Here is a 114376-nt window from a genome sequence, read left to right as displayed (position 1 = left end):
CGGCCGGCAGGTGGCCTACGTGGCCCGGGGCGCGCTGCGGGTGGTGGGGACCGAGGGCGACGGCGACCGGGCGCTCGCCGAGCCCGAGACGCCCGAAGTGACGTACGGGCTGGCCGAGTTCATCGCGGCGGAGGAGATGTCCCGCACGCGCGGCCACTGGTGGAGTCCCGCTTCGGACCGCCTCCTGGTGGCCCGCGCCGACGAGACACCGGTGCGGCGCTGGTGGATCGCGGATCCGGCCAACCCCGGGCAGGAGCCGTCCCGCGTCGCCTATCCGGCGGCGGGGACGCCCAATGCCGAGGTACGGCTCTTCCTGTACGCGCTCGACGGCAGCCGTACCGAGGTCGTCTGGGACCGCGTCCGCCACCCCTATCTGGCCAGGGTCCACTGGTCCCCGGACGGCGCCCCGCTGCTGCTCGTCCAGTCCCGGGACCAGCGCGTCCAGCACCACCTCGCGGTGGACCCGGTCTCCGGGACCACCCGCACCGTGCACGTCGACGAGGACGCCGACTGGCTCGAACTGCTTCCGGGCGTCCCCGCCTGGGCGCCCGACGGGCGTCTGGTGCGGATCGCGGACGAGGGCGGGGCGCGGGTCCTCGCCGTGGGCGACCGCACCCTGACCGGGCCGCAACTGCACGTCAGGGCGGTGCTCGACATCGGCGACGGCGATGTGCTGATCTCCGCGTCCGAGGGCGCCGGGATCCCCTCGCCCGCGGGCAGTGCTCCCGAGACCGGCGAGATCCATGTGTACCGCGTCAACGAGCTGGGTACCCAACGCCTCTCGGAGGGAGCCGGAGTCCACACGGCGGTACGGTCCGGCGCGGTCACCGTGCTCAGCTCCGCCCGGCCGGACCGCCCGGGGGCGACGGTCCAGGTGCTGCGGGACGGTCAGGAACCGGCGACGATCGCGTCATATGCCGCCACCCCATGCCTGTCGGTGTCGCTCCGGCTGACCGAAGGGGGCGCGCAACGGATCCCGTGCGCCGTGCTGCTCCCCTCCCACTACCGCGAGGGCGATGGACCGCTGCCCGTACTCATGGATCCGTACGGCGGGCCGCACGGACAGCGGGTGGTGGCCGCGCACGACGCGCACCTCGCCTCGCAGTGGTTCGCGGACCAGGGTTTCGCGGTGGTGGTCGCGGACGGACGCGGCACCCCGGGCCGCTCGCCCGGCTGGGAGAAGTCGATCAGGGGCGACTTCACGCTCGCCCTGGACGACCAGATCGAGGCGCTGCACGGCCTGGCGGGGACCTTCCCGCTGGATCTCGGCCGGGTAGCGATGCGGGGCTGGTCCTTCGGCGGCTATCTCTCGGCGCTCGCGGTGCTGCGCCGGCCCGATGTGTTCCACGCCGGGATCGCGGGCGCGCCGGTGACGGACTGGGAGCTGTACGACACCCACTACACCGAGCGCTACTTGGGCGACCCCACCGAGAACGCGGCTGTCTACGCCGCCAACTCGCTTGTCTCGCAGGGCGAGTTGACGCACCCGGCCGATCCGGCCCGCCCGCTGATGGTCATTCACGGCATGGCGGACGACAACGTGGTGGTGGCCCACGCCCTGCGGCTCTCCTCCGCACTCCTCGCGGCCGGGCACCCGCACGAGGTGCTGCCGCTCACGGGCGTGACGCACATGACCCCGCAGGAGCAGGTGGCCGAGAACCTCCTGCTGCTCCAAGTCGACTTCCTGCGCCGCTCGTTGGGGCTCGCTCCCGCCTAGATCCGGGCCCGGATGACGGCCGGCCGGGCCCCCAGGAGGCGCCCGGCCGGCCACGGCACCCGCACGGCCGTACGGTGCTCACCGTGCCATGTCCGCATATCGGCGCCGCGACGGGCATGTTGCCCGCGTGTTACGGAAATTGATGCCCTTTTAGCGGGAGATTCCGGATTGCCCAGGAGGCTGTCAAGCACGCCGCCGCACCGAAGACAGAAATCTTGGGCCAAGTTATCCGGGGAGTTCGCCTTGGCCTGCTCGAACCCCTTGACTGGCGCCGCCGCACGCATGAATGTTCCGATCAACAAATAACGCAGTGGCGCCTGCTGAATCCTTCCTGTGCGGAGGGCAATGCGAATGAAGAGTTCCACCAGAGCTGCCATGGAACCATCCGGTCCACTTCCCGGCGAGGGACAAAACCCCGACCCGGCCGACGGTTTAGAAGTCAAGACGAGTGAGCTTGTCGGACGCTCCCCGGGGCGTCTGGCGTGGATCCGGTTCAAACGCGACAAGGTCGGAATCCTATGTGCCTTTACGGTTCTGGGATTCATTGTGATCGCGCTGGCTGCTCCGCTCATCTCCAAGCTGTACGGAAAAGATCCTTACCAGCTGTACGGGCAGGACCGCGGGCTGCTGAACAGCTACGGCACTCCGCTCAAGCCCAACGGTGGCATCGACGGGGACTTCTGGTTCGGCCTCGAACCGCACCTCGGCCGCGATGTGTTCACGCTGTTGATCTACGGCATCCGCACCTCCCTGCTCATCGCCCTCGCGGTCACCGTGGTCGCGGTGATCATCGGGGTCCTGGTGGGCCTGGTGCAGGGGTACCTCGGGGGCAGGACCGACTACTTCGTCGGCCGGTTCTCGGACCTGATGCTGTCGTTCCCGCAGCAGTTGTTCTTCATCGCCTTCACGCCGGTGATCGTGGCGCTGTTCGTCTCGCCCACCGACGACGAGCCGACGTACGTCCGGGTGGTGGCACTGATCCTGGTCCAGCTGATCCTCGGCTGGATGACGATCGGGCGGCTCATCAGGGCGCAGGTGCTCTCCCTGCGGGAGCGCGAGTTCATCGAGGCGGCCCGGCTCAGCGGCGCCTCGGGCTGGCGCATCATCCGCAAGGAGCTGCTGCCCAACATCTGGTCGACGGTGCTCGTGCAGTCGACCCTGCTGCTGCCGGTCAACGTCACGGCGGAGGCGGGGCTCTCCTATCTCGGCGTCGGGGTGCACAACCCCACGCCCGACTGGGGCCTGCTCTTCCAGTCCGGAGCCACGTACTACGACTCCGATCTCACCTTCATGTTCTTCCCCGGCATCGCGATGGTCGTCTTCGTCGTCGCGTTCAACCTGCTCGGGGATTCGGTCCGGGACGCTCTCGACCCCAAGACCGTGCGCTGAAGTCCGATCATCCTGACAGGCAGGAACTCATGAGAATAAACAAGGCGCGCCAGGTTTCCGCGGTCCTCGCGGTCGGGGCACTGGCGCTGACCGCCGCGTGCAGCAGCGGCGGGGCGAGCGGCGGCGGCAGCGGCTCCGACTCGGGCAAGAAGGCCACGGTGACGAACTTCGGTGTCGGCACCAAGGCCGACTCCACCGGGCCGGCCCCGGCGGTCGACGGCGCCAAGAGCGGCGGCACCGCCTACAGCCTCGACCAGGCCGGCTTCGACTACCTGGACCCGGGCCAGCAGTACGTGAGCGACCAGCTGTCGGTGCAGCTGCTCTACAACCGCTCGCTCACCGGCTACAAGATCGACCCGAAGACCGGCAAGACGATCATCGTCGGCGACCTCGCCACCGACAGCGGCACGCCGTCGGACGGCTCCAAGACCTGGACGTACACCCTGAAGGACGGGGTGAAGTTCGAGGACGGCACGCCGATCACCACCAAGGACATCAAGTACGGCATCGAGCGGCTCTTCGCGGACTACGAGACGCAGGGCCCGCAGTACGTCCAGAAGTGGCTGTACGGACCCGACTACCGCAAGCAGTACACCGGCCCGTACGACGGCAAGGAGATCCCGAACGAGAAGATCTCCACCCCGGACGACAAGACGATCGTCTTCCACTTCCTGGCACCGCACGCGGACACCCCGTACGCGATGGCGATGCCCAACATCTCGCCGGTCCCGAAGGCCAAGGACGACAAGCAGAAGTACAACAACCACCCGGTCTCCAGCGGTCCGTACAAGATCGAGAGCTATCAGCCGGGCAAGTCGCTGACCTTCGTGCGCAACACCAACTGGGACCCGAAGACGGACCCGATCCGCAACGCCTACCCGGACAAGTGGCAGTTCCAGCTGGGGATCGCGGAGCCGGGTCTGACCAACCGGCTCTCGGCCGACACCGGGACCGACAAGTACGCCATCAACATGTCGGGCTCCGCGGACCCGTCGAAGATGCAGACCCTGACCTCGGACCCGCAGTACAAGAGCCGGACGGTCAACGAGTACCAGCCGTACGTCGAGGTGTTCAACCTCAACACCAAGCGGATCACGAACCCGAAGGTCCGCCAGGCGCTGGCCTACGCGTTCCCGATGTCGCAGGTCCAGCAGGCCTTCGGCGGTGGTGCGCAGGGCGACCTCGGCACCACGCTGCTGAGCCCGACCGTGGCCGGCTGGAAGAAGTTCGACCCGTTCGGCAAGCTCGCCAAGCCGATGGGCGACCCCGAGAAGTCGCTCCAGCTGCTCAAGGACGCGGGCGTGACCACCCCGTACAAGATCTCCCTCGCGTACGCCAACACCCCGCGCTGGGACACCGTCACGCTGACCATCCAGAAGGCGCTTGAGAAGGCCGGCTTCAAGGTCGAGCGCAAGGCCATCGACCCGACGTCGTACTACACGGTGGTCGGCAAGGTGAACACCCCGTACGACATGTACCGCACCGGCTGGGGCGCGGACTGGCCCAACGGATCGACCGTCGTACCGCCGACCCTGGACGGGCGCAACCTCCAGGACGGCACCAACAACTACTCGTTCCTGAACGACCCGAAGGTCAACTCCGAGATCGACCGCATCAACCAGATCACCGACCTGCCGCAGCAGGCCGCGGCCTGGGAGCAGCTCTCCGAGTACGTCCTCCAGACGGACACCTCGCAGATCCCGTTCATCTTCGACAAGTACTTCAACCTGTACGGCTCGGGCCTGGGCGGCGTCACCTACAACCAGGTCTACGGAACGATCAACCCGAACTCGATCTTCGTGAAGCAGTAGTACCTGCGGCTCGGTTCCCCCGGCCCCGACCGGGCCGGGGGAACCGCATAGCGACGGAAGAGCCATTCCATGTTCCGTTTCCTCGTGCGCCGCGTGCTCGGTGCCGTGGTCATCCTGCTGCTTATCAGCATGATCACCTATTTCCTCTTCTTCGCCCTGCCTTCCGATCCGGCCCTTCTTTCCTGTGGCAAACAATGCGATCCACAGAATGTCGCCCTGATCCGGAAGAACCTCGGGCTCAACCTGCCGATCTGGACGCAGTACTGGCATTACATGGTGGGCATTTTCGCCGGCCGCCACATGCCGGTCGGTGACTGCCCAGCGCCCTGCTTCGGCTATTCCTTCGCCAATCAGCAGCCGGTCTGGGGCACGATCGCCGACAGTTACCCGACCACGCTGACCCTCGCGGTCGGCGGCGCCGCCACCTTCCTCACGATCGGCGTCTCGCTCGGACTCGTCTCGGCCTGGCGCCAGGGCACGGTCTTCGACCGCATCGCGAGTGCCACGTCGCTGCTCGGCCAGTCGGTGCAGATCTACTTCATCGGGCCCCTGGCGATCCTGCTCTTCTCCACCAAACTGGGCTGGCTGGACCGGGGCCACGACGTCGACTGGGCGCACGACGCCTGGGGGTCGGTCACTGGGATGATCCTGCCCTGTCTGGTCCTTTCGGTGATCTTCTGGTCCAACTACAGCCGCCAGACACGGTCGTTGATGGTCGAGCAGCTCTCGGAGGACCACATCAGGGCGGCCCGCGCCAAGGGCATGTCGTCGCGCTACGTCTTCCTGCGGTACGCGCTGCGGGGCGCGATGGCCACCATCATCACCATCTTCGGCGTGGACCTGAGCGCGGTGCTCGGCGGCGCGATCATCACCGAGGTCACCTTCGGCCTGCACGGGCTCGGCCTGCTCTCGGTGCAGGCGGTGCTGCGCAGCGATCTGCCCCTGGAGATGGCCGTCATGCTCATCGGCGCCACCCTCATCGTCGTCTGCAACATCGTCGTGGACCTGGCGTACGCCTTCATCGACCCCCGGATCAGGCTCGCCTGACGCCCGCAGACTCCAGGAGAACCATCCGTGTCCACCCTGAGCCAGACCGCCGCCGGGCCCGGTACCGCGCCGGCGTCCTCCTTCCTGTCGGTCCGCGACCTGTACGTCCACTTCGCCACCGAGGACGGCACCGTCAAAGCCGTCGACGGTCTCTCCTTCGACCTGGAACGCGGCTCGACGCTGGGCATCGTCGGCGAGTCGGGCTCCGGCAAGTCGGTGACCAACCTCGCGATCCTGGGGCTCCACAATCCGCGCAACACCAAGATCCAGGGCGAAATCCTGCTGGACGGACAGGAGTTGACCGGCGCGAGCGAACGGCAGCTGAACCGGCTGCGCGGCAAGAAGATGGCGATGATCTTCCAGGACTCGCTCGCCGCTCTCTCGCCCTTCTACACTGTGGGCCGGCAGATCGCCGAGCCCTTCATGAAGCACACCGGGGCCTCACGCCGCGAGGCGCGGGCCCGGGCCGTGGACATGCTGCGCAAGGTCGGCATCCCGCAGCCCGACCTCCGCGTCGACGACTATCCGCACCAGTTCTCCGGAGGCATGCGCCAGCGCGCGATGATCGCGATGGCCCTGGTCTGCGACCCGGACCTGGTGATCGCGGACGAGCCCACCACCGCGCTCGACGTGACGGTGCAGGCGCAGATCCTCGATCTGCTCAAGGACCTCCAGCAGGAGACCGGCGCGGCGATCATCATCATCACCCATGACCTCGGGGTCATCGCCAAGACCGCCGACCAGGTGATGGTGATGTACGCCGGCCGGTGCGTGGAGCGCGGCACCGTCAAGGAAGTCATGCAGCGACCACAACACCCCTACAGCTGGGGTCTGTTGAGTTCGGTACCACGCCTGGACTCCTCGGTGGACACCCCGCTCGTACCGATCCCCGGCGCCCCGCCGAGCCTGCTCTCGCCGCCGCCGGGCTGCCCCTTCCACCCCCGGTGCGGTTTCACCGACCTGGTGGCGGGCGGGCTCTGCGCCACCGCTCGGCCCGATCTTCCCGAAAGTGAACGACGCGGCTCCGCCTGCCATTTGACGGCCACTCAGAAGGAAGCCGTCTTCATCGAGCAGATCCACCCCAGGCTGCGCTGACAAGGATGCGGACATCGTCATGAGTGAGAACGCCACCAGCCTCGTCAAGCAGCGGGGCCCCGCGTCCGGGTCCGGCGGCAGCGGACCGCTGCTCGAAGTGACCGGGCTCGCGAAGTACTTCCCGATCAACATGGGGTTCCTCTTCAAGCGGCACGTCGGCGACGTCCGCGCCGTGGACGGCATCGACTTCAGCGTCGGGCGCGGCGAGACCCTGGGTCTGGTGGGCGAGTCCGGCTGCGGCAAGTCGACCACGGGCCGTCTCGTCACCCGGCTCCTGGAGCCGACCAGCGGCAAGATCGTCTACGCGGGGCAGGACATCACCCACGCCTCGCGGCGGACGCTCGCGCCGATCAGGTCCGAGATCCAGATGATCTTCCAGGACCCGTACGCCTCGCTCAACCCGCGCCAGACGGTCGGCGACATCATCGCCAACCCGATGGTGGTCAACGGCATCAAGCCGTCGGGCGGGGTGGAGCACCGGGTCCGCGAGCTCCTGGAGACCGTCGGCCTGAACCCCGAGCACTACAACCGGTTCCCGCACGAATTCTCCGGCGGTCAGCGTCAACGCATCGGCGTGGCACGGGCGTTGGGCATGGAGCCCAAGCTGATCGTGGCCGACGAGCCGGTCTCCGCGCTCGACGTGTCCATCCAGGCGCAGGTCGTCAATCTGCTCCAGGACCTCCAGCGGGAGCTGGACATCGCCTTCCTGTTCATCGCCCACGACCTGGCGATCGTGCGGCACTTCTCGCAGCGGATCGCGGTGATGTACCTGGGCCGCATCGTCGAGGTCGGCGACCGCGACTCGATCTACCGGCGGCCGCGCCACCCCTACACCCACGCGCTGCTCTCGGCGGTGCCCGAGGCCGTGGTGGAGGAGGAGGGCGAGGGCCGCGAGCGGATCCGGCTGGCCGGGGACGTGCCGTCACCGGTGAACCCGCCCTCGGGCTGCCGCTTCCGCACCCGGTGCTGGAAGGCCCAGGACAAGTGCGCCACCGAGACACCGCAGCTCGTGCGCATCGAGGGGAACCGGGAGGGGCACTTGACCGCGTGCCACTTCCCCGAGGAACCGACGGTCGCGGCACGGGGCGAGGACGTCGTCCTCGATCCCGCTCTCGCCGCGATCGAGGAGGCGACGGACACCCATTGACCCGAGTTCGTAGTGCCTCCGCTCGGAGCCGGGGCCCACGCCCGCACACCCCAGTCCCAACCGCGGGCGCGGGCCCTGGTGTTCGCCGCGGACCGTGCCGTCACCCGACGACTCAGCCGGGGTCCGTGGGCACCACCCGCTTCTCCTCCGCGAAGTGGCAGGCCGAGGGGTGGTGCGCCGGCCCCTCCGTCAGACGGAACTCGGCCGGCACCGCCAGCAGCGGCACCTCCTGTGCGCACCGCTCCTGCGCCTTCCAGCACCGGGTGCGGAAGGTGCAGCCCGACGGCGGGTTCGCCGGGGAGGGCACATCGCCGGTGAGGATGATCCGCTCGCGGTGCTCGCGCGCCGAGGGGTCGGGCAGCGGCACCGCGGAGAGCAGCGCCTGGGTGTAGGGATGGGTGGGGTGGTCGTAGATCTCCTCGTCCCGGCCGATCTCGACCACCCGCCCCAGGTACATCACGCCGACCCGGTCGGAGATGTGCCGCACGATGGACAGGTCGTGGGCGATGAAGACGTACGAGAGGGAGAACTCGCTCTGCAACCGGTCCAGCAGGTTGACGACCTGGGCCTGGACCGACACGTCGAGCGCGGAGACCGGCTCGTCCGCCACGATGATCTCGGGCTGGAGCGCCAACCCCCGCGCGATGCCGATGCGTTGGCGCTGTCCGCCGGAGAACTGGTGCGGATAGCGGTTGATGTACTCCGGGTTGAGCCCGACCACGTCGAGCAGATCCTGGACCTTGCGGCGCCGGTCCCCCTTCGGGGCGACCTCGGGATGGATCTCGTAGGGCTCCCCGATGATGTCGCCGACCGTCATGCGCGGGTTCAGCGAGGTGTACGGGTCCTGGAACACCATCTGGATGTTGCGGCGCACGGCCTTCAGGGCACGGCCCGACATCGTGGTGATGTCCTCGCCCTTGTACTTGATCTGCCCCGCCGTCGGGCGCTCCAGGTTGACCAGCATCTTGGCGACCGTGGACTTGCCGCAGCCGGACTCGCCGACGATGCCGAGCGTCTCGCCGGCCACCAGGTCGAAGGAGACCCCGTCGACGGCCTTGACCGCGCCGATCTGCTTCTTGAAGAGGATGCCCTGGGTCAGCGGGTAGTGCTTGACCAGGTCCCTGACCTCCAGAATGGCCTCAGCCATCGAGGGTCTCCTTCCAGAAGAAGCACGCGCTCTGCCGGTCCGGGGCCACGTCGAACAGGGGCGGCACCTCACCGCGGCAGATGTCCCGGGCCATCGGGCAGCGCGGGTTGAAGGCGCAGCCCGGCGGGATGTGCATCAGGTTGGGCGGCAGCCCCTTGATCGCGTACAGCTCCCGGCCCTTCTGGTCCAGCCGGGGGATCGATTCGAGCAGCCCCTTGGTGTACGGGTGCGCGGGCGCCTTGTAGATGTCGTGCACCGGGGCCTGTTCGACGATCCGGCCCGCATACATGACGGCGATCTTGTCGGCGACGTCGGCGACCACGCCGAGGTCGTGCGTGATCAGGATCAGGCCCATGTTCAGCTCACGCTGCAACTCGGCCAGTAGATCCATGACTTGGGCCTGCACGGTGACGTCGAGCGCGGTGGTCGGCTCGTCCGCGATGATCAGCGAGGGCTCCAGGGCCATGGCCATCGCGATCATGATGCGCTGGCGCATGCCACCGGAGAACTGGTGCGGGTACTGGCCCACCCGCTCCTTCGCCGCGGGAATGCGCACCCGGTCCATCAGCTCCACGGCCCTGGCCCTGCCGTCCTTGCGGGACATGCCGCGGTGGACGGTGAACATCTCCGAGAGCTGGTCGCCGACGCTGAGCACCGGGTTCAGGGACGACAGCGCGTCCTGGAAGATCATGGCCATCTCGGAGCCGCGTACCTTGCGCCGCTCGTCCTCCTTGAGCTTCAGGAGGTCCCGGCCCTGGAAGAGGATCTCGCCGCCGGCGATCCGCCCGGGCGGCATGTCGAGGATGCCCATCACGGCCTGTGCGGTGACGGACTTGCCGGAGCCGGACTCACCGAGCACGGCGAGCGTCTCCCCGGCGTCCACCGAGTAGTTGACCCCGTTGACGGCCTTGGCGACCCCGTCCCGCGTCTTGAACTCCACGTGGAGATCACGTACTTCGAGCAGCATGGCGGGTCTCCTCACCGCAGCTTGGGATCGAGGGCGTCGCGCACCGCGTCGCCGAGCATGATGAACGCGAGCACCGTGACCGCCAGCGCACCGGCCGGCCAGAGCAGCATGTGCGGGGCGTTGCGGATGTACTGGGAGGCGGCCGAGATGTCGATGCCCCAGGAGACGGTGGGGGGCTTGAGGCCGACGCCCAGGTAGGACAGCGTCGCTTCGAGGGCGATGTAGGTGCCGAGCGCGATGGTGGCCACGACGATGACCGGGGCGACCGCGTTGGGCGCGATGTGGCGCAGCAGCATGCGGGAGTTGGAGGCGCCGAGCGCGCGGGCCGCCTGGACGTAGTCGTTCTGTTTGGCGGTGATGACCGAGCCGCGGGCGATCCGGGCGATCTGCGGCCAGCCGAGCAGGATCATGAAGCCGATGACCGGCCACACGGTGGAGGAGGTGACCACCGAGAGGAACACCAGACCGCCGAGGACGACGGGGATGCCGAAGAAGATGTCGGTGACGCGCGAGAGCAGCGCGTCCCAGCCGCCGCCGAAGAACCCGGCGAGCCCGCCCACGAACGAGCCGAACAGCGCGACGCCGACGGTGGTGCACACGCCGACGGTGACCGAGGTGCGGGCGCCGTAGACGGTCCGTGTGTAGACGTCGCAGCCCTGCCCGTTGTAGCCGAAGGGGTGGCCGGGCTGGGAGCCCTCCTGCGCCTTGGCGAGGTCGCACTGGAGCGGGTTGCCGTCGGCGATCAGGGAGGGCCACAGCGAGATGACGACCAGGAAGAGGATGACCAGGGACGAGATGATGAAGACGGGGTTGCGCCGCAGGTCGCGCCAGGCGTCCGACCAGAGGGAACGCGCCTTCTCGGACGGGCCCGTGCCCTGCGGCCCACCCGGGGTGCGCTCCAGCGTGGTCGCCTCGCTCGCCGCGAGGTCCATCGCGCCGCCCGCCCCCGTACCGGCGATCGCTCCGTCGTCGTAGGGCTCAGGCATAGCGGATCCTCGGGTCGAGTACGGCATACAGAAGGTCGACGATGAGGTTGGCGATCAGGAACACGAGCACGAGCACGGTCACGAAGCCGACCACCGTCTGGGTGCTCTGGCGCAGGATGCCCTGGTAGAGCTGGTAGCCGACGCCGTGGATGTTGAAGATCCGCTCGGTGACGATCGCGCCGCCCATCAGGGCGCCGACGTCGGTGCCGATGAAGGTGACGACGGGGATCAGCGAGTTGCGCAGCAGGTGCTTGGTGATCACCCGGCGCCTTGGCAGCCCCTTGGCGATGGCGGTACGGACATAGTCGGCGCGGGCGTTCTCGGCGATCGAGGTCCGGGTGAGCCGGGTGACGTACGCCAGCGAGACGGACGCCAGCACGAGCCCCGGAATGAGGAGTTCGTTGAAGGGCGCCTCCGGCTGGACCGTGGGTTTGACGATCCCCCATTCGACGCCGAGCAGCAGCTGGAGCAGCAGCCCCGTGACGAAGACGGGGATGGCGATGACGATGAGGGTCAGCATCAGGACCACGGTGTCGACCGGGCGGCCGCGGCGCAGTCCGGTGACCACGCCGAGGCTGATGCCGATGACGATCTCGAAGAGGATCGCCACGATGGTGAGGCGGATGGTGACGGGGAAGGCCGCGGACATCAGCTCGGTGACCTTCTGCCCGTTGAACGCGGTGCCGAAGTCGCCGGTGAACACGTTGCCCATGTACGTCAGGTATTGCTGCCACACCGGCTTGTCGAGGCCGAACTCCTTCTTGAGCTGGGCGGCGGTGGACGGGTCGCACGCCTTGTCCCCGCACAGCCCCGCGATGGGGTCTCCCATCACGTTCACCATCAGGAAGATCAGCAGCGTCGCCCCGAAGAAGACCGGGATCATCTGGAGCAGACGCCGGATCACATACCGTCCCATGAGGCCCTCCGGGGGTCGTCGGAACTCTCAACGGCCTTGGCCCGGCGCCGAGTTGGACGCCGGGCCGGGCACCTACGGCGTCAACTGACCTTGATCTGGTCGTAGACCGGCACGCTGAAGGGGTTCAGGGAGACGTTGGAGATGCGGGTCGAGTAGCCGGCGCTGCCGTTCTGGTACCAGAGCGGGATGGCCGCCATCTGGTCCCGTACGACCCCTTCGGCCTGCTGGAAGGTGGAGACCGCCTTGGCCTTGTCGGTCTCGGCGTTGGCCTGGTCGACCAGCTTGTCGAAGTCGGCGTTGGTCCACTTGCCGTCGTTGGAGGAGGCGCCGGTGTAGTACAGCGGCTGGAGGAAGTTCTGGATCAGCGGGTAGTCCATCTGCCAGCCCGCCCGGAAGGGGCCGCTCATCTTGGACTGGGTGATCTGGCTGCGGAAGTCGGCGAAGGTGCCGACCGGGCCGCCGACGCACGCCCGGTCGTTGCCGAGCGCGTTGTTGATGCTGTTGCAGACGGCGTCGACCCACTCCTTGTGCGAGCCGGTGTCCGCGTTGTACGAGATCTTCAGCTGCCCGCCGGGGATGCCGCCGCCGTCGGCGATGAGCTTCTTGGCCTCGGCCGGGTTGTAGTCGCAGCCGTCCCCGCAGAGCCCGGCCTTGTAGCCGCCGGCCTCGCCGAGCACGGGCGAGGTCCAGTCGGTGGCGGGGGTGCGGGTCTTCTGGAAGATGGTGTCGGTGATCTGCTGCCGATTGATCGCCCGCGAGATGCCCTTGCGCACCTTGGCCGCGTTCGGGGTGTTCCAGGCGGCGTCGTAGTACGGGAAGGCGAGGGTCTGGATGATGCCGGCCGGGGTGTTGATGTACCGGTCGCCGAGGTCCGCCTTGACGTTCTTGAGCTGGGAGGCGGGCACGTCGTCGACGAGGTCGAGGTTGCCGGCCGTCAGATCGGTGTAGGCGGTGTTGTTGTCGGTGTAGACCTTGAGGTCGATGCCGCCGTTCTGCGCCTTGTCCTCGCCCATGTACCCGGCCCACTTGCGCATCGAGAGCTTCGAGCCCTTGGTGTACGAATCCACCGTGTACGGGCCGTTGCCGACCGGCTTGGAGAGCCAGGCCGCGTGGTTGTCGAAGAACGCCCGGGGCAGCGGCGCGAACGCGGGGTAGCCGAGGGTGTCGGGCCAGGTCGAGAACTTCTGGTTGAGCTTGACCGTGAAGGTCTTGTCGTCGACGACCTTGAGCCCTGACATGGCGTCCGTGGACGGGCTGCCGCTCTTGGGGTGGATCTGGTCGAAGCCGTCGATGTAGGCGAACATCGAGGCGTTCTTCTGGTTGTTCTTCAGGTTCGCGCCGTAGTTCCAGGCGTCCACGAAGGACTTGGCGGTGACCTTCTCGCCGTTGGAGAACGTCCAGCCGTCCTTGAGCGTGACCTTGAAGTTCTCCGAGTCCGAGGTGTCGATGGACGCGGCGAGCATGTTCTTGGCCTCGCCGGTCTTCGGGTCGTACCGCTTGAGGCCGCGCATCAGCATGTCGAGGACCTTGCCGCCCTGCACCTCGTTGGTGTTGGCGGGCTCCAGCGGGTTCTGCGGGTCGCCCCAGGAGGAGCTGACGATTCCGTCGGCGCCACCGCCGCCACCGCTTCCCCCACCACCGCAGGCCGTCGCCGCGAGGGCGACGATCACCGCACCTGCGGCCCACTTGGCGTGCGTGGCTCCGCGCATGGCGTCCTCCTAGAGTCCTACTCGGGTCCCAAGTCTCACTTAGGCCCAAATATCACCCCAGAAGCGGACAGTCCGCACTTTCAAGTCCGCCGGACGGACCAACGGCGTAGCCGGTGTTCACCGGCCTGCCCGACCAGGGGCCGGATCCGTCGACAGCCGCGCGTGCGCGTGCATGTCGTGAAAGGTGCCGGCCGGCGTGGCCGGCAGGTAACCGCGTGAGATCCCCTCGTAGGCGTACCCGCAGCGCTCCGCGACCGCACACGACGCGTCGTTGCCGATGGCATGGCCCAGCTCGATGCGGTGCAACCCGACGGTCTCGAACGCCCAGGTGCTCAGCATGTTCACGGCGCGGACGGCCGTGCCGCGGCCCCGGGCCTCGGGCAGGAGCCAGTAGCCGATGCCGGCGTGCCCCATGGCCAGGGAGACGTTGTGCAGCGCGACGCTTCCGAGCGGGGCATCGGTGACCGCGTCGGCGACGCAGTAGGAAGCGAACCTGCCGCCGGCCCAGCGCTCGGCGGCCCGCCGGACGAAATCCCGGCCCCCCGCCTCGTCCACCAGAGCCGCGGGCGGGCCCCAGCGGGTCACCTCGGGATCGTTCAGCCCCCGCAGCACGGCGTCCACGTCGGCGGCATCCTCCCGCCAGGCACGCAACCGCAATCCGCCTGCGCTCAGTTCCGAGAAGGGCAGCGGGGATGTCGCCTCCGCGCCGGCCCCGGGGGCGGCGGCCCGCTCCTGCGTGGCGCTGCGCACGACCAGCTCGACCTCGAACCCGGCCGTGTTCTCCAGATACGCGGCGCAGTGCGCCGGACCACCGGCGAAGGGGTGCCGGTCGGGGAAGAGCAGGCTCCAGCCATGCGCGGGCGCCTCTTCGACCAGCGCGTCCAAGGAATCTCGGTCATCGACGTGGAAGGCGAGGTGATTGAGGCCGGGGCGGGTGCGCTCGTGCGAGGAGGCCGTCAGCGCCGGCGACTGCTCCACCACGACGTAGGTCTGGCCCAGGAGCCAGCTGCGGCCCTCCCGCCAGTTCTGGTACAGACGGTAGCCGAGGCTCTCCAGGAGCCAGCCCCACGAGTCCTCGGCCTCGCCCAGCTCGGGGACCCACAGCTCGACATGGTGCAGCATGCGCGACAACTTTCCTGTGAAGGGCGGCGGTTGGAAAAGCGAACGGGCCCGTGGCCCCTTCCTCACGGGAAGCGAACCACGGGCCCGGCCACGACATCACACGGCGCCGACGACGTTCTTCTCCTCGGCGAAGTGACAGGCCGACTCGTGCGCGGCGGGCGTGTCCTGGTCCACGAACCGCTCCGGCACCGCGAGCAGCGGCACCTCGGTGGCGCAGCGGTCCTCGGCCTTCCAGCAGCGGGTCCGGAAACGGCAGCCCGACGGCGGGTCGGCCGGCGAGGGGACGTCACCGGTCAGGATGATCCGCTCACGGTGCTCGCGGGCCTCCGGGTCGGGGACCGGGACGGCCGAGAGCAGGGCCTGCGTGTAGGGGTGCGTCGGGTGCTCGTAGATCTGCTCGTCCGTGCCGATCTCGGCCATCTTCCCGAGGTACATCACACCGACCCGGTCGGAGATGTGCCGGACGATGGACAGGTCGTGCGCGATGAAGATGTACGAGAGGTTGAACTCGTTCTGGAGGTTCTCCATCAGGTTGATGACCTGCGCCTGTACGGACACGTCCAGGGCGGAGACCGGCTCGTCGCAGATGATGATCTCGGGGTTGAGGGCCAGGCCGCGGGCGATGCCGATGCGCTGGCGCTGACCGCCGGAGAACTGGTGCGGGTACCGGTTGATGTACTCCGGGTTCAGACCCACGACGTCCAGGAGCTCCTGGACCTTGCGGCGCCGGTCGCCCTTGGGAGCCACCTCGGGGTGGATCTCGAAGGGCTCCCCGATGATGTCGCCGACCGTCATGCGCGGGTTCAGCGAGGTGTACGGGTCCTGGAACACCATCTGGATGTTGCGGCGCACCGCCTTCAGCGCGCGCCCGGACAGCTTGGTGATGTCCTGGCCCTTGTAGAAGACCTCACCGGCGGTCGCCTGCTCCAGGAGCATGAGGACCTTGGCGACGGTCGACTTCCCACAGCCGGACTCGCCGACGATGCCGAGCGTCTCGCCCTGGTAGAGGTCGAACGAGATGCCGTCGACGGCCTTGACCGCGCCGATCTGCTTCTTGAAGAGGATGCCCTGGGTCAGCGGGAAGTGCTTGACCAGGTTGCGGACCTGAAGGATCGGCTCGCCGCGGTCGACCGGGGCCTCGATGGCGGCTACGGCCTCCGCTTCGGTGGCCGCGTCGACCGTCTCCACCTCAACGGTGTTGGGAGTGGCTTCGTCCACGGCTTCGTTCCTCTTGTTCGTGTCAGCCATGGAGCTGTTCCTTCCAGAAGTGGCAGGCACTGCCGCGGCCGACCAGCTCGGTGCCGTCCCGCTCGGTCACCGGCAGAAGCGCCGGGACGTCGGTGCGGCAGATGTCCTGCGCCTTGGGGCAGCGCGGGTTGAAGGCGCAACCCGAGGGCGCCTTCAGGAGGTTGGGCGGCAGGCCCTTGATCGCGTAGAGCTCGTGGCCCTTCTGGTCGAGGCGCGGGATCGAGTCGAGCAGACCCCGCGTGTACGGGTGCGCCGGGCGCTTGTAGATCTCGTGGACCGGGGCCTCCTCCACGATTCGTCCCGCGTACATCACGGCGATCTTGTCCGCGACATCGGCGACGACGCCCAAGTCGTGGGTGATCAGGATGAGGCCCATGTTGTACTCGCGCTGGAGGTCCTGGAGCAGGTCCATGACCTGGGCCTGAACCGTCACGTCGAGCGCCGTGGTGGGCTCGTCCGCGATGATCAGGTCGGGCTCCAGGGCCATCGCCATGGCGATCATGATGCGCTGGCGCATACCGCCGGAGAACTGGTGCGGGTAGTCGTTGACCCGGCTGCGGGCACCGGGAATCTTCACCCGTTCCATCAGCTCGATGGCCTTCACCTTGGCGTCCTTCTTGGACATGCCCTGGTGGACGCGGTACATCTCGCCCAGCTGGTTGCCGACGGAGAAGACCGGGTTGAGCGCGGAGAGCGCGTCCTGGAAGATCATCGCCATCTTCGGGCCGCGCAGCTTGCGCCGCTCGCTCTCCGGGAGCTTCAGGATGTCCTGGCCCTGGAAGAGGATCTCGCCCTTGGCGACCCGCCCGGGGGGCGAGTCGAGGATGCCCATGATGGCCTGGGCCGTCACGGACTTGCCGGAGCCGGACTCGCCGAGCACGGCGAGCGTCTCCCCCGACCTGACGCTGTAGTTGACGCCGTTGACAGCCTTGACGACGCCCTCGCGGGTCTTGAACTCGACGTGCAGGTCACGCACGTCGAGCACCGGGCTCTCGCTGTCGCCGGCCCGCTGGCCCGGCACTTTCGCGGTCACGTGTGCAGTGGTCATGTGATGGTGCCGCCCTTCTAGCGCAGCTTCGGGTCAAGGGCGTCGCGGAGCCCGTCACCGACGAATACGAAGCCAAGAACCGTCAGCACGATCGCGATGCTGGGGTAGGTCCACAGGTAGTCCTTGACCCCCATGAAGTCCTTGGCGGCGGCCAGCATGTTGCCCCACTCCGGGGTCTCCGGGCTGACGCCGACGCCCAGGAAGGACAGCGACGCCTCGGCCACGATGGCTCCGCCGACGTTGAAGGCTGCATACGCCATCACGGCGGCGATGGAGTTGGGGATGATGTGCCGCACGATGATCCGCGACGTGCTGGCGCCCAGGGCTCGGGCGGCGTGCACGTAGTCGGCCTCGCGGACCGACAGGATCGAGCTGCGCAGCAGTCGGGAGACCGTCGGCCATGAGAACACGGCCAGCGAGATGATCACCGGCATCACGCCACGGCCCATCACGATGATGATCACGATGGCGCCGATGAGCAGCGGGAAGGCGAAGAAGACGTCGGCGATACGCATCAGGACCGAGTCGATGGCACGGCCGAAGTACCCGGCCAGCGCACCCACGATGATGCCGATGAGGCAGGCCAGGAAGATCGACGCCAGACCGACGATGACGGCGATGCGGCTGCCGTAGATGATCCGCGAGAACTGGTCGCGGCCGAGCGCGTCGGTGCCGAGCCAGTGCGCACCACTGGGCGACTGAAGGGTGTTGGTGAGGTTCTGGTGGTACGGATCCGCGGGTGCGATCAGCGGAGCGAAGATCGCCACGAGGAACAGTAGGCCCACGAGGACCAGGCCGACGACGGCGAGCTTGTTGGCGAGGAAGCGGTGGCGGATCTCGCCCCACTGGGTGACGCGGGCGACGGCGGGTTCTGCCTCGGCCTTCGCGTCGTTCGCCGGAGCGGTCGCGCCCCCCGCCGACGCTGTGCTCTTGGTGAGCTCAGTCATGGGTGTGACTCCTAGAACGGGCTGCCTGGGATCAGGCGAGACGGATGCGCGGGTCGAGGACCGCGTACAAGAGGTCGACGATGAGGTTGAGCAGTACGAACACGGCGACGCCGAAGGTCACCACGCCGATGATGATCGGGTTGTTCTGCTGCTGTACCGCGGTGACCAGGGCGAGCCCGATGCCGTCCCAGTTGAAGATCGCCTCGGTGATGAGTGCGCCGCCGAGGAGCGTGCCGAAGGAGATGCCCAGGTAAGTCACGACCGGGATGATCGAGTTGCGCAGGACGTGCTTGAACAGCACGGTCCGCTGCGGCAGACCCTTGGCGATGGCCGTCTTGACGTAGTCGGCCCGCAGCACCTCCAGCATGGTGCCGCGCATGAGTCTGGCGACGAGTGCGGCATCGAGGATGGCGAGCGTGAACGCCGGAAGGATCAGCGACTTCATCGTGCCGTCCGAGATCAGCGGGACCCATTCGAGCTGGACCACGAAGACCTTCTGCAGCACCATGCCGATGACGAACGACGGGAAGCCGACCGCCATCGTCGTCAGCAGCGTGATCAGCACGTCCCAGAAGGAGTACCGGAACAGCGCGGCGATGAGTCCGGCCAGGAGGCCGATGACGATGTCTATGAGGATGGCCGCTACGGCCAGCTCAGCGGTGTTGGCCAGCTTGGGCTTCAACACCTCGGTCACCGGACGCCGTTGGGTGAAGTCCGTGCCCAGGTCGCCCTTGGCGAGGTTCTGGACGAAATGCCCGTATTGAACGGGGAGCGGGTCGTTCAGCCCGTACCTCTCGCGAAGCTGTTCCACGACGGCCGGGTCGCGGGCCTTGTCACCGCCGAGCGAACCCACCGGGTCGCCGGGGAGGACGAAGAGACAGCAGAAAAGAACAATCGTCGCACCGAAGAGGACGACCACCATCTGCCCGAGTCGCCGAATCACGTATCTGCCCACGATGCCTCCTTCACTTACTGAGCGTGGGGGTTGGCGGCTTCATCCGATCGGGAGAGGGGCCGCGGCGGGCGCCGGTCCTGAGGGGTGCGCCCGCGACTGAGCGAAGGTCGTGGGGATCGGTGAAGTACTCCGACCCCCACGACCTTCGCCTACCTGCTATGAGGAGGTGTGTGCTACTTGGACGAGATCTCGGCGAGGTCCGGGTTCTCGAAGAAGTCCATCTTCACGTTGTTGAACTTCACCGTGTTGGCGAGACGGAGCTGGGTGCGCTTCCACAGCGGGATGAGTGCCTGGTCCGTGTCGACCGCGAGCTTCTCGGCCTGCTGGTAGATCTTTGCGCGCGCGGCCGGGTCCTTGGTGCCACGGGCCTGGACGATCAGCTGGTCGAACTGCGGGTTCGAGTAGCGACCGCGGTTGTCACCGAGCGCCTTGCCGGTCTGCGGGTCCGCGTTGATCGAGCCCGAGTCGAGCAGCGGGTACAGGAAGTTGTCCGGGGTGGGGTAGTCCGCACCCCACGCCGAGCGCCAGAGGCCACCCGTCGCCTTGTCCTGCTGCTGGGCCAGCGCCTCCTTGAACGGCTTGCCGTTCAGCTTGACGTTGAGGCCGAGCACGTCCTTCAGCTGCTGCGCGACGGCCTGGACCCACTCTTCGTGGCCGGCACCCGTGTTGTAGCCGAAGTCGACCTCGGTGCCCGGCTTCAGACCGCCCTTGGCCGCGTACTCCTTGGCCTTCGCCGGGTCCTGCTTCACGCAGGAGGTGCAGACACCGTCCTGGTAGGTGTCCGCGAAGGACGGCGGCAGCACGGAGGTGGCCGGCTTCTGCATGCCCTGGAAGACGCCCTTGGCGATGGCCTCGCGGTCGATCGCGTACGAGATCGCCTTGCGCGCGTCCGGGTTGTTCAGCGGAGGCTGCTGGTTGAAGGCGACGAGGTAGTTGATACCGCTGGTGTCGGCCTCAAGCCACTCCTTCTTCGGCTCGAACTTGGCCTTGGCCACCGGCATCTGCGGCGTGGGCATACGGGCCCAGTCGAACTGGCCCGACTGGAAGCCCTGGTACTCCAGGGTGACGCCGTTGGCCGAGTTGAGGATCGAGATCTCGACCTTGTCGAGCTTCGCCTTGGTCAGACCGTAGTCGTCGTTGCGGACGAGCGTGATCGACTTGTTGTGCTGCCACGAACCCTGCATCTTGAAGGGGCCGTTGCCGATCGGGGCGTCGTTGAACGCCTTGTTGCTCGCGGCGCCCGCGACCTTCGGGACGGGGCTGAAGACGGTGTGGACGGTCTTCTTGTCGAACTCGAAGTCCGGGGCCGACAGCTGCACCTTGAGGGTGTTGGCGTCCGGAGCGGTCAGACCGCTGAACTTCTCGCTGGTGCCGCCGTTGAGCTCCTTGTAGCCCTCGATGCCCTCCATCGGGTAGGCGACATCGGAGGCGGAGGCCTTGGCCGCGACGCGGGTCCAGCCACGGATGAATGCCTCGGCGTCCACCGGCTCACCGTTGGTGAACTTCGTACCGGGCTTGATCTTGAAGGTCCAGGTCTTGCCGTCGTCACTGGTCGTCACGGACTGGGCGAGCTCAGGGATGAGCTTGCCGTCCGGAGACGCGTTGTACAGCCCCGTGAAGAGGTTGTGCGTGACCAGGCTGCCCTCGGACTCCTGCGTGTTGTACGGGTCGATGGCCACCGGCTCGGTGATGCCGAGGCGGAACGTGCCGCCCGCCTTCCCGGCGCCGCTGTCACTCTTGTCCCCGTCGCCACCGCCACAGGCGGTCGCAGCCAGGGCGATGATTGCCGCTCCCGCGACCCACTTGGCGCTCGTAGCACCACGCATGGGTTTCCTCCTCATGAGTCCACTTGTCACTACAAGAGGGGCACTTCTACGCGCGCTGACACCCCTGACAGCGCTTCGACGTCAAGTACCCCGAGTGTGCTCGTGAGTCGGCACTCCCCACAGTGCGTGACCCATTGACCCGAGCTCAATGGAGCCAACTATTAAGTACGGCCGGGCTGTAAACCACACTTAAAGGGTCTCGGTTTGACAACATCAGTACCGGGCAACGGCCCGAAATTCGGACAAAATGAGCACAGACAGACACCCCCGAAACGGACCGTTAACACATCTTCCGGAGAGCGACGGTCGATATCCGAACAGGATGTCCCTTAAAACAACTTGACCCTAGAGGCCGACAACCCGTGCGCGAGGGGTCCTTGCCCGCGATCACCCACGCGTGTGTACCCGGCCGTCCAAACCCCGACGCCAACGCCGAAGCCCGGCCCCGCTGCTGCGGGGCCGGGCTTCGGGGCGTACGGGGTGCGTCAGTTGCGCTTGGCGCGGGACGCGGTGCGGCCGCGCTCCTTGGCGTCCAGGACGACCTTGCGGATGCGCACGGCCTCCGGGGTCACCTCGACGCACTCGTCGTCGCGGCAGAACTCCAGGGACTGCTCCAGGGAGAGCTTGCGCGCCGGCACCACGTTCTCGGTGTTGTCGGCGGAAGCGGCACGCATGTTGGTGAGCTTCTTCTCCTTGGTGATGTTCACGTCCATGTCGTCGGCACGCGAGTTCTCACCGACGATCATGCCCTCGTAGACCTCGGTGCCGGGCTCGGTGAACAGCACACCGCGCTCCTGGAGGTTGATCATGGCGAAGGGGGTGACCGAACCGGCGCGGTCGGCCACGAGCGAACCGTTGTTACGGGTCGTCAGGGTGCCGAACCACGGCTCGTGGCCCTCGTGGATCGAGTGGGCGATACCGGTGCCGCGGGTGTTCGTCAGGAACTCCGTACGGAAGCCGATGAGGCCGCGGGAGGGCACGACGAACTCCATGCGGACCCAGCCGGAGCCGTGGTTGGACATGTTGTCCATGCGGCCCTTGCGGACGCCCATGAGCTGCGTGACCGCGCCCATGTGCTCCTCGGGGACGTCCACCGTCAGGCGCTCGACCGGCTCGTGGGTCTTGCCGTCGACCTGCTTGGTGACCACCTGCGGCTTGCCGATGGTCAGCTCGAAGCCCTCGCGGCGCATCTGCTCGACCAGGATGGCGAGCGCGAGCTCACCACGGCCCTGGACCTCCCAGGCGTCGGGACGCTCGGTGTCCAGGACGCGCAGCGAGACGTTGCCGATGAGCTCGCGGTCGAGGCGGTCCTTGACCTGGCGGGCGGTGACCTTGCGGTCCTTGACCGTCGACTTGGCGTCCGCGCCCTTGCCGGAGCCACCACGGCCGACCAGCGGCGAGGTGTTGGTGCCGATGGTCATCGAGATGGCCGGCTGGTCCACCGTGATCAGCGGCAGCGCGATCGGGTTCTCCGGGTCGGCCAGCGTCTCGCCGATCATGATGTCGGGGATACCGGCGACGGCGCAGATGTCACCGGGGCCCGCCATCTCGGCCGGCTTGCGGGTGAGCGCCTCGGTCATCATCAGCTCGGTGATGCGGACGTTGGCGATCGTGCCGTCCCGCTTGATCCACGCGACCGTCTGGCCCTTGCGCAGCTCGCCCTGCTCGACGCGGAGCAGCGCGATGCGGCCGAGGAAGTTGTCGGCGTCGAGGTTGGTGACGTGCGCCTGGAGAGGGGCGGTCTCGTCGTACTCGGGGGCCGGGACGTGCGAGAGGATCGTCGAGAAGAACGGCTCCAGGTTGTCGCTGTCCGCCGGGACCGTGCCGTTCTCCGGCTTGGTCAGCGAGGCGACGCCGTCACGGGCGCAGGCGTAGACGATCGGGAACTCGATCTGGTCCTCGTCCGCGTCCAGGTCCAGGAACAGGTCGTACGTCTCGTTGACGACCTCGTCGATCCGGGAGTCCGGGCGGTCCGTCTTGTTGATGCACAGGATGACGGGCAGGCGCTGCTGGAGCGCCTTGCGCAGCACGAAGCGGGTCTGCGGCAGCGGGCCCTCGGAGGCGTCCACGAGCAGGACCACCGCGTCCACCATCGACAGACCGCGCTCGACCTCGCCACCGAAGTCGGCGTGGCCCGGGGTGTCGATGATGTTGATGGTGATGACGTCGCCGCCATCCTTGGGGTGGTACTTGACGGCCGTGTTCTTGGCCAGGATCGTGATGCCCTTCTCACGCTCCAGATCGTTGCTGTCCATCATGCGGTCGTCGAGCGACTCTGCGGCGTGCGCGGCGAAGGCACCGGCCTGCTTGAGCATGGCGTCGACCAGCGTGGTCTTGCCGTGGTCGACGTGGGCGACGATGGCGACGTTACGGATGTCGTGGCGCGTGGGCATACTGACTGGCGCTTCTCTCGATCGTGGGATCAGGCGTCTGACGCGGTCGAGTCCTCGTCCGCCCGCCGGGCAGACAGGCCACGGCTCCTCCCCATGGTACGGGGCCGTCGCGCCGGCGGCCTCCCGGGCCGATTCCAGCGGTCTTGCGCAAGGGGCTGCGCCGTGCATTGAGCCTGGGTCAGGGGCGTACACGACCTTGCCCGCCGGCGGGGCCGGCGGGCAAGGGACTTGAGCAGGTTCTGAGCTTGGGTCCGATCGGGCCCAAGCCCCTGACCTGGTGGTTTTCTCTTCTACTTCTGAGTGTTCGCCGATCCGTTGTGCGCCGTTTCCGGCTTCTTGAACCCGATGTCCTCGAAGTTCGGGGCCGCGAAGCCGAAGGCGCCCGCATTGGCCACATTGGGCTTGACCGCGACCAGCTCGGGGCGCTGGTAGAGCGGGATCGAGCCGGCCGCCGCCCAGATCCGGGCGTCCGCCTTGCGCACGAGGTCGCGGGCCTCGTCCTCGTCGAGTTCGCCGGCGGCCTGCTCGAAGAGCTGGTCGATGTGGTCGGTGCCGACCCGGCTGTAGTTCTGTTCGACGAGCAGCGAGCCGTCGGAGGCGGGCTCCGGCTTGGCGAAGATCGGCCGGTCGTCGGTGGCCGGGTAGGCCGTTCCCGGCCACGAGTACAGGGCCAGGTCGAAGTCGCCGGAGGCGATGTGGTCCTTGAAGTAGCTGTCGTCGGCCACCTTGACGATCTCGGTGTTGATGCCGACGCCCTTCAGCATGGCCGCGATCTTGTCGCCCACGGCGCGCAGCGACTCCGAGCCCGGGCCCGAGGGCAGGACGAACCGGAGGGTGAGCGGCTTGCCGTCCTTGCCGAGCGGGCCGCCCTGCGGCGCCGGGGCCGCCGTGCCCTGCGGGGCGTACGCGCCGGGGGCGCCGCCCTTGGGCCGGGCCTCGGTCTTGGTGTCCTTGCCGGTGTCCCTCTTGGCCTGCTCGGCGGGGTCGGCGTCGAAGAAGCGGGCCTGCCGGCGCAGCGCGGCCTGCTGCTGCGCCGCGGTACGGGCCGGGGCGAGCACATGGGTGCCGGCGGCACCGGAGCTGCCGGGCTTGTCGTCGCCGACGATGTAGGTGCCCTCGTCGTCGGGGTGGTTGCCGGCGACCGGCGGGGTGTCGGAGGCCCGGCGCTTGCCGTCCTCGGAGTCCTCGGCGCCGTCGTCGGCCTTGCTGCCGGCCTTGGCGACGTCCTTGGGCTTCTGCCGGGCGCCGTCCGTGGTCCAGCCGGCGTCCGCGAGCAGCGCCCGCGCCTCCTTCTCGTCCTGGCTGCCGAGCGCGTCACTGCTGTCGCTGTACGCGTCCTGTCCGGCCAGCGCGAGGTGGCTGCCGGGCGGCTGGGCGGGCAGGCCGAGCGGCTTGAGGACGGCTTCGGCGAGCTCCTGGCGGTTGAGCGCGCGGGCCACCGCGCGTCTGACCCGCTCGTCCGCGAGCGGCCCGGAGGCGCCGTTCAGGGCGAGCTGGGTGTAGGCCGGCTCCAGGGTCTTGCGGATGGCGAAGCCGCGCAGGCCGGCCTGCTCCCTGGCGTACTTCTCGATCGCGGCCCGGCTCTCCTTGCGGGCCTCCTGCTCGGCCTCGGCCTTGTCGTCCTCGCCGCCGTGGGCGATCGCCCAGGACCGCAGTGCGGAGGCCGGCGTGATGGCGGCGGCGGGGCCGTGCGTGACGGCCTGGCCCTTGTCCCGCTCGGCCAGGGTGATGCGGTCGGCGTCCGCGCGGTCGATCTCGGCCACGTCCACGCTGCCCTCGGCGAGCGCCGCGGCCCGCTTGTCGCGCGGCACGGCTTGCAGGACCAGGCTGTCGAGCTTGGTGGGGCGGCCCCACCAGCGCGGGTTGCGCTCCAGGGTGATCTCGCCCTTGCCCCGGTCGGCCGCCTTGAGCCGGAAGGCTCCCGCGGTCGCCTTCAGCGTCGTACGGGCGCCGTCGTTGAAGGCGTCGGGGGTGCCGGTGACGTCCTTCGGGTAGAGCGGGCTGAACAGCGAGCGCCAGTCCGCGTACGGCTTGGCGAAGGTGACCTTGACCTCCAGGTCGTTGGCGCCCTTCTCGATCTTCTCGATGCGCTCGTACCCGGCGTTGCGGGCGGTCCAGTACGCCGAGTCCTTGCCGCTGAGCGCGCGCCACTGGGCGACGAAGTCGGGGGCGCCGATCTCGCGGCCGTCGCTCCACACGGCCTTCTGGTTGAGCTTGTAGAGCACGACCTGCTTGGGCTCGCGCTGGACCACCTCGGCGGACTCCAGGTAGTCGGCGTTGCGCTGCGGGCGCCCCCGCTGGTCCAGCGTGAACAGTGCGGGCAGCACCGCCTGGGCGACGCGCTGGGAGGCGGCGTCGGCGTCGGCCTGGAAGGTGTTGAGCGTCTGGGGCATCGCGTCGACGGCCCACTTCAGGGTGCCCCCGTCGGCGACGTTCTGCCGGGCCGCGGCCCCGATGTCCTGGGGGGCGGCGCCGGCCGCGGTCCCGCTGTCGGCGGAGCCGCAGCCGGTCAGCAGCACGGGGAGCGCGAGCACCCCGGTGGTCAGGAGCGCGACGGAGCGCGACCGGACGGAGGCCGCGGTCCGGATCGCAGCGACGATCCGGGGCGCCCTCCCGTTCGGGTCACCGACGTGGGACATGGCTTGTACCTCTTCGTCAGATTTATGGGACTTCATGCCATTTCGCGATGATCACACCTATCCCCGTCACTGAAGAGGACGGTCCCCCTGGCGGGGCGGCGACACGGCGCAGCGGCCCCCGAACCCCACCCGTGCGGCCGAACGCACCCGCGCATCCGGCCGCCCCGCACCGGCCCGGCTCGAACACTGGCCGAACAAGGAGCGTGTCCCGCACCCGCAACCCCACAACCCCGTGCACGCACCTTCACAACCGCGCATGTGAGGCGCGACACTCTCAGGCGCATGAACATTGCCACCCGCTCCGGCGAAAGGCGGGCAAGTCATGTCCCTGCAAGACGAGTTGACGGCTGCTCAGCGCTGCCTCGACGACCTCGTACGAAGTGTCGGGCGCCTTGAGGAGCAGGTCGGGCACGGCCTGGACATCCGGCGGGTACGGACCGACACCGACCATCTGCGCGAGAGCCTCGCCCTGCTCCGCGAGGCGGCACCGAGCGGCGCGACGGCGGCCCGGCCCGACCTGGTCACCATCCCCGACACCCCGTACGACACCTCGCTCTGGACCGATTCGGACGACGAAGGGCTCGGGAGCACCCGGTCCCGCGGCCGGCGCACCCCCTGACCTCCTCGGGAGCCACTCTTGGCCACAGGCACGGAACCCTCTCCCCCGGCGGGGAGCAGCACCGGCGTCCATGACGCCTCGCGCGCCGCCATCGGCCCCCGCCATCTGCGCACCGACCGCTGGTGGCTGGCCCCGGCCGTGACCGCCGCGGGGCTGCTGGCCTTCGTCGTGTACTCGACCTGGCGGGCGTTCGCGAACGCGGACTACTACCACGCGCCCTACGTCTCGCCGTTCTACTCGCCGTGTCTGGCCGACAACTGCGCGACCATGCGGCACGGCCCGAACGCGGACGTCTTCGGCAGCTGGTGGGGCCTGTCCCCCGCCCTGCTGATCCTGATCTTCCCGCTCGGCTTCCGGCTGACCTGCTACTACTACCGCAAGGCGTACTACCGGGGCTTCTGGGCCTCGCCGCCGGCCTGCGCGGTGGCCGAGCCGCACAAGAGGTACTCGGGCGAGACGCGCTTCCCGCTCATCCTCCAGAACGTCCACCGGTACTTCTTCTACTTCGCGGTCGTGGTCGCCGGCATCCTCACCTACGACACCGCGCTCTCGTTCCGCGACGAGCACTACCGGTGGGGCCACATGGGGCTCGGCAGCCTCCTCTTCCTGATCAACATCGCGCTGATCTGGACGTACACCCTGTCCTGCCACTCCTGCCGGCACATCATCGGCGGGCGGCTGCGGCACTTCTCCCGGCACCCGGTGCGCTACCGGCTCTGGGGCTGGGTCGGAAAGCTGAATGAGCGTCACATGCTGCTCGCCTGGGCCTCGTTGATCAGCGTGGCGCTCGCCGACTTCTACGTGTACCTGCTCGCGACCGGGGCGTTCGACGATCCGAGGTTCTTCTAAACATGAAGGCAGCCTGAATGACTCAGCTGGAACGGCAGCAGTGGGACGTCGTCGTGGTGGGCGCGGGCGGCGCCGGCCTGCGGGCCGCGATCGAGGCGCGCGAGCGGGGCGCCCGTACGGCGGTGATCTGCAAGTCCCTTTTCGGCAAGGCGCACACGGTGATGGCCGAGGGCGGCATCGCCGCCTCCATGGGCAACGTCAACTCCGGGGACAACTGGCAGGTCCACTTCCGCGACACCCTGCGCGGCGGGAAGTTCCTCAACCAGTGGCGCATGGCGGAGTTGCACGCGCGCGAAGCACCCGAGCGGGTCTGGGAGTTGGAGACCTGGGGAGCCCTGTTCGACCGCACCCCCGACGGCCGCATCTCCCAGCGCAACTTCGGCGGCCACGAATACCCGCGGCTCGCACACGTCGGCGACCGCACCGGCCTGGAGCTGATCCGCACCCTCCAGCAGAAGATCGTGAGCCTCCAGCAGGAGGACAAGAAGGAGTTCGGCGACTACGAGGCGCGCCTGAGGGTCTTTCAGGAGTGCACCGTCACCCGGGTGTTGAAGGATCCGGCCGAGAGCGGCTCCGCCTCGGGCGGCCGGGTCTCCGGGGCGTTCTGCTACGAGCGCGAGAGCGGGCGGTTCTTCGTCCTGGAGGCGCCCGCGGTGGTGCTCGCCACCGGCGGCATCGGCAAGTCCTTCAAGGTGACCTCCAACTCGTGGGAGTACACCGGCGACGGCCACGCGCTCGCCCTGCTCGCCGGGGCGCCGCTCCTGAACATGGAGTTCGTGCAGTTCCACCCCACCGGCATGGTCTGGCCGCCGTCGGTCAAGGGCATCCTGGTCACCGAGTCGGTGCGCGGCGACGGCGGGGTGCTCAGGAACTCCGACGGCAAGCGGTTCATGTTCGACTACGTGCCGGACGTCTTCAAGGAGAAGTACGCGGAGTCCGAGGAGGAGGGCGACCGCTGGTACGAGGACCCGGACCACAACCGCCGCCCGCCCGAACTGCTCCCCCGCGACGAGGTCGCCCGCGCCATCAACGCCGAGGTGAAGGCGGGCCGGGGCAGCCCGCACGGCGGTGTCTTCCTGGACGTCTCGACGCGGATGCCGGCCGAGGTGATCCGGCGCCGGCTGCCGTCGATGTACCACCAGTTCAAGGAGCTGGCGGACGTGGACATCACGGCCGAGGCGATGGAGGTCGGGCCCACCTGCCACTACGTGATGGGCGGTATCGCGGTCGAGTCCGACACCGCGGCGGCCCGCGGCGTGCCGGGCCTGTTCGCGGCCGGTGAGGTGGCCGGCGGCATGCACGGCTCCAACCGGCTCGGCGGCAACTCGCTCTCCGACCTCCTGGTGTTCGGCCGGCGGGCCGGGCTGCACGCCGCCGAGTACACGGCCTCGCTCGCGGCCCGCCCGGCCGTGGACGAGAACCAGATCGACACGGCGGCCGCGGAGGCGCTGCGCCCCTTCAGCGCCGAGGCCCCCGCGGACGGCTCGCCCGTCGAGAACCCGTACACCCTGCACCAGGAACTCCAGCAGGCCATGAACGACCTGGTCGGGATCATCCGCCGGGAGGGCGAGATGCACCAGGCGCTGCGCAAGCTCGCCGAGCTGCGCGCGCGGGCCCGGCGGGCCGGGGTCGAGGGGCACCGCCAGTTCAACCCGGGCTGGCACCTCGCGCTCGACCTGCGCAACATGCTCCTGGTGAGCGAGTGCGTGGCGCGGGCCGCCCTGGAGCGCACCGAGAGCCGCGGCGGCCACACCCGCGAGGACCGGCCCGGCATGGACCGCTCCTGGCGCCGGGTGAACCTCCTGTGCCATCTCGCCGACCCCACCGAGGGCCTGGCGCCGCCCGAGTCCGAGCGCGGCCAGATCCGGCTGGTGCGCGAGGAGACCGACCCCATCCGTGCGGATCTCCTCTCCCTCTTCGAGAAGGAGGAGCTGGTCAAGTACCTCGCCGAAGAGGAGCTGAAGAGTTGAGTACGTACGATGCGAGCTTCCGGGTCTGGCGGGGCGACACCGGCGGCGGTGAGCTCACCGACTTCACGGTCGAGGTGAACGACGGCGAGGTGGTCCTCGACATCATCCACCGCCTCCAGGCGACCCAGGCCCCCGACCTGGCGGTGCGCTGGAACTGCAAGGCGGGCAAGTGCGGTTCGTGCAGTGCGGAAATCAACGGCCGTCCGCGCCTGATGTGCATGACGCGGATGTCGACGTTCGGCCCCGAGGACGTCATCACCGTGACCCCCTTGCGGGCGTTCCCCGTGGTGCGGGATCTCGTGACGGACGTGTCCTTCAACTACGCGAAGGCGCGGGAGGTACCGGCGTTCGTGCCGCCCAAGGGGGTGGCGCCCGGCGAGTACCGGATGCACCAGCTCGACGTCGAGCGCTCGCAGGAGTTCCGCAAGTGCATCGAGTGCTTCCTGTGCCAGGACACCTGCCATGTGGTCCGGGACCACGAGGAGAACAAGGCGGCCTTCGCGGGCCCGCGCTTCCTGATGCGCGTGGCCGAACTCGACATGCATCCGCTGGACGCCGCCGCCGAGACCGGCCTGGACCGCAAACGGACCGCACAGGACGAGCACGGGCTCGGCTACTGCAACATCACCAAGTGCTGCACGGAGGTGTGCCCCGAGCACATCAAGATCACCGACAACGCGCTGATCCCGCTGAAGGAGCGGGCGGTGGACCGCAAGTACGACCCGCTGGTCTGGCTGGGCAACAAGATTCGCCGCCGCGACTCCTGACGGAGCGTCAGCTCCAGCCCCTGCGGTAGGCGGACCAGTCCCCCGGGCGCTCCGCGAAGTCGACGTACAGGGCGAGGCCGAAGTTCTGACGGTGGCGGTCGGTGCGGGCCAGGCCGAGGCGGGCCCCTCGCACGGCCGCCTCCACGGTCTCGGCGGAGCCGTGGTGGGTCATGCTCTCGTCGTCGTAGAAGGGCAGACCCATGAGCAGGTCGACCTGTTTCGGCGTGACCTGGAGCGCGAGAGCGGTCTGCCGGGCGACATAGCCGCCGTACAGGCTCTGCACGGGCATGGCCGTGTCGTACGACATCACGGCGATCTGGTCGACCCTGCGGGCCACTTGGCCGAAGTAGGCCTGCGCCCACCACTTGCCGTGCCCGGTGAGGCCGTCGGCGGCCGTGTGCAGGGCGGGCAGCGGGTCTATCTGGTGCGCGGCCACGGAAAGCAGGGCGCCGCGCGCCCGCGTGAGGGCGTGCAGCGAGTCGAGCAGGGCGAGGTAGTCGCGGTCGCCCGAGGGCAGCGGCTCAAGATCGAAGTGGACGCCGTCGAAGCGGGCCCGGTCGAGCACCTGGCGGGCGCTGGTGACGACCGACGTGCGGGTCGCTCCGCTGTCGAGCCGCAGCCCGACCGGGCCCTCGCTCGCCAGCTCGTCGCCCAGCCAGGCCTGCACCCGCACGTTCGGCAGCCTGCGGTGCACGCCCGCGACCAGCCAGGCGGCCCTGGGGTAGCGGGCGGCGGGCAGGGTGCCGTCGTGGTCGAGCGGCCCGGTGTGCACGAAGAGGTCCTTGATCCCGCTGTCGCGCACCTTCGCCGCGAAGGCGTCGAGGTCCTTGTCGCCCTTGCGGCCGTCGACCCAGGCATGCCCCAGCCAGTACGCGTCCTGGCCCCGGGTCCTGGTGTCGTCGCCCGGGACACCGGCGTACTGGGCCCGCAGGGCCGTCCCCGCGGCGGCCGTCGGCACCACGACGACCAGCGCCGCCACCAGCAGGCTGCGGCGCGTCCAGCGCCCCCCGCGTCCGCGCCACCAGGTGCGTATACCGCTCATTCCCGTGCCCCTCCCCCTGCGGTCCCGAGCGCCCCAGCGTAGCCGTGTGCCGCGTGGGGGCCGCGCCATGGAGGGGCGGGACAACGGGGTGCTTTCCGGTCGCCAGGGTTCGGATTCGGCCATACGCTCGAAGCGTGATGCAGCCCGCTTCGACCGTCGACTTGGTGCTGCCGGTGGCCGTGGTCGTGGTGGCGGGCGCATCGGCGGCTTACGCGTACCTCAAGCGGAAACGGCGTGCCCATACCCGCACCACGCCCGCGGGAACGGCACGGCCGCACCGGCACGGCTAGGCCGGACCACGCGCCGGCGGGTCAGACCGTGCGGGCAGGTCAGAACACGCGGTGCAGCCGGGTCAGAACATGCTGAGGAGCTGTTCCTCCGTCAGCTCCGTCGGGCCCGACTCCCCGTCAGGCAGGGCCAGTTCGAACCAGACCGTCTTGCCGCGCGGGGTGCGGCGCGCCCCCCAGGCCGCGCTGAGCAGTCCGACCAGCTGGAGGCCGCGGCCGCCCTCGTCCGTGTCGCGGGCGCGGCGGCGCCGGGGCTGGACCAGACCCGCGTCCCACACCTCGCACACCAGCGTGCGGTCGCGCAGCAGGCGCAGCCGTATCTCGCCGTCGCCGTAGCGCAGCGCGTTGGTGACGAGCTCGCTGACCAGGAGTTCGGTCGTGTCGACGAGGCCTTCGAGGTCCCAGGCGAGCAGCTGGGTGCGGGCGAGCTCACGGGCCCGGCCCACCGAGCGGGGCTCGCGCGGCAGCCGCCAGTCGCCGACCGCGTCCGAGGGCAGGCCCTGGATGCGGGCGAGGAGCAGCGCGATGTCGTCCTCGCCGTGCCGGGTGTCGAGCGAGCCGAGGACCTGGTCGCAGACGTCCTCCAGGGGGCGGTCCGGGTCGGTGAGGGTCTTGCGGAAGGCGTTGAGGCCCTCGTCGAGCGGGTGGTCGCGGGACTCGACGAGACCGTCGGTGTAGAGAGCCAGCAGCGCGCCCTCGGGCAGATCGACCTCGACCTCCTCGAAGGGCTCCCCGCCGACGCCGAGCGGCAGCCCCGGCGGCACGTCGAGCAGCATCGCGGGCTCCCCCGGGTCGTCGCCCGGCTCGACCAGGACGGGCGGCAGGTGCCCGGCGTTGGCGAACGTACAGCGGCGGGTGACCGGGTCGTAGACCGCGTACACACAGGTCGCCAGGTACACCTCGCCGAGGTCGGCGTCGCGGGACTTGTGGGCGACCCGGGAGGCCTGCTGGCTGCCGCCGGGGGCGCCGAGGCCCCGGGCGATCTCGTCCAGGTGCGAGAGGACTTCGGCGGGCTCCAGGTCGAGCAGTGCCAACGTCCTTACGGCGGTGCGCAGTTCACCCATGGCGACGGCCGCGCGCAGACCGCGTCCCATCACGTCTCCGATGACGAGCGCGGTGCGGTGTCCGGGCAGTTCGATGACGTCGAACCAGTCGCCGCCGACCTCGGACTCGGCGCTGCCGGGCAGATAGCGGCAGGCGATGTCGAGCCCGGCGGCCTCGGGGTCGCCGGGCGGCAGCAGGGAGCGCTGGAGGATCAGCGCGCGCTCGTGCTCCCTGCGGTAGAGGCGGGCGTTGTCGATGCAGACAGCGGCGCGCGAGGCGAGCTCGGTGGCCAGCGCCCGGTCGCGCTCGCCGAACGGCTCGCTGCCCTTGGCCCGGGCGAACTGCACCAGCCCGACGACGGTGTCGTGGGCCACCATCGGCACGGCGAGGGTGGTGTGCACCAGGCCGCCGTCGGCGCCGCGCACGGTGTGCACGCGCGCGGTGCGCAGGGCGCTCGCGTACGGGGAGTGGAACCGGTAGCGGTGCAGATCGCCCACGCCCACCTCCCCTTCGCCCTCGCCGCCGGCCAGCGGGCCGTCCGACACGGCGCTCGCGAAGGCGACCCGGCGCAGTTCGCCGCGCCCGTCGGAGGATCCGGTGGCGGGGTCGTCGCCGGCGAGCAGGGCCTGGTAGAGGTCGACCGAGGCCAGGTCGCAGAAGCCGGGGACGGTGATGTCGAGGAGTTCGCGGGCGGTGGTCTCCAGGTCGAGGGAGTTGCCCATGCGGGCGCCCGCCTCGTTCAGGAGGGCGAGGTTGCGGCGGGCGTCGGCGGCCTCGCGGGCGGCGTTGTGACGCCGGGTCACATCGATGCCGAGCCCGGCGACGCCGATCGGGCGGCCGGTGCCGCTGTGCACGCGGTAGAGGTTGATCGACCAGTGCCTGCGGTCGGAGCCGCCGGGGGCCGAGCCGACTATCTGGAGGTCGGTGACGGAGTCGCCGGTCTCCAGGACCCGTTGCAGCGCCGCCGACATCCGGTCGGCCTCGGCGCGGCCGAGGTAGTCGTGGACGGTGTGGCCGCGGTGCTCATCGGGGTCGCCGCCGAAGACCGTGGCGAAGCGGCGGTTGGCGCGCAGCACCGTGAGGTCCGTACCGAACAGCAGGAAGCCATAGGGAGATTGACCAAAAATGGCCTGCGACGCGGCAAGGTCGGTCTCGATGCCGCGCAGAGCGCGTACGTCCACGACGATACAGAGGGCCGCGCGTTCGTCGGCGGCCGTGCGGCTCGGCATGACATAGAGCTCGGCCAGCCCCTGGGCGCGTTCACCGCCGTCGGGCGACGGCACGCGGAAGGGGACGACACCGGTCCACTCCTTGCCGTCCAGGATCTCCGCGACCCGGCCGTGGCCGCGCGGGCGCAGCTCGGGGGGCATGAACGCCTCGACGGGATCGCGGCCGATCACGGCGGCAGCGGCCAGGCCGAACTGCTCCTCGGCCCGCAGGCTCCACTGCTCGATCAGTCCGTCCGGGCCGATCGAGAACGAGGCGACGCGGATGTAGTCATAGATCGAGCCAGGCGGACTGCTCTGCCACACGACATCGCCAGCCGTCTCAGGTATCTCGCTCACGCGACCGTCCCCTCCAGCTCACCGCACCGGACCGGCCTTGACCGCAGTATTCAGCACTACGGCCCCAGCCGACACGGCGTTCACGATCACATCCCGGTCTCGTTCTTTTCCAGCCGTTGTCGACCGGTCCCGTTACGGGCTTGTGATCGTCCGTCCCTCCCTCCTTCTAACCATGCAGAGCCAGCTCGAACCACACGGTCTTGCCCGTTCTGCCACGACGGGTCCCCCAGCGTCGGGCGGAACAGGCCACGAGCTGCATGCCCCGGCCCCCTTCGTCGTCGATTCCGGCGCTGCGTTCGACGGGCGGATCGGGCAGCGGGTCGGACACCTCCACCAACAAGGTGGTGCTGTCGAGGCGGTCGAGCCGTACGCCGATGGGCCCTTCGGCGTACCGCAGGGAGTTGGTCACCAGCTCGCTGACCAGGAGGACCGCCACATCCACGGTCCCGTGGTCGAGGTCCCAAGCGCGCAGGGCGTCCCGGACGGCGTGCCTGGCGGTCCGTACGGCACCTGGTTCAGCAGGGAAGGTCCACTCGGCGCACTCGCCCGAGGTGTCGATCACGCCGATCACCCGCATCCGATGGTTCGGGGGGTTTGAAAACGATTAATAGGCACATACCCGATATTTGGTACGCCCTATCCCCAACTGGGGCGGATGGCGGCACTAACGGCGCAATGACTCCAGGATGCGCATGGCTTCGGCGACCGCCGGGCGGTCCTGCGGAAGCCAGTCGACGGCGTCGGCCTCCTCGGGGGCCAGCCAGCGCAGTTCGTCGTGGTCCTGGAGCGGCTGGGCCCGGCCTTCGAGCAGTCGGGCGGTCCAGGCGTGCAGCACGAGGCCGGGGCGCAGCGGCCACTCCCCCGCGATTCTCTGGAGCGGCTCGGTCTCGATGCCGAGTTCCTCGCGGAGTTCCCGTACGAGTGCCTGCTGCGGGGACTCGCCCGGCTCCACCTTGCCGCCGGGCAGCTCCCAGCGGCCGGCCAGCTCGGGCGGGGCGCTGCGGCGGGCGGCGAGCAGGCGCCCCCGGTCGTACACGGCTCCGGCCACCACGACGGTCTCGTTCATGCGCCGGAGCGTAACGCGCGGGCGGCGCGCGGCCCGCATCGCTCTTGCCAGGGCCTCCGCCGGGTCTCCGCCGGGGCCTCCGCCTCGCCGGCGCCTCGCCGCGGCCGGGCTCCGCCGGGCCGTTGGCGGGCCGTCACCGGGCCGTTGCCGGGGTCCGGGGCGGCCTACTGCTGGGCGGGGGCGCCGATCCGCTCGACCCAGTAGAGCTGCTTGTGCCCGCGGTCGTCGAGGCTGTCCGCGATGCGCTGGGCCTCGGCCTGCGTGGCGTACTTGCCGACGCGGTACTGGTTGCCGTTGTCGTCCTGTCGTATCACCAGCCAGGTGAGCACAGCGCCACTGTCGTTCATCGCATCCCTCCCGGCATCGGCGTGCAGGTCAGTAAGCCTCGGCAGGAAACCGCAATCCGCATATGCCCGAGCCTACGCCTGACCTTTACTCAGCGGATACGTGTTTACACAAAGAGATACGAATTCGGTCATCGGCCGCAGACACGAAAGGGGGCGCACCCGATGGGTGCGCCCCCTTGGTCCCGCCGGGGCCGTCCTGCCGCTCAGCCGACGGGCGGTGTGGGCGGCGTGAGCGGTGTGAGCGGTGTGAGCGGTGTGAGCGGTGTGAACGGTGTGAACGGTGTTACTTCACGGGCAGGTGGTACGCGATCCGGTAGCGGTCGGCCGGGACCACCACGTCGGCCGTCTCCACGGCCAGCCCCGAGGCGTAATAGGTCCGTTCGATGACGAGGACCGCATGGCCGGGGACCCCGCCGAGCGCCAGGAGTTCCTCCGCGAGCCCCGGGCGCGCGCCGACCTCCTCGACCACGTTGTCCACCACGATGTCGATCGCGGCCATCCGCTCGACCACACCGCAGCCGCCGAGCGGCCCCTCCTCGGGCAGCATCACCGGGCTGCGGCCGGTGACCGCCAGTGGCTCCCAGGAGGTGGACAGCATCATCTGCTCGCCCGCGTCCCGGAACACGTACCGCGTACGCATGACGCGGTCGCCGGGGTCGATGCCGAGGCGCTTGGCGATCTCCGGGGTCGCCTCCTCCTGCTCGCTGCGCGACTCCCAGGTCCCGCGCGCGGCCTCCTCCGCCTGCTCCTGCCGGAAGGGGCTCGCGCCCTTCGTCGGCCGGTAGCCGGAGCGGGCGACCCGGCGCGGCACCGGGCGCTCGCGCACATAGGTGCCCGAGCCGGAACGGCCCTCGACCAGGCCCTCCGCCATCAGTACCTTGCGCGCCTCCAGGGCCACGGTGTCCGAAACCCCGTACTCCTCGCGGATCCTGGCCTGCGAGGGGAGACGGGTGTGCGGCGGCAGCGAACCACTCACGATCTTCTGCCTCAGATCGCTGGCTACGCGCAAATAGGCCGGCTGCTCACCGAATGACACGGGCCACTCCCATCAGGTTGACAGACTGCAACAGCGTGGCAACTGTGGGTTGGCGACCGCAAGCAAAGGCCAAACATTCACTCGAAGTGATGAAGCGCCTTTACCCAGGGCGAACCCCCGGTACAGCGCGTACGTTCTGCCCGGCCCGGGCCCCCCTCAGACGCTTTTGGAACCATCGCTTCCGGAACCGCCCGCGCTTCCGGAGCCACCCGGGCCGCCACTGCCCCCGGCCCCGCCGCCGGTCCCGCCGCCGGAACGGTCGTCGGTGGACGGCGGGATGGTGGCGAGCCCGAGCGCGCCCCGCGCGGAGATCTCGATCGACTGCCTCATGGCCCTGTCCGCCGCACCGGAGTGCAGGTAGAAGGAGTCCGCGTCCCGCGCGGACGCCGCCTTCTCCCACTCCCTCTCCGCGGTCCGCATACCGTCGATGTACGGCTGCACGGACGGCGAGAGACGGCTGGGCCAGGAGTGGCCGGTCAGCAGGTCGGCCTGCGCGCCCATCGTCCTGGACACCTCTCCCGCCCACTTCTGGAACGCGGGCAGGTCGTCCTCGACGCGGTCCGCGTCGGGCGCCTGCGCCATGACGCGGTCCACGTCGTTGACCGCGCGGAGGAACGCGAGCTGGTCCGGGTCGAGGGTGCCGGCGTCGTTGCGGACCGAGCCTTCGAGCTTGCCGCCCTCCGACGCGAACGCACAGGAGACGGTGTGGTCGCCCCGGCCCCAACTCTGCGAGCTCGGCGTGTAGTAGTAGGGTCCGGCCTCGGCCGGGATCTTCCACCGGTCCATGGCGTACGACTGCTCGATGACCGAGCACTGCGTGTCGGCCTGGCGGGCGATGGCGCTCTCGCCCGGGTACATGGTGCCGGTCAGCCGGAACGAGCCGGCCACCTCGGCGTCGTGCTTGCCGGAGCACGGCACGATCCGCACGGAGACGACCTCGCGCTCCAGCTTTCCGCCGGGCACGTCGAAGCAGTCGCCCTTGCGCAGGTCGAGAGTGCTGCGCGTATTCCTGACGCCTTCGTTCCAGCCGTCCTTGAAGTCGCGCCAGCTGTCGCCGAGTCCACCCGTCGCGATCGAGACCACCAGCGCGATCGTGCTGAGGGAGGAGAGCACGACACCGGCGACGGCCATGCCCTTGCCGCGCAGCCCCTTCTTCTTGATCTGCCCGAGCGCGAACCCGCCAAGGATCAGACCGAGCGGGGGTATGCAGCACAGGATGCCGGTGACGAGGGAGCCGACGGCGAGCCCGCTCACGGGCGGTTGGGACGGCGCCGCCGGATACGGGTACCAGGGGCCGCCGCTCATCGGCTGCCCCGGGTACATCCCGGGCTGCCCGCCGGGCATCTGAGGGGGCGTCGGCCAGCCGTACCCCTGCCCCGGTTGCGGCTGCTGCGGCTGCCCGGGCGCGGGCGGCGGCGGTATCTCCACGGGTACGGTGCTCCTCGTCGAACTGCGGCGAACTGTTGCGCGAATCCGCATCGTACGCGGACGGGGCGCGGCAGCGGGGACGCTCTTGGCCAGCCCGTGCCGCTGGAGCCCGCGCTCGCTCCCGCACCGGCAGAAGCGCTGGAAGAAGCCCTGGTCAGACCCCCGTGAAAGCACCCTCCACACCGTCCGTAATCGCCTGAAATGCGGTGCGTGTTCCCCCGTGCCACGCTGGTCGAGGCCAGGAGGAGCCGAGGGAACGGCCCCGGCTCACGGCCCCCTCACACCCCAGTAGGAGTGAACCCAGATGGGCATCAAGGACCAGTTCCAGGACAAGTCGCGCGACCTTCAGAACAAGGCCAAGGACGCCATGGGCGACAAGCGGGACGAGGCGTCGGAGCGCGCTCGGGGTACCCGGGACGAGGCCCAGGACAAGGGCCGGGACGCCATGCAGGAGCAGCAGGACAAGTTCGACATGGACTACGACGCCTGACGCGACGCGTCCCCGCACGGAAGCGGCGCACCCGCGGCACCGGGTGCGCCGCTTCCGTGCGGGCGGGGCCGAGGGGTGGCGTTTCGGGGCCCGGGGCCGCCATCGATGAAAGGGCAGCGGTCCGCACCGGCCACGAGGCATTGCTCCGGCACGGATGACGGCCGGCCTACGCGGGAGCGCGCGGCCCGGCACCGATCACGGCCGCCCTGTCGCGGGAGCGCGCGACCCGGTCAGGGGCGTCGCCCTGCTACCGGGAGCCGGACGCAACTTGGTCAGGGGCGTCGCCCTGCTACCGGGTGCTGGACGCAACTTGGTCAGGGGCGTATCCCTGCTGCCGGGAGCCGCGCGCCTCGCGGGCGTCCTCCGGGAGAGCGACCGCCAGAGCCCAACTACGTTCAAAATGGCTGGCGTTGAGAAGTCGGTAAGCCTCAGGAAGCTTTATAGCCGGCGTTGAGAAGTCCGTGAGCCTCAGGAAGCCTTGATGCCCACGTCGCCGCTGCCGGTCTTCACACCGATCTCGTACTTGCCCGCGGGGTCGTCGGGCACCTTGACGTCCTTGTCGCCGCTGCCGGTCTTCACGGTCACCCGGTAGGCCGCGGACGGCACGGTCAGGCTGACGTCTCCGCTGCCGGCGGTGATCTGGACGTTCGACGGTTTGCCGGGCGTGAGGTGGACGTCCCCGGAGCCGGTCCGGGTGTCGATGGCGCCGCCCGCCAGCCCCTTGCCGGTGATCTCACCGCTGGTGGTCCTCACCTTGACCGCGCCACTGATGCCGTCGAGGGCGATGTCGCCGGAGCCCGCCGACACGTCGACCGTGCCCACCTGGTGGAGGCTGACGTCCCCCGAGGTGACATCGCCGCTGACGGGGATCCCGGCGGGCACCTGGACGGTGTACTGCACCGAGCAGGAGCCGGAGCAGCCGCCGAGGATCAGCACGCCGCCCTCGATCCGGTGGGTGGCGGCGGACGGCTTGGCGGCCCCCTTGTCGTACCGCACCTTGCGGTGCAGGGACGCCGAGCCGCCGTCGGTACCGGTGACGGTGACACCGCCCGAGCCGTTCTCCAGGCGCACGGAGGTGATCTTCCCGGAGAGCGCGCTGTCGTCCTCGAAGGACTGCCGGTCGATGGAGTTGATGGAGTTGCACGCGGCCAGTCCGCCGGCCGCGACGCCGATCGCGGTGAGGATGCCCAGGGCTCGGAGCTGCTGACGCATGAAATGTCTTCCAGTTCTGGAGAATCAACTGGCCCGCACGGGCTTGCCGCCCGCACAGGCATGGGGTGGAACGCCGGCCTCGTGGAACCGCGGCCTTTCGTGTCCCGAAGCTAACGCGGCGCGTCACAGCGCGTACATGGGGCAGACCCCCGGATGGCCGCTGAGGACTACCCCCCGAGAAATGCGGGACGCGGCATTCCAACTTCCCTCAATATCAGGCTAGTTGACCCCGATGCTTCCTCGATCCACATCACCTTGATGACACGCTCGTTGATCGGGCATCGCGCCCCTGGCCGCCACGGTGAGGGCTCGGCGCCGCATCACCGCCCGTAGGCCCCTTCACCTTCCCCCGTCCCCCGTGCCCGCCGTACCCGCCGTACCGCCACGGCAGGCGTCGAGCAGCGCGGCCACGCGGCGGGCCGGGGTGGCCGGGTGGACGGCCAGGAAGGTCTCGGCGGTCGGGCCGGGCGGGGCGAACGGGCGGAACACCGTCCTGCCGGTCGGCAGGTACTCGGCCTGAGCGGCGTAGAAGACGGTCCAGCTGGGCTTTCCGGTCGCGATCGCCGCGAGGGTGTCCTGGTCGGTCGTGAACGCGGGGCCGAGCACGGGTTCGAAGCCGGCCTCCCGGCACGCCCCGGTCACCAGCTCGAAGAGCTGCGGGTTGGCCTCGCGCGCGACGATCCGCAGCGGGATGCCGTCGAGGCCGGCCATCGGCACGGCGGGAAGGGCGGCCAGCGGGTGGTTCGCGGGAAGCGCCACCACCAGGGGGTCCCGCCAGACGGGGATGAGATCCAGACCCGGGCTCTCGGTCAGCCCCCGTACGAAGGCGGCGTCCAGCTCCCCTTCCCGCACGGCCCGCAGTCGCGCGGCCGACGCGGCACTCGTCAGCTCCACGGTGAGCTCCGGTGACCGCTCGGCCAAGCAGGCGAGTACCCCCTCCAGCCGCGCGCCGAGGCCGACACTCGTGCCGACGCGCAGCACCGCGCTCTCGGCGGCGCGCAGGGCCTCCATCGCGTGGAGGGCCACCCCTTCCGCGGCCAGGAGGGCGCGGGCGTGCGGCAGGAAGGCGGCGCCGGCGGCGGTGAGCGAGACCTGCCGGGTGGTGCGGTCGAACAGGTCGAGCCCGAGCTCACGCTCCAAGCGCCGGACCTGCTGGCTGACGGCCGGCTGAACGATGTGCAGCCGGACCGCCGCGCGGCCGAAGTGCAGCTCCTCGGCGACGGCGACGAAGTAGCGCACCTGACGCAGTTCCATGACCTGACCCGCCCCCCTCCATTCATCACGATCACTGATGAGTGTACGAACGAAGTGCCCCTTGGTCCCGGCCCGCCGGCGGAGTGAACTGACCTTGTTCACCGCAGGCCGCCCGAAGGAGCGAGAGTCACCATGGCGTACACCACAGCCAACGGAATCCGGCTGTTCCACACGGACACCGGGACCGGGACCGGCACCGGAACTGGGACCGGAACTCCCGTGCTTTTCCTGCATGGATGGGGAAGCGGCAGCCACGTATGGGAGGCGCAGACCGCCGAACTGGCAGCAGATCACCGGGTGTTGGCGGTGGACCTGCGCGGCTGCGGCCGTACGGACCATCCCGCCGCGGGCAACACCACGGACGCCAACGTCGCCGACATACTGGCGCTGCTGGACGCACTGGGCCTGGAGCGGCCCCTGTTGGTGGGCAGCTCGCTGGGAGCGACCTTCGCCCTGGAGGCAGCGTTGAGGGCGCCGCACCGGGTGGCCGGCGTCGTGTCGATCAGCGGACCGGGGTACTGGCCGGCTCAGGCCATGTCCGAGACCCTGCGCACACTGCGCACGGCCTTGCGCGACGACCGCGCGGCGACCCTGAGCGGCTGGGTCCCCCAATGGTTCGGCCCCGAGGCGGACCCCGGCCTGGCGGCACGGACCGTGGAACAGATCCTCCGATCCGGGCCTCACGTCATCGACCTGCTGAACGCGAGCGAGACCGGCGACCCTCGCGAGACGCTCGCCCAGCTGGCGGTCCCCGCCCTGTTCCTCCACGGTCGGCTCGACACCGAGATCCCGCCGGAGGTCTCCCGCACGCTGGCCAGGCTGGCTCCGTACGGCGAGTTCCACGAGATCGCGCGCGCCGGCCACATGCCCCACCAGGAACAGCCCGCGACGGTCAACGCCCTGATCCGCACCGCGCTCGCCCGCGCGGCAGCCGACGCCCCCCTGCCGGCCTGACCCACCACCCCCTTGGCCCCAGCGCTTCCGGAGGAAGAACCCGATGCCCCAGACCACCGAAAACAACGACCGCAACAACCACTCCACCGACAACTCCAACAACGTCTCCGGCCACGCCAACGTGTACGTCGTTTTCGGCGCGACCGGTAAGCAGGGTGGCGCGGCGGCCCGCGCGCTGCTGCGCCGCGGACACCGGGTGCGGGCGGTGGCCCGCGACCCACGGTCCGCGAGGTCCGCCGAACTGTCGCGTCAGGGAGCGGAGTTGGTGGCGGGCGACATGGAGGACCCGCAGTCCTTGGATGCGGCGCTCAAGGACGCTTACGGGGTGTTCAGCGTCCAGACCTTCACCGGCCCCGACGGTTCGGCCGGCGAACTGCGCCAAGGCAAGGCAGTGGCCTCGGCCGCGGCCCGCGCGGACGTGGCCCACTTCGTGTACAGCTCGGTGGGCGGCGCGGAACGCGCGAGCGGCGTGGAGCACTTCGAGACCAAGGGCCGCGTCGAGGAACACATCGCCGCGCTCGGCCTGCCCACGACCGTGCTGCGCCCCACCATGTTCATCGAGAACTTCACGGGCATGGGCCCGGTCCGGGAGGACGGCGAACTCACCCTGACCCTCGCGCTCGCCCCCGACACCACCCTCCAGATGATCGCGACCGAAGACATAGGCCACTTCGCGGCCGAGGCGTTCGAACACCCCGAGACCTACCTTGGCCGCCGGATCGAAATAGCCGGCGACGAGCTCACCGGCCCGCAGATGGCCGAGGTGTTCCAGCGGGTCTGCGGCCACCCCGTCCGCTTCCGCTCCCAGCCCCCGGCCGAACTGCGGGCACTGAGCGAGGAGGCGGCGACGATGTTCGGCTGGTTCGATACCCACGGCTTCCAGGCAGACCTCCCCGCCCTGCGCGCGCTCCACCCCGGCCTGATCACCCTGGAGACCTGGGCCACGCACCACTGGGCCCCACCGGCCGGCTGAGCGCGGCCGCGAGGCGTACCTGGAGCACGACGCGCAGACGTGGCCGGACACGCGGCCGAGGAGCGCGTCGCTCGCGAACGACTCACCGACCGGTCGCGGCGCCCCTGGCAACGGCGCCCCTCCGACCCCCCGTCCGGGCATGCGACCGGGGCCGGCCCCCGAGCGGGCCGACCCCGTTTCACCTGCGTGTTTGCTGCGCAGGCAGCATTGCCGACGCTCGGGGGGCTACTACACGTTGAAGCGGAATGTCTGCGGGCTGTCCCTGACCTGCGGCGGAGCTTCGTCCAGGGCTCTGACCTGGGATTTCCTGGTTGGCGCGCGTTGGCTCCCGACGGCAGTTTATGGGTGTCCTGCGGACTGGCTGCGGACTGCCGGGCTACGCCGGAGGCAGAGAAACCCATGGCACCGCGGCGGAGCCTGCAACGAAACTGCACGGGTGAGAGACTCCTCCTACCCGTGCTGCGGGCACCGCTTGCTGGGCGCGATGCCCGGCTCGTACGAGATCTGCCCCGTCTGCTTCTGGGAGGACGACGGGGTCCAGTTCCGCTGGCCGACCATCACCGGCGGCGCGAACAAGGTTTCCCTAATCGAGGCCCAACGCAGCTACCAGTACACCGTGGGCTGCGACCAGCACGACAGACAGTGACCACCACAAGATGCTCTCGCTCGGTGCGGGTCTCGTCGTGCCTCTCGTTGTGGCGCTGGCCATATGACGCCTCTGTTCGACGGGTAGATTCGGCCGAACCCCCGCGACCACCATGATCGCCGGGGTGATGTCATTCGGCTCGTAGGGCGGCCTTGGAGGACGCCGCCACAGCGCGCGGTCGTCATGGTTCCGCAAGAGCCGGCAGTGCCCTGACGTGGGCAACCTAAACGGCCAGGGCGCTATGGGCGGGCCCGTAGAGTGAGGGAGTGACCTTGACCGAACCCTCGCCTGTGACAACCAACTACGGAGAGGTATTCACTCGCCGTTGGGTCGTTGATGCGCTGCTTGATCTCACCGGATACACAAGCGACCGCGATCTTGGCGCGCTGCATCTCCTTGAGCCGTCGTGCGGGTCCGGTGCTTTCCTCAGGCCAGCGGTCGAGCGGTTGATCGCCTCGGCACAGAAGCACGGTCGTGACCTCGCCACGCTCAGTGACGCCGTTCGCGCGTACGACCTTCAGCAGGAGCATGTGGACACCGCGCGGCAGCACTGTTGTGAGCTCCTCACTTCTGCTGGCGTGTCGGCCTCGCAAGCCGGAACGATTGCGAACACGTGGGTTCGACAGGCCGACTTCCTGCTGGCCAGCGTGGAAGAACGGCCCGTCGATGTCGCGATCGGTAACCCTCCGTACATCCGCTACGACGACCTCGACGAGGACACCGCCGCGACTTATCGCTCCACTTGGTCCTCCATGAAGGGGCGCGGCGACATCTACGTCGGCTTCATCGAGCGCAGCCTGGCGATGCTCAAGCAGGGCGGACGGGTCGGTTTCATCTGCGCCGATCGCTGGATGCGGAACCAGTACGGGGCAGAGCTGCGCGGCCTGGTCGCCAAGCGCTACGCCGTTGAGCACGTGTGGAGCATGCACGACGTCGACGCCTTCGAGTCCGAAGTCTCTGCATACCCGGCACTCACCGTGCTGGCCAACCGTCCCCAAGGCTCTGCCGTCGTCGCCGACACCTCCGCAGAGTTCGGGGAGACTGCAGCCCAAGCGCTGGCGAAGTGGTCGACCGACCACACGCTGACCGAATTCACCGATGCCGGGGTGCAAGCGCACCGGCTCCCGCACTGGTTCCCCGGCGGCGAGTTGTGGCCAACCGGGTCCCCTGCGCGGCTGGCTCTCATCGAGCACCTCACCGACCGGTTCGGCCCGCTGCACGATCCTGACACCGGCACGAAGGTGTCCATCGGAATCGCCACCGGTGCCGACCATGCATACGTCACCAAGGATGCGAACGCGATTGAGGCCGACCGGCTGCTGCCGCTGGCCATGCAGCGCGACCTGGCGACGGGCAGGTTCCTCTGGCAGGGGAACTACCTGGTGAACCCGTGGGCTGCGGACGGATCTTTGGTCAACCTCGACGACTACCCTCGCTTGTCAGCGCACCTGGCTCAGCACCCGAACGTGAAGAGGCGCTTCGTCGCGAAGAAGGCCCCCGATCGCTGGCACCGCACCATCGACAAGGTCCATTCCGACCTGATCGACAGGCCAAAGCTACTGTTGCAGGACATGAAGGCGCACATTCACCCCGTCCTCGAACCCGGAGGGTACTACCCGCACCACAACCTCTACTACGTTGTCTCCGACGCCTGGGACATGGAGCTGCTCGGTGGATTGTTGTTGTCCCGGGTGGCGCAGGCGTTCATCGAGGCGTACTGCGTCCGCATGAGAGGCGGCACGCTGCGCTTCCAAGCGCAGTACCTCAAGAAGATCCGCGTCCCTGCTCCCGACGCGATCGCCGAGGACGTGGCGCGACGGCTTCGCACTGCCTTCGCCGAGAGGGACGTCGACGCGGCCACGGCCGCTGCCGCGGATGCCTACGGGATCGATCTGACCAAATACGATCTCTCCTCAGCTCCGTTGCGGCAGGGTGTCGTGGCATGACTCCAACCTTTCACGACTACGATGCCGCGGTCCGTGCCTTCTGGAGCGGGCGCGACCTCCAGACCCAGAAGCAGATCGAGTCCGGGAAGATTGACGCCGGCACACGCGGGTCCACCACCGGCGGCAAGCACCTCGATCCGCTCCAGGAGCTAGTCGCCGCCCAGTTCGAACCGCTCAAGCGGCTCGGTGCGGAGGTCCGCTCCACCGGTCTGCTCACGCTGCCCGGCTGGTACCGACGCGCGAAGAACTGGGATATCGTCATCACTTTCGGTGACTCGCTCGTCGCTGCCATCGAGTGCAAGTCCCAGTCCGGCTCGTTCGGCAACAACTTCAACAACCGGACAGAAGAGGCCATAGGCAACGCCGTGGACCTGTGGCGTGCGTACGAGGCTGGCCACCTCGGCCGTGTCCGGCCATGGCTCGGGTTCGTCATGGTGCTGGAGCGAGCAAAAGACTCGACGGGGCCCGTGAACGACCGGGGCACCCCCCTCTACCCGGTGGATCAGCGTTTCCACGACACCTCGTACACCGACCGTTACGCAATCCTTTTTGACAGGCTCGTGAAGGAGCGGCTCTACGACGCCGCGTGCCTGATCTCGACCAAGAAGGGGCAGGGCATCCATTCGGAGCCGTTGGACGAAGTGTCGACGAAGAACCTGACGGCCGCCATCGCGGGCCGTGTCGAGTACATCAAGGGGCTCGCGTAATCACGGCTGTCTGCTGGTCTAGGAAGCGTGAAGCTTCGGTCCGACTACGCGAGGGCGCGCATCATCCAGGCAGCGTGGCCGTGGGGGTCGGCTTCGCAGGCGAGCTGGTAGCCGACTTGGTAGTAGCGCTGGGCCGCGCCTTCGTGGCCCAGGTCGTGGTGCTTCCACCCGGCGAGGTAGGCGAGTTCGGTGACGGCTCCGAAGGCGGCGCGGCGTAACGGCTCCGAAGGGAAGCGTCTGCGGAGCATCGGGGCGGCGGTGTCGGCGAGGTACGCGGTGACGGTGGTCAGGCCGTGCCCGCCGCCGAGGCGCTCGTCGGCGGCGCTGAAGGCCGCGGTGGTCTGGCGTACGACGTCTACGTCCTCCGCGCCGACCACGGACGTGCCGGTGCGGGCACGGAGCATGCGGGCGGCGGCCTCGTGGTCGTAGCCGAGCGGCATGGCGACGCCGGCGGTGGTGAAGGCCGCGATGGAGAGGAAGCGGCGACGCTCGACGTCGGCGCGGCCCAGTTCGGTGACGGCGAGGACGGGGTCGGATTCCGCCGGCTCTTCGGCCTCGCCAGCGCGTAGGCCGATCTCGGTCTGGGTGATCGCTCGTCCCGCTCGGCGGGACAGCGCTTCGGCGAGGTACTGGCCTACCTGACCCGAGGGGCTGCGGGCGCCGTTCGCCCAGTGCGAGATGGCCGACTTGTTGGTCTGGAGGATCTCGCCGTTCTCGGCGGCAATGCGCCGCACGTCTCTGGCGAGGGCCTCGTAGGTGCAGCCGACCGCGTTGATGCCCTCGCGCAGACGGGAGTTGGGGCCTCTCTGCGCCGCCACGATCGACTCCACTCCGGAGCTGTAAACCGCGTATACCGCTTCAACTGCCGTCCACCGTACCCACTGAGCGTGACCACCGGTTCACTTATCAGCAGCCGCCCGGAACGGCGCGACCGTGGTCCAGGCTCCCCCTTGGTCCGGGCGGCTCCCCGAAGTTCCGTACGCCCAAACCGGGTTCGGGCATTCCTGTGCCCGGCCCGGACGATCAGAGACGGAGACACGGTGACCATCATCGACACCATGGCCATCACGGTCGAGCTGCCCCAGGCGTTCGACCCGCGCTGGAGCCGCCTGCCCGGCATCTAGGTCGACGGCCGGCGCATCAGCATCGACCCGGCCGAGTATTTCTTCCGCTTCGAGTCGAGCACGTGGCTCGTCGCCGACTGGGAGCTGGTCAAGGCCCAGCTCCTGGACGTGGACGAGACGACCGAGAGCACGGTCGAGCAGCTCTCGCTCGACTTCATCAAGCACCACGGCGAGTCCACCTCGGACGCCGCTCGCGTCCTGGCCACCGCGTACGAGGTGTACGCGTGCCTCTTCCGCGACGAGCACTTGGCCGGTCTCGGACTCCCGCAGATCGCCGCTGACCACCTGCGGATGCTCCGCGAGGCGGCCACGCTCATGGCGCTCAACAAGGTCGAACTGGACGGGCACATCTCCAACGTCGGCCCGTGCTGGTTCTTCCCCGCCGCCACCTCCGTCGTCTTCGACCTGGACGACGAGATGGGAGGAATGCTCGACGAGGTCTACCACGGCGGCTGGTTCAACGAGCACCGCCGGATCGAGTCCATCAAGGCCCACGCCGCGCTCGGTGGGCGCCTGGTGCACGGCTGCCAGTCCGTGCCGGACCAGACCGGTGGTGTCGTCGCGCCCTACGGCGCATCGATGGCGAACTTCCGTGACGACCTCGCCGCGTTCAAGGCGGGTTGGATCGAGCAGGTCTACGCCCATCGCGTGAACCCCGCCGCGTAACCCCCACCCGATCAGGTTCCGGGGCGGGCCGGCCCACTTGCCCGCTCCGGACGCCTTCAACCGACCGGAGCCCCCGATGAGCCCGAACCCCAGCGCCGAACTCCTCGACAACCTGATCACCGTGATCGGTCAGGGCGCCGCCGTACGGGAGGAGGTGCGCGTGTGGTCGATGTCCGGAGTCGAGCGCGTGACCTTCCCCGACAGCTCCACGGCCATCTTCAAGTACGCCAAGAAGCCGTTCGACAGCGAGGATCAGGCCCTCCGCCTGGCCCACACCGTCGGCGTTCCGGTCCCCCAGGTCCACGCCTCCGCCGTTCTGGACGGCTGGCTCGGCATGCTCATGGAGGACCTCGGACCGTCCGTGCGCGAGGCCGACGACCTGGACGGCGTCGCCGCAGCCGTGGTCCTGCACGGCACCCGTACGGCTCCTCCCTTGCCCGTCCTGGACCGGGAGCGGCTGCGTATGCTGCCGGCCCGGGCATTGGAGCACCTCGGACGGCTGCGCAAGGCCGACCGGTGGCAGGAAGCCGACGACGTCGAGGACACGCTCGACCGGGTCGGCCAGGCAGCCGAAGACCGCTCGGCCGGAGCGACGCTGGCGCCGTTCGGCTGGGTGCACTCCGAGTTTCACCCCACCAGCCTCCACATCGGCAAGCGCGGGTGGCGACTGCTCGACTTCGCCCGCGCCTTCACCGGCCCCGGCCTACGGCACGCCTCGCCGGCGCATCAACCTCGACGAGGCCCTCGCCTTTACGCGGGTCTTCAAACTCCCCCTCGAAGAGCTCATGTCACCGCCCCTGGAGGGCCTCGACATCGATAGCCGCCGGCTCGTCCAAGAAGCCGTCGAGGCGTTCTACGAGACCCGAGACGCACGCGACCGCCTGCACCACGCCGTGGTCGCCATCGCCAATCACGTCAAGGCTCACCCCGACAGCTCGCGGGCGATCCACGAGCAGTGCCTCCGCCTCACGGGCGACGAGCGGGACGCTCGCACCCTCACCAGTGACATCGAGGACGGCGGCCACTACTGATAACCGACACGAAGGAGAGGCCACTTGGCCAACATCCAGAAGCGCCCCAACGGCAAATGGCGTGCTCGCTACCGCGACCTCGACGGCAAGGAGCACGCTCGCCACTTCGACCGCAAGATCGACGCCCAGCGGTGGCTCGACGAGGTCACGGCCAGCGTGGTCACGGGGCAGTACGTCGACCCACGGTCGGCGAAGAAGCCCTTCAAGGAGTACGCGGAGGAATGGCGGGCCATCCAGCCGCACCGGCCTTCCACGGTCAAGGCGGTAGCCCAGCACCTGCGCTGCTATGTCTACCCGACCTGGGAGAAGCGGGCGCTCGGCGCCATCAAGCCCGGCGACGTACAGAGCTGGGTCACCAGCCTGACCACCACGCACGGGCTGGCCGCCAGCACCTCACGGACGGTCTTCAACACAGTCAACGCCGTCTTCCGGGCGGCCGTCCGTGACCGGATGGTCCCTCACAACCCATGCACCGAGGTGAAGTTGCCGTCGGTGCCACGGAAGAAGGTCGTGCCACTGGCCGTTGAGCAGGTGCGGTCGCTGTCCGAGGAGATACCCGCCCGATACAGGGGCCTCGTGCTGCTCGGCGCGGCCACGGGGCTCCGCCCCGGCGAGCTCTTCGGTCTCCAACTCCGGCACGTGAACCTGCTACACGCGACCGTCTCGGTCGAGCAGCAGATCCAGCAGACCGCCAAGCACGGGGTCTACGTCGGACCACCGAAGACCGCGCGCTCACACCGCACGGTTCCGCTCCCCCGCATGGCAGTGGATGCGATGAAGGCCCACCTGCGGGACTTCCCCGCCGATGGGCCCGAGAGCTGGATCTTCACGGCGCCGCAAGGCGGGCCTGTGGTCTGCACGCACTTCATGGACGGGTCCTGGCGGCCCGCCTGCGCGAAGGCCGGCATACCGAAGGTCACCGGACCCCACGCCCTCCGGCACCACTACGCCAGCCTGCTGATCAAGCCCGGCGAGTCCGTGAAGACGGTCTCCGAGCGTCTCGGCCACACCAACGCGGCCATGACGCTGAACATCTACACCCACCTGTGGCCCCACTCCGAGGAGCGGACCCGGGCCGCCGTCGACAAGGCGTACGCGGACCAGTCCGCGGATGCCCAGCCACAGGGCAACGAAGCGGCGTAACCGCCCCCGCGTGCCGGACTCATCCAGCACGCTGCGGACTCTGCGCGGACAGCAAAGGCCGCCCAACCCACTCCGCCGCAGGTCAGACGGCCTTTCGCCGGACGTCTTAGACGTTGAACCGGAACTCCACCACATCCCCGTCCTGCATGACGTACTCCTTGCCCTCCATCCGCGCCTTGCCGCGCGAGCGGGCCTCCGCTACCGAGCCCGCTTCGATCAGGTCGGCGAAGGAGATGACTTCGGCCTTGATGAAGCCCTTCTGGAAGTCGGTGTGGATGACACCGGCCGCCTCGGGGGCCGTGGCGCCCTGGGGGATGGTCCAGGCGCGGGTTTCCTTGGGGCCGGCCGTCAGGTAGGTCTGGAGGCCGAGGGTCGCGAAGCCGACGCGGCCCAGGGTGGCGAGGCCGGGCTCCTCCTGGCCCATGGACTGGAGGAGTTCGAGGGCCTCGTCGTCGTCCAGCTCGATCAGCTCGGACTCGATCTTCGCGTTGAGGAAGATCGCCTCCGCGGGGGCGACCAGGGCGCGCTGCTCGTTCTTGAAGTCCTCGTCGACCAGCTCGTCCTCGTCGACGTTGAAGACGTACAGGAACGGCTTGGTGGTCAGCAGGTGCAGCTCGTGCAGCAGGTCGCCCTGCTCCGTGCCCTTGGTGATGCCGGCCGAGAACAGCGTCTCGCCCGCTTCGAGGATCTTCTGCGCCTTCTCGACCGCCGCCAGGACCGCGATCTTGTCCTTCTGGAGGCGGGACTCCTTCGTCAGACGCGGGATCGCCTTCTCGACGGACTGGAGGTCGGCGAGGATCAGCTCTGTGTTGATCGTCTCGATGTCGTCCTTCGGGGACACCTTGCCGTCGACGTGGACGACGTTCTCGTCCTTGAAGGCGCGGATGACCTGGCAGATCGCGTCCGACTCGCGGATGTTCGCGAGGAACTTGTTGCCCAGGCCCTCGCCCTCGCTCGCGCCGCGCACGATGCCGGCGATGTCGACGAAGTCGACGGTGGCGGGCAGGATCCGCTGCGAGTTGAAGACCTCGGCGAGCTTGGCCAGACGGGCGTCGGGGACGCCGACGACGCCGACGTTCGGCTCGATGGTGGCGAACGGGTAGTTGGCCGCCAGTACGTCATTCTTGGTCAGGGCGTTGAACAGGGTCGACTTGCCGACATTCGGCAGACCGACGATTCCGATCGTGAGCGACACGTGGCGACTTCCCGGTACGAGGGCGGTGGACGGTCCGGAGAGCGGACCGTCCACCAGTTTACGGGCGCGCCAAACCGGACGTGACGGGCCCGGACCGTCGAACGCACGGGCAAGCTCACTCAAAGGGCGTGTCCAATGGATGGTTGCGCCCCTGTGGCGACCTACGTTGGTGCGGTGGAGCAATCTAGGACGCGCACCCCGCAGAACGGACAGCGAGCACGGACCTCGGCGCCGGGGCCCTCCCGGGCGCCACTCGGCGTGCCCGCGGGCGCGCCGGTGACCGGGGAGAGCGCCGCCGTCTACCGGGCGGCCGGCCGCACCCGGCGGGTGCCGCCCATCGTCCTCGCGCTGCGCAGACTGCCGTCCCCCCGGCTCACCGGGCTCGGTGGCGGGCTCTTCGCCGCGGCCCTGATGTTCGCGCTCGGCACCCTGGACTGGCTGCTCTTCGACGGTTCACCGACGGTGTACGGGGTGCTGTTCCTGCCCGTCTGCGCGGTGACCGCGCTCTGGGTGCGGCCCGCCGACCTGGTGACCGCCCCGATCTGCGTACCCATCGCCTTCGCGGTGGGGATCGTCCCGGTCGCGGGCGGCACCGGCGGCTTCGGCGGCCAAGCGATGGCCGTGGTCACCGCGCTCGCCCTGCACGCGGGCTGGCTGTACGCGGGAACGCTGGTCGCCGGTGTGATCGCCACCGTACGGAAGGTGCGGCTCATGGGGCGCCGGCGCGGCTCGGTCAAGGCCGGGAGCGCCGGCAAGGCCGGGGGTCCGGGTGCCAAGGCGGGCGGTGCCGCCAAGGCCGGCGGCCCAGGTGCCAAAGCAGGCGGTCCGGGTGTCAAAGCAGGCGGTCCGGGCAAGGCCGGCGCCCGGCGCTGACCCCCAGCGCTGACCCCAGCGCTGACCCCGGTGGCCGCCGGTCCTCCGGAGGGCCCGCAGGGCGGGCGAAGAGGCCAGCGGTACCCCGCAGGGCGGGCGGGGCGCCCGGCGCCAGGCCGAGCCACCGCCCGCCGGGCCGGGCCATCCGGGCAACTGGACCACCCGGGCCAACCAAGTCGCCCGGGTTCACCCGGGTCACCCGGGCCGCCCGATGGAAACCCAGCCCGGCCGGGCCTACCGTCCCGCCGGGCCTACCGTCCGGCCGCCACCATCGCCGCACCCACGATCCCCGCGTTGTTCTGCAGCTGGGCCGGGACGATCTCCGCCTCGATGCCTTCGATCAGGGGCAGGAACTTGTCGGCCTTGCGGCTGACTCCGCCGCCGATGATGAACAGCTCGGGCGAGAACAGCATCTCCACATGGGCGAGGTACTTCTGGACCCGGCGTGCCCAGTGCGGCCAGCTCAGGTCCTCGTCCTCCTTGACCTTGGTCGAGGCGTGCTTCTCCGCGTCGTGGCCGTGCAGCTCCAGATGGCCGAGCTCGGTGTTGGGGACGAGGTTGCCGTCGATGAAGACCGCGCTGCCGATGCCCGTACCGAAGGTCAGCAGGATCACCGTGCCCTTGCGGTCCTTGCCCGCGCCGAAGCGCATCTCGGCGACGCCCGCCGCGTCCGCGTCGTTCAGGACGGTCACCGGCATGCCGTCCCCCAGACGGTCGCCGAGCAGACGGGCCGCGTCCACGCCCACCCAGTCCTTGGCGACGTTGGCCGCCGTGCGGACGGTGTTCGCGGTGACCACTCCGGGGAAGGTGATGCCGACCGGCCCCGACCAGCCGAAGTGGCCGACGACCTCCGCGACGCGGTCCGCCACCGCCTCGGGGGTGGCGGGCTGCGGGGTCAGCACCTTGTGGCGCTCCTGCGCCAGGTCGCCCCGATCGAGGTCGACGGGGGCACCTTTGATGCCGGTTCCGCCGACGTCCACTCCGAACACGTTCTCCATGGCGTTCATGAGATCCACGTTACGGGCGGACGCCCGGTGCGACGTGCTGGACGGTGCTACTCGCCCGACAGCTCGGCGGCCTCGGCGCGCAGGTCGCGGCGGAGTTCTTTGGGCAGCGAGAAGGTGATCGACTCGTCCGCCGTCTTGACTGTCTCGACGTCGCCGTAGCCGCGCTGGGCCAGCCATTCCAGGACGCCGTCGACCAGAACGTCCGGCACGGAGGCGCCGGAGGTCAGGCCGACCGTGGTGACGCCCTCCAGCCAGGCCTCGTCGATCTCGTCGGCGAAGTCCACCAGGTGGGCGGCGGGGGCGCCCGCGTCGAGGGCGACCTCGACCATGCGGATCGAGTTCGAGGAGTTCTTGGAGCCGACGACGATGACCAGCTGGGCGTCCTCGGCGAGCTTCTTCACCGCCACCTGGCGGTTCTGCGTGGCGTAGCAGATGTCGTCGCTGGGCGGCGAGAGCAGGTTGGGGAACTTGTTCTTGAGGGCGCCGACCGTCTCCATCGTCTCGTCGACGGAGAGCGTGGTCTGGGAGAGCCAGACGACCTTCGACTCGTCGCGCACCTCGACGTTGGCCACGTCGTCCGGCCCGTCGACCAGGGTGATGTGCTCGGGGGCCTCGCCGGAGGTGCCGATGACCTCCTCGTGGCCCTCGTGGCCGATCAGGAGGATGTCGTAGTCCTCCTTCGCGTACCGCACGGCCTCCTTGTGGACCTTGGTGACCAGCGGGCACGTGGCGTCGATGGTGGCGAGCTTGCGCTCGGCGGCCTCGGCGTGGACGGTCGGGGCCACGCCGTGCGCGGAGAACATCACGATGGAGCCCTCGGGCACCTCCGCCGTCTGCTCGACGAAGATCGCGCCCTTCTTCTCCAGGGTCTGCACGACGTACTTGTTGTGGACGATCTCGTGCCGGACGTAGATGGGCGCCCCGTACTGCTCCAGGGCCTTCTCCACGGCGATCACGGCACGGTCCACGCCCGCGCAGTAGCCACGGGGAGCGGCGAGCAGGACCCGGCGGGCAGCAGTAGCAGTCATGCCGTCCATGGTAGGGGCTGACGCCGACAGCCCGGCCGGGCCCGCCGACCTGGGGATCCGATGCGCCCGCCGCGCACCCGGAGGGCGTGCGCAACCCCGTGTGCCTGCCCCCGCACCCACCCGCACGCCCGAGCGGCGCCCCCGCACCCACCCCCGCACGCCCGAGCGGCGCCCCCGCACGCACCCCCGCACGCCCGAGCGGCGCCCCCGGCGGGCCAAAGATCGCGGAGCCGGTGAGACTGGGCGCATGAGCGGCGTACGCGAGGAGCACGAGGATTCCGGCAGGCCCCGCGACCCCGAGGGGGCGGGGCCGGGCGAGGTGGCCGAGGAGGCCGGGGAACTGCGGCGGAGTCTCGGATTCCGGGACCTGGTCGTCTACGGGCTGCTCTTCATCGCGCCCATGGCCCCGGTCGGCATCTTCGGCACCCTGGACGCCAAGTCGCACGGCGCCGTCGCGCTGGTCTACCTGGTGGCCACGGTCGCCATGGGGTTCACCGCGTTCAGTTACGCGCAGATGGTCCGGGTCGTCCCGCTGGCCGGATCGGTGTTCGCGTACGCGCGCAAGGCGCTCGGCGAGGGGCCGGGGTTCATCGCCGGGTGGATGGCGATGCTCGACTACCTGCTCATCCCGGCGGTCGCCTACCTCTTCTCCGGCATCGCGATGAACTCCCTCGTCCCCTCGGTCTCGCGCTGGGTGTGGACGGCGATCGCCGTGGTGATCACCACCTTCCTGAACCTGTGGGGCGTGCGGGCCGCGGCCCGGGTGGGCTTCGCGGTGCTCGCGATGGAGATCGTGGTGCTGCTGGTCTTCGTCGTGTCCGCGGTGGTCGTGCTCGTCCGGGACGGCGCCCAGCGGGGCTGGCTCTCGCCACTGACCGGGGACGCCGGATTCACCCTCGGCGCGGTGCTCGGCGCGGTGTCGGTCGCGGTCCTGTCCTATCTGGGCTTCGACGCGATCGCCACGTTCGCCGAGGAGGTGACGGGCGGCTCGGCGAAGGTGGCGCGCGCGGTCCTGTTCTGCCTGGTCCTGGCCGGGATCCTGTTCGTCGTGCAGTCCTATCTGGCGGCCCTGCTCGAACCGATGTCGTCCGCCCAGCTGGCGGCCGACCCGGTGAAGCAGGGCTCGGCGTTCTACGACACCGTCGAGAGCTCGGTCGGCGGCTGGCTGCACACCCTGGTGGCGGTCAGCAAGGCGATCGGGGCGGCCTTCGCGGCGCTCGCCGGGCAGGCGGCGGCGGGCCGGCTCGTCTTCGCGATGGCCCGTGAGCGGCGCCTTCCGCACGTCCTGTCGCGGACCACGTCGGGGGTGCCGCGCGCGGCACTCCTGCTCGCCGCGGTGGTGACGCTGGTCGCCGCGGTGTGGGCGGCCCGGCGCGACGACGGCATGGACCACCTCGTCTCGGTGGTCGACATGGGCGCGCTGACCGCGTTCTTCCTGCTGCACGTCTCGGTGGTGGTCTGGTACGCGGTGCGCCGCATGGAGGGCGCCCCCAACTGGCTGAGCCACGTGGTGGTTCCGGTGCTCGGTGCGGCCGTCATCGTCGCGGTGGTCTGGGAGGCGACGACCACGGCCCAGCTGGTCGGCCTCGGCTGGCTCGCGGTGGGTCTGGTGGTCCTGGCGACGCAGTGGGGCCGCCGCGACGGCCGCGACGGTTCGGGCCCGCGGCCCCCGGCGCCGGGCGGGACGGTGGGTGGTGCGGGTGGCGCGGGCTAGGCCGCGTGCGGGGAGCCGACGGTGGCGCGGGCCGGTCTGCATGCGGGGAGCCGGCGGTTGGCGCGGGCCGGCTGCCAAGGCGCGGCTGTCGGTGGCTCGGGCCGGCTGCGTGCGGGGGACGTCGGTGGCTCGGGCCGGCTGCGTGCGGGGGACGTCGGCGGCTCGGGCCTGCCTGCGTAAGCGGGCGTAGGCGGGACTGTCCGTGGCTCGGGCTAGCCTGCGTACATGGCTCTGAATACGAGTGCGGACGCGCCGCTCCCCGTCGGCGAGGTGTCGCGCCTCATCGGGGGGTGGATCAACCGCCTCGGCGCGGTCTGGGTGGAGGGACAGATCACCCAGCTCTCGCGGCGGCCCGGCGCGGGCGTGGTGTTCCTGACGCTGCGCGACCCGTCGCACGACATCTCGGTGGGCGTCACCTGCTACCGCCAGGTGTTCGACGCGGTGGCCGACGTCGTGTCCGAGGGCGCGCGCGTCGTGGTGCACGCGAAGCCCGAGTGGTACGCGCCGCGCGGCCAGCTCTCGCTGCGCGCGGTGGAGATAAAGCCGGTCGGCATCGGTGAACTGCTCGCCAGACTGGAGCAGTTGAAGCGGACACTGGCCGCGGAGGGGCTGTTCGCCCTGGACCGCAAGCGTCAACTGCCTTTCCTGCCCCAGCTCGTGGGACTCGTGGTCGGGCGGGCCTCGGCGGCCGAGCGGGACGTTCTGGAGAACGCCCGGCGGCGCTGGCCGGCCGTGCGCTTCGAGGTGCGCAACGTGGCGGTGCAGGGGGTGCACGCGGTGCCGCAGGTCGTCCAGGCGGTCGAGGAGCTGGACGAACAGCCGGACGTCGACGTGATCATCGTGGCCCGGGGCGGCGGCAGCGTGGAGGACCTGCTGCCGTTCTCGGACGAGGAACTGGTGCGCGCGGTCGCCCGGTGCCGTACGCCCGTGGTGTCGGCGATCGGCCACGAGCCGGACGCGCCGCTGCTCGACCTCGTCGCGGACCTGCGCGCGTCCACGCCGACGGACGCGGCGAAGAAGGTCGTGCCGGACGTGGGCGAGGAGCTCGACCGGGTCCGGCTGCTGCGGGACCGGGCGCGGCGCCATGTCGTGGGGCTGGTGGACCGCGAGGAGCGGGGTCTGGCGGGGATGCTCGCCCGGCCCTGGATGGAGCGGCCGCACCGCATGCTGGACGACCGGGCCGACGAGGTGGACGCCCTGGTCCACCGCTCGCGCCGGGTCCTCGGCCATCTGCTCGACCGGGCCGACTCGGAGCTCTCGCACACCCACGCCCGGGTGGTGGCGCTCTCCCCGGCGGCCACCCTTGAGCGGGGGTACGCGGTGCTTCAGCGGGCCGGCGGCGAGGTGGTCCGCTCCCCCGACGCGGTCGCGCCCGGGGAGGAGCTGCGCGCCCGGGTCGCCGAGGGCGAGCTGCACGTCACTGTCGTACCGCGGACATAGGGTGGATCGCATGGCCAAGACGGACGAGGCCGCATCGGGTGATGCGGCACTGGGGTACGAGCAGGCGCGGGACGAGCTGATCGACGTCGTACGGCGGCTCGAAGCGGGGGGTACGACGCTGGAGGAGTCCCTCGCGCTCTGGGAGCGCGGGGAGGAGCTGGCCAAGGTGTGCCGGCGCTGGCTTGAGGGGGCCCGGGCCCGCCTCGACGCGGCGCTGGCGGAGCCGGCCGAGGAAGGCTGACCCCTCCGGGTGCGGGGCCCTCGGGGTTGCCCGGGGCTGGGACCGCCTGGATGCCCGGGGCTCCGCCCCAGACCCCGGGGATGTGCCCACCGTCCCGCCCGTTGCCCGGGGTTGGTCGCTTCCGGGCCCCCCTGGGGCTCCGCCCCAGACCCCGTTCTCGCCTCAAGGGCGCTCGTCCTCAAACGCCGGACGGGCTGAACACGCTCCTGCCGACCCGCACCGATCAGCCGGGCGGGCTGAAGATCCCCCAGTACCGGCCCGGCCAAGGACGGCCCGCGGACGACAGCGGGTCTCCCAGGGGTGCGGGGAACCGTGCGACCGGCCCCCGCGGCCCACAGCGGACAGCCGACAGCCGACAGCGGGTTTCCGGCAACCGGCGGAGCATCGGGGCGGATACCCCCGCCCCAGCCCTGTGAGGCTGATCACGAAGCCCCCTTTTAGTTGAAAGTTAACCTAAACCTGCCGTACTGTCGGAGACATCGCTTGATCAGCAGCCCGGAAGGTAGCTCAAAGATGTCCCTCGCCCTTGACCCCGCCGCCCAGGACCTCCTCTTCCGTGAGGCCCGCACCGCCAACACGTTCACCGACGAGCCGGTGACCGACGAGCAGGTTCAGGCGATCTACGACCTGGTCAAGTACGGCCCGACCGCCTTCAACCAGTCGCCGCTGCGCGTCACCCTGGTCCGCTCCGCCGAGGCCCGCGAGCGCCTCGTGCAGCACATGGCCGAGGGCAACCGCCCGAAGACCGCCACCGCCCCGCTGGTCGCGATCCTCTCCGCCGACAACGAGTTCCACGAGGAGCTCCCGGCCCTCTTCCCGCACTTCCCGGCCGCCAAGGACGCCTTCTTCTCGGAGCGCCCGGCCCGCGAGAGCGCCGCACTCCTCAACTCCGCGCTCCAGGCCGCGTACTTCATCGTCGGCGTCCGTGCCGCCGGTCTGGCCGCCGGCCCGATGACCGGGTTCGACGCCGCCGGCGTGCAGAAGGAGTTCCTGGACGGCGACCACACCCCGCTGATGGTCGTCAACATCGGCAAGCCCGGCGAGGACGCGTGGTTCCCGCGCAGCCCGCGCCTGGCGTACGACGACGTCGTCACGACCGTCTGAGCCGTCACCGCTCACAGCGCCCGAGCAGCGCCCGAGCGGCGCCCGAGCGGCCTCGGAGCCGCGCCCGGGCGCACGCTCGATACGACGAGGGCCGCCGCACCCTTCCGGTGCGGCGGCCCTCGTCGTACGCGTACGGGAGCGGAGGGACGTCAGTCCGCCGTCCGCTTCGACTCCAGGGCCCCCGCCATCGTCACCAGCTGCTCGTACGGCGCCGTGCCCGTGACCACCGTGGTGTGGCCCTGGTCCTGGCGGACGAGGGCGTCGTACTTGGGGCCGTCCCAGTACGTCCAGGTCGCGCCGGCGATCTGCTGCGACTTCTCGGTCCTCGTCGCGCTCCGGCTGACCTCGGCGACGAACTTGTCCAGCGGCGCGGTCGACTGCTCGACGGCGATGTACTGGTTCTGCGGGTCGAGGAAGCCCAGGTGCCAGGCGTTGTTCTTGGCGCCGTCGTAGGAGACCGACGTCGCCTTCCACTTGTCCTGGTTCGGCAGGCCGACGGGAGCCGCCACCGGGTAGGGGGCGGCCCGGCGCACGGTCGAGAGCTCGACCTTGTAGTTGACCGCCTTGAGCGGCGGCGCGGCCGAGTCGTCGTGCGGGATGAACACATAGATCACAGCCGCCGCGATGCCGATCACCGCCAACGACTGCAGCATGTTCCGGACTGTCTGCTTACTGCTGCGCGTTCCTGCCACGACCCCATGTTCTCAGGTCATGTCGCCGCTCATACGTGGACCCCTCTGCTCAATTTGTCGACGTACGGATAGAGTCCTAGCACCCTCTTATCCTGCGGCCGTCGCCGTACAGAAAGGTGCGCTCCGATGACCGAGCATCATCTGCCGTCCGAACTCACGGTCTCCCCCGAGGCTCCCGACCGCAACCTGGCCCTTGAGCTCGTCCGGGTCACCGAGGCCGCCGCCATGGCCGCCGGCCGCTGGGTCGGCCGCGGGGACAAGATCGGCGCGGACGGCGCCGCGGTCAACGCCATGCGGACCCTCGTCTCCACCGTCTCGATGAACGGCGTCGTCGTCATCGGCGAGGGCGAGAAGGACGAAGCCCCCATGCTCTACAACGGGGAGCGCATCGGCGACGGCACCGGGCCGGAGGTCGACATCGCCGTCGACCCGATCGACGGCACCACCCTGAACGCCAAGGGCATGCCGAACGCGATCGCCGTGCTCGCCGCCGCCGACCGCGGCACCATGTTCGACCCGTCCGCCGTGTTCTACATGGACAAGCTGGTGACCGGCCCCGAGGCCGCCGACTTCGTGGACATCAACGCCCCGGTGTCGGTGAACATCCGCCGCGTCGCCAAGGCCAAGCACTCCTCGCCCGAGGACGTCACCGTGGTCATCCTCGACCGCCCGCGTCACGAGGGCATCGTCAAGGAGATCCGGGAGACCGGCGCGCGCATCAAGTTCATCTCGGACGGCGACGTCGCCGGTTCGATCATGGCCGTGCGCGAGGGCACCGGCGTCGACCTGCTCATGGGCATCGGCGGCACCCCGGAGGGCATCATCTCGGCCTGCGCGATCAAGTGCCTGGGCGGGGTGATCCAGGGCAAGCTGTGGCCCAAGGACGAGGCCGAGCGTCAGCGTGCGATCGACGCCGGGCACGACCTGGACCGTACGCTCTCCACGAACGACCTGGTCAGCGGCGACAACGTGTTCTTCGTCGCCACCGGCATCACCGACGGCGAGCTCCTTCGCGGGGTGCGCTACCGCGCGGAGACCGCGACCACCCAGTCGCTCGTGATGCGCTCGAAGTCGGGCACCATCCGCCAGATCGACTCCACGCACCGCCTGTCCAAGCTGCGCGCCTACAGCGCGATCGACTTCGACCGGGCCAAGTAACCCCGCAAGTACCCCTGGAACCAAGGCAGTTCAGCACTGCTGCCGTACGTATGTGAAGGGGCGTCCCCGTTGTGCGGCGGGGGCACCCCTTCACGTACGCAGGGCTACGCGGCAGACGCCGCTTTCTTCAGCTCGACCTCGCGCCGCCGGCGGCGGGCGATCACCACACGGCGCTCGGCGGCGGTCAGACCGCCCCACACCCCGTAGGGCTCGGGCATCAGCAGGGCGTGCTCGCGGCACTCCACCATCACCGGACAGCGGGCGCACACACGCTTGGCGGCCTCCTCGCGGGAGAGCCGGGCGGCCGTCGGTTCCTTGGACGGGGCGAAGAAGAGACCCGCCTCGTCCCGGCGGCAGACCGCTTCCGCGTGCCACGGACCCGCCTGGTCCTCCCGAGCTGGACCACGCTGCGGCGGAACGGCGGCGACCTGCAAGGAATGATGCGGCGGATGCAGCACGGTCTACTCCTGACGACGGCTTCGCGAGCGAGCGACGATGCGACAGTCCCTACCCGCTGTGCGCACGCCTATGCACTGAGTTCCGTAGTGCGGAAGCGTGCTCGGCCGCCCGGTGGCCTGAACCCGGCGTCGTCGCGCCCGGTTCCGGACCTCAGGAATCGAGCCGCTTGCGCAGCCTCTGGTGCAGATCCGCGATGAGCTTGCCCCGCTTCGGCTTGGCTTCGATGTTGCCGAAGACGGAGTATCCATTGACGACGACCACCGGAGCCTCCGGATCATCGGCTTCGAGGGTGTCGACCTCGAAGTTGCCGAAGATTCCGGTGCCACTGCCGCGCAGGCTCAGGTTCTCCGGGACCCGGACCTCCACATTGCCGAAAATCGCGGTCGCGTTGATGACGGTCAGCCGCTGCTCGAACAGCGCCTCGGTGAGGTCGATCTCCACGCTGCCGAACAGCGAGAAGGCGTTGGTGCGCCGCCCCACCCGCCAGCGGCCCTTGCGGGTGGAGGCGGAGAAGATCGCGATCATGTTCTCGGCGTCGGCCGGCGCCCCGGTCTCCTCCACCTCGTACGGCCGGGGCGCGGCCACCGGGCGGGAGCGGGCGCCGCTCGCGGGCAAGTCCTGGACCAGGGGCTCCAGTTCACCGACGGTCTTGGCCCGGTAGACCGCGTCGATGCGCTCGGAGTGCTCGGTGGCATCGAGCCGGCCCTCGGCCAGGGCGTCGCGCAGGATGTCGGCGATCCGGTCCCGGTCGGCGTCGGAGGCCCGCAGCGCCGGGGGCTCGGCATGCTGGGTGAGGTCGGCCTTCGCGGGGGCCGCGGGATCCGCCTTGGCGTGCTTTTCGAGGTCCACGGGAGCAGCGTACCCAAACGCGATAGATCGCGACTAGTCACGGGAGCCGCCGGGCTCGGCCCACCCCGTGATCCGGCCCCGGGCCCACCGGCCGGACTCGCCCGCCCCGGGGGACCGATCCCGCCGCAGGCCGCGCCCCGGCAACTGAGCCTTACCTCACAGGAGCGGTGCCGAAGCGGCGGCATACGCTGGTGGATGCCGTGCCAATGGAGGTACAGCAGCTGTCTGCCGAGTGAGGAATGGCCGCAATGCCAGAGTTTCAGTACTCCGACCTTCTCCCCCTGGGAGAGGACACCACGCCCTACCGCCTGGTGACCGCCGAGGGTGTCACCACCTTCGAAGCCGACGGGCGTACGTTCCTCAAGGTCGAGCCGGAGGCGCTGCGGCAGCTGGCCGCCGAGGCGATCCACGACATCCAGCACTACCTCCGCCCGGCCCACCTGGCGCAGCTGCGCAAGATCGTCGACGACCCGGAGGCCTCGGGCAACGACAAGTTCGTCGCGCTCGACCTCCTGAAGAACGCGAACATCGCGGCGGCCGGCGTGCTGCCGATGTGCCAGGACACCGGCACCGCGATCGTGATGGGCAAGCGCGGCCAGAACGTGCTGACCGAGGGCGGCGACGAGGAGGCCCTCTCGCGCGGCATCTACGACGCGTACACGCGGCTGAACCTGCGCTACTCGCAGATGGCCCCCCTCACCATGTGGGACGAGAAGAACACCGGCTCGAACCTGCCCGCGCAGATCGAGCTGTACGCGACCGACGGCGGCGCCTACAAGTTCCTCTTCATGGCCAAGGGCGGCGGCTCGGCCAACAAGTCGTTCCTCTACCAGGAGACGAAGGCCGTCCTCAACGAGTCCTCCATGATGAAGTTCCTGGAGGAGAAGATCCGCTCGCTCGGCACCGCGGCGTGCCCGCCGTACCACCTGGCGATCGTGGTGGGTGGCACCAGCGCCGAGTTCGCGCTCAAGACCGCGAAGTACGCCTCCGCGCACTACCTCGACGAACTCCCCTCCGAGGGATCGGAGTTGGGCCACGGCTTCCGGGACGAGGAGCTGGAGAAGAAGGTCTTCGAGCTGACGCAGAAGATCGGCATCGGCGCGCAGTTCGGCGGCAAGTACTTCTGCCACGACGTGCGCGTGGTGCGTCTGCCCCGGCACGGCGCCTCGCTGCCCGTCGCGATCGCCGTGTCCTGCTCGGCCGACCGCCAGGCCGTCGCGAAGATCACCGCCGAGGGCGTCTTCCTGGAGCAGCTGGAGACCGACCCGGCGCGCTTCCTGCCGGAGACCACGGACGAGCACCTTTCGGCGGATGCGGACGACGTCGTACGCATCGACCTCAACCAGCCGATGGACGCGATCCTGGCCGAGCTCACCAAGTACCCGGTCAAGACCCGCCTCTCGCTGACCGGCCCGCTGGTCGTGGCCCGTGACATCGCGCACGCCAAGATCAAGGAGCGGCTCGACGCGGGCGAGGAGATGCCGCAGTACCTGAAGGACCACCCGGTCTACTACGCGGGCCCGGCCAAGACGCCCGAGGGTTACGCGTCCGGCTCGTTCGGCCCGACCACGGCCGGCCGGATGGACTCCTACGTCGAGCAGTTCCAGGCGGCGGGCGGCTCCAAGGTGATGCTGGCCAAGGGCAACCGCAGCAAGCAGGTCACCGACGCCTGTGACGCCCACGGCGGGTTCTACCTCGGCTCGATCGGCGGCCCGGCCGCCCGGCTCGCCCAGGACTGCATCAAGAAGGTCGAGGTCGTCGAGTACGAGGAGCTCGGCATGGAGGCGGTGTGGAAGATCGAGGTCGAGGACTTCCCGGCCTTCGTCGTCGTCGACGACAAGGGCAACGACTTCTTCCAGGCTCCCGCCGAGCCGCCCACGTTCCTGAACATCCCCGTGCGGGGCGCGGGACAGGCCTAATCCGCCGCGAGGGAGCACGGGACCCGAATAGGGTCCAAAGGCCCTAAGGGACCGCCGAATTGGCCACCTATCCTGGCATGTGTCCACAATCTTCCCGGCCGCCGCATCGGCCGGGGAGGTTCAACCACCGGGAGGGGTGGCGCAGTTGGGGTGGTTCACCGGACCCGGCGGCTTACTGGCGGGTCTCGACCGGACCTTGCTCCGGCGCCGCGCGAGGTCCTCGCCGACGGCCGCCGCGATGGTCGGCGCGGCCGGGCGGGTGGTCACCCCGATCCCCCGGGGCGGCTACGGCGAAGTGGTCTTCTGTGTGCACGGCCGCCCGCTCAAGTACGCGGCGCGGGCGCGCACGCCGCTCGACTCCGGGGCCCGGGTACGGGTCTCGTCGGCGCTCTCCCCGTCCGCCATCGAGGTGGCGCACCTCGGCCCCGCCGCGGACGGCTGTCCGTGACGGGGCCGGATGCCGGACGGGTCAGGCGAAGCGCTGGCTCGCCGTGCCGTCGCAGGGCCGCAGGGTGAGCGGGTCCTTGGCGGCGCCGAGCGTGGCGCACAGACCGGTCGCGGCCGCCGGGCGCAGGCCGCCGGACTGGCGCACCCACTCCTGGTTGGCGGCGCCCGAGCAGTTCCAGATGATCAGCTTGGCGCCTGCGGTGTAGTTCGCGCCCGGCACGTCCAGGCAGCGGTCCTGGGTGAGCTGGGTGTGCACCGACCTGCGGTCGCTGTCGTACCACCAGCCCTGATTGCGCCCGCCGTGGCAGTCCCAGCCGATGACGGCCGTGCCGTTGGCGCTGGCGGAGGCGGTGACGTCGAGGCAGTTGCCGGTCGCCTCGTTCTTCAGGGGCCGGTAGGCGTCGTCCCAGGCGAGCGGGTAGAGCGTGGGCGTGCCGGTCGAGGCCGGGTCCGCGCAACTGCCTTCCTGGACACCGGAGTTGTAGAGCTGGGTGAGGCAGGAGGCGAAGGCGCCGTGGCCCCGGTAGTTGGGGTGGAAGGACTGGCGGACCGAGTTCTCGTCGGGCAGTCCGGGCTTGGAGAGGTCGATGTAGAGGCCGCGGGCCCAGGTGTCCTCCATGCACACCTCGTGGCCGTTGAAGAGCCGGGAGTTGTCGAGGTAGGTCACCCCGGTGTCCTCGGCCACCTTGCGCATGCCGACCTCGAAGGCGGGCACCGCGGTGTTGCGGCCCCACACGGTGTCGGAGTCGTAGCCGAGGCCGCCGCAGGCGAGCTTGCCGGGGAAGCCGGGGTTGTCGTGGAAGTCGGGGCCGATCGGGCTCGGGTAGCCCATCACGACGAGCTTGTACGAGCCGTCGGCGTAACCGGCGTCGCGCATCACGGACTTGAGGTCGGTCACGGTCTGCTCGACCTTGGGCACGAGCGCGTCGACGCGGGCCTGCCAGCCGGGCTCGTACTTGGACTGGCACGGGCCCTGGAGCAGCAGGTAGCGCTCGACGCAGTCGGTCATGACCGGGCCGAACTGGAGGTCGTCGTTGGCCCCCGCGACCAGGAGGACCATCTTGATGCGGGTGTTGCGCGCCTTGATGGCGAGGCTGTCGCTCTGCACCAGTTCGTCGGCGTACTGCTTGGTTCCGCCGATCCTGATGTTTCCGGTGTAGGCGCCCGAGCAGGCGACGTTGTACGTCTCGTCGGCCGGGATGCCGGTGCGGTGGATCGCGGAGTCGGGCGAGCGGTGGCACCAGTTGTCGGGGCCGTTGGTGCCGGCCTCGTAGGTGCCGACGCCCTCGCCGGAGATCTCGCTGTCGCCCAGCGAGATCAGGCCGGTCCTGCGGTCCGCCATGGGCCGCTCGGCCGGGTCGCCGTAGAGCTGGGTGGCCTCCGCCGCCCGGATCTTCTCCAGTTCGGGCGAGAGCGGGGTGGACTGGACGGACGGTGCGGACGCGGCCTGGGCACCGGTCGCGCCGGCCGCCATGCCCCCGAACGCCGCCGCGGCGGCCACGGCCGCCGCGAACGTACAGCGAAGTCTGTGTCTGGTGCGCCTCATTACGCCTCCCTGGTGGTTCCCGGAGGGACGAGGGCCGTCCCCCGGGAAAATGCAGCCCACCGGTATTTACTGGCCGGTAAGGCGTGTTGGGAATAGGTAGAACAAGACAACTGCTCATCTTTTTCAGGAGGTTCGCCATGAACGACAGCGAGTACCGGACCGAGCACGACTCGATGGGCGAGGTACGGGTGCCCGCGCACGCCAAGTGGCGGGCGCAGACACAGCGGGCGGTGGAGAACTTCCCCGTCTCCGGACAGCGCCTGGAGCGCGCCCACATCGAGGCGCTGGCTCGCGTCAAGGCGGCCGCCGCCAAGGTGAACGCCGAGCTCGGAGTGCTCGACAAGGACATCGCCGCCGCGGTCCAGGAGGCGGCCGGCGAGGTCGCCGACGGCCGCTGGGACGAGCACTTTCCGGTCGATGTCTTCCAGACCGGTTCCGGCACCTCGTCCAACATGAACATGAACGAGGTCGTGGCGACGCTCGCCACCGAGAAGCTGGGCCGCGACGTCCACCCCAACGACCATGTGAACGCCTCGCAGTCGTCCAACGACGTCTTCCCCTCCTCCATCCACATCGCCGCGACGGCCGCCGTCACGGGCGATCTGATCCCGGCCCTGGACCATCTGGCGACGGCCCTTGAGCGCAAGTCGGCCGCGTTCGCGGACGTGGTCAAGTCGGGACGTACGCACCTGATGGACGCGACCCCGGTCACCCTCGGCCAGGAGTTCGGCGGGTACGCGGCGCAGGTCCGCTACGGCGTCGAGCGGCTGCGCTCCTCGCTGCCCCGCCTGGCCGAACTCCCGTTGGGCGGCACGGCGGTCGGCACCGGCATCAACACCCCGCACGGCTTCTCGGCGGCCGTGATCGCCGAGGTCGCCCGGGTCACCGGACTGCCCCTCACCGAGGCCCGGGACCACTTCGAGGCGCAGGGCGCCCGGGACGGCCTGGTCGAGACGAGCGGGCAGCTGCGCACCATCGCGGTATCGCTCACCAAGATCTCCAACGACCTGCGCTGGATGGCCTCGGGCCCGCGCACAGGATTGGCCGAGATCAGTCTTCCCGACCTCCAGCCGGGCTCGTCGATCATGCCCGGAAAGGTCAATCCGGTCATTCCGGAGGCCGTCCTCATGGTCGCGGCCCAGGTGATCGGCAATGACGCGACGGTGGCGACGGCCGGCGCGGCGGGCAACTTCGAGCTCAATGTGATGCTGCCGGTGATCGCCAAGAACCTCCTGGAATCGGTCCGGCTGCTCACCAACGTCTCCCGGCTGCTGGCCGACCGGACCGTCGACGGCATCACCGCGAACGTGGAGCGGGCCCGCGAGTACGCCGAGTCCTCACCGTCGGTGGTCACCCCGCTCAACAAGTACATCGGGTACGAGGAGGCCGCCAAGGTCGCCAAGAAGTCCCTCGCCGAGCGGAAGACCATCCGCGAAGTGGTCCTCGAATCGGGATACGTGGAGCGCGGCGACCTGACGGTCGAGCAGCTCGACGCGGCCCTCGACGTCCTCGGAATGACCCGCCCCTGAACACCGGGTGATCCGAATCGCAGCGTGGCCGGGCCCCGACTCCGTAATATCTGCACATGACAGGTACAGGAGGCGGCACCCCGCACTGGGCGCCGGGGGACCAGATCCTCTGGCGCTATCACGATCATGCCCCCGGCCTGGGGAGCGGCGGCAGGGCGCCGGTCCACATCTGTCGCCCGGTGACGGTCGTCGAGGACAGCGACGACATGCTCGCCGTGTGGATGGCGCCCCGCACCGAGTGCGTACGCCCGGTGCTCACCGACGGCCGCCCCCTCCATCAGGAACCGCTGGCCACCCGGTACACCGCCCCGCGCACCACGGAGCGCTCGCGGTGGTTCGGCAGCGGGGTGCTCAAGCTGGCGCGCCCCGGTGAGCCCTGGTCGGTGTGGCTTTTCTGGGAACGGGGCTGGCGTTTCAAGAACTGGTACGTGAACCTGGAGGAGCCGCGCGCACGCTGGTCGGGCGGCATCGACTCCACGGACCACTTCCTCGACATCTCCGTTGCCCCCGACCGCAGTTGGCGCTGGCTGGACGAGGACGAGTTCGCCCAGGCCCAGCGGGTGGGCCTGATGGACGGCGAGCAGGCGGGGCGGGTGCGGGCTGCCGGGCACGCCGCGGTCGAGGTGATCACCGCGTGGGGGCGGCCGTTCTCGGACGGCTGGGAGGCATGGCGGCCGGACCCGCGCTGGCCCGTTCCCGCACTCCCGGCGGACTGGGATCGCACCCCGGCGCACATGACGTCGTGAGACCCTTGATACGCCCCCGGGGTGCAAACGTAGGATCGTCCTCCGCAGGGCCGCGCAGGGGCCACCGGGGCCGATCGGCGGACCCGGTGCGAGAATTGACCGTATGTCACCACAGGGGGGTGGAGCATGCCCGGTGTCGCCGCCGCCCGGACGGGGCCGCCCCCGCACCTCAAGAAGTTGGGGGAGGGTATACCGCGTGAAGCGACGGCATCACGCATGCTTACCCTGTCGCCGCCACTGCCGCCGCTCGCGGCAGGGTGGACGCCTCATCCCGGACGGACGGAACCCGACGCGTGACGGAGCCCCAGCCCACCTCGCACGAGAGCCGGCACGAGGAACGCGCCCGGCCCTCGGAGCAGACCCTTCCGCACGCTCTTGAGGAGCAGGGGAGGCCCCATGCCGATACCCCGGCCGTGCCGGAACCGGGCGGCCCGTCCCGGCGCGCCCCGCTGGGCGCCCGCGCCGACCGGAGCGGCGGCGTGACCGCGTCCGTGCCGGGCCAGCCGGAGCGGGCGAGCCGTGACAGCGCGGCCGCGGCCGCCGTGCCCTCGGTGGGCGCGGGCGGCGAGAGCGGCCCGGCCGCCCCGGAGCCGGGCGAGGGCGCCGCCGCGGTGGCCCGGCGCGAGGGCGACCGGCTGCGCTTCGTGGGCGCCGCGACCCGCCGGATCGCCCGCGGGATAGACCTCGACGAGATCGTGCTCGGACTGTGCCGGGCCACCGTGCCCACGTTCTCCGACGCCATCCTGGTCCATCTGCGCGACCCGCTGCCGGTCGGCGACGAGCGGCCGGCCACCCCGTTCGTGCTGCGCCTTCGCCGTACCGACCGGCTGCGTTTAGTCGACGAGGCGCTGAGCGAGAGCGCGGAGGCCGAGGGCCTCACCGTGCTCGGCGGGTCGGGGCCCGACCTCACCCCCGCGTCCGAACTGTGCGAGGTGCGCACCGGCGGCGAGCTGAACGAGGTCCTGCGCGGAGTGCGCCCGGTGTTCGCGGAGTCCCCGGCGGCCCGCGCGGCCCTGGCCGAACTGCTCGGCCCCGACCGTACGGTGCCCGGCGGCCGACGGGCGATACTCGCCCCGCTGCGCGGCCGGCGGCGGGTGATCGGCGCGGCCGTCTTCGTACGCGGCCCCGAGCGGCCCGCCTTCGAGGCCAACGACCTCTTGGTGGCCGCCCAGTTGGCGACCCACACCGCGCTCGGCATCGACAAGGCCGTCCTGTACGGACGCGAGGCCTACATCGCCGACGAACTCCAGCGCACCATGCTGCCCGACAGCCTGCCCCAGCCCACCGGGGTGCGGCTCGCCTCGCGCTACCTCCCGGCGGCCGAGACCGCCCGGGTCGGCGGGGACTGGTACGACGCCATCCCGCTGCCCGGCAGCCGGGTCGCCCTCGTGGTCGGCGACGTCATGGGCCACTCCATGACCTCCGCCGCGATCATGGGTCAACTCCGCACCACCGCTCAGACGTTGGCGGGTCTCGACCTGCCGCCCGCCGAGGTCCTGCACCACCTCGACGAGCAGGCCCAGCGGCTCGGCACCGACCGCATGGCGACCTGCCTGTACGCGGTGTACGACCCGGTCGCGCACCGCATCACCATCGCCAACGCCGGCCACCCGCCACCGGTCCTGCTGCACCTCGGCGGCCGCGCCGAGGTGCTGCGGGTGCCACCGGGCGCCCCGATCGGGGTCGGCGGGGTCGACTTCGAGGCGGTCGAGCTGGACGCCCCGGCGGGCGCCACGCTGCTCCTGTACACCGACGGCCTGGTCGAGTCCCGGCTGCGCGATGTGTGGACCGGCATCGAGCAGCTGCGGGAACGGCTCGCGGCCACCGCCCAGTTGACCGGACCCGACCACTCACCGCCGCTCGAAGCGCTCTGCGACGACGTACTCGACATGCTCGGCCCGGGCGACCGCGACGACGACATCGCGCTGCTCGCCGCCCGCTTCGACGGGATCGCGCCGAGCGATGTGGCGTACTGGTTCCTCGACCCGGAGGAGACCGCCCCCGGCCGGGCCCGGCGCCTGGCCCGCAGGGCCCTGGAGCGCTGGGGCCTTGAGGAGCTGACCGACTCGGTGGAGCTCCTGGTCAGTGAGGTCGTCACCAACGCCGTGCGCTATGCCGAGCGGCCGGTCACCCTGCGGCTGCTCAAGACCGACGTACTGCGCTGCGAGGTCGGCGACGACTCGCCTCAACTCCCGCGCCAGCGCCGGGCCCGCGAGACCGACGAGGGCGGGCGCGGCCTCTTCCTGGTCAACCGCCTCGCGCGGCGCTGGGGCGCGACCCGGCTCTCCGGCGGCAAGGTCGTCTGGTTCGAGCTGCCGACGCGCGGCTGACCCCGGCTCGCCCTCCGGAACGGCCGATGGCCCCCACCCCCACTCGGGGGTGGGGGCCATCGGCCGTGTCGGTCGCGTCAGTTGCCCGCGTTGGGCACGAGCGGGTCGTCCGGCGGGCTCGCACCGCCGGAGTTGCTCGATGTCGGCGTGGGCGGCTTCGGCTTGTGCGAGGTCGTACCGCTCGGCGTGCCGGTCGGACCCGTCGACTTCGACGGGGTGCCCGAGGGGGTCTTGGACGGCGTGTTCGACGGGGTCTTGGAGGGGGTGTTCGACGGGGTCTTGGACGGCGTGTTCGAGGGCGTCTTGGACGGCGTGTACACCGGCTCCTTGGCCGCGCCCTGGTCGGTCTCCAGGTCGAACTTGTCGGCGCCGCCCTTGGCCGCGTCGAAGGTGTAACCGGCCCAGATGCGGGCGGGTATGGAGCCACCGTTGACGCGTCCGTCCTCACCGGCGCCGTTGGTCATCGTGACCTGGCCGCCCGTGGGGATGTGCACGTCCTTGCCGTCGACCGTCACCGTGCGCGGACTGGCGGCCTCGCCCCACATCCCGACCGAGGTGACCAGGTCCGGGGTGTAGCCGGTGAACCAGGCCGACTTGTTGTCGTCGGAGGTACCGGTCTTGCCCGCGACCTGCTTGCCGTCGCGGTTGTCGGCCTCGGCCACCGACGTCTTGGCCGTACCGTCGTCGACCACGCCGGTGAGCACCGAGGTGACCGCGTCCGCCGCGTCCCGGCTGATGACCTGGGAGCCGATGGCGTTGCCTCCCTCGTACTTGTGGTCCTTGTTCACGGCGGTCTTCACGATCGACGGCGTGACCGACTTGCCGTGGTTGTCGAGCGTGGCGTACACCGCCGCCATCTGGAGCGGACTCGCGCCGTAGGAGCCGAGTGTCATGGAGGGCACGGGATTCAGGCCCTTGATGGATTCCATGCCCATGGCCACGGCCGTGTCCCGCACCTTGTCGAGGTGGGCGTCGACGCCCATCTGCGCGAAGACGGAGTTGACGGACTTGTTCATCGCGTCCTGGACGCTGATGGGGCCGTAGTTGTGATGGTCCTCGTTCGGCGGGGCGAAGGCGATGTCGCTGCCCTTGACCGGCCGACCGCTGTCGCCGTCGTAGACGGTGTCGGCGGTGATCGGCTTGCCGTCCTGCGTCTGTGCGCCCTGGTTGAAGGCGGCCGCGAGGATGACCGGCTTGAAGGTCGACGCCGGCTGGTAGGTGGTGTTGGTCGCGTTGCTCAGCTGGTGCTTGAGGTAGTCCTGGCCGCCGTAGAGGGCGACCACCGCGCCGGTCTTCGGGTCCACCGAGGCCGCGCCGGCCTGGAGGTCCGCGTCGACCTTGCGCTTCTTCGGGTCGAGCTTGCTGGTCAGCTGCTCCTTGACCGCGTTCTCCAGGAGCTTCTGCTTGGCCGGGTCGATGTTGAGCGTGACCGTCCAGCCACCGCGGGCCAGGAGGGCCTCACTGACCCCGTGGTTGTTGAGCTCCTTCTTGGCCGCGTCGACCAGATAACCGGTCTGCCCCTGCATCCCGGGGTCGGCCTTGGCGTCGCGGGGCGGCTCGAACTTCACCTTCTGCCGCTCTTCCGGCGTCAGCTTCTTCATCTCGACCATGTTGTCGAGCGCCTTGTTCCAGCGGCCCTCGACCAGCCTCTTGCCGGTCGGGCCGGCGACCTGCCAGTCGTACTGACTGGGCGCCTGGAGCAGCGCCGCGAGATAGGTGCCCTCCGACAGGTTCAGCTTGGAGACGTCCTTGCCGTAGTACGCCTGGGCGGCGGCCTGGATGCCGTAGGCGTTGCGGCCGTAGAAGCTGGTGTTCATGTACCCGGCGAGGATGGTGCCCTTGCTGTAGCGCTGGTCCACCTTGAGGGAGATCACGATCTCCTTCAGCTTGCGGGTGACCGTCTGCTCCTGCGACAGGTAGTTGTTCTTGACGTACTGCTGGGTGATCGTCGAGCCGCCCTGGGCACCCTTGCCCATCAGGGTGTTGAGGATGCCGCGGGTGGTGCCCTTGAAGTCGACGCCCTTGTCCTCGTAGAAGGTCTTGTTCTCCAGGGCGACGAAGCTGTCCTGGATCGGCTTGGGGACGCTGTCGAGGGAGACCGTCTCGCGGTTGACCTTCCCGGAGCGGGCGAGCACCTGGCCGTTGGAGAGCTTGTAGACGTTGCTCTCCAGCTGTGCCTCGTCATTGCCCGACGGGATCGGCACCATCAGGTAGATGACGTAGAACGCGCCCATCGCGAGGAGGCAGAGCCCGAAGAACGTGCCGAGCATCTTCTTCCAGGTGAAGAACCGGCGTATGCCCTTCTTCTTCACCTTCTGCTTGCCCCGGCGCGTCCCGCCCTGCCGGGCGCGCCGCTCTTCCGCTCGGCCCATAACCTCAGTCGCTCGCCTTCATATGACTCACCAGACTCGCCAGATCAGCTCAGAAAACTAACACCGCACCTATGGACAAAGCGGATTCGATCACGCCTTTTCCGTACGTGAGAATCAGCACCTGCCCCATGGGAACCGACGATCGAATCGCCCCAAGGGTTGCGAAGGTCCCCGATACCGCCCTGGTTTGCCCCGTAATCAGGCGGTCGCAGCGTGCTATGCACCCCGGGTATACACGGCAGGTATACCTAGCGCGTATAGTCATGCCCCATGAAGCGACGCCTCCACGATCTCGGCCTCGGCATCCGGTTCGCCCTCGGCGGCGGCCGGGAGGGCTGGGCCCGCACCCTGCTCACCGCGGTCGGTGTCGGCCTCGGCGTGGCCCTGCTCCTCGGCGCGGCGTCGGTGCCCCACCTCGTGGACCAGCGGGCCGACCGCATCCACGGCCGGCAGCCGTTCTCGGCGGGCTCGGAGAAGAACGCCGGGCAGGTGAAGGCGTCCCTCCTGTACGCGAGCGCCGACACCGAGTACCGGGACGCCACCATCGGCGGCAAGCTGCTGCGCCCCGCCAACGCCGACCCCGTACTGCCGCCGGGACTGACCTCCATACCGGCCCCCGGCACCATGGCCGTCTCGCCCGCGCTGCACGAACTGCTCGACTCCCCCGAGGGCCAACTCCTGCGCCAGCGGCTGCCGTACGAGATCTCCGCGACCATCGGCGACGCCGGTCTTGTCGAGCCCTCGGAGCTCTACTACTACGCCGGCAGCTCCTCACTCTCCCCCGACAGCGGCGCCTCCAGCGCGGCCGGCTTCGGCAACATCGGTGAGGTGGCGCCGCTCGACCCGATGCTGGTCGTGTTCGTGATCCTGATCTGCGTCGTGCTCCTGATGCCCGTCGCCATCTTCATCGCCACCGCCGTACGGTTCGGCGGCGAGCGGCGCGACCGTCGGCTCGCGGCGCTGCGGCTGGTCGGCGCCGACGCCCGCAGCACCCGCTGGACGGCCGGCGGCGAGGCCCTGGCCGGAGCCGTGCTCGGGCTCGGCGTCGGCACCCTGCTCTTCCTCGGCGGCGCCGAACTCATCGGCCCCGTCGGCCTGTGGAGCTTCGGCTTCTTCCCGGGCGACCTGCGGCCCCTGCCCTGGCTCGCCCTGCTCGTCGCCGTGGCCGTGCCCGCCCTCGCGGTGGTGGTGACCCTGGCCGCGCTGCGCTCGGTGGTCATCGAGCCCCTCGGTGTCGTGCGGGGCGGCCGCACCCGGCGCCGCAGGCTGTGGTGGCGGCTCGCCCTGCCGGCCCTCGGCGTGGCACTGCTCCTGCTGTCCCAGAACCCGGACGCGAGCTCGGGGCCGCTCTCCGCGGTGTCCTCCGGCCTCGGCCTCCCGCTGTACGAGTACCTCTCCCCCCTCTGCATCGCCGCGGGCGCCACCTTCGTCCTCGTCGGGCTCATCGCCCTGCTGCCCTGGCTGGTGGAGGCGGTCGTGGGCCGGCTGCACGGCGGCTCGCCCGCCTGGCAACTGGCCGTGCGCAGGCTCCAGTTGAACAGTGGGCCGGCGGCGCGCGCGGTCGGCGGGATCACCGTGGCGGTCGCGGGGTCGGTCGCGTTGCAGATGTACTCCGTCGGCATCCACGACGACTTCAACAAGGTGACGGGCGCCGACGCGAGCCGCGCCCAGTACACCGTGAGCGCCCAGTACCCGGACGCGAAGCTCGCCGCGCGCATGATCGGCGCCTTCCGCGAGACCCCCGGCGTGGAGAAGGTCATCGGCACCGTCACCAGCTATGTGACGCTGCCGGGCCCGGTCGCCTCCGAGGACGTGCGGCCCCTGACGCAGCTGACCCTCGGCGACTGCGCGAGCCTGCGCGAACTGGCCCGCATCGACTCCTGCCGGGACGGCGACACCTTCGTGGTGCATCCTTCCGGCGACCGGGACCAGGCCGCCTGGGTGGACCGCACGGCCCGGCCGGGCGAGCCGGTCAACACCGCGTCCAACGAGCCCGGTGTCCCGCCGACGTTGTGGACGCTGCCCGCATCGTCCCGTACCGTCACCGCCCGCCCCGGTCCCACCGGCGCCGAGCAGGACGGCATCTTCGCCACCCCGGGAGCGATCGACGCCTCGATGCTGACCTCCTCGGCGGACACCTCCGCCATGCTCACCGTGGACCAGCGGGTGCCGGACGCCGCCGAGCACATCCGCAACACCGCGGCCCGGGTCTCCCCGCTGCTCGGCGTCAGGACCGTACGCACCCTGGAACGCGACCAGCAGTACGCCGGCATCCAGACCGGGCTGCGCGCCGCGGGGCTTGCCACGCTCGGCCTGATCGCGGCCGCCATGCTGGTCTCGCAGCTGGAGCAACTGCGCGAGCGCAGGCGCCTGTTGGCGGCCCTGCTCGCCTTCGGCACCCGGCGCGCGACACTCGCCGGGTCGGTCCTGTGGCAGACCGCGGTCCCGGTCGGGCTCGGCATCGGCCTCGCGGTCGCCGGCGGACTCGCGCTCGGCGCCCTGATGCTGCGGATCATCGGCAAGACCGTCACCGACTGGTGGCTGTTCCTGCCGCTGGCCGGGGCGGGCGCCGCGGCGATCCTCGCGGTCACCCTGCTGAGCCTGCCGGCCCTGTGGCGCCTGATGCGCCCCGACGGCCTGCGCACCGAATGACCCCTCGGAACTTCCTTACTCATTGCGGCAGTTGAGAAGAGAGGAACACCCCATGTCCATCGGCCACACCCTCCTCGGGCTTCTGGAGTCGGGCCCACGCCACGGGTACGACCTGAAGCGCGCCTTCGACGAGAAGTTCGGGCACGACCGCCCCCTGCACTACGGGCAGGTCTACTCGACGATGTCCCGGCTCCTGAAGAACGGCCTCGTCGAGGTCGACGGCGTGGAGGCCGGCGGCGGCCCCGAGCGCAAGCGGTACGCCATCACGGAGGCCGGCGTCACGGACGTCGAGACGTGGATCAGGCAGCCGGAGAAGCCCGAGCCCTACCTCCAGTCGACCCTCTACACCAAGGTCGTCCTCGCCCTGCTCACCGGCCGCGACGCGGGCGACGTCCTGGACACCCAGCGCGCCGAGCACCTGCGTCTGATGCGTGTGCTCACCGACCGCAAGCGGCACGGCGACCTCAGCGACCAGCTGATCTGCGACCACGCCCTGTTCCACCTGGAGGCCGACCTGCGGTGGCTCGAACTGACCGCCGCCCGCCTCGTCCAGCTCGCCTCGGAGGTACGCGCATGACGCCCGCCGGCTCCCTTCTCGTCGCCCAGGACCTGCACAAGGCCTACGGCCCCACCCCGGCCCTCGACGGCGCCGGGTTCTCCATCCACCCCGGCGAGGTCGTCGCGGTGATGGGCCCGTCCGGCTCCGGCAAGTCGACGCTGCTGCACTGTCTCGCCGGCATCGTCACCCCGGACTCCGGCACGATCCGCTACGACGGCCGCGAGCTGTCCGCGATGTCGGACGCCGAGCGCAGCGCGCTGCGCCGCACCGAGTTCGGCTTCGTCTTCCAGTTCGGCCAGCTGGTACCCGAGTTGACGTGCGTGGAGAACGTGGCGCTGCCACTGCGCCTGACCGGCGTCAAGCGCAGGGAGGCCGAACGCAGGTCCCTGGAGTGGATGGAGCGCCTGGAGGTCGCGGACCTCGGGCACAAGCGGCCCGGCGAGGTGTCCGGCGGCCAGGGCCAGCGGGTGGCCGTGGCCCGCTCGCTCGTGACCCAGCCCCGCGTCGTCTTCGCCGACGAGCCGACCGGCGCCCTGGACTCCCTCAACGGCGAGCGCGTCATGCAGCTGCTCACCGAGGCGGCCCGCTCCACCAACGCGGCGGTCGTCCTGGTCACCCACGAGGCACGGGTCGCCGCCTACTCGGACCGCGAGATCGTCGTACGCGACGGAAAGTCCCGCGACATGATGCTGGAGCACTCCGTATGAGCCTGCTCCGCGACCTCGCGCTCGGCGCCCGGTTCGCCCTGGCGGGAGGCCGCGAGGGCTGGACGCGCACCCTGCTCACCGCCGTCGGGGTGGGCCTCGGTGTCGCGCTGCTCCTCGGTACCACCGCGCTGCCGGGCGCCCTGAACGCCCGCACCGCGCGCGACAACGCCCGTAACGACTACGGGGCTTCGGTCGAGGGCGGCCCCGCGGCGGACACCCTCCTGATCGGCCGCGTCGACACGCAGTTCCAGGGCTCGGACGTACGGGGCCGGCTGGTCCAGCCGGAGGGCCCCGAGGCGCCGCGGCCTCCGGGCGTCTCGGCGCTCCCGGCGCCCGGCACCATGGCCGCCTCGCCCGCCCTGCGCGATCTGCTCGCCTCCTCCGAGGGCAGGCTGCTGCGGGAACGCCTCCCGTACAAGATCGTCTCGACCATCGCGGACCAGGGCCTGATGGGCCCGCACGAACTCGCCTACTACGCGGGCAGCGACCTCCTCAAGCAGCGCAAGGAGGTGGTGAGCGATCGCGCCGAGGTGCTGCGGGTCAAGGCGTTCGTCAACCCGGCGCCCCAGCAGAAGATCGACCCGGTCCTGGCGCTGCTCATCGTGATCATCTTCGTGGTGCTGCTCATGCCGGTCGGTGTGTTCATCGCCGCCGCCGTGCGCTTCGGCGGCGACCGGCGCGACCGAAGGCTCGCGGCGCTGCGCCTGGCGGGCGCGGACCGGCGGATGACCCGGTGGATGGCGGCCGGTGAGGCACTGGCCGGGGCCGTGGTCGGCGTCGTGGTCGGCGCCCTGTTCTTCGTGATCGGCCGCCAGTACGTGGGCGACATCTCGATCGCCGGGCTCAACGTCTTCCCCGCCGACCTCGATCCGAGCCCGCTGCTCGCGGTGGGCGTGGCGCTCGCGGTGCCCGCCTCGGCCGTCGCGGTGACCCTGTTCGCGATGCGCTCGGTGGTCGTCGAACCCCTCGGCGTGGTGCGCACCTCGGTGCCGCGCAGGCGGCGCATGTGGTGGCGGGTGCTGCCGCCGCTGGCCGGGCTCGCCCTGCTCACCCCGCTGATGGGCCGCGGCCGCGACCGCGGGACCTTCAACCAGGTCCAGGTGATCGGCGGCACGGTCCTGCTGCTCATCGGTGTGACCGCGCTGCTCCCCTGGCTGGTGGAGGCGGTCGTGCGCAGGCTCGGCGGCGGCCCGGTCGGCTGGCAACTGGCCGTCCGCAGGCTCCAGTTGACGTCCGGTTCGGCGGCCCGCATGGTGAACGGCATCGCGGTGGCGGTGGCCGGTGCGATCGCGCTGCAAATGCTGTTCGGGGCCGTCGAGGGCGACTACGTGAAGTCGAGCGGCGAGGACACCAGCCGGGCCCAGCTGTTCGTCCCGCTCGCCGACTCCCCGCCCGACCAGCAGGCCCGCGAGGTCGATGCGCTGAAGAGCGTCGCCGGCGTGACCGGCGCGGCGGTCCTCGGCTCGCTGGAAGCCGGCGAGAAGGCCAAGGAACCGCAGCACTTCATCCCCGTCACGGTCGGCACCTGCGCGGACCTGGGCCAGGCCGCCACCCTGCCGTCGTGCAGGGACGGCGACACCTTCATCGCGACCGGCGGGGCGTGGGAGCCGGAGCTCGCCACGCCGCCGGGCAGCACGATCTACCTCGATCCGGCCACGGGCGGCTCCGTCACCAAGGGCACGGCGGTCCGCTGGACCGTCCCGCCGGCCACCCGGAAGGCGGCGTCCCGCCCCGACCCCATGGGCGAGCGCCGCCCCGGGCTCATGGTCACGCCGGGCGCGCTCCCGCGGGGGGCGAAGCTGCCGATCCACTCGACGGTGTTCGTCTCGACCTCGCCGGGCGACGGGCTCGCCAAGGAGCGGGTCCTGAACGCGGCCGCCAAGGCCGATCCGCTCACCTCGGCACGCTCGCTGAGCGACCTCCGGACCTCGGCCCGGTTCGCCGGGGTCCGCAAGGGCCTCTACATCGGGGCCGCGGCGGTACTGATGCTGATCGGCGCGAGCCTGCTCGTGTCGATGCTGGAGCAGCTGCGCGAGCGCAAGAAGCTCCTGTCGGCGCTCGTCGCTTTCGGCACCCGGCGCACCACCCTGAGCTGGTCGGTCCTGTGGCAGACCGCGGTACCGGTCGCGCTCGGCCTCGCACTCGCCGCGGTGGTGGGCCTCGGGCTCGGCTCGGTGCTGCTGCGGATGGTGGGCCGCTCGGTGACCATCGACTGGGTCCCGGCGGTGTCGATGGTCGGCATCGGCGCCGGCGTCGTCCTGATCGTCACGGCCCTGTCGCTGCCACCGCTGTGGCGGCTGATGCGCCCGGAGGGGCTGCGCACGGAGTAGCCGCCGGCCCGGGGCCCGGGGCCCCGGGTCTCCGCCCGGACCCGTCCGGCGGGGCTCCCGGGGCTCCGCCCGGCTGGGTTGCCGTCGGCGGGGCTCCCGGGGCTCCGCCCCGGACCCCGATCGGGCCTGAACTGCCCTCGTCCTCAAACGCCGGACAGGCTGAGGATGTTGCCCGGCATCCAGCAGCCAAGGGGCGTGGGGAAACGCTCGACGAGAAATGGGCACGGTCCCCGGTCGAAAGCCGGGTTGAAGGGGCTCCGCCCAGCCCCCGATCGGGCCCGAACGTCCCTCGTCCTCACGCCCCCCAAGACCGCAGGGGCCAGGGGGCCCATGACGGGCTGGGGTGGGCCCTGCCAGGATCAGGCCTCGCTAGGGCTGCCCGTGCCGCCCGGCACCGAGCGGGTGGCGCCGGTCTGCTCCGGCACCCGTACCGGAAGGTCGCGCAACGCCCCGCGCAGGGCGGCCGCGAACTCCTCGAACTCGCCCTGCCGCGCCGCACCCGTGCGCATCGCCAGGGCGATCGTGCGCGAGGGGGCCGGTTCCGCGAAGTACCCGGTGACCAGACGGTCGTTGCGGCCCGTCTCGATCTCGACGGCGGTACGCGGCAGCAGCGTCACCCCGAGTCCGCCCGCCACCAGCTGCACCAGGGTGGAGAGCCCGGCCGCGGTCGTCGTCACCGGCGCCCCGTCGGTGCGCCCGGCCTCCCGGCAGATGTCGAGCGCCTGGTCGCGCAGGCAGTGCCCCTCGTCCAGGAGCAGCAGATGCAGTTCGCGCAGGGCCTCGCGCGGGATGCCGGCGCGGCCGCCGAGCCAGTGGTCCTGCGGGGTGACGAGCACGAAGTCCTCGTCGAACAAGGGGAGTTCACTGACGCCGGGCACACCGAGCGGCACGGCGAGCAGCAGCAGATCGAGCCGTCCGGCGGCGAGCCCTTCGAGCAGCGAGGAGGTCTGCTCCTCGTGCACCTGGAGGTCGAGCTCGGGGTAGCGCTCGTGGACCAGCCGCAGCACGGCGGGCAGCAGATAGGGCGCCACGGTCGGGATCACGCCGAGCCGGAGCACCCCGGTGAACGGCGCCCGTACCGCCTCGGCCTCCTCCATCAGCTCGCCCACCGCGTCGAGCACCGCCTTGGCCCGCACCGCGAGCCGCTCCCCCGCCGGCGAGAGCAGCACCTTGCGGGTCGTACGCTCCAGGAGCTGGACGCCGAGCGCGTCCTCCAGGGCCGAGACCGCGCCGGACAGGGCGGGCTGGCTCATGCCGATGGCCGCCGCCGCGTCGCGGAAGTGCAGATGTTCCGCGACGGCCGCGAACGCACGCAATTGCGCCAGGCTGGGCTGCTTGGCCCGGTTGCCCATACCCCTATTACTGATGGCCACTGATAGGCACCTCCGATCACGGTGACCCAGTCTAGCTATTTCACTGATCAATGCCGCCTGTGCCAGGATCGGTAATCCGTCCAACCCCGTAGGAAGCTTCCGAATCCGCTCGATTCGGTCTTCCTCGTTCGCAAGGAGAGCGCGTGCTCACTGTTGGTGACCAGTTCCCCACGTACGACCTGACTGCCTGCGTCTCGCTGGAAAGCGGCCAGGAGTTCCAGCAGATCGACCACAAGACCTACGAGGGCAAGTGGCGTGTGGTCTTCGCGTGGCCCAAGGACTTCACCTTCGTCTGCCCGACCGAGATCGCCGCGTTCGGCAAGCTGAACGACGAGTTCGCGGACCGCGACGCCCAGATCCTCGGCTTCTCCGGTGACTCCGAGTTCGTGCACCACGCCTGGCGCAAGGACCACCCGGACCTGACCGACCTGCCGTTCCCGATGCTGGCCGACTCGAAGCACGAGCTCATGCGCGACCTCGGCATCGAGGGCGAGGACGGCTTCGCGCAGCGCGCCGTCTTCATCGTCGACCCGAACAACGAGATCCAGTTCACGATGGTGACCGCCGGTTCCGTGGGCCGTAACCCCAAGGAGGTCCTGCGGGTCCTCGACGCCCTCCAGACCGACGAGCTGTGCCCGTGCAACTGGACCAAGGGCGAGAACACCCTGGACCCGGTCGCGCTGCTGGCCGGTGAGTAACCCATGTCCCTCGACGCGCTGAAGTCCGCCGTACCGGACTACGCCAAGGACCTGAAGCTGAACCTCGGTTCGGTCATCGGCAACTCCGAGCTCCCGGCCCAGCAGCTGTGGGGCACGGTGCTCGCCACCGCCATCGCCTCGCGCAGCCCGATCGTGCTGCGCGAGCTGGAGCCGGAGGCCAAGGCCAACCTGTCGCCCGAGGCGTACACCGCGGCCAAGGCCGCCGCCGCGGTCATGGCGATGAACAACGTCTTCTACCGCACCCGCCACCTGCTCTCCGACCCGGAGTACGGCACGCTGCGGGCCGGTCTGCGGATGAACGTCATCGGCAACCCGGGCGTGGAGAAGGTCGACTTCGAGCTGTGGTCGCTCGCCGTCTCCGCGGTGAACGGCTGCGGCCAGTGCCTCGACTCGCACGAGCAGGTGCTGCGCAAGGCCGGTGTCGACCGCGAGACGATCCAGGAGGCCTTCAAGATCGCCGCGGTGATCCAGGCCGTGGGCGTCACCCTCGACTCCGAGGCCGCGCTGGCCCAGTAGGACCGCGTACGGAACACGTACGGAACACCAGAAGGGCCCCGCCGGTAGCGCACCGGCGGGGCCCTTTCGGCAGGTGTACGTTCCCCCGCGGACGGGGTGTTCCGCGTGCCCACGGGGTCGGCACGCGTACGGCCGGACTACTCGCGGTCCGCGGTCACGGCGGGCACCGCGGCGGCCGGCGGGGCCCCCTCGATCGCCCGGGCGCTGCGCAGGGCGTTCTCGCGGGAGTACTTCCGCAGATAGCCGACCACCGTGTTGGTGACCGCGACCAGCGGGACCGCGACCACCGCGCCGCCGATGCCGCCCACCAGACCGCCGGCGGCCACCGAGAGGACCACCGCGAGCGGGTGCACCCGGACCGCGCGGCCCAGGATGAAGGGCTGAAGCACATGGCCCTCGATCTGCTGGACGGCCAGGACCACGAGCAGCACCATCAGCGCGTTGAACACGCCGTCGGTGACCAGGGCGACCACCACGGCGAGCGCACCCGAGACGACCGCGCCGACCAGCGGGATGAAGGCGAACAGGAAGATGAACACGGCGAGCGGCACCGCCATGGGCACGCCCAGGAAGTAGATGCCGATGCCGATGCAGATCGCGTCGATCAGGGCCACTATCACCGTGCCGCGCACATACGCGGTGAGCGTGCGCCAGGCCTTGGGCCCCGCACCCGCGACGCCCGGACGGGCGGCCTCCGGCACCAGGTTGAGGACCCACTGCCAGATCTTGGGGCCGTCGTACAGCAGGAACAGCGTCGAGAACATCGCGAGCAGTATCCCGGTGAGGACCTCGACGAGGACGGTCACGCCCTGGAGCCCGGCGTTGGTGATCTCGTTGGTGTTGGCCCCGATGGTGTCGCTGAGGTTCTTGGCGATCTGGTTGATCTGGTCCTCGGTGACGTGGAACGGGCTGTTCAGGGCCCAGCGCTTGAGCTCCTCGATACCGGCCCGCACCTTGCTGGACAGATCGTCGAGGTTGTCCATGACCTGCCAGACCACGAACCAGCCGACGAGCCCCATGATGACGAACCCGGAGATCGCGGTGAGCGCGGTGGCCAGGCCCCTGGGCAGCCCCATCCGCTTGAGCCGGGCGACGGTCGGCTGGAGCAGGGCGGTGATCAACAGGGCCGCCACGAACGCGAGGACCACCAGGCTGACCGCGCTGATGATCTGCGTCAGCACATAGATGGACCCGGCGAGCACGAGCAGGCGCCAGCCGACGGCGGCGGCGACCCGCATACTCCACGGCACCGCGTCGACCGGATCGGGCCGGGCGGAGACCGCGGGCGCGTACGAAGGCGGCGGCGGCACGTGCTCGGGGGCGTGCTCGTCGGCGGGCGCCATCTCGGCCGACGGCTCGCCCGACGGGTCGGGGGCGAGGGCGGCGGGCGGCTTCCTGGGCGGGGGGCTCTGCACGGACACAGGGGGCGCGGGATCGAGGACCACCGGGTCGAGCCCGGCATCGGCCTCCGTCTCGGCCCTGCGCTCCTCCAGACGCTCTCCCATCCGGGTCAGTCCGGCGCCTAGCCGTCCGAGCAAACCGGGCACTCTCGACATGATCCCGCCATTTCCCTTTTCCCCGACACTGAGTCGCCCCACCGCGTACCCCCGAAACGTGATTCTGACCGTACACGGGCGAAGCCCCGCACCGAAGGACGGTGCGGGGCTCCGGAAGGTTGAGCGGCTGTCGGCTGATTCTCCGCCGGGCCGGCCTACCTGACGATCTCTAGTACCACTGGTGGGCCTGCCAGAACGACCAGGCGCCGCAAGGGCTGCCGTAGCTGGAGTTCATGTAGTTGAGGCCCCACTTGATCTGCGTGGCCGGGTTGGTCTGCCAGTCGGAGCCGGCCGAGCTCATCTTGGAGGCCGGCAGCGCCTGGACCAGACCGTAGGCACCGGAACCCGAGTTGGTGGCGGTGTAGTCCCAGCTCGACTCGTTGTTCACGATGTGGCTGAAGCACTGGAACTGGTCGGCCGGGACGATCTGCCGGGCGATCGACTGGATCTCGGCGATCGAGTAGGAGCTCTTGACCGCGAAGTCGGTGCGGCTCGACGAGCGGCTGGCGGCCTGGGTCTCCAGGTCGCGGGCCTTGGCGTCAGCGGCCTCCTTGTCGGCCTTCGCCTTGTCCGCCGCGTCCTTCTTGGACTTGGCGTCCTCGGCGGCCCGAACGCGCGCGGCCTCCTCGGCGGACTTCTTCGCGGTGGCACTCGCCTGGGCGGACTGCGCGTCCGCCTGCTGCGTCAGGGACGCGGTCTGCACCTGGGCCTGCTGGCCGGCGGGGATGTCCGCAAGAAGCGTCGTGTCGGCTGCGGTCGCCTCGAAGTTGTCGTTCGAAGCAGCGGCAGGGCTTCCTGCGGCAACGCCGACAACGGCGCCAACGGTGGTGACCGCAGTGGCAGATGCCACCGCGAACCCCCGGACCGAGATCCGGCTCACACGGTTTCCTTCCAGCAGCATCCGCACGGGTGACCTCGCGGACGCAATCGTGCCCCTGGCTCTCTCCTCCCAACTGCTGGGTCACGGGAGGAACTGACCCGATGGGCAACTCCCCTGCGGGAAGTGCCGCGTGATGCGCGGGCGGCATACGGCTCAGCTATTGAGTTGCGTGGGTACCGGGGTACCCGGGATACAGGGGTGCCGTATGCGGGGCCTGACGGATCCAAGACTCTGCCGGAAGCCGACGCCGCAAGGCAATTCCCCGTTGCGTGTGAAACCTCACACCTCGACAACCCCAGTAGTTTTTTCCAACCGCAGACACATGAAGGCGCCGCCCGGCTAAGCTGCTGCGCTCACCGGACGGCGCCAACTGTCGCTTACTGCCTCAGATCGAGACGTCCTCCAGCATTTCGGTCACCAGGGCGGCGATCTGCGAACGCTCGGACCGGGTGAGGGTGACATGCGCGAACAGCGGGTGTCCCTTGAGCTTTTCGACGACCGCCACGACACCGTCGTACCGACCGACCCTCAAGTTGTCGCGCTGGGCCACATCGTGGGTGAGCACCACCCTCGAATTGGCCCCGATCCGGGACAGAACGGTCAGCAGGACGTTCCGTTCCAGCGACTGCGCCTCGTCCACGATCACGAATGCGTCGTGCAGCGAGCGGCCCCGGATGTGGGTGAGCGGCAGGACTTCGAGCATCCCGCGCGACGTGACCTCCTCGATGACCTCACGGCTGGTCACCGCGGACAGCGTGTCGAAGACGGCCTGGGCCCAGGGACCCATCTTCTCGGCCTCGGACCCCGGCAGATAGCCGAGTTCCTGGCCGCCCACCGCGTACAGCGGCCGGAAGACCATCACCTTCTTGTGCTGCCTGCGCTCCAGGACGGCTTCCAGGCCCGCGCAGAGCGCGAGCGCCGACTTGCCCGTGCCGGCCCGTCCGCCCATCGAGATGATGCCGATCTCGGGGTCGAGCAACAGGTCGAGCGCGATCCGCTGTTCGGCGCTGCGGCCGTGGATGCCGAACGCCTCGCGGTCACCCCGCACCAGCTTGACGTTGCCGTCCGGCGAGACCCGCCCGAGCGCCTTGCCGCGCTCGGAGAGCAGCACGAGGCCGGTGTGGACGGGAAGCTCGGCGGCCTCCGGAACGTAGAGCGTCTCCTCCTCGAAGAGCAGGTCGACCTGTTCGCCGCTCAGCGGCAGTTCGGCCATGCCGGTGAAGCCGGAGTCGGTGATGGCCAGCTCGGCCCGGTACTCCTCGGCGAGCAGACCCACCGACGACGCCTTGATCCGCAGCGGCAGGTCCTTGGACACGACGGTGACGTCGAATCCCTCCGCCTGGAGATTGCGGGCCACGGCGAGAATGCGGGAGTCGTTGTCCCCCAACCTGTAGCCGGCGGGCAGTACGCCGGGATCGGAATGGTTCAGCTCGACACGGAGGGTGCCGCCTAGCTCGCCCATCGGGATGGGGGCGTCGAGACGTCCGTACCGGACCCGGAAGTCGTCCAGCAGGCGCAGGGCCTGACGGGCGAAGTAGCCGAGCTCGGGATGGTGCCTCTTGGCCTCCAGCTCTGTGACGACGACGATGGGGAGCACCACTTCGTGCTCCTCGAACCGGGTCATCGCGTTGGGGTCGGCCAGCAGGACGCTGGTGTCGAGGACGTAGGTGCGCCGGTCGGGCATGCGGCGCTTTGTGCTGGTCACCACGGAAGGACGTACCCCCTCGTAAGAGGCGCATGAGAACGGGGTGCGACGGCGTCGCGGAAACGGGGACCGGGCTTCGACCGCGCTGCGCGGGCCGAGCTCCGGCCCTCCACGTCGCCCGCGCGCGGTGCGCGGTCGTCCTGGTGCAAAGGGCCTCCCGGGCGGATGGCGTTGCCGCCACCCACTGAGATCCGACGCCCGTGGTCCGGACGTCGACCTGGGTGGGTTATGCCCTCGAACACGCGAAGCCATGCCCCGTCATATGCCTGGAGTTCCCACTGGGGCTCCGCCCCGGACCCCGTATCGCGCCTGAACGGCACCCGTCCTCGAACTCCCCCGAGGCCTTGAGGGCGGGGCGAGATCCCCGTGACGGCCGAGGTGCCCGGTGCCGGCCGGCGCCGCCGAGGCTTGCGGGGTCACCTACACGGGCGCGGGGAACTGCGCGACCGGCCACGCACGGCCCGCGGACGGCCACCGGCACTCGGCCCGTGCCTCAGCTGCCGTACCTCCGGTGCCGCGCCGCGTAGTCACGCAGGGCGCGGAGGAAGTCGACCTTGCGGAAGGCCGGCCAGAAGACTTCGCAGAAGTAGTACTCGGAGTGGGCCGACTGCCACAGCATGAAGCCGGAAAGCCGCTGCTCCCCACTCGTACGGATCACGAGGTCGGGATCGGGCTGCCCGCGCGTGTACAGGTGCTCCGAGATGTGCTCGACGTCGACGATCTCCGCGAGCTCCTCGAAGGACGTCCCCTTCGCCGCGTGCTCGTGCAGCAGTGAGCGGACCGCGTCCGCGATCTCCTGGCGCCCGCCGTAGCCGACGGCGACGTTGACCAGTATTCCGTCGATGTCGTGCGTGGCCTGCTCGGCCTCCTTGAGCACCGCCTGGGTGTGCCCGGGCAGCAGATCCGCGTTGCCGACGTGGTGGACCCGCCAGCGTCCGTCCGCCGCCAAGTCCCGTACCGCGTCCTCGATGATGCCGAGCAGCGGGGTCAACTGGTCCTCGGGGCGGTCCAGGTTGTCGGTGGAGAGCAGCCAGAGGGTGACGACCTCGACGTCCGTCTCGGCACACCAGCCGAGCAGTTCCTGGATCTTGCTGGCTCCGGCCTGGTGGCCCTGCTCGGGGCTGCGGGCGGAGGCCTTGGCCCAGCGCCGGTTGCCGTCCAGGATGACGCCGATGTGCTTGGGCACCTGGTCGTGGTCGAGGCGGCCTTCCACCCGGCGGGCATAGAGCCTGTACACCAGGTCGCGCAAACTCACCGATTCCACCCTCTCGTTGCCTTCCGGGGGCCCGCCGCCGCCCCGTACTCCGGCAGCCCCAGGGAAAGCACAGTACTGCGGACGGGTCACGGCGGCCCAACTCGGTCTGTCACAAGTCCGTGATAAGCAGGGAAACGTGACTGAATCGCTCCGCTACCTCGCCGCCGCCGACCGCTACGACTCCATGGAGTACCGCCGCACGGGTCGCAGTGGCCTCAAGCTTCCCGCCGTATCGCTCGGCCTGTGGCACAACTTCGGTGACGACCGCGCCCTGGATTCCCAGCGCGCGATCCTGCGCCGCGCCTTCGACCTGGGTGTGACCCACTTCGACCTGGCCAACAACTACGGACCGCCGGCCGGCTCCGCCGAGCTCAACTTCGGCAAGATTTTCGGCCAGGACTTCGCCGCGTACCGGGACGAGCTCGTCATCTCCACCAAGGCCGGTTATCTGATGCACCCCGGGCCGTACGGCGAGTGGGGTTCGCGCAAGTACCTGCTGTCCTCGCTCGACGCCTCCCTGAACCGCATGGGCCTGGACCACGTCGACATCTTCTACTCGCACCGCTTCGACCCGGAGACCCCGCTGGAGGAGACGATGGGCGCGCTCGCGTCCGCCGTCCAGCAGGGCAAGGCGCTGTACGTGGGCGTCTCCTCGTACAACAGCGAACAGACCGCCGAGGCCGCCCGGCTCCTGAAGGAGATGGGCGTACCGGCCCTGATCCACCAGCCGTCGTACTCGATGATCAACCGCTGGACGGAGCAGGACGGGCTGCTCGACACCCTGGAGACCGCCGGCATGGGCTGCATCTCCTTCGCGCCGCTCGCCCAGGGCCTGCTCACCGACAAGTACCTCAAGGGCATCCCGGAGGGTTCGCGCGCGACCCAGGGCAAGTCCCTGGACCCGAGCCTGCTGAGCGACGAGGTGGTACGGCGTCTGGTCGGGCTGAACGACATCGCCGTGCGGCGCGGCCAGTCGCTCGCGCAGCTGGCGCTGACCTGGGTGCTGCGCGACCCGCGGATGACGTCCGCGCTCATCGGCGCGTCCAGCGTGCGGCAGTTGGAGGAGAACGTGGCGGCGCTGGCCGGACCGGCGCTCAGCGACGCGGAGTTGAAGGAGATCGACACCTTCGCCGTGGACACCGAGGGCACCAACATCTGGGCCCGCCGCGGCTGACGGCATCCGGTCCGGCCGACGTACCGCGGGCCCGGCTCGGGGGTGCCGAAGAAAAAACGGGCCGGTCCGTGGGGGGGATACGGACCGGCCCGAGGGGGGGTTTCCACCATAACCCTTCGTAAGTGGTGCTGGGTGCCACGGCGCCCCGGAACTACGCTCCGAAACCGGGCCAGTACGGTTTTCCGGTCCCCCTCAGGGGTGACGCCGGCGCCGGGAGGGAGCTTGACCGTGCAGGTCAGAGGGGTCGTGGCCGACTCGTCACGGCGCTCACGGGTTGGTTCGGAGCGTCAAAATCCGCTCCGCCCGAGCTTCACTCCACTGGCCCAAGCGGAACAGCACGGTGTGACCGTCCGATGCCGTCCCGTACACGAGAGCGCTTACCGGGGGCCGTCCCCGCGCGGGGGTCGGCCGCTGCGGCGCAGCAGCGAGACACCGTCCGCCTCCGCCACCCGTACGTATCCGTACCGCGCGAGCGTGGCGGCGTACTCCTGCTCCTGCCGGGGCGCCGGGTAGGGCCAGGGGCCGGGCGGGTAGGGCCACGACTCCGGGGGGACGCGGTCGTAGGCGATCCACTGGGCCGTCGGCGGCGGGATCGGGCCGTCCGTCGAGTACAGCGTCCAGTGCACCGGGAAGGTCGGGAACAGGGCGACCGTGGTGCGTGAAGTCAGTTGCGGGACAAGGCGGTTGGAGGCGGCGACGGTCGCGCCGTCGGGGATGCGGCGGAGCAGTTCGCGTACGGCCGTGACGTGCGCGGTGGTGCGCCAGGTGGAGCGGTGGGCGATCTGGGCGAGCGGGAAGGACGGGACGAGGATCAGCGTCACGGCCGCGACGGTCGCGAGCGAGGCCCGCACATGCCGCCGGGCGAGCGGGTCGCCGGCGGCGGCGTACGGCCGCAGTGCGTCGACGAGGGCGGCGAACACGACGGGCATCAGGACGGCCGTGTAGTGGAAGGCCGTCCCCCAGTGGAAGGCGTTGGTGGACAGCATCCGCCAGCCCAGCGTCGGCACCGCGATCAGGGCGAGCGGTGAGCGCAGCGCGATGAGCGCGGCCGGAGCGAAGACGAGGACGAGGGTGGTCGCCTTCACCTCGGGGCGCACCGCGTCCAGCGGCGCGAGGGCGAGCGTGGTGAGCAGGGAGTGGTGGCCGGGTGCGAGGTTGGCCGCGTGCGCATAGGTGCCGGCCGGGTTGAAGTACGGCATCAGGACCTTGAATTCGAGCGCGCTGCCCACCAGGCCGAGGACGGCGGCCGCGATGCCGAGGCGGCGCGGGCCGCGCCAGGCCACGTACGCCCCGATCGCGGCGAGCGTGAGCCCGAGGTCCTCCTTGACCAGGAGCAGCGGCACCGACCAGGCGAGCGCGCGCCGCCAGTTGCGCCGCGCGAGCGCTTCGAGGGCGTAGGACACCAGCGGGACCGCGAAGCACACCTCGTGGAAGTCGAACCCGACCGCCGATGCGATGCCCCAGCTCAGCCCGTATCCGCAGGCCACGACATGGGCGGCCCGGCGGCCGAGGACCCGCGCGGCCTGCCGGGCGAGCGGCACCACGGCGAGCGCCAGCAGCGCGGCCTGGGCCATGAGCAGCGTGTAGGGGGTGGGGAAGGCGCGGTAGAGGGGGGCGAGGACGGCGAGCACGGGGTGGAAGTGGTCGCCGAGGAGGTTGAAGCCGTCACCGCGCAGCGGGACGACGGGTGCGCGCAGCCGGGCGTACGCGCGGACGGCCTGCTCGAAGATGCCGAGGTCGTAGCCGGTGGTGCGGACCAGCGCCTGGCGGCGGGCCGAGATGGTGGCGTACAGCAGGAAGAGCGCGGCGGCCCACCCCCACCACAGGAGGGCGGGCCGGCCGATGCGTACGCGCGGGATGCGGAAGATGGCGGGTACGGGCGTCCTCGGCGGCTGCGCGCCCCGCCCTACCCTTGGATCGGCAATTGTCCCCATATGCCCCGATGCTAAGCAGCGCGCGTGGGCCTCAGCGGCTTCCGCGCCTCGATCAGGAAGCGTGTCGTGTGCGCGACGAAGGGGCCTTCGGTACGGATCTGCTCGTCCAGCGCCTTCAACTGGTCGCGGTACTCCTCGACGGTGAAGCCGGGCACCATCCAGATCACCTTGCGCAGGAAGTAGACGACGGCGCCGATGTCCAGGAACTCCGTCCGCAGCTTCTCCAGGCGCAGATCGACGACTTCGAGCCCGGCGCTCTCCGCCTCCTTGCGCGCCTTGCCGGGGTCGCGCCCGCCGCGCACCTCCGGCGGCTGCGGACCCAGGAAGTACTCGACGAGCTCGAACACGCTTGCCGGGCCCACCTGTTGGGAGAAGTACGTGCCGCCCGGGGAGAGCACACGGGCGATCTCCGACCACCAAGTGGTGACGGGGTGACGGCTGACGACCAGGTCGAAGGCGCCGTCGGCGAACGGCAGCGGGGGCTTGTCCTCGTCGGCGACGACCGCCACTCCGCGCGGGTGGAGCAGGCCGGTGGCGCGGGCGACGTTCGGCGGCCAGCCCTCCGTCGCGACGGCGAGCGGGGGCAGCTGCGGCACGGCGGCGAGGACCTCGCCGCCGCCGGTCTGGACGTCGAGGGCGGCGGTGGCCCTGGCCATCCGCCCGGCCATCGAACGGGCGTACCCCCAGGACGGCCGCTCTTCGGTGGCCCGGCCGTCGAGCCAGGAGAAGTCCCAGCCGTCGACGGAGACGGACGCGGCCTCGTCGATCAGTTCCTCGAAGGGGCGGTTGTTGTGGTTCCTGATGTTTCGGCCCATGTTGCGGACCCTACGCGGCGGCCCTGCGAGCGACTACCGTTTATCCATGGGCCGATGGAGGGACGGAACGGGCGAGTTGCGTGTGCTCGACGGCGCCGGGGTGCCTGGCACGACGGTCCCGCTGGAGATCGCGGCGTCCTACCGGGCCCGTACGCGGGGCCTGCTCGGCCGCGACGGCATCACGGGCGCGATCCTCCTCACCCCCGCGAGCAGTGTGCACACCTTCCGGATGCGCTTCGCCATCGACGTGGCCCATCTGGACCGCCGGCTCCGGGTGATCGCCGTCCGCACGATGCGCCCGGGGCGCCTCGGCGCGATCCGGCCGCGGGCCCGGTACGTCTTGGAGGCGGAGGCGGGCACGATGGCCGCGTGGGGCCTGCGGCCGGGCACCCGGGTCGCCGTCGCGACCGGTCAGGATCTCAGGACTTGAGCTTGGCCGCCTGCGCAACGGCGAGCTCGGCCGGAATCTGGGGCGTGTCGTCGCCGGTGACGTCGACGGCGTAGTACGTCACGACCGTCGTCCCGCTCCGCACCACCAGGAACACCATCGGCACCGGATCGCCCTGCGCGGTGCCCATCAGCTCGTACGCGAGGGCCTCGTCACCGACCTTCGGCGCGGGCACCTCCTTGACCTCGGTGAACTCGCTGGGCTCCAGGTCGCCGCCCTTGGTCTTGAACCCGTCGGCGCAGGCGCCGATGGCGGTACGCAGCCGGGGCAGCACATCGGTCGCGCCGGAGGGGTGGGCCCCGAGCACCTCGGTGACGACGGTCTGGTCGGCCTGCCCGTCCTCGCTGGCCTTCACCAGGCGCCGGTAGACGGTCGCGGAGGGCGCGGGGTCGGGCGTGCCGTTGATGACGGCCACGAAGGGCATGCACGCGGACTTGGCCGTCCGGGAGCTGCCGGTGGGGGTGCCGCCCTCAAGGGGTTCGGCCGAGAAGTCCTTCACGTCACCGGTCACGAGCGCGGCCTTGGCGAGCTGGTCACTGCTGAGCGCCCCGGCGGCCGCCTTCACCTGCGCGGTACCGCTCGCGCCCGGCGCGGCCGAGGTGTCCCGCACGGAACCCTCGGCGCCCTGGCCACTCGCCCCGCCGGGCCCGCAGGCCGCCACGGCGGCGAAGGCGATCAGACACACCCCAGCGGTTGCCGCACGGCTCCGTACCAGCCTTGGCTTCATACCCCGCACCGTAACAACCACTCCTGTGGATTGGCTGGGTCTCGGCCCGCCCTATTTCCCACCCCGACGGCCCGCCGGAGCGCGGCGGTACCGCCGCCCTGGCCGGTTACCCGGGGTGCCGCCCGGCTAACTCCCGGAGCCCGGACGTCAGTTGATCGCAGCCATGATCGCGCGGACCGCTACCCGCTGCTCCGGGTGAAGCTGACCTCCACGCGGCGGTTCTTCTTGCGGCCGTCCTCCGTCGAATTGTCGGAGATCGGGTAGTCCTCGGCGTAGCCCCGGATCTCGAAGGTGACATCGGGGCCGAGGGAAAGCGCGAGCGCCTTCTGCACGGCGTCGGCACGCTCCTTCGACAGCACCACGCCGTGCTCGTGCGTGCCGAGGTTGTCGGTGAAGCCGAAGACGCGGACGCTGGTCGCCTTCTGCTTCTTGATCTCGGCGGCGATGCCCTGGATGCGGTCGTTGGCGTCGGGCGAGAGCGCCGCGCTGTCCATGGCGAACAGCACCTCCGCCTGGAGCGCGAACGTCACGCTGGTGTTGGTGTCCGAACGGCGTTCCTCGCCGCCCTGGTCCTCGACGATCGACTTGATGTCGAGCACCTTGGGCGCGGCGAGCGTGCCGCCCTCGGGGAGCTTCAGATTCGGCGAGGTCCCGTCGACCTTCATCGAAGGATCGGTGGTGGCCTCGGTGCCGGGCAGTGGGGGGCTGCTCGGCGTCCCGTCGGCGTATGCGGTGGTACCACCGGCGGCCAGGACTAGCGCGGCGGCGATCGCTACGGCTGCGTGCCGGGTTCTGGTCATGGTGTGATCACCCGGAGACGGGGACGGTCATGGTGGGGAAGGTCGGGAGCTGGAAGTCGACGTCCTTGGTGCCGGCGGGTGGGGCGGGGAACTGGGCGAATATGGGTACCGTCTGACCCGCCTTGATACTAGAAATGCCCATGGTGCAGAGGCACTTTCCGCCAGTGTCGCGCAGGACGTAGTACCGCTTCTTCCCCACCTTGTCGACGAGCGTCGCACCCGCTACCGAGTCACCACTTGCGAGTACGTCCCGCTCCGTGCCTGCCCAGGGTGACGTGGCTACGAAGTCATCGGCGCCGGTGTTCTTCATCTGGCCCGCGACCGTCAGGAACCCGCCCGAGTCGCGTTTCACGCTGTTGATGGCGAGAACGACGCCTCCTTCGCCCGTGGCCTCCGCGAGCTTGGTGGTGGAGTCCGAAGAGGCAGCCGCTGTGTTCGTTTGCTGCCCCTTGGCGGAGGACGAGGACCCCGCCTGCGATGAAGCACCCGCGCTCGCCTTGCCGTCCTTGCCCCCGTCGCCGCATCCAGCGGAAACGAACGCCAAGACGATCACCATCGCGGTCGCCACGGCCCCGTTCCGAGGCCTCAAGGTATGCCGAACACTCATCGGTGCCATTCCTCTGCTCGTCACTTGCTCTCAGTCGACCAGTTTCACAGTGAAGATCTTCTCCAGATCGGGCATGGGCTCGACGGGCAAGTCCTTGCCGTCGCACGTGATCGTGACCGGAGGTGGCGTAGACGACGATGTTGGCGCCGGCGTGGGCGCCGGAGTCGGAGTGGTACCACCGCCACTGGGCGGCAGGCTGCACCTCAGCTCAATCATCGCTGTGGCGTGGGCGGTCCCGTGCTCGTCCTCAGTACCTGGAATCACCGATTCACCCACCGTGTACCGGGTTGTTGTACCCACGGTGAACTTAAATCGGCCGGTGCCCCCGGAGGACGGTTCGAACGCGGTCAGGTCAGCATGGTTTCTCGCCGCGAAGTTACCGGCTTCGGCCCGTGCGTCCCCTATGACGACGCCGTCCGTGAAGATGTTGTCGAGACCACCGGGCATCGTGAGCGCCGTCAATACCTTCGGGCCCCACTCCTCACGGGCTCGCTGTGCCGCCGCGAGAGCCGCCGCGTCCGCAGCCCCTTGGGCTCCGTTACGCGTGGCAGATGCTTGACCGACTGCAAAGAATGCGAACGCAAGAAAGAGCAGGCCTGCCACCATCACGATATAGATGGGGAAGGCCTGCCCTACGTCTTCATGAAGCCGTGGGATCAGCCGCCCGCCTTGATCTTGCCGATCTGTTCCTTGATCTTGGTCGTGATCTCGCTGCCGATCCCCGTCGCCATAATCCCGCCGATGATCGCCACCACCACCAAAATGATCCCCAGATACTCGAACGACGTCTGCCCCCGATCCCGCTCCCCGGAGGCGTACCGGGCGCGGGCCCGGGTGATGGCGGTGTCCCGCCAGTCGCGCGCCCGCAGCTGCGCGGCGACGGCGGTCCTCAGCAGCGTGTCCTGCGGCATCTCGCGGCTCTCCTCCGGTTGCGGCATCGCGTACGTCATCGGGAACGTAAGCCGGGGTCGGGGGAGCCTCCGAGGGCCCAGGGGCCCAAATGCGGGCCCAAAGACGGGAGTCACGCATGGCGCACCCCCAGCCAGTGGGCGATCGCCTCGCTGCGGGTCGTGCTGTGCAGCTTCGCGAAGATGCGGTTGATGTGGTTCTTGACCGTCTTCTCGCTGATGAAGCACGTGGCCGCGATCTGCTGATTGCTCATGCCCGCCGCGATCAACTCCATCACCTCGGCTTCCCGCGAACTCAGCCTGAAGTCTTCCCTGTTGCCCATGAACCCCGCTCGCCGTGCAGTTGAAGACTGTGCCACAAACGATTGCAGTTGCGAAAGAGATTCGGCGGAATTGACCGCAGGCCGGTCCGGATGCTCGCGCACATGGGCCAGTAGCGCGTTCGCCGCCGTGGTGGTGAAGACGGCCCTCCCCTGCCCCATACCCCTTACTGCTGCGATGAGTTCGTCCGCAGTAAACTCCCCGTGGACCAAGTACCCACCGGCCCCGAGCCGCAACGCCTCCCGCACGATCTCGCTCTCGCGGCTGTACGTCAGCATCATTACAGGTGCAAGGCCCACCAGGTGCGGCAGCGCCGAAATGCCGTCGACGCCCGGCATGCGTACGTCCAGCAGGATCACGTCCGGGCGGTGCCGCAGCGCCGCCTCGTGCGCCTCCTGGCCATCAGCCGCCTCCGCCACCACCTCGATGTCCTCGCGGCCGTGCAACAGCGCGGTCAGGCCCGCCCGCACCACCGGGTTGTCGTCCGCGACCACGATCCGCAGCGGGTCCCTCCCGGCGCCGCCCTTCCGATGCGCCATGGCTCTGTTCGGCACCGCGCCACCTCCGGTCATGACGGCCCCAACTCCGCTCTACCAAGCGGAAGTTCCACACGCACCTCGGTACCTGCGGGAGCACTCCCCCGCCCCACCCTGATCCGCGCGCCGATCGCGGCCGCCCGCTCCACCATGCCCACCAGGCCGAAGTGGCCCGTGCGCTTCAGATCGTCCAGGGTGGTGCCGGGCGGGAGGCCCCGGCCGTCGTCCTGGACGCTGAGCCGGAACAGGGCTCCCTCGACTCCCGCCCGGACCTGGACGGCGGCCGGCCCCGCGTGCCGGTGGGCGTTGTCCAGAGCCTCACTCGCGATCATCAGGAGCTGACGGGCCACTCCCACCGGGAGCGACGGCACCGGTTCGGTGCCGAGCAGTCGCCATTCCGCCCGCACGGCAGTGCGGGCGGTGAAGTCCCGTACCAGGATCGACAGTTCGTGTGCCACATCGATCTCGCCCGGTGTTCGTCTCAGATCGCCCAGGAGTTCGCGGGACTCCGCTGCCGCGCGGCGCGCGGCCCGTGCCACCAGTTCGGCGCGGTGGCGCAGCGCCGGCGGGTCCATCCGGTCGGCGGAGGCCGCCAGACCGTCGGCGGCGAGGGCCAGGCCGTGCAGGGTCTTGGCCACCGAGTCGTGCAGGTCGCGGGCGAGCCGGGCCCGCTCCTCCTCGACCGCGTCGTGCGCGGCGAGCCGGGCCCGGGTCTCCGTGAGGGCCTGACTCGCGGCGCCGAAGCGGAAGAGGAGATTGCGGATGGTGACGCCCACCGCGCCCGCCATCACGCAGAAGCCGGGCAGCAACAGCGCCGAAGCGTCCGCCAGTTGATGGCGCGGTCCCGTCGCGTACACCAGGGTCAGGATCGCCACCTGGAGCCCCGCGAAGAGGCCCGCCCCGCGCCAGCCGTAGACCAGGCCGGCGAGGAGCGGGGTGCAGGTGGTGACGTAGCCGAGGGAGGATTCCGGGGTCGCCGTGATCAGCAGCAGCGCGCCGAACACCGCGTCGACCGCGAGTAGCCAGGGGTGGTTGAGCAGCAGCGGCCCGAAGCGTTCCCAGTCGCGGAACAGGACGTACGAGCCCATGAACGTGACCAGGACCGCCGCCCCCACCAGCAGCCCCGGCGCTCCCTTCGCGGCGCCCGCGAGCGCGAAGGGGGCGCCTATGGCGATCATCGCCAGTCGGAAGCCGAACACCTGGCGACACATCGCCTGGAGAGCGTTGATCTGGAGGGCGAGCGTGGGGGGCCGCACCGGTTGCGTCGTCGCTCTGCGCAGTACCGGCATCTTCAACCCCCTTGCGCCATATGTCAGTTGGAGCGTCATTTCGGACCCCCGAGGAAGCCCCCGAAGTCCAGGTTGGCCCCGTACACAAAACCCACGCTGAGCAGGATCAGGGTGCCCGGCAGCAGGAAGGTCGTCACGGCGAAGGTGGCCTTGGGGACCGCCCGGGCAGCCTTGCGGCGGGCGTTCTGGGCGTCCGTGCGGCGCATGTCGGCGGCGATCGCTATCAGCGTGTCCACGATGGGCGCGCCCAGCTCCTCGCCCTGCTGGAGCGCGGTCACGAACATCGCGACCTGCTCGGAGTCGTTGCGCTTGCGCAGTTCCTCGAAGGCCTGACGGCGGCTGACGCCCATGTCCATCTGGCGCAGAGTGATGCGCAGTTCGTCCGCCCAGGGCCCCTCGTACTTGTCGGCGACACGGTCGAGGGCCTGGCGGAAGCCGAGGCCGGCGCTGACCACGACGGCGAGGACGTCCAGGAAGTCGGGCAGGGTGCGCTCGATGTGGTCCCGGCGCACCCGCACCGCCGACCAGATGCCGACCTCCACCCAGAACAGGGCGAAGGCCACCATCACCAGCGCGATGATCCAGTGCCCTTCGAGCAGCATGACCAGCGTCGCCGCCGTGCCGAGCATCCCGTACACCGCGCGACGGGCCGCGTACCGGTCGACCGTGAGGCCGCCCGGGTTGCCCGCGAGGTCGATCTGGCGGCGCTTCCTGGCGACCCGCTCGGGGCCCATCATCCGCAGCACGGCGGGCGCCCAGCGCATGCCCAGCCGGTCGACGGCCGAGCCGACGGCGGTGGTGCGCGTCGCACCGACCTCCAGGGCCACCGAGAGGTCGCTCGGGAGCTTCACCTCGGCCCGGTACATACGGATGCCGAGGAACATCCCGTACACGCTCAGGCCCATCAGAGCCGCGAAGAGCAGTCCCATGTGTCGCTCACTCCCCCTCTCTCGTGTCGGGTAGTCATACGTCGATGCGGGACAGGCGCCGGACCACGAAGAATCCGAGCGCGTACAGGGCGATCGAGATCAGCACGGCCGCCTGGCCGAGGAACGCGCCGGTCATCCGGTCCAGCGCGCCCGGCATCACGGCGTTCAGCATCAGGAGCGCGGCCATACCGAAGCCGGGCACGGCGTACGCGGTGACGGTCACCTGCGCCAGCGTGGTGCGCACCTCGCGCCGGGTCTCCTTGCGCTCCTCCAGGGTGGTGGTCAGGTTGCGCAGCGAACTGACCACCGTGCCGCCCGCGCGGTTGGCCAGCACCAACGTCGTCACCAGGACCACCAGTTCACGTGAGGGCAGCCGGTCCGCGATCTCGCCCAGGGCGTCCTCAAGGGACTCGCCGACGGCCAGGCGGTCGGTGACCCGGCCCAGCTCCTCGCCCGCGGGGGCCTCCATCTCCTCGGCCGCCATGGCGATCGCGGTACGCAGGGCGAGGCCCGCCTGGGTGGCGTTGGCGAGTATGCGGGACAGCTCGGGCAGCTGGTTGATGAAGCGCTCGATGCGCTTCTGGCGCTGCCAGTTGAGGAAGGAGTTGGCGCCCCACAGCGCGGCGAGGCCGGCGAGCGGGCCGAAGAAGGACGCCAGGACGGACGCTGCGATCAGCCACAGCGCGGCCACCCCGGCCAGCATGTAGACGAAGAACTCGCCCGGCGTCAGGTCCAGGCCGGTCGCGGCCAGCTTCAGCTCGATGCGCCGGCCGAGCTTCGTACCGCGCAGCCGCCGGTCCACCCCCCGGAACGGACGATTCCGGCCGGATGCGTGCTGGGCGCCGGGGTTGCTGAGCCGGTCGATGAGGGCTTCGCGCTGGGCGCGGCCCGCCCCGTAGGAGCGCAGCCCCAGGACCGCCAGCACCCCGGCGAGCAGCGTGACGCCGAGTGTGAGGAAGGAGAGGTTCATCTGCGCGTTCCCTGTCGGTTGGCGTGGGCGGGCGGGCAATTGACGTGAGCGGCAGGTCAGTTGGCGTGGCGGACGGCCAGCTGTTCGGCGTGCGAGGCGACTCCGTAGGCCTGGGGCACGGGCTGGTTGGCGAGGTAGAGGCGGTCGGCGACGCGCCGGGGCAGCGGGAAGTACTGGAAGTGCCCGTGGATGCGGCCGTCCGCGGCCATGGGCCGGGCGTCGAAACGGCACACGGTGGTGATCCGGTACGGCTCTCGGCCGTGCGATTCGAGCAGAGCGATCTCGGTGATCTTGCGAGCGCCGTCCGCTTGCCGGGTGAGCTGGACGATGACGTCCACGGCGGAGTTGATCTGGTCGTGCAGCGCCTCGAAGGGGACCTCCACCTCGGACATCGAGGCCAGCGTCTGGAGGCGCATCAGCGCGTCCTCGGCGCTGTTGGCGTGCACGGTGGCGAGCGAGCCGTCGTGGCCGGTGCTCATGGCCTGGAGCATGTCGAGCGACTCGCCGCCGCGGACCTCGCCGACCACGATCCGGTCGGGGCGCATGCGCAGCGAGTTGCGCACGAGGTCGCGGATGGAGATGTGGCCCTTTCCCTCCACGTTGGGGGGCCGCGACTCCAGGCGGATGACATGGGCCTGCTGGAGCTGGAGTTCGGCGGAGTCCTCGATGGTGATGATGCGCTCGTGCGGCGGGATCAGACCGGAGAGCGCGTTGAGGAGCGTGGTCTTGCCGGTTCCGGTGGCGCCCGACACGATGACGTTGAAGCGGGCCTGTACGAGTCCGGCGAGGAGCAGCAGCATGTGCTCGTCGAGCGAGCCGAAGGTGATCATCTCCTGGAGCGTGAACGACCGGGGGAAGCGGCGGATGGTGAGCGTCGCGCCGGTCAGCGACAGCGGCGGGATGATCACGTTGACCCGCTCGCCGGACGGCAGCCGGGCGTCCACCATCGGGTTCGACTCGTCCACACGGCGGTTCACGGTCGACACGATCCGCTCGATCGTCTGCATCAGCTGCTCGTGCGAGGCGAACCGGAGCGGGAGCTGCTCCACCCGCCCGCCGCGCTCCACGAAGATCTGGTCGGGGCCGTTCACCATGATCTCGGTGATCGAGGCGTCTTCGAGGAGCGGTTCCAGGATCCCGAGGCCGAGCGCCTCGTCCACCACCCGGCGGATCAGCTGTGCCCGCTCGCCGGTGGAGAGCACCGGCCCCTCGCGGCTGATGATGTGCCCGAGCACCCGCTCAAGCCGGGCCCGGCGCTCGGCGGCGGCGAGGGACGACATCTCCGCGAGGTCGATCTCCTCCAGGAGCTTGGCGCGGTAGGAGGCGACCAGATGGCCGTCCTCGCGCCCCGGTCCCGTCTCCTCGGGAGCGGCGATCCGTGCCCGCAGACTCATGTCATCTCTCCAGTCTTCTCGGGGCGGCTCGTCCGCATCAGTTCTGCTGCCGGAGCTTCGGCATGGTGGAGGTGCGGGTGGTGGTGCCGAAGAATCCGTCGCCCAGACCGGGGATGACGCTGGGGATCGTGATGGTGACGGTGTACGAGACGCCGTCTCCCCCGCCCCCGGCGGGTGCGACCTCCGGCTTCAGCCAGCCGCTGACCGCGGCCGTCCCCGCGGCCACCGGGTCCAGCACCGGCTCGCCCGCCCGCGGCGCGTCGAGACTCGCCGCCCGCGCCGCCGCCCGCGCCCCCGTACCCGCCTGGTTCGCGGCGTACGCGGCGACCCCGAGCTGGATCGCGGCGAGGCCGACGAGCAGCAGAATGGCGACGAACCCGATGTACTCCAGGGCGACTTGACCGCGGTCGTCCCGGTCGCGCCCTCGATGCGTACGCATGCGCACGGCTCAGCGCTCCTTCACATGGGCGGCGGTGCCCTCGACGGGAAAGCCGTTGAGGACGCCCGGGATCAGGATGGGGATCTTGAGGGTGACCTTCGCCCCGTACATCCCGGCCCCGTCCGCTCCGCAAGCGGGAGGGCCTGCCTGGAGGGACGAGGGCACCTCGCGCAGGGCCGCCGTCTCGCACGCGGCGGCTCCGTCGCCCTCCGCCGCCGCCCCCGCCCGCGCCCCTTCGTCCGCCGCGTTGCCCACGAGGACGAAGGCGTAGCCGACCAGGGCACACTGCCACAGCGCGACGAGCAGGAGCAGGATCAGCGGGACCACTCCGATGAACTCGATCACCGTCTGCCCCCGATCCCGTCCGCCCGCGCGGCTCCGCCTCAGCCGCACTTCGCGCGCCAGGCGCAGCCCCCGCATCAGGACCCCTTGCGCCGGAGCACCAGGCCGGAGCCCCGGGCGGCGCGCGCCTTGGCTCTGCCGTCCGGGGCCTTGAGCAGGCCGATCTCGCCGGCCAGGGCCCAGATGGCCTGCTTGACCGTGCTCTTGTGGTCCAGATCGTGCAGCCGGCCCGCGTCCACGGCGGACTGGAGTTCCTTGAAGTGGGCCGGCACGGCGGTCTGGGAGACCCTGGTGCCGGTGATCTTCTGGACCAGCGGGGGCTGGATCTCGGTGTTCCGGGTGTGCCGGTTCACCACGGTGGTGGTCTCCTCGGCCTTGCGGATCTGGAGCCGGTCCCACATCCGTACGGTCCGCTTGGCGCCGCGTACGGACACGACGTCCGGGGTGGTGACGAGGAGCGCGACGTCAGCCATCTCGACCGCGGCCGCGTTGGCGGCGGTCGTCTGAGTGCCGCAGTCCACGACGACGGCCTCGTAGCGGGTGCGCAGGGCGCCGATGATCTGGCGGGCGGACCGGTCCGTGACCTCCTCGCCGCGCTCCCCCTCGGCGGGGGCGAGCAGCAGGGCAAGCCCGCTCTCGTGGTTGAAGACGGCGTCGGCCAGGACGCGGGGCGAGATGTCGGTGATCGCGGCGAGGTCGGCGATGGAACGCCGGAACTGCACGTCCAGGTAGGAGGCGACGTCGCCGGCCTGGAGGTCCAGGTCGAGCAGCACGGTGGTGCGGCCCGACGCCCGTGAGGCGAGGGCGAGTTGTACCGCGACGAGGGTGGTGCCGACACCGCCCTTGGCCCCGGTGACGGTGGTGACGGTGCCGCCGGGCCCGGTGAAGACGTCAAGGTTCGCACCCAGGTGCCGACGTACGCCCGCGGACCACTGGGCCGCCGCTTGGACCCGTACCGCGAGCTCCTCGTACGACAGCGGCAGCGCGACCAGGCCACGGGCGCCGGAGTCCATGGCGGCGGAGAAGACCGCGGGCCCGGCGTCGGAGGAGATCAGGACGACGCCGACCGCCGGGAAGCGCAGGGCGACCTCCCGGATCAGTTCGAGGGCCGGGACCGGGCCGATGCGCTCGTGGACCAGAACGACCTCGGGGAGTTCGTCCAGGGACTCACCCGCGAGCCTGGCCAGGGTGTCGAGCAACTGTGTGGAGTCGCCGACCGGTACCGCGGGTTCGGCGTCGGGGAGCTGGCTGAGCAGGGTGGTGACGGATCGGGCGGCGTCCGCGTCGGAGACGGCCGGAAGGATTCGGGTGGTCATCCGCACCTCACTGGTCCTTTTCGAGCCGGTACGTACGGTCACCGGGGGGAATCGTGCTGTCGCCGTTGCCGCGGCCGACCAGCGCGAGACGGACATGGGTGGCGAACGACTCGGCGTAGGCGACCCGTTGGGCGTCCAGGGTGTTGAGGGCGAAGGTGATGGGGACGGCCTGCGTGGTCTGGTTCTTGTCCGACGCGCTCGGGGTCAGGGCCTGGACGGCGCCCACCTGGATCACGCGGGCGTTGGCGACGATGAGTTTGGACTCGGGGGTGTCGCCCTGTTTGGTCGCGGGGAACGTGGCGAAGATGTTGACGCTGTCGTTCCCGTTGATCTTTCCCGCCACTCCCGTCGACGCGTCGATCATGATGGCGATCTCCTGCTCACCCGGCTTGAGTTGGGGCCGGTCGGTGAACATGCCGTCCTGGAGCAGCGAGCCCTTGGTGAGATGGGTCGCCGCCATCTTGCCGATGACGTCGGAGAGATCGGTGACCGCACCCTGCGAGAGCCAGCGTTTGGGCATGCTCGTCCTGACGAACTGGTCCGCCTTCAACGGCGCGTAGGCGTCGATGTCGTCCTTCAGTTTGTACGCCGTCACCTCGGGGCCCACCTTGGAGTCCACGTCGCTGATCACCATGAGCACCCCGGCGAACGCACCGAGGGCACACAGGAGCGAGAGGAGGAGAAGGATGATGCCGCGGCGCTGGCGGGAGTTCATTGACCGTACGACCTCGTTCGCTGACGTGGGGCAGGGCGGGCACATGCCGTGCTGGGGCCGGGTGTCGCGGTCACGGGCCCGGCGCGATGGCGCGGCGGCGTTCGGCCCGGGTAAGGGGCCGGGAGCGGTAGGCGGAGGCCGGCACGGGGGCGAGGGCGACGCCCCCGTGCGGCGGGTCGGCCTCATCCTCGGGCGGCTGGCGGGAGGCGCAGAATCCACAGCGGTCGCCGATGAGTTCCATGGGGCACCAGCGGCACTGTTCGCGCCGCACCGAGGCCACCAGTTGGTAGAGCACCGCGATGTCGGGCAGATAGGCGGCGAACTCGGTCAGCTTGCCGGTGCCCCACCAGGCGGCCGAGTCGACAGGCAGGGCGGTCTCCTGAACGGCCCTGATCCGCCAGGCGGGGGCGAGTGTGCCGGTGATCCACTCGGCGCTGGCGGACCCCCTGGCCAGCAGCAGCTCGCAGGCGAAGTCGGGCCCCTCCAGGGTGGCCGCCGGGCCCAGCTTGACGAGCTGGGGCGTCGGGTTGGCGAGGACGGCGAACTGGCTCCCGGGCATCCATGACTTGGCATGGGCGGTGAGCCCGACCGGGACGCGCTCCAGACGCGTCACGGAGTTGAGCACGGCTCCGGCGTGGATGTAGTGCGACAGCAGCCGGGCCGCCGACGCGATGACACCGGGGCTGAAGTCACATACCGAGAGCTGTCTCAACTGCCTTACCAGAATGGCCAGTCCGAGCGGGGGCAGCTCGGATTTGATCAGCGTGATCCGGTCGGTTTCCAGCAGCGACCGAACAGTGTGCAGCCGCTGTTCATGGGCCGCCGGAATGGACGCCGGACAGAAGGCAATGACGTACCCGTGCTGTTCCAGGAGGCGCTGCATGTCGACGAGTGCGGAGTCGAGCGGCTGGGCGTCCGGCGACTGGAGCAGAGCCGCGAGCGGCGTCTGCGGGTCGGTCGGCGGCAACACCAGGTCGGGGCTGGTGACGGCTATCGCGGTCGGCACGTCCCGGGCCCCCGTTCACTGATCGCGGTCGCCACCCAGGGCCCCCGTTCCATGCGGTGCGCGAGGCTGCGCGAGCCCCCACGACCGCAACTGATCCTTGCCATTCCCACCTGCATCAGCACTTTATCCACGACCTACCGGCCGGAGAACCGTCTTCTCCTTTCCTGTGTGCTTCCGGGGCCGGTTTTGGTGCGCGTGGGACGGGAGTTGCGTACGAAGTCGGCCATCCCCGGGCTGGAATTGATCCTCGCCCACCGGAGCCGGGCCGCACCCGGTTCCCCCCCCCCCCCCCCCCGGCCCCACCCCCAGGTCCGTGCGAGAGGTCTTGACAAGCGAATTGGTCTGGACCAAGTTGTGCGACCAGGACGACGACCTCCCCCGCCTGCCGTCCCGCTTCCCCGTTCCTTCACTTCCCCCTTCACTCCCCACCCTCCCCACTCCCCTCCCGGAGGCAGCAAGTGAACCGCGCGAGACATGCAAGGCTCGCCCTGGCCGTGGTCGCGGCCGGTGCCCTGTCCATAGCCGGGCTCGCCGGCACCGCCCAGGCGGCCGACGTCAACAACGCCAAGAACGCCGGGTTCGAGTCGGGCCTCGGCAACTGGAGCTGCACGGCCGGGAGCGGCGTCGCCGTCTCCTCGCCCGTGCACGGCGGAACGGCCGCCCTCAAGGCCACGCCCTCGGGCTCGGACACCGCGCAGTGTTCGCAGACCGTCGCCGTGAAGCCCAACTCGACCTACACGCTGAGCGCTTGGGTCCAGGGCAGTTACGTCTATCTCGGCGCCAGCGGCACCGGCACCACCGACGTATCGACCTGGACGCCCGGCACGGGCAGCGGCTACGGCCAGCTGACCACCAGCTTCAAGACCGGCTCGTCCACCACTTCCGTGCAGATCTACACGCACGGCTGGTACGGCCAACCCGCCTACTACGCCGATGACTTCTCGGTGTTCGGGCCGGACGGCGGCGGGGGCGGCGACCCGGCCCCGACGGTCCCGGCGGCGCCCGCCGGCCTCGCGGTCGGCTCGGTGAGCTCGTCCTCGGTGAACCTGTCGTGGGGCGCGGTGTCGAACGCGACCGGGTACAACGTCTACCAGGGCGGCACCAAGGTGCAGTCGGTGACCGGCAGTTCGGCGACCGTGACCGGGCTGAGCGCGTCGACCTCGTACCAGTTCCAGGTGAGCGCGACCAACGCGGCGGGCGAGTCCCCCAAGTCGGCGGCGGTGACCGGCACCACCTCGGCCTCCGGCGGCAACCCGGGTGGCGGCGGGAACGTGCCCAAGCACGCGGTGACCGGCTACTGGCAGAACTTCAACAACGGCGCGACGGTCCAGAAGATCAGCGATGTGCCGGCGGACTACGACATCATCGCGGTGGCCTTCGCGGACGCCACCAGCACGCCGGGCGCGGTGAGCTTCACGCTCGACTCGGCCGGTCTCGGCGGTTACACCGTCGACCAGTTCAAGGCGGACATCGCGGCCAAGCACGCGGCCGGCAAGTCCGTGATCATCTCGATCGGCGGCCAGAACGGCACGATCTCGGTGAGCGACTCCAACTCGGCGAACAACTTCGCCAACTCGGTGTACTCGCTGATGCAGACGTACGGCTTCGACGGCGTCGACATCGACCTGGAGAACGGCCTCAACTCCACCTACATGACCCAGGCGTTGAAGGCCATCGCCGCGAAGGGCGGCAGCAAGACCGTCATCACGATGGCCCCGCAGACCATCGACATGCAGTCCCCGTCGAACGAGTACTTCAAGACGGCGCTCAACATCAAGGACATCCTGACCGTCGTCAACATGCAGTACTACAACAGCGGTTCGATGAACGGCTGCGACGGCAACGTCTACTCGCAGGGCACGGTCGACTTCCTGACCGCGCTCGCCTGCATCCAGCTCCAGGGCGGTCTCGATCCCTCGCAGGTCGGGCTCGGCCTGCCGGCCTCCACGTCCGGCGCGGGCAGCGGCTACGTCTCGCCGTCCGTGGTGAACGCGGCGCTCGACTGCCTGACCAAGGGCACGAGCTGCGGCACCTTCAAGCCGTCCAAGACCTACCCGACCCTGCGCGGCGCGATGACCTGGTCCACCAACTGGGACGCGAAGTCCGGCAACGCCTGGTCCGGCGCGGTCGGCCCGCACGTCCACGCCCTTCCGTAACCCGGGGCACGTACATCCCCAGCGCGTCCACGCGCACCGCATACGGCAGCGGCGCCGCCCGAACTCCCGGGCGGCGCCGCTGTCGTGCCGGTTCAGCCGGTCACGGCTTGGGCAGGGTGCAGCCCGCGCGGCTCAGGTCGATCTTGTTGCCGGCGCCGACGCAGGCGACGATGATGTACGTCTCCTCGGCGTAGTTGGTGCCCTGGTGGACGGTGACGTTGCCGTTCTGGTCCACCTCGCACGGGTTGTTCTCGGTGCAGCGCTCGCCGTCCTCGTTGCCGGTGTTGTTGACGGCGACGACCTTGCCGGTCGTCGTGTCGATCACCGGGGAGCCCGAGGTGCCGCCGATGGTGTTGCACGACGGGGTGTAGCGGACCGAGTCCTTCCAGGTCCAGTCGCCCTCCTTCAGCCGGTAGACGAAGCCGTCCACATTGCAGCTGTAGGTCCGCTTCCAGTACCCGGACACGACCTTGATGGCCGAACCCTGGGTCGGATGGACGTCGTTGAGGGTGAGCGCGCTGATCCCGTAGCTGCTCTGGATCTGGGCGTAGGTGGTGTTGAGCTGGTAGATCGTGATGTCCGTGTCGGTCATCGTGGCGTACGCGACCTTGCTCGCGCGCAGCGTGGCGACCTTGGAGCCGGACGCGTTGAGCAGCGAGAAGGTGCGGGACGACGGCTGATTGGTGATGACTTCGCCGGCGGCGGGGAAGCCGGTCTCCAGGCAGTGGCCGTTCGAGAGCACGAGCGCGGGGTCGCTCGGCTGCGAGCTGGGCATGCGGATGACGGAGCCCGAGCAGTTGCTCAGCGCCACCGTTCCGGCGAAGTTGACCGCCTTCACGGCCGGCTCGGCCGCCTTGGCGGCGGGCTTGGCGGGCGTGGGTGTCGCCGTCTGTGCGGCCAGGGCCGGGGCTGCGGACGCTCCGACGAGGAGCAGGCCGAACAGCGCGCCGACGAGAGGCTTCTTCATGTGGGGGTTCCCCTCTGAATGACGGTGCCGAAGGTCCTTCGGCTTGTCATGGGCACCGCCATTCTTGAGTGCCGTCACCCCAACCGACAAGTGGGCGGGCTCAGTTGAGCGGAGGCGAATCGCCCCGTCCTGCCCGGCTCTTCGCCTATACGGGGCCCAGCCAGTGCGCGACGGACCGCGCGGCGGCCGACACCCACGGGCCGAGGGAAGCCGGGAGGCAGAGGCCGTAGATGAGCGGGAGGGGGGACAACAACGTATAGGTGGCCCACCTCTCCAGCAGTTGGTCGCCCGAACAGCCGCCCGCCTTGAGGACGAGGACCTTCAGCAGCGCCCCGAGGGCGTAGCCGAACACGAGGGAGCCCACGACGTAGACGGCACCCCACGCGACGGCCGGCCCGTGCGGGTTCGCGTACATCTCGCGGATGCTCACGCCCGCCAGCAGGGGAACGGCGTTGGACAGCAGGAAGGCGGGCGCGATCGCCCAGAGGCTCGCGTCGGCGTCGGACTTCGCCGGGGAGCGCTTCGGTTCGGTGCCCTCGGGGCCCGCCGCCACGAGACCGGCCGCATCGGCACCGGTGCCGGAGAGGTCGGTGCCGGAGCCGCCGGCAGCGGAGACCTCGGTGCTGGAGGTCCCGCTGCCCGACAGCGCGGTGCCGGAGGTCCCGCTGCCCGACAGCGCGGTGCCGGAGGTTCCGCTGCCCGACAGCACGCCGCCAGAGGTCCCGCCGCCCGACAGCGCGGTGCCGGAGGTCTCGCCGCCGGAGGCCGGGGCGTCCGTGTCCGGCCACGGGTCCGGTTCGCCGTCCAGCGCGAGAGGCGGCGGCTTCCACCCGCACCCGTCCTCCCCCGCGAAGGGGTCCCCGGCGTCGGCCCGGCCTCCCTGCTCCGGGGTGCGCGGAGCCGCCTCCGGAGCCGCGGCGCTCTCGCCGACGAGCTCCCCCGCCACCACGCGGCCGTCCGCCCCTTCGTCGCGCCGCAGGGACATCTCGTCACCCAGCCGCTCCAACGAGGCGCGCAGTTCGGCGAGTTCGGCGTCGGCGGTGTCGATGAACCGGTCGTAGTCGTCGAGCGCGGGCTCGGGGTCGGGCTCGGGCTCCCGCTGCGGCTCCTGGACCTCCTGCCGGCGCCGGAGCTCCTCGATCTCCCTGCGGTACTCGTCCGCCGCGCGCCGGGCCTCGGTCAGCAGCCGCTCGGCCACCTCGCGGTCCTGCTGCGCCTCCTTCAACTTGCCCTGTACAGCGCGGAGTTTGAGCCCCGACTCCTGGAGCTCGGCCTGGATTTCGCCGTACGCCTCGGCGCGGCCCTCGGCGCGGGCGCGAACCGCCTTGCGTTCCAGCGCCTCGCACCGCTCCTCCAGGGAGCCCACCGCGTGCAGCAGCACGGTGACGATGCGGTCGGCCTCGCCCCGGTAGGTCTCCGCGTCGGCGCCCCTGTCGAGGAAGACGTTGAGGGTGTAGTCGCGCTGCTCGATCAGCTGATCGCGGCGCGCCTGGTACACGCGCCCGTCGTCGGATGCCTCTCCGCGCATGCCGCCGTCCCCCGAGTCCACTCGAATCGAACAGCACTTTAGCGCTCCTGGCGGTTCAACGCAGCGCGTGCTGTGCCGAGTTGAGGTACTCGGGGCGGCGGCGGCCGGTGCGCTAGATCACCAGGCTGAGCAGCGCCGCCACCGCGAAGCCCGCGACCGACAGGACCGATTCCAGAACCGTCCAGGACTTCAGGGTGTCGCGCTCGGTGATGCCGAAGTACTTGGCGACCATCCAGAAGCCGCCGTCGTTGACGTGCGAGGCGAAGATCGAGCCGGCCGAGATGGCCATGATGATCAGGGCCAGGTGGGCCTGGGAGTAGCCGGAGCCCTCCACCAGGGGGACCACGATGCCGGCCGTGGTGACGATCGCGACCGTCGCCGAGCCCTGGGCCACGCGCAGGACGACCGAGATCAGCCAGGCCAGCAGGATCACCGGGAGGCCGACGCTGTGGAAGGTGCTGGCGAGCGCGTCGGCGATGCCCGATGCTTTCAGGACCGCGCCGAAGATGCCGCCCGCGCCGACCACGAGCAGGATGTTGCCGACCGGCTTGAGCGACGAAGTGGACACCGTCTCCAGGGACTTGCGGGACCAGCCGCGCCGGATGCCGAGCAGGTAGTAGGCGAGGACCAGGGCGATGGTCAGGGCCACGAACGGGTTGCCGAAGAACTCCAGGACCGAGCGGAGCGTGGAGGGGTCGAGGGCGATCGAGGAGAACGTGGCGGCCAGGATCAGGATCAGCGGGGTGCCGATGATGGCGAGCACCGCGCCGAGCGACACCGGCTCCTCGCGCGGAGTGACCCCGGATGCCTGCTGTTCGGCGGCGACGGCGGCCCTGGCCTCCTCGGCGGCCTCGACCATGTCCTGCGGGACCTCGACGAAGATGCGCTTGCCGATCCAGGCGGCGTAACCCCAGGCCGCGAGGACGGACGGGATGCCGACGAGGGCGCCCATCAGGATGACCCAGCCGAGCGAGACGTGGAACAGACCGGCCGCGGCGACCGGGCCGGGGTGCGGCGGCAGGAAGGCGTGGGTCATGGACAGACCCGCGAGCAGCGGCATGCAGTAGAGCAGGATCGACTTGCCGGACCGCTTGGCGGCGGCGTAGACGATCGGCGCGAGGACGAAGATGCCGACGTCGAAGAAGACCGGGATGCCGAAGATGAGACCGGTGAGGCCCATCGCGAGGGGGGCGCGCTTCTCGCCGAAGAGGGTGAGCAGGCGGGTGCTCAACACCTCGGCCCCGCCGCTGACTTCGAGGATCGCGCCGAGCATCGTGCCGAGGCCGATGATGATGGCGACGTGTCCGAGGATGCCGCCCATGCCGGACTCGATGACCGAGACGGCGGCGGACTTCTGCACGGTTCCGAAGAGTTCGGTGACCGAGAGCCCGGCGCCGAGGCCGACGGCTATGGAGACCGCGAGCAGCGCCACGAAGGGCTGGAGCCTGACCTTGATGATCAGGAAGAGCAGCAGGGCTATGCCCAGGACGGCGACGGTCAGCAGGCCGGCGGTGCCGCCGATGAGGGGGAGGATGCCTCCCGTGTGCACGGGGGGTGGTGGGGCGGCGGCCGCGACAGCGTGGAACAACATGTGCCAACTCCGTTGTCAAGCAGGGGGGTTCCAGGGCAGGGGGGACCGCGGCACGGCGCCCCGGCGGTCCGGGGCGCCGCACCGTGCGGCGGGTCGAGCGGTGTGACTAAGGCGGTCAAGGAACTAGGCGTCCAGGACCGCGAGGGCGTCGATCTCGATGAGCAGGCCCGCGGGGAGGCCGACGTACACCGTGGTGCGGGCGGCGGCGGGGGCCTTGAGGCCCTGCTCCTCGAAGTACGCGTTGTAGATCTCGTTCATCTCCGCGAAGTGGTCCACGTCCGTGAGGTAGACGCGCATCATCATCACGTCGTCCCAGCTCGCGCCGCCCTCCTCCAGGATCGCCTTGACGTTGGCGAAGGTCTGGAGGGTCTGCTCGCGCAGGGTGGGGCCCGCCGGGGTCGGCGCCTGGCCCTCGACGGCCGGCAGGAAGCCGACCTGGCCGGCGACCTGGAGGATGTTGCCCTTGCGCACGCCGTGCGAGAACTTGGCGGGCGGGGTGGTGTGCGTGGCCGGGGTGATGGCGGTCTTAGCGGTCATCGGAACTTCCTTGTGCGGAGGGGGTGTTGGGTGCGGTGCCGGAGTACTCGCGGCTGATCGCTTCCGCGGTGCGGCGCACCTGGGGAAGCAGGGTGAGGAGTTCCTCGGCCGTGACGACGACGTTCGGCGCCGACACCGACATGGCGGCGACGACCCGGCCGTCCGCACCGTGGATGGGGGCCCCGATGCAGTTGATGGACTCCTCGTGGCCACCGAGGTCGGTGGCCCAGCCCTGTTCGCGCACCGTCGCCAGTTCCTTGAGGAAGGCGGCGGCGTTGGGTGTCGAACGGGACGTGTAGGTGGGGTAGTCGAGCTTCTCCGCGACGGCGCGGCGCTCGGCCTCGGGCAGGTCGGCAAGGAGCAGCTTGGCGACGGCGGCCACCGTGATGGCGACGGGCTTGCCGATGCGGGAGTACATCCGCACCGGGTAGCGGCTCTCGACCTTGTCGATGTAGAGGACCTCGCCCTCCTCGTGCACGGCGAGGTGGACGGTGTGCCCGATCCGCTCGTTGAGCGCGACCAGGTGGGGGTGGGCGATCTCGCGCACGTCCAGGTTCTCGACGGCCTCCTGCGCGAGGGCGAAGAGCCGGGCGCCGAGCCGGTAGCGCTGGTCCTCCTGGCGGTAGACGAGCCCGTGCTCGTGCAGGGTGCGCAGGAGCCGCAGCGCGGTGGACTTGTGCACCCCCAGCCGGTCGGCGACCTGCCCGAGGTCGGCGGGCCCCTGCGCGAGCAGCGGCAGGATGCTCAGCGCCCGGTCGACGGTCTGGCTCATGACGTACGTACCTCCTGGTCGTCCCCCGTCCACCCGGGGCCGAGACGAAGTGTCCCCCAGGCGGCGTCGTCCAGGGCCACGAGCCGGTCGGCGTGGACGCGCGCCGGGGGCTGGGTGAGGTCGCCGGGGACGGTGAGCACGGCGGCGGCCATGAGGTGCCCGTGCCGGATGCGGTCGCGTACGCCGAGGCCGCGCAGGGTCGCGGAGAGGAACCCCGCGGCGAACGCGTCGCCCGCGCCGACGGGGGCGACGACGTCGACGCGGGGGGAGGGCGCGAAACAGCCGGCTTCGTCGGACGCGGGGGAATCCCCGCGGGCGAACACGGTCGCTCCCGCCGCGCCCTGCTTGACCACGAGCACCCCCGGCTCGGGCAGGGCGGTCCGCACGGCGGCGGCGCCGCGCAGCCCCCACGCGGCCTCCGCCTCGTCCTCGCCGACGAACACGATGTCCGCGCCGCGGGCGAGGTCGAGCAGGACCCGCGGCCCGGCCGCGTCCCGCCACAGGCCGGGCCGGTAGTTGACGTCGAAGGAGACCGTGGGACGGCCGGGGCGGCCCACCACCAGGTCGCGCATCAGGGCGAGGCAGTCGTCGGACAGGGCCGCGGTGATCCCGGACAGGTGCAGGATGCGGCCCGTCCACAGGTCGCGGTACGGGACGGTCGCCGGCGACATCGCGGAGGCGGCCGACCCGGCGCGGTAGTAGAGCACCTCGTGCCCGTCGGCCGCCCGGTCGTCGGCGGTGCGGAAGTAGATCCCGGTGGGCCGCTCCGGGTCACGGCGTACGGCACGCACATCGACGCCGTACGAGCCGACCGCCTCGACCAGGTGGTCGCCGAAGCCGTCCGCGCCGACCCGGCTGACCCAGCGTGTGCTGTGTCCGGCGGCGGCGAGCGCGCAGGCCACGTTGGACTCGGCGCCGCCGATCCCCCGCTCGAAGGCGGGCACGTCGGCGAGGCGGCCCGGCCGGGCGGGCAGGAAGGTGACCATGGACTCGCCGAGGCAGACGACGTCGACGGGGGTGTCGGCGCCGTCCGTGACGGCTGGGGATCCGGTGGTCACTGCTGGCTCCTCGCTGCTGGGCGGCCGGGGCCGGTCATTGACCCGGCGTTGGCCCGGATGTTAGACAGCATTGAGCGATATGCGCAATGGGTGTTGCAGATGTTGCAACGCCATCCCCCGAGGAGGGTGAGGTTTCCGTGGCAGCCACCGATCGCGAAGACAGGCTTGCGGCGCTGAGCGCCGAACGCGTCGACCACCGTTTCAAGGGCCTGCCGCCGGACGCCGAGGGGCTCACCGTGGCCGAGCTCGCCGCCGAGCGCCGCGACCTGTTCACCGGCGGTTTCACCACGCCGGTCCTGACCCTGTCGGCGGAGGCCGTCGAGCACAACCTCGCGCTCCTGGAGACGTACGCGGAACGCCACGGCCTCGCCTTCGCGCCGCACGGCAAGACCTCGATGGCGCCGCGGCTCTTCGCCCGCCAGATCGAGCGCGGCGCCTGGGGCATCACACTCGCGGTGCCCCACCAGGTGCGGGTGGCAAGGGCGTTCGGAATCGAGCGGATCTTCCTCGCGAACGAACTCGTCGACGCGGTGGCGCTGCGCTGGATCGCGGGCGAGCTGGAGCGGGACGAGGCGTTCCGCTTCATCTGTTACGTCGACTCCGTACGCGGGGTCGAGCTGATGGACCAGGCCCTGCGCGGCTCGGCCCGGCGGGTCGACGTGGTCGTCGAGCTCGCGGCGGGCGAGGGCGCGCGCACGGGGGTGCGTACGGAGGCGGGGTGCGCGGAGGTCGCCGACGCGGTGGCCGCCACGTCCACGCTGCGGCTCGTGGGGGTCGCCGGGTACGAGGGCGAGGTGCCCTCGGCCGACCCCGAGCGGGTCCGCGCCTACCTGGCCCGGCTCGTCTCGCTCGCCGCGGACTTCGACAAGGCGGGACGCTTCTCCGGGCTCGGGATCTCCGAGATCGTGCTCAGCGCGGGAGGCTCCGCCTGGTTCGACGCGGTGGCGGACGTGTTCGCCTCCGTGCCCCAACTGAGCCTTCCCGTGCTGAAGTTGCTCCGCTCCGGGGCGTACGTGTCGCACGACGACGGGCACTACCGGAAGCTGACCCCCTTCAACCGGGTGCCCGCGGAGGGATCGCTTCAGCCGGCCTTCCGGCTCTGGGCCCAGGTCGTCTCGCGGCCGTCGCCGGAGCAGGCGTTCGTGAACGCGGGGAAGCGGGACGCGGCGTACGACCTCGATCTGCCCGAGGCGCAGGTCGTGCGGGACGCCCGCACCGGGGAGGTACGGGATGCCTCCGGCATCTCGGTCACCGGGCTCTCCGATCAGCACGGGTGGCTGCGGACGGAGCCGGGGGTTTCGCTGGCCGTCGGGGACTGGGTGGGGATGGGGCTCTCGCATCCGTGCACGGCGTTCGACAAGTGGGGGCTCGTGCCGGTGGTGGGGGCGGACGGGGTGGTCTCGGACTACCTCCGCACGTACTTCTGACCCCGGCCCGCCCCCAGCCCCCGTACGGGCCGGCGCCAAGGTCTTCAGGGGCGCGGGGAACTGCGCGACCCGCCCCGCACGGCCCGCAGCCGAACCGGGGGACCCGGGGCGCAGCCCCGCAAAGCCCCCCCGGGAGGGTTCAGGGAAGGGGCGGGGAGGGGCCAGAACCCGGGGTCCGGGGCGGAGCCCCGGCGCACCGCACACCGGGGCCCGCCCGGCGTCGCAGTCACCACCAGAACCGACAAGAAGAGGCGGCATGGACCTGGTCATCCGGGGCGCACGCGTCATCGACGGCACCGGCACCCCCTCGTACCCCGCGGACGTCGGCCTGAGCAACGGCCGGATCGAGAAGATCCGGCAGCCCGGCGAGCCCCCGCTCACAGCGCGCCGCACTCTCGATGCCCACGGCCTCGCCCTCTCCCCCGGGTTCATCGACATGCACGCCCACTCCGACCTCGCCCTGCTCCGCGACCCGGACCACAGCGCCAAGGCCG

Annotated in this window: 98 protein-coding genes and 4 pseudogenes (2 of these 102 running past the window's edge); 43 read left to right on the top strand and 59 right to left on the bottom strand. The window is 70.2% G+C overall.

The genetic code is table 11. The features are described 5' to 3' along the window. The 6 genes from ACFYNP_RS18235 to ACFYNP_RS18210 form a co-directional block, all read left to right on the top strand. On the top strand, positions 1 to 1717 hold the 3' portion of the coding sequence (locus ACFYNP_RS18235) for a prolyl oligopeptidase family serine peptidase (RefSeq protein ID WP_388786404.1). Its footprint begins 455 nt before the window's first position; 1717 of the gene's 2172 nt are visible here — the last part of the coding sequence; the start codon falls outside the window, past its left edge; it ends in the stop codon at positions 1715 to 1717. Between the two features lie 351 nt (positions 1718 to 2068). Next, the gene (locus tag ACFYNP_RS18230; protein ID WP_100574912.1) at positions 2069 to 3106 is read left to right on the top strand and encodes an ABC transporter permease; all 1038 of its coding nucleotides are present in this window, start codon (positions 2069 to 2071) and stop codon (positions 3104 to 3106) included. A 29-nt stretch (positions 3107 to 3135) separates the two neighbouring features. Further along, positions 3136 to 4917 carry an ABC transporter substrate-binding protein gene (locus ACFYNP_RS18225; RefSeq protein ID WP_388406389.1) on the top strand — a complete coding sequence of 594 codons (1782 nt, stop codon included), beginning with the start codon at positions 3136 to 3138 and terminating at the stop codon, positions 4915 to 4917. Positions 4918 to 4986: 69 nt separating this feature from the next. Next, a complete protein-coding gene (locus ACFYNP_RS18220) occupies positions 4987 to 5964 on the top strand; it encodes an ABC transporter permease (protein WP_161258070.1) in 978 nt (325 codons plus the stop codon). Between the two features lie 27 nt (positions 5965 to 5991). Further along, a complete protein-coding gene (locus ACFYNP_RS18215; protein WP_388786402.1) occupies positions 5992 to 7059 on the top strand; it encodes an ABC transporter ATP-binding protein in 1068 nt (355 codons plus the stop codon). 19 nt (positions 7060 to 7078) lie between these two features. Further along, positions 7079 to 8206, top strand: coding sequence for an ABC transporter ATP-binding protein (locus ACFYNP_RS18210; protein WP_388406384.1), 1128 nt, complete (start codon positions 7079 to 7081; stop codon positions 8204 to 8206). Between the two features lie 112 nt (positions 8207 to 8318). On the opposite strand, the gene ACFYNP_RS18205 is transcribed toward ACFYNP_RS18210, so the two are convergent. The 13 genes from ACFYNP_RS18205 to ACFYNP_RS18145 form a co-directional block, all read right to left on the bottom strand. Continuing rightward, positions 8319 to 9353 carry an ABC transporter ATP-binding protein gene (locus tag ACFYNP_RS18205; protein ID WP_388406381.1) on the bottom strand — a complete coding sequence of 345 codons (1035 nt, stop codon included), beginning with the start codon at positions 9351 to 9353 and terminating at the stop codon, positions 8319 to 8321. Then, a complete protein-coding gene (locus ACFYNP_RS18200; RefSeq protein WP_388406379.1) occupies positions 9346 to 10320 on the bottom strand; it encodes an ABC transporter ATP-binding protein in 975 nt (324 codons plus the stop codon). The genes ACFYNP_RS18205 and ACFYNP_RS18200 overlap by 8 nt, the downstream gene beginning before the upstream one ends. An 11-nt stretch (positions 10321 to 10331) precedes the next feature. Beyond that, a complete protein-coding gene (locus ACFYNP_RS18195; RefSeq protein WP_388406376.1) occupies positions 10332 to 11306 on the bottom strand; it encodes an ABC transporter permease in 975 nt (324 codons plus the stop codon). Next, positions 11299 to 12222 (bottom strand): ABC transporter permease, encoded by a 924-nt coding sequence (locus ACFYNP_RS18190; protein WP_388786400.1) that lies wholly within the window; start codon positions 12220 to 12222, stop codon positions 11299 to 11301. Before ACFYNP_RS18190 ends, ACFYNP_RS18195 begins: the two co-directional genes overlap by 8 nt. 80 nt (positions 12223 to 12302) lie before the next feature. Then, the gene (locus ACFYNP_RS18185; protein ID WP_388406370.1) at positions 12303 to 13931 is read right to left on the bottom strand and encodes an ABC transporter substrate-binding protein; all 1629 of its coding nucleotides are present in this window, start codon (positions 13929 to 13931) and stop codon (positions 12303 to 12305) included. Between the two features lie 117 nt (positions 13932 to 14048). Continuing rightward, entirely contained in the window at positions 14049 to 15053 is a 1005-nt protein-coding gene (locus ACFYNP_RS18180; protein ID WP_388406367.1) for a GNAT family N-acetyltransferase, read from the bottom strand. A 96-nt stretch (positions 15054 to 15149) separates the two neighbouring features. After that, positions 15150 to 16301: an ABC transporter ATP-binding protein gene (locus ACFYNP_RS18175; protein WP_388406366.1), complete on the bottom strand. Its 1152-nt coding sequence runs from the start codon at positions 16299 to 16301 to the stop codon at positions 15150 to 15152. Next, positions 16294 to 17349: an ABC transporter ATP-binding protein gene (locus tag ACFYNP_RS18170; protein ID WP_388406363.1), complete on the bottom strand. Its 1056-nt coding sequence runs from the start codon at positions 17347 to 17349 to the stop codon at positions 16294 to 16296. Before ACFYNP_RS18170 ends, ACFYNP_RS18175 begins: the two co-directional genes overlap by 8 nt. Positions 17350 to 17366: 17 nt before the next feature. Beyond that, positions 17367 to 18296 carry an ABC transporter permease gene (locus ACFYNP_RS18165; protein ID WP_388406361.1) on the bottom strand — a complete coding sequence of 310 codons (930 nt, stop codon included), beginning with the start codon at positions 18294 to 18296 and terminating at the stop codon, positions 17367 to 17369. Positions 18297 to 18327: 31 nt separating this feature from the next. Continuing rightward, positions 18328 to 19251, bottom strand: coding sequence for an ABC transporter permease (locus ACFYNP_RS18160; RefSeq protein WP_388406358.1), 924 nt, complete (start codon positions 19249 to 19251; stop codon positions 18328 to 18330). Positions 19252 to 19424: 173 nt separating this feature from the next. Next, positions 19425 to 21077, bottom strand: coding sequence for an ABC transporter substrate-binding protein (locus ACFYNP_RS18155; RefSeq protein ID WP_388786398.1), 1653 nt, complete (start codon positions 21075 to 21077; stop codon positions 19425 to 19427). A 485-nt stretch (positions 21078 to 21562) separates the two neighbouring features. Beyond that, positions 21563 to 23470, bottom strand: a complete 1908-nt coding sequence (gene typA, locus ACFYNP_RS18150; RefSeq protein WP_161246791.1) for a translational GTPase TypA — start codon at positions 23468 to 23470, stop codon at positions 21563 to 21565. A gap of 290 nt (positions 23471 to 23760) precedes the next feature. Further along, entirely contained in the window at positions 23761 to 26109 is a 2349-nt protein-coding gene (locus tag ACFYNP_RS18145; protein ID WP_388406352.1) for an ABC transporter family substrate-binding protein, read from the bottom strand. Positions 26110 to 26431: 322 nt separating this feature from the next. Between ACFYNP_RS18145 and ACFYNP_RS18140 the strand changes: the two genes are divergently transcribed. The 4 genes from ACFYNP_RS18140 to ACFYNP_RS18125 are packed head-to-tail and all read left to right on the top strand — an operon-like array spanning position 26432 to position 30314. After that, complete coding sequence (locus ACFYNP_RS18140) at positions 26432 to 26728, top strand: hypothetical protein (protein ID WP_388786397.1); 297 nt, start codon at positions 26432 to 26434, stop codon at positions 26726 to 26728. An 18-nt stretch (positions 26729 to 26746) separates the two neighbouring features. Further along, complete coding sequence (locus ACFYNP_RS18135) at positions 26747 to 27577, top strand: hypothetical protein (protein WP_388786396.1); 831 nt, start codon at positions 26747 to 26749, stop codon at positions 27575 to 27577. Positions 27578 to 27594: 17 nt separating this feature from the next. Continuing rightward, positions 27595 to 29547, top strand: a complete 1953-nt coding sequence (locus ACFYNP_RS18130) for a fumarate reductase/succinate dehydrogenase flavoprotein subunit (protein ID WP_388786394.1) — start codon at positions 27595 to 27597, stop codon at positions 29545 to 29547. Next, the gene (locus ACFYNP_RS18125) at positions 29544 to 30314 is read left to right on the top strand and encodes a succinate dehydrogenase/fumarate reductase iron-sulfur subunit (RefSeq protein WP_388786392.1); all 771 of its coding nucleotides are present in this window, start codon (positions 29544 to 29546) and stop codon (positions 30312 to 30314) included. Before ACFYNP_RS18130 ends, ACFYNP_RS18125 begins: the two co-directional genes overlap by 4 nt. Positions 30315 to 30321: 7 nt before the next feature. Here the strand turns inward: ACFYNP_RS18125 and ACFYNP_RS18120 are convergent, their stop codons facing one another. Beyond that, a complete protein-coding gene (locus ACFYNP_RS18120; RefSeq protein WP_388406339.1) occupies positions 30322 to 31356 on the bottom strand; it encodes a glycosyl hydrolase family 18 protein in 1035 nt (344 codons plus the stop codon). Positions 31357 to 31490: 134 nt separating this feature from the next. On the opposite strand from ACFYNP_RS18120, the gene ACFYNP_RS18115 reads away from it, so the two are divergent. After that, a complete protein-coding gene (locus tag ACFYNP_RS18115) occupies positions 31491 to 31646 on the top strand; it encodes a hypothetical protein (protein ID WP_388406337.1) in 156 nt (51 codons plus the stop codon). Between the two features lie 62 nt (positions 31647 to 31708). On the opposite strand, the gene ACFYNP_RS18110 is transcribed toward ACFYNP_RS18115, so the two are convergent. The 6 genes from ACFYNP_RS18110 to ACFYNP_RS18085 form a co-directional block, all read right to left on the bottom strand. After that, a complete protein-coding gene (locus tag ACFYNP_RS18110; protein WP_388786390.1) occupies positions 31709 to 34252 on the bottom strand; it encodes a SpoIIE family protein phosphatase in 2544 nt (847 codons plus the stop codon). A 166-nt stretch (positions 34253 to 34418) separates the two neighbouring features. Further along, positions 34419 to 34823: an ATP-binding protein gene (locus ACFYNP_RS18105; protein ID WP_388406334.1), complete on the bottom strand. Its 405-nt coding sequence runs from the start codon at positions 34821 to 34823 to the stop codon at positions 34419 to 34421. A gap of 93 nt (positions 34824 to 34916) precedes the next feature. Further along, positions 34917 to 35318 carry a (deoxy)nucleoside triphosphate pyrophosphohydrolase gene (locus ACFYNP_RS18100; RefSeq protein ID WP_388786388.1) on the bottom strand — a complete coding sequence of 134 codons (402 nt, stop codon included), beginning with the start codon at positions 35316 to 35318 and terminating at the stop codon, positions 34917 to 34919. A 164-nt stretch (positions 35319 to 35482) separates the two neighbouring features. Further along, on the bottom strand, positions 35483 to 35665 hold the full coding sequence (locus tag ACFYNP_RS18095; RefSeq protein ID WP_100574889.1) for a hypothetical protein: 183 nt from the start codon (positions 35663 to 35665) through the stop codon (positions 35483 to 35485). Between the two features lie 283 nt (positions 35666 to 35948). Further along, positions 35949 to 36701 (bottom strand): GntR family transcriptional regulator, encoded by a 753-nt coding sequence (locus tag ACFYNP_RS18090; protein ID WP_388786386.1) that lies wholly within the window; start codon positions 36699 to 36701, stop codon positions 35949 to 35951. A gap of 156 nt (positions 36702 to 36857) precedes the next feature. Then, positions 36858 to 38129, bottom strand: coding sequence for a DUF4190 domain-containing protein (locus ACFYNP_RS18085; protein ID WP_388786384.1), 1272 nt, complete (start codon positions 38127 to 38129; stop codon positions 36858 to 36860). Between the two features lie 304 nt (positions 38130 to 38433). On the opposite strand from ACFYNP_RS18085, the gene ACFYNP_RS18080 reads away from it, so the two are divergent. Further along, positions 38434 to 38619: a hypothetical protein gene (locus tag ACFYNP_RS18080; protein WP_388406323.1), complete on the top strand. Its 186-nt coding sequence runs from the start codon at positions 38434 to 38436 to the stop codon at positions 38617 to 38619. A gap of 468 nt (positions 38620 to 39087) precedes the next feature. Here the strand turns inward: ACFYNP_RS18080 and ACFYNP_RS18075 are convergent, their stop codons facing one another. Then, complete coding sequence (locus tag ACFYNP_RS18075) at positions 39088 to 39831, bottom strand: DUF4097 domain-containing protein (protein WP_388786382.1); 744 nt, start codon at positions 39829 to 39831, stop codon at positions 39088 to 39090. Positions 39832 to 40170: 339 nt separating this feature from the next. Beyond that, positions 40171 to 41085, bottom strand: coding sequence for a LysR substrate-binding domain-containing protein (locus ACFYNP_RS18070; RefSeq protein ID WP_388786381.1), 915 nt, complete (start codon positions 41083 to 41085; stop codon positions 40171 to 40173). A gap of 132 nt (positions 41086 to 41217) precedes the next feature. On the opposite strand from ACFYNP_RS18070, the gene ACFYNP_RS18065 reads away from it, so the two are divergent. From ACFYNP_RS18065 to ACFYNP_RS18045, 5 genes are all read left to right on the top strand, one after another. Continuing rightward, a complete protein-coding gene (locus ACFYNP_RS18065; RefSeq protein ID WP_388786379.1) occupies positions 41218 to 42039 on the top strand; it encodes an alpha/beta fold hydrolase in 822 nt (273 codons plus the stop codon). 43 nt (positions 42040 to 42082) lie between these two features. Next, complete coding sequence (locus tag ACFYNP_RS18060) at positions 42083 to 43012, top strand: NmrA/HSCARG family protein (RefSeq protein WP_388786377.1); 930 nt, start codon at positions 42083 to 42085, stop codon at positions 43010 to 43012. A 436-nt stretch (positions 43013 to 43448) separates the two neighbouring features. Next, the gene (locus ACFYNP_RS18055; protein WP_388786375.1) at positions 43449 to 43658 is read left to right on the top strand and encodes a CPCC family cysteine-rich protein; all 210 of its coding nucleotides are present in this window, start codon (positions 43449 to 43451) and stop codon (positions 43656 to 43658) included. 266 nt (positions 43659 to 43924) lie between these two features. Further along, a complete protein-coding gene (locus ACFYNP_RS18050; RefSeq protein ID WP_388786374.1) occupies positions 43925 to 45604 on the top strand; it encodes an Eco57I restriction-modification methylase domain-containing protein in 1680 nt (559 codons plus the stop codon). Next, a complete protein-coding gene (locus ACFYNP_RS18045; protein ID WP_388786372.1) occupies positions 45601 to 46311 on the top strand; it encodes a PaeR7I family type II restriction endonuclease in 711 nt (236 codons plus the stop codon). The genes ACFYNP_RS18050 and ACFYNP_RS18045 overlap by 4 nt, the downstream gene beginning before the upstream one ends. Before the next feature lie 47 nt (positions 46312 to 46358). Here ACFYNP_RS18045 and ACFYNP_RS18040 read toward each other — a convergent pair. Then, positions 46359 to 47129, bottom strand: a pseudogene (locus tag ACFYNP_RS18040) (tetratricopeptide repeat protein); the annotation flags it as partial. 222 nt (positions 47130 to 47351) lie between these two features. On the opposite strand from ACFYNP_RS18040, the pseudogene ACFYNP_RS18035 reads away from it, so the two are divergent. From ACFYNP_RS18035 to ACFYNP_RS18020, 4 genes and pseudogenes are all read left to right on the top strand, one after another. Next, positions 47352 to 48101 (top strand): annotated as a pseudogene (locus ACFYNP_RS18035) (hypothetical protein). A 76-nt stretch (positions 48102 to 48177) separates the two neighbouring features. After that, a pseudogene (locus ACFYNP_RS18030) lies at positions 48178 to 48811 on the top strand (aminoglycoside phosphotransferase family protein); the annotation flags it as partial. Beyond that, positions 48809 to 49132 (top strand): annotated as a pseudogene (locus ACFYNP_RS18025) (XRE family transcriptional regulator); the annotation flags it as partial. The pseudogenes ACFYNP_RS18030 and ACFYNP_RS18025, both read left to right, overlap by 3 nt. A 24-nt stretch (positions 49133 to 49156) precedes the next feature. Beyond that, the gene (locus tag ACFYNP_RS18020) at positions 49157 to 50275 is read left to right on the top strand and encodes a tyrosine-type recombinase/integrase (RefSeq protein WP_388786370.1); all 1119 of its coding nucleotides are present in this window, start codon (positions 49157 to 49159) and stop codon (positions 50273 to 50275) included. A 106-nt stretch (positions 50276 to 50381) separates the two neighbouring features. Here ACFYNP_RS18020 and ychF read toward each other — a convergent pair whose 3' ends face one another. Next, positions 50382 to 51470, bottom strand: a complete 1089-nt coding sequence (ychF, locus tag ACFYNP_RS18015; RefSeq protein ID WP_388406275.1) for a redox-regulated ATPase YchF — start codon at positions 51468 to 51470, stop codon at positions 50382 to 50384. Between the two features lie 276 nt (positions 51471 to 51746). Between ychF and ACFYNP_RS18010 the strand changes: the two genes are divergently transcribed. Continuing rightward, entirely contained in the window at positions 51747 to 52343 is a 597-nt protein-coding gene (locus ACFYNP_RS18010) for a DUF6542 domain-containing protein (protein ID WP_388786624.1), read from the top strand. A 251-nt stretch (positions 52344 to 52594) separates the two neighbouring features. On the opposite strand, the gene ppgK is transcribed toward ACFYNP_RS18010, so the two are convergent. Both ppgK and ACFYNP_RS18000 read right to left on the bottom strand, forming a co-directional pair. Further along, positions 52595 to 53350 (bottom strand): polyphosphate--glucose phosphotransferase, encoded by a 756-nt coding sequence (gene ppgK / locus ACFYNP_RS18005; RefSeq protein ID WP_388406273.1) that lies wholly within the window; start codon positions 53348 to 53350, stop codon positions 52595 to 52597. A gap of 47 nt (positions 53351 to 53397) precedes the next feature. Continuing rightward, on the bottom strand, positions 53398 to 54387 hold the full coding sequence (locus ACFYNP_RS18000; RefSeq protein WP_388786368.1) for a 4-hydroxy-3-methylbut-2-enyl diphosphate reductase: 990 nt from the start codon (positions 54385 to 54387) through the stop codon (positions 53398 to 53400). A gap of 238 nt (positions 54388 to 54625) precedes the next feature. Between ACFYNP_RS18000 and ACFYNP_RS17995 the strand changes: the two genes are divergently transcribed. From ACFYNP_RS17995 to ACFYNP_RS17980, 4 genes are all read left to right on the top strand, one after another. Beyond that, positions 54626 to 56092 (top strand): APC family permease, encoded by a 1467-nt coding sequence (locus tag ACFYNP_RS17995; protein WP_388786367.1) that lies wholly within the window; start codon positions 54626 to 54628, stop codon positions 56090 to 56092. 225 nt (positions 56093 to 56317) lie between these two features. After that, on the top strand, positions 56318 to 57532 hold the full coding sequence (gene xseA, locus ACFYNP_RS17990) for an exodeoxyribonuclease VII large subunit (RefSeq protein WP_388406265.1): 1215 nt from the start codon (positions 56318 to 56320) through the stop codon (positions 57530 to 57532). Positions 57533 to 57542: 10 nt separating this feature from the next. Then, on the top strand, positions 57543 to 57773 hold the full coding sequence (locus ACFYNP_RS17985) for an exodeoxyribonuclease VII small subunit (RefSeq protein ID WP_053726341.1): 231 nt from the start codon (positions 57543 to 57545) through the stop codon (positions 57771 to 57773). 513 nt (positions 57774 to 58286) lie between these two features. Continuing rightward, the gene (locus tag ACFYNP_RS17980) at positions 58287 to 58877 is read left to right on the top strand and encodes a malonic semialdehyde reductase (protein ID WP_388786365.1); all 591 of its coding nucleotides are present in this window, start codon (positions 58287 to 58289) and stop codon (positions 58875 to 58877) included. Positions 58878 to 59026: 149 nt separating this feature from the next. On the opposite strand, the gene ACFYNP_RS17975 is transcribed toward ACFYNP_RS17980, so the two are convergent. Beyond that, positions 59027 to 59569, bottom strand: a complete 543-nt coding sequence (locus tag ACFYNP_RS17975; protein WP_388786364.1) for a DUF4245 domain-containing protein — start codon at positions 59567 to 59569, stop codon at positions 59027 to 59029. A gap of 126 nt (positions 59570 to 59695) precedes the next feature. On the opposite strand from ACFYNP_RS17975, the gene glpX reads away from it, so the two are divergent. After that, complete coding sequence (gene glpX / locus ACFYNP_RS17970; RefSeq protein WP_100574873.1) at positions 59696 to 60727, top strand: class II fructose-bisphosphatase; 1032 nt, start codon at positions 59696 to 59698, stop codon at positions 60725 to 60727. 104 nt (positions 60728 to 60831) lie between these two features. Here glpX and ACFYNP_RS17965 read toward each other — a convergent pair whose 3' ends face one another. Both ACFYNP_RS17965 and ACFYNP_RS17960 read right to left on the bottom strand, forming a co-directional pair. Further along, positions 60832 to 61185 carry a WhiB family transcriptional regulator gene (locus ACFYNP_RS17965; protein WP_053726269.1) on the bottom strand — a complete coding sequence of 118 codons (354 nt, stop codon included), beginning with the start codon at positions 61183 to 61185 and terminating at the stop codon, positions 60832 to 60834. 151 nt (positions 61186 to 61336) lie between these two features. Beyond that, the gene (locus ACFYNP_RS17960; protein WP_388786362.1) at positions 61337 to 62035 is read right to left on the bottom strand and encodes a DUF1707 domain-containing protein; all 699 of its coding nucleotides are present in this window, start codon (positions 62033 to 62035) and stop codon (positions 61337 to 61339) included. A 248-nt stretch (positions 62036 to 62283) separates the two neighbouring features. Between ACFYNP_RS17960 and ACFYNP_RS17955 the strand changes: the two genes are divergently transcribed. Together ACFYNP_RS17955 and ACFYNP_RS17950 are read left to right on the top strand one after the other, a co-directional pair. Further along, the gene (locus ACFYNP_RS17955) at positions 62284 to 63954 is read left to right on the top strand and encodes a fumarate hydratase (RefSeq protein ID WP_388786361.1); all 1671 of its coding nucleotides are present in this window, start codon (positions 62284 to 62286) and stop codon (positions 63952 to 63954) included. Positions 63955 to 64033: 79 nt separating this feature from the next. After that, positions 64034 to 64402, top strand: a complete 369-nt coding sequence (locus ACFYNP_RS17950) for a hypothetical protein (RefSeq protein ID WP_388406249.1) — start codon at positions 64034 to 64036, stop codon at positions 64400 to 64402. A 21-nt stretch (positions 64403 to 64423) separates the two neighbouring features. Here ACFYNP_RS17950 and ACFYNP_RS17945 read toward each other — a convergent pair whose 3' ends face one another. Further along, entirely contained in the window at positions 64424 to 65947 is a 1524-nt protein-coding gene (locus ACFYNP_RS17945) for a ricin-type beta-trefoil lectin domain protein (RefSeq protein WP_388406246.1), read from the bottom strand. Positions 65948 to 66084: 137 nt separating this feature from the next. On the opposite strand from ACFYNP_RS17945, the gene ACFYNP_RS17940 reads away from it, so the two are divergent. The 3 genes from ACFYNP_RS17940 to ACFYNP_RS17930 all read left to right on the top strand — a co-directional run bounded on the left by ACFYNP_RS17940 (position 66085) and on the right by ACFYNP_RS17930 (position 70552). Continuing rightward, positions 66085 to 67476, top strand: coding sequence for a class II fumarate hydratase (locus ACFYNP_RS17940; RefSeq protein ID WP_388786360.1), 1392 nt, complete (start codon positions 66085 to 66087; stop codon positions 67474 to 67476). Between the two features lie 56 nt (positions 67477 to 67532). Continuing rightward, entirely contained in the window at positions 67533 to 68222 is a 690-nt protein-coding gene (locus tag ACFYNP_RS17935; protein WP_388786358.1) for a DUF402 domain-containing protein, read from the top strand. Between the two features lie 293 nt (positions 68223 to 68515). Then, a complete protein-coding gene (locus tag ACFYNP_RS17930; RefSeq protein ID WP_388406239.1) occupies positions 68516 to 70552 on the top strand; it encodes a SpoIIE family protein phosphatase in 2037 nt (678 codons plus the stop codon). Positions 70553 to 70629: 77 nt separating this feature from the next. Here the strand turns inward: ACFYNP_RS17930 and ACFYNP_RS17925 are convergent, their stop codons facing one another. After that, positions 70630 to 72924 carry a transglycosylase domain-containing protein gene (locus ACFYNP_RS17925; protein WP_388406236.1) on the bottom strand — a complete coding sequence of 765 codons (2295 nt, stop codon included), beginning with the start codon at positions 72922 to 72924 and terminating at the stop codon, positions 70630 to 70632. 270 nt (positions 72925 to 73194) lie between these two features. Between ACFYNP_RS17925 and ACFYNP_RS17920 the strand changes: the two genes are divergently transcribed. From ACFYNP_RS17920 to ACFYNP_RS17905, 4 genes are read left to right on the top strand one after another with little or no spacing between them, the layout of a single operon-like run. After that, the gene (locus ACFYNP_RS17920) at positions 73195 to 75576 is read left to right on the top strand and encodes an FtsX-like permease family protein (protein ID WP_388786357.1); all 2382 of its coding nucleotides are present in this window, start codon (positions 73195 to 73197) and stop codon (positions 75574 to 75576) included. A 52-nt stretch (positions 75577 to 75628) separates the two neighbouring features. Continuing rightward, entirely contained in the window at positions 75629 to 76153 is a 525-nt protein-coding gene (locus tag ACFYNP_RS17915) for a PadR family transcriptional regulator (RefSeq protein ID WP_388406230.1), read from the top strand. After that, positions 76150 to 76842: an ABC transporter ATP-binding protein gene (locus tag ACFYNP_RS17910; protein ID WP_388406227.1), complete on the top strand. Its 693-nt coding sequence runs from the start codon at positions 76150 to 76152 to the stop codon at positions 76840 to 76842. The genes ACFYNP_RS17915 and ACFYNP_RS17910 overlap by 4 nt, the downstream gene beginning before the upstream one ends. Next, complete coding sequence (locus ACFYNP_RS17905; RefSeq protein WP_388786355.1) at positions 76839 to 79172, top strand: ABC transporter permease; 2334 nt, start codon at positions 76839 to 76841, stop codon at positions 79170 to 79172. The genes ACFYNP_RS17910 and ACFYNP_RS17905 overlap by 4 nt, the downstream gene beginning before the upstream one ends. 359 nt (positions 79173 to 79531) lie before the next feature. Here ACFYNP_RS17905 and ACFYNP_RS17900 read toward each other — a convergent pair whose 3' ends face one another. Beyond that, entirely contained in the window at positions 79532 to 80524 is a 993-nt protein-coding gene (locus tag ACFYNP_RS17900) for a hydrogen peroxide-inducible genes activator (RefSeq protein ID WP_388786621.1), read from the bottom strand. A 164-nt stretch (positions 80525 to 80688) separates the two neighbouring features. Between ACFYNP_RS17900 and ACFYNP_RS17895 the strand changes: the two genes are divergently transcribed. Together ACFYNP_RS17895 and ACFYNP_RS17890 are read left to right on the top strand one after the other, a co-directional pair. Next, entirely contained in the window at positions 80689 to 81243 is a 555-nt protein-coding gene (locus ACFYNP_RS17895; RefSeq protein ID WP_100574859.1) for a peroxiredoxin, read from the top strand. A 3-nt stretch (positions 81244 to 81246) separates the two neighbouring features. Next, positions 81247 to 81780 (top strand): alkyl hydroperoxide reductase, encoded by a 534-nt coding sequence (locus ACFYNP_RS17890; RefSeq protein WP_345253202.1) that lies wholly within the window; start codon positions 81247 to 81249, stop codon positions 81778 to 81780. A 137-nt stretch (positions 81781 to 81917) separates the two neighbouring features. On the opposite strand, the gene ACFYNP_RS17885 is transcribed toward ACFYNP_RS17890, so the two are convergent. The 4 genes from ACFYNP_RS17885 to ACFYNP_RS17870 all read right to left on the bottom strand — a co-directional run bounded on the left by ACFYNP_RS17885 (position 81918) and on the right by ACFYNP_RS17870 (position 87176). After that, positions 81918 to 83336, bottom strand: coding sequence for an AI-2E family transporter (locus ACFYNP_RS17885; RefSeq protein WP_388786353.1), 1419 nt, complete (start codon positions 83334 to 83336; stop codon positions 81918 to 81920). A 169-nt stretch (positions 83337 to 83505) separates the two neighbouring features. Next, positions 83506 to 84216 (bottom strand): transglycosylase SLT domain-containing protein, encoded by a 711-nt coding sequence (locus ACFYNP_RS17880; protein ID WP_388406219.1) that lies wholly within the window; start codon positions 84214 to 84216, stop codon positions 83506 to 83508. A 385-nt stretch (positions 84217 to 84601) separates the two neighbouring features. Further along, complete coding sequence (locus ACFYNP_RS17875) at positions 84602 to 85924, bottom strand: PhoH family protein (RefSeq protein WP_100574855.1); 1323 nt, start codon at positions 85922 to 85924, stop codon at positions 84602 to 84604. 490 nt (positions 85925 to 86414) lie between these two features. Then, positions 86415 to 87176: an isoprenyl transferase gene (locus ACFYNP_RS17870; protein ID WP_388406216.1), complete on the bottom strand. Its 762-nt coding sequence runs from the start codon at positions 87174 to 87176 to the stop codon at positions 86415 to 86417. A 136-nt stretch (positions 87177 to 87312) separates the two neighbouring features. On the opposite strand from ACFYNP_RS17870, the gene mgrA reads away from it, so the two are divergent. Then, complete coding sequence (gene mgrA, locus ACFYNP_RS17865; protein WP_388786352.1) at positions 87313 to 88350, top strand: L-glyceraldehyde 3-phosphate reductase; 1038 nt, start codon at positions 87313 to 87315, stop codon at positions 88348 to 88350. A gap of 377 nt (positions 88351 to 88727) precedes the next feature. Here the strand turns inward: mgrA and ACFYNP_RS17860 are convergent, their stop codons facing one another. Then, the gene (locus tag ACFYNP_RS17860) at positions 88728 to 90284 is read right to left on the bottom strand and encodes a DUF2079 domain-containing protein (RefSeq protein ID WP_388786350.1); all 1557 of its coding nucleotides are present in this window, start codon (positions 90282 to 90284) and stop codon (positions 88728 to 88730) included. A gap of 11 nt (positions 90285 to 90295) precedes the next feature. Further along, a complete protein-coding gene (locus ACFYNP_RS17855) occupies positions 90296 to 91099 on the bottom strand; it encodes a class I SAM-dependent methyltransferase (protein ID WP_388406207.1) in 804 nt (267 codons plus the stop codon). Between the two features lie 46 nt (positions 91100 to 91145). Here ACFYNP_RS17855 and ACFYNP_RS17850 point away from each other — a divergent pair, with 46 nt between their 5' ends. Next, complete coding sequence (locus tag ACFYNP_RS17850; RefSeq protein ID WP_388786349.1) at positions 91146 to 91529, top strand: DUF192 domain-containing protein; 384 nt, start codon at positions 91146 to 91148, stop codon at positions 91527 to 91529. On the opposite strand, the gene ACFYNP_RS17845 is transcribed toward ACFYNP_RS17850, so the two are convergent. The 15 genes from ACFYNP_RS17845 to ACFYNP_RS17775 all read right to left on the bottom strand — a co-directional run bounded on the left by ACFYNP_RS17845 (position 91519) and on the right by ACFYNP_RS17775 (position 103846). Beyond that, the gene (locus tag ACFYNP_RS17845; RefSeq protein WP_388406202.1) at positions 91519 to 92274 is read right to left on the bottom strand and encodes a hypothetical protein; all 756 of its coding nucleotides are present in this window, start codon (positions 92272 to 92274) and stop codon (positions 91519 to 91521) included. The two genes, ACFYNP_RS17850 and ACFYNP_RS17845, sit on opposite strands and share 11 nt — an antisense overlap. 179 nt (positions 92275 to 92453) lie before the next feature. Continuing rightward, positions 92454 to 93074: an OmpA family protein gene (locus ACFYNP_RS17840; RefSeq protein ID WP_388406200.1), complete on the bottom strand. Its 621-nt coding sequence runs from the start codon at positions 93072 to 93074 to the stop codon at positions 92454 to 92456. A gap of 7 nt (positions 93075 to 93081) precedes the next feature. Next, positions 93082 to 93627, bottom strand: coding sequence for a hypothetical protein (locus tag ACFYNP_RS17835; protein WP_388786618.1), 546 nt, complete (start codon positions 93625 to 93627; stop codon positions 93082 to 93084). Between the two features lie 84 nt (positions 93628 to 93711). Further along, positions 93712 to 94287 carry a pilus assembly protein TadG-related protein gene (locus ACFYNP_RS17830; protein WP_388786615.1) on the bottom strand — a complete coding sequence of 192 codons (576 nt, stop codon included), beginning with the start codon at positions 94285 to 94287 and terminating at the stop codon, positions 93712 to 93714. Positions 94288 to 94337: 50 nt separating this feature from the next. After that, positions 94338 to 94592, bottom strand: a complete 255-nt coding sequence (locus tag ACFYNP_RS17825; RefSeq protein ID WP_388786347.1) for a hypothetical protein — start codon at positions 94590 to 94592, stop codon at positions 94338 to 94340. 110 nt (positions 94593 to 94702) lie between these two features. After that, on the bottom strand, positions 94703 to 95449 hold the full coding sequence (locus tag ACFYNP_RS17820) for a response regulator (protein ID WP_388786612.1): 747 nt from the start codon (positions 95447 to 95449) through the stop codon (positions 94703 to 94705). Positions 95450 to 95478: 29 nt separating this feature from the next. Then, on the bottom strand, positions 95479 to 96774 hold the full coding sequence (locus ACFYNP_RS17815) for a sensor histidine kinase (protein ID WP_388786346.1): 1296 nt from the start codon (positions 96772 to 96774) through the stop codon (positions 95479 to 95481). Beyond that, positions 96771 to 97664: a DUF5936 domain-containing protein gene (locus ACFYNP_RS17810; RefSeq protein ID WP_388406189.1), complete on the bottom strand. Its 894-nt coding sequence runs from the start codon at positions 97662 to 97664 to the stop codon at positions 96771 to 96773. The genes ACFYNP_RS17815 and ACFYNP_RS17810 overlap by 4 nt, the downstream gene beginning before the upstream one ends. 34 nt (positions 97665 to 97698) lie before the next feature. Continuing rightward, positions 97699 to 98634, bottom strand: coding sequence for a type II secretion system F family protein (locus tag ACFYNP_RS17805; RefSeq protein WP_388406186.1), 936 nt, complete (start codon positions 98632 to 98634; stop codon positions 97699 to 97701). Positions 98635 to 98690: 56 nt separating this feature from the next. Further along, positions 98691 to 100028: a CpaF family protein gene (locus tag ACFYNP_RS17800; protein ID WP_388786344.1), complete on the bottom strand. Its 1338-nt coding sequence runs from the start codon at positions 100026 to 100028 to the stop codon at positions 98691 to 98693. Positions 100029 to 100065: 37 nt separating this feature from the next. Beyond that, positions 100066 to 100467 carry a pilus assembly protein gene (locus ACFYNP_RS17795; protein WP_388786610.1) on the bottom strand — a complete coding sequence of 134 codons (402 nt, stop codon included), beginning with the start codon at positions 100465 to 100467 and terminating at the stop codon, positions 100066 to 100068. A gap of 9 nt (positions 100468 to 100476) precedes the next feature. Beyond that, complete coding sequence (locus ACFYNP_RS17790) at positions 100477 to 100812, bottom strand: TadE/TadG family type IV pilus assembly protein (protein WP_388786343.1); 336 nt, start codon at positions 100810 to 100812, stop codon at positions 100477 to 100479. Between the two features lie 74 nt (positions 100813 to 100886). Beyond that, positions 100887 to 102125: a CpaE family protein gene (locus ACFYNP_RS17785; protein WP_388406179.1), complete on the bottom strand. Its 1239-nt coding sequence runs from the start codon at positions 102123 to 102125 to the stop codon at positions 100887 to 100889. A gap of 7 nt (positions 102126 to 102132) precedes the next feature. Next, positions 102133 to 102840, bottom strand: coding sequence for a Flp pilus assembly protein CpaB (gene cpaB, locus ACFYNP_RS17780; RefSeq protein WP_388406176.1), 708 nt, complete (start codon positions 102838 to 102840; stop codon positions 102133 to 102135). A 70-nt stretch (positions 102841 to 102910) separates the two neighbouring features. Beyond that, complete coding sequence (locus tag ACFYNP_RS17775; RefSeq protein ID WP_388406173.1) at positions 102911 to 103846, bottom strand: hypothetical protein; 936 nt, start codon at positions 103844 to 103846, stop codon at positions 102911 to 102913. Between the two features lie 458 nt (positions 103847 to 104304). On the opposite strand from ACFYNP_RS17775, the gene ACFYNP_RS17770 reads away from it, so the two are divergent. Further along, positions 104305 to 106002: a chitinase gene (locus tag ACFYNP_RS17770; protein ID WP_388786341.1), complete on the top strand. Its 1698-nt coding sequence runs from the start codon at positions 104305 to 104307 to the stop codon at positions 106000 to 106002. A 100-nt stretch (positions 106003 to 106102) separates the two neighbouring features. Here the strand turns inward: ACFYNP_RS17770 and ACFYNP_RS17765 are convergent, their stop codons facing one another. The 6 genes from ACFYNP_RS17765 to ACFYNP_RS17740 form a co-directional block, all read right to left on the bottom strand. Then, positions 106103 to 106969 carry a serine protease gene (locus ACFYNP_RS17765; protein ID WP_388786339.1) on the bottom strand — a complete coding sequence of 289 codons (867 nt, stop codon included), beginning with the start codon at positions 106967 to 106969 and terminating at the stop codon, positions 106103 to 106105. Positions 106970 to 107114: 145 nt separating this feature from the next. Beyond that, entirely contained in the window at positions 107115 to 108497 is a 1383-nt protein-coding gene (locus ACFYNP_RS17760; protein ID WP_388786337.1) for a hypothetical protein, read from the bottom strand. Positions 108498 to 108609: 112 nt separating this feature from the next. Further along, entirely contained in the window at positions 108610 to 110088 is a 1479-nt protein-coding gene (locus ACFYNP_RS17755) for a GntP family permease (RefSeq protein WP_161256986.1), read from the bottom strand. Between the two features lie 123 nt (positions 110089 to 110211). After that, positions 110212 to 110625, bottom strand: a complete 414-nt coding sequence (locus ACFYNP_RS17750) for a RidA family protein (protein WP_362720261.1) — start codon at positions 110623 to 110625, stop codon at positions 110212 to 110214. Beyond that, positions 110615 to 111397, bottom strand: coding sequence for an IclR family transcriptional regulator (locus tag ACFYNP_RS17745; protein WP_100574837.1), 783 nt, complete (start codon positions 111395 to 111397; stop codon positions 110615 to 110617). The genes ACFYNP_RS17750 and ACFYNP_RS17745 overlap by 11 nt, the downstream gene beginning before the upstream one ends. Further along, positions 111394 to 112455, bottom strand: coding sequence for a sugar kinase (locus ACFYNP_RS17740; protein WP_388786336.1), 1062 nt, complete (start codon positions 112453 to 112455; stop codon positions 111394 to 111396). The genes ACFYNP_RS17745 and ACFYNP_RS17740 overlap by 4 nt, the downstream gene beginning before the upstream one ends. A 137-nt stretch (positions 112456 to 112592) precedes the next feature. On the opposite strand from ACFYNP_RS17740, the gene ACFYNP_RS17735 reads away from it, so the two are divergent. Both ACFYNP_RS17735 and ACFYNP_RS17730 read left to right on the top strand, forming a co-directional pair. After that, on the top strand, positions 112593 to 113882 hold the full coding sequence (locus ACFYNP_RS17735) for an amino acid deaminase (RefSeq protein WP_388786334.1): 1290 nt from the start codon (positions 112593 to 112595) through the stop codon (positions 113880 to 113882). A gap of 256 nt (positions 113883 to 114138) precedes the next feature. After that, positions 114139 to 114376 carry the beginning of an amidohydrolase family protein gene (locus tag ACFYNP_RS17730; protein ID WP_388786333.1) on the top strand. It continues 1364 nt past the right edge of the window, so only the first 238 of its 1602 coding nucleotides appear in the window; it begins with the start codon at positions 114139 to 114141; its stop codon lies off the right edge, out of view.

The organism is Streptomyces sp. NPDC006691, assembly GCF_042869955.1.
In the GTDB taxonomy this organism is placed as follows: Bacteria; Actinomycetota; Actinomycetes; order Streptomycetales; family Streptomycetaceae; genus Streptomyces.
This window is presented reverse-complemented; position numbering and strand designations above follow the sequence as displayed.

Bases quoted from the DNA above. Each gene is read 5' to 3' on its own strand.
- ACFYNP_RS18175 (WP_388406366.1), bottom strand. From the start codon at position 16,301: ATGGCTGACACGAACAAGAGGAACGAAGCCGTGGACGAAGCCACTCCC.
- ACFYNP_RS18185 (WP_388406370.1), bottom strand. From the start codon at position 13,931: ATGCGCGGAGCCACGCACGCCAAGTGGGCCGCAGGTGCGGTGATCGTC.
- ACFYNP_RS17850 (WP_388786349.1), top strand. From the start codon at position 91,146: ATGGGCCGATGGAGGGACGGAACGGGCGAGTTGCGTGTGCTCGACGGC.
- ACFYNP_RS17805 (WP_388406186.1), bottom strand. From the start codon at position 98,634: ATGAACCTCTCCTTCCTCACACTCGGCGTCACGCTGCTCGCCGGGGTG.
- ACFYNP_RS18205 (WP_388406381.1), bottom strand. From the start codon at position 9,353: ATGGCTGAGGCCATTCTGGAGGTCAGGGACCTGGTCAAGCACTACCCG.
- ACFYNP_RS18080 (WP_388406323.1), top strand. From the start codon at position 38,434: ATGGGCATCAAGGACCAGTTCCAGGACAAGTCGCGCGACCTTCAGAAC.
- typA (WP_161246791.1), bottom strand. From the start codon at position 23,470: ATGCCCACGCGCCACGACATCCGTAACGTCGCCATCGTCGCCCACGTC.
- xseA (WP_388406265.1), top strand. From the start codon at position 56,318: ATGGCTCTGAATACGAGTGCGGACGCGCCGCTCCCCGTCGGCGAGGTG.
- ACFYNP_RS18220 (WP_161258070.1), top strand. From the start codon at position 4,987: ATGTTCCGTTTCCTCGTGCGCCGCGTGCTCGGTGCCGTGGTCATCCTG.
- ACFYNP_RS17845 (WP_388406202.1), bottom strand. From the start codon at position 92,274: ATGAAGCCAAGGCTGGTACGGAGCCGTGCGGCAACCGCTGGGGTGTGT.
- ACFYNP_RS18130 (WP_388786394.1), top strand. From the start codon at position 27,595: ATGACTCAGCTGGAACGGCAGCAGTGGGACGTCGTCGTGGTGGGCGCG.
- ACFYNP_RS18060 (WP_388786377.1), top strand. From the start codon at position 42,083: ATGCCCCAGACCACCGAAAACAACGACCGCAACAACCACTCCACCGAC.
- ACFYNP_RS18225 (WP_388406389.1), top strand. From the start codon at position 3,136: ATGAGAATAAACAAGGCGCGCCAGGTTTCCGCGGTCCTCGCGGTCGGG.
- ACFYNP_RS18200 (WP_388406379.1), bottom strand. From the start codon at position 10,320: ATGCTGCTCGAAGTACGTGATCTCCACGTGGAGTTCAAGACGCGGGAC.
- ACFYNP_RS18230 (WP_100574912.1), top strand. From the start codon at position 2,069: ATGAAGAGTTCCACCAGAGCTGCCATGGAACCATCCGGTCCACTTCCC.
- ACFYNP_RS17765 (WP_388786339.1), bottom strand. From the start codon at position 106,969: ATGAAGAAGCCTCTCGTCGGCGCGCTGTTCGGCCTGCTCCTCGTCGGA.
- ACFYNP_RS17935 (WP_388786358.1), top strand. From the start codon at position 67,533: ATGACAGGTACAGGAGGCGGCACCCCGCACTGGGCGCCGGGGGACCAG.
- ACFYNP_RS18210 (WP_388406384.1), top strand. From the start codon at position 7,079: ATGAGTGAGAACGCCACCAGCCTCGTCAAGCAGCGGGGCCCCGCGTCC.
- ACFYNP_RS17800 (WP_388786344.1), bottom strand. From the start codon at position 100,028: ATGAGTCTGCGGGCACGGATCGCCGCTCCCGAGGAGACGGGACCGGGG.
- ACFYNP_RS17840 (WP_388406200.1), bottom strand. From the start codon at position 93,074: ATGACCAGAACCCGGCACGCAGCCGTAGCGATCGCCGCCGCGCTAGTC.
- ACFYNP_RS17915 (WP_388406230.1), top strand. From the start codon at position 75,629: ATGTCCATCGGCCACACCCTCCTCGGGCTTCTGGAGTCGGGCCCACGC.
- ACFYNP_RS17810 (WP_388406189.1), bottom strand. From the start codon at position 97,664: ATGGGACTGCTCTTCGCGGCTCTGATGGGCCTGAGCGTGTACGGGATG.
- glpX (WP_100574873.1), top strand. From the start codon at position 59,696: ATGACCGAGCATCATCTGCCGTCCGAACTCACGGTCTCCCCCGAGGCT.
- ACFYNP_RS18180 (WP_388406367.1), bottom strand. From the start codon at position 15,053: ATGCTGCACCATGTCGAGCTGTGGGTCCCCGAGCTGGGCGAGGCCGAG.
- ACFYNP_RS17945 (WP_388406246.1), bottom strand. From the start codon at position 65,947: ATGAGGCGCACCAGACACAGACTTCGCTGTACGTTCGCGGCGGCCGTG.
- ACFYNP_RS17750 (WP_362720261.1), bottom strand. From the start codon at position 110,625: ATGACCGCTAAGACCGCCATCACCCCGGCCACGCACACCACCCCGCCC.
- ACFYNP_RS17860 (WP_388786350.1), bottom strand. From the start codon at position 90,284: ATGGGGACAATTGCCGATCCAAGGGTAGGGCGGGGCGCGCAGCCGCCG.
- ACFYNP_RS17980 (WP_388786365.1), top strand. From the start codon at position 58,287: ATGTCCCTCGCCCTTGACCCCGCCGCCCAGGACCTCCTCTTCCGTGAG.
- ACFYNP_RS17825 (WP_388786347.1), bottom strand. From the start codon at position 94,592: ATGCCGCAGGACACGCTGCTGAGGACCGCCGTCGCCGCGCAGCTGCGG.
- ppgK (WP_388406273.1), bottom strand. From the start codon at position 53,350: ATGAACGCCATGGAGAACGTGTTCGGAGTGGACGTCGGCGGAACCGGC.
- ACFYNP_RS17815 (WP_388786346.1), bottom strand. From the start codon at position 96,774: ATGACGCTCCAACTGACATATGGCGCAAGGGGGTTGAAGATGCCGGTA.
- ACFYNP_RS17940 (WP_388786360.1), top strand. From the start codon at position 66,085: ATGAACGACAGCGAGTACCGGACCGAGCACGACTCGATGGGCGAGGTA.
- ACFYNP_RS18170 (WP_388406363.1), bottom strand. From the start codon at position 17,349: ATGACCACTGCACACGTGACCGCGAAAGTGCCGGGCCAGCGGGCCGGC.
- ACFYNP_RS17920 (WP_388786357.1), top strand. From the start codon at position 73,195: ATGAAGCGACGCCTCCACGATCTCGGCCTCGGCATCCGGTTCGCCCTC.
- ACFYNP_RS18070 (WP_388786381.1), bottom strand. From the start codon at position 41,085: ATGGAACTGCGTCAGGTGCGCTACTTCGTCGCCGTCGCCGAGGAGCTG.
- ACFYNP_RS17925 (WP_388406236.1), bottom strand. From the start codon at position 72,924: ATGGGCCGAGCGGAAGAGCGGCGCGCCCGGCAGGGCGGGACGCGCCGG.
- ACFYNP_RS17855 (WP_388406207.1), bottom strand. From the start codon at position 91,099: ATGGGCCGAAACATCAGGAACCACAACAACCGCCCCTTCGAGGAACTG.
- ACFYNP_RS18190 (WP_388786400.1), bottom strand. From the start codon at position 12,222: ATGGGACGGTATGTGATCCGGCGTCTGCTCCAGATGATCCCGGTCTTC.
- ACFYNP_RS17910 (WP_388406227.1), top strand. From the start codon at position 76,150: ATGACGCCCGCCGGCTCCCTTCTCGTCGCCCAGGACCTGCACAAGGCC.
- ACFYNP_RS18120 (WP_388406339.1), bottom strand. From the start codon at position 31,356: ATGAGCGGTATACGCACCTGGTGGCGCGGACGCGGGGGGCGCTGGACG.
- ACFYNP_RS17755 (WP_161256986.1), bottom strand. From the start codon at position 110,088: ATGTTGTTCCACGCTGTCGCGGCCGCCGCCCCACCACCCCCCGTGCAC.
- ACFYNP_RS17795 (WP_388786610.1), bottom strand. From the start codon at position 100,467: ATGCGTACGCATCGAGGGCGCGACCGGGACGACCGCGGTCAAGTCGCC.
- ACFYNP_RS18065 (WP_388786379.1), top strand. From the start codon at position 41,218: ATGGCGTACACCACAGCCAACGGAATCCGGCTGTTCCACACGGACACC.
- ACFYNP_RS18100 (WP_388786388.1), bottom strand. From the start codon at position 35,318: ATGAACGAGACCGTCGTGGTGGCCGGAGCCGTGTACGACCGGGGGCGC.
- ACFYNP_RS17785 (WP_388406179.1), bottom strand. From the start codon at position 102,125: ATGACCACCCGAATCCTTCCGGCCGTCTCCGACGCGGACGCCGCCCGA.
- ACFYNP_RS17885 (WP_388786353.1), bottom strand. From the start codon at position 83,336: ATGTCGAGAGTGCCCGGTTTGCTCGGACGGCTAGGCGCCGGACTGACC.
- ACFYNP_RS18140 (WP_388786397.1), top strand. From the start codon at position 26,432: ATGTCCCTGCAAGACGAGTTGACGGCTGCTCAGCGCTGCCTCGACGAC.
- ACFYNP_RS17745 (WP_100574837.1), bottom strand. From the start codon at position 111,397: ATGAGCCAGACCGTCGACCGGGCGCTGAGCATCCTGCCGCTGCTCGCG.
- ACFYNP_RS17820 (WP_388786612.1), bottom strand. From the start codon at position 95,449: ATGGCGCATCGGAAGGGCGGCGCCGGGAGGGACCCGCTGCGGATCGTG.
- ACFYNP_RS17905 (WP_388786355.1), top strand. From the start codon at position 76,839: ATGAGCCTGCTCCGCGACCTCGCGCTCGGCGCCCGGTTCGCCCTGGCG.
- ACFYNP_RS17890 (WP_345253202.1), top strand. From the start codon at position 81,247: ATGTCCCTCGACGCGCTGAAGTCCGCCGTACCGGACTACGCCAAGGAC.
- ACFYNP_RS18195 (WP_388406376.1), bottom strand. From the start codon at position 11,306: ATGCCTGAGCCCTACGACGACGGAGCGATCGCCGGTACGGGGGCGGGC.
- ACFYNP_RS17830 (WP_388786615.1), bottom strand. From the start codon at position 94,287: ATGGTGGCAGGCCTGCTCTTTCTTGCGTTCGCATTCTTTGCAGTCGGT.
- ACFYNP_RS18000 (WP_388786368.1), bottom strand. From the start codon at position 54,387: ATGGACGGCATGACTGCTACTGCTGCCCGCCGGGTCCTGCTCGCCGCT.
- cpaB (WP_388406176.1), bottom strand. From the start codon at position 102,840: ATGAACTCCCGCCAGCGCCGCGGCATCATCCTTCTCCTCCTCTCGCTC.
- ACFYNP_RS17985 (WP_053726341.1), top strand. From the start codon at position 57,543: ATGGCCAAGACGGACGAGGCCGCATCGGGTGATGCGGCACTGGGGTAC.
- ACFYNP_RS18145 (WP_388406352.1), bottom strand. From the start codon at position 26,109: ATGTCCCACGTCGGTGACCCGAACGGGAGGGCGCCCCGGATCGTCGCT.
- ACFYNP_RS18095 (WP_100574889.1), bottom strand. From the start codon at position 35,665: ATGAACGACAGTGGCGCTGTGCTCACCTGGCTGGTGATACGACAGGAC.
- ACFYNP_RS17900 (WP_388786621.1), bottom strand. From the start codon at position 80,524: ATGGGCAACCGGGCCAAGCAGCCCAGCCTGGCGCAATTGCGTGCGTTC.
- ACFYNP_RS18165 (WP_388406361.1), bottom strand. From the start codon at position 18,296: ATGACTGAGCTCACCAAGAGCACAGCGTCGGCGGGGGGCGCGACCGCT.
- ACFYNP_RS17955 (WP_388786361.1), top strand. From the start codon at position 62,284: ATGCCAGAGTTTCAGTACTCCGACCTTCTCCCCCTGGGAGAGGACACC.
- ACFYNP_RS17995 (WP_388786367.1), top strand. From the start codon at position 54,626: ATGAGCGGCGTACGCGAGGAGCACGAGGATTCCGGCAGGCCCCGCGAC.
- ACFYNP_RS18045 (WP_388786372.1), top strand. From the start codon at position 45,601: ATGACTCCAACCTTTCACGACTACGATGCCGCGGTCCGTGCCTTCTGG.
- ACFYNP_RS17760 (WP_388786337.1), bottom strand. From the start codon at position 108,497: ATGCGCGGAGAGGCATCCGACGACGGGCGCGTGTACCAGGCGCGCCGC.
- ACFYNP_RS18075 (WP_388786382.1), bottom strand. From the start codon at position 39,831: ATGCGTCAGCAGCTCCGAGCCCTGGGCATCCTCACCGCGATCGGCGTC.
- ACFYNP_RS18155 (WP_388786398.1), bottom strand. From the start codon at position 21,077: ATGCGTGGTGCTACGAGCGCCAAGTGGGTCGCGGGAGCGGCAATCATC.